The following is a 111,182-nucleotide window of genomic DNA, read 5'->3' as shown; positions in this document are numbered from 1 at the left end:
CGACGCGGCCGTTTCCGAAGAAAACGCGCTGTTCCGGCATGTCGAGATGCAGATCGCCCGCTTCGAGCGTGGCGAGCCGCTGCAATTCGTGGTCGACCGCGCCGCCGGCTATTGAGCTTTCGGAACCTTCCAGACAGCCACCCGTTTCCTTTGCGGAAATTCTTCGCAGCCGGATCGGCCGGTCAAGACAGCGGAAGGAGACGATGATGGCGCATCAGACGGAAACACGCTGGGAAAAGTCCGATGGCAAGCTTCACAAGGAAGAGCTGATCCCGCCGGTGAAGGCAAGGCAGGGACGCATGGGTTATCGCATCCTGATGGTGCTGATCGTTGCGCTGGTGCTTGCCTTCGTGGTCTGGATACCGGTCGAGATTTGGGGCAAGCGCGAGGCGAACGAGGTGGCGCCGCAGCAGCCCGGCCAGCAGCTTCAGTCGCAGCAGCCTGCTCCGGCCCCTGCGCCGGCGCTACAGAACGGTACTGCCGTTCCGACAGAAACGCCGAACACCACGCCGGCCGCTCCGAATGTGGCGCCCGCAACGCCGGCCCAATGATCATGAGCAAAACCATGTTCCCGTCCCGCCGCCACACTGCGGCGGGACGTTCATTGTTTTGTCTGGACTTTAGCCGCCGATTTTTCGATAAGAAGGCACACGAGCCGGTTTCGTGCGCCGGCTGGGAACTTGGCAGTACCCGGGAATTTGGCAGCACCTGACCGGAGTGGACAGGGCGGGAGTTTCATGGCCAGGACCGATATCGCAAGACGCGTCTACAATCACGCCTGGAAACTCGATCCGATCATCCGCAGCCTGATCGATACCGACTTCTACAAGCTTTTGATGCTGCAGATGATCTGGAAGCTCTATCCGGACGTGAACGCGTCCTTCACCCTGATTAACCGGACCAAGCGGGTGCGTCTCGCCGAAGAGCTCGATGAAGGCGAATTGCGCGAGCAGCTCGATCATGCCCGCACGCTGAGGCTGTCCAAGAAGGAGATGATCTGGCTTGCGGGTAACAGCTTCTATGGTCGCGCCCAGATCTTCGAACCGGAATTCCTCGCCTGGCTTTCCAATTTCCAGCTTCCCGAATACGAGCTGTCGAAGAAGGGCGGGCAATATGTGCTGGATTTCCACGGATCGTGGAAGGAAACCACCATGTGGGAAATCCCGGCGCTCGCCATCGTCAACGAGCTGCGGTCGCGCTCGGCGATGAAGGCGCTCGGTCCCTTCACTCTCGATGTGCTCTATGCCCGCGCCAAGGCGAAGATGTGGTCGAAGGTCGAACGGCTAAAGGAACTGCCGGGCCTGCGCATCTCCGATTTCGGCACCCGCCGCCGTCACAGTTTCCTCTGGCAGCGCTGGTGCGTCGAGGCGCTGAAGGAAGGCATCGGCCCGGCCTTTGCCGGTACCAGCAATGTATTGCTGGCGATGGATTCCGATCTCGAGGCCGTCGGCACCAATGCTCACGAGCTGCCGATGGTCGCCGCCGCCCTTGCCGAAACCGATCAGCAGTTGCGCAACGCGCCCTATAAGATCCTGCGCGACTGGAACAAGCTCTATGGCGGCAACCTTCTGATCGTACTTCCGGATGCCTTCGGCACCGCCGCCTTCCTGCGCGATGCGCCGGAATGGGTCGCCGACTGGACCGGCTTCCGCCCGGACAGTGCCCCGCCGATCGAAGGCGGCGAAAAGATTATCGACTGGTGGAAGAAGATGGGCCGCGATCCGCGCCAGAAGCTGCTGATCTTCTCCGACGGTCTCGATGTCGACGCCATCATCGATACCTATCGGCATTTCGAAGGTCGCGTGCGCATGAGCTTCGGCTGGGGCACGAACCTGACGAATGATTTTTCCGGTTGCGCGCCGATTGAGATCTCCGGCCTCAACCCGATCTCCATCGTCTGCAAGGTCAGCGACGCCAACGGCCGTCCGGCGGTGAAGCTCTCCGACAACCCGCAGAAGGCGACCGGCGAACCGGCCGAGGTCGAACGCTACCTGAAATTCTTCGGCGCCGAGGACCGGGTCGATCAGACCGTTCTGGTGTAGGTGTGGGCCAATGTGCCGCCATCCCGGGGCATATTGATGTGCCCCGCCATCGCATCCTCGATCGACCAACCGAAGCGCCAGGCGTCGAACATCGAGTACCATTCCTGGAAGTCGGTGATCGGCAATATATCCGGCTTCGACATCGGATTGTCGGCTAGGCTGCGGCCACGGGCACGGTCCCGTGCGCCACGCTCCTGCATCTCAAGCAGATTCTCGAACATCATCACCCTCCGGTCTTTATCCGATAGTTTTATGCAATCATGCTAATAAAGCATTGTCTAGTCCGGATGCGATATCTCGAGTTTTTCACAGGATTAGCTCCAATTCGCTAGTTCGGTGGGATGATGGGGACCCAAACTGGCGCGGGATCATACGATCTCAAGCAAACAAGCGGGGCATGTAGCCTTCGAAAACGACGCGCGTTTCGGCATGGCGCTCCACGAGCGTCCCGTGACGGGGAGGCTCGGCTTCCTGGCTGGGGTCCGCCGCCGAGCCTCCCGGCTTGCCGACCTTTAACCCGGCAGCGCCGACACGTTGCCGCTGTTCGGCAGGGGCGATCCAATCCAGATGATATCGAGGGCTAACAGCCGGTTAATATCCACCGGCCTCGTCCCGATTCCGCACAATCCCGCAATGCGTGCTGTCGCTATCCGCTCGGGTTTTCAGGCTGCCAGTCTGCGAAACCGGGTTCTGATCCGGTCGAGATAATAATGGCCGGGAGACGGCGCCACCGTCATCGCGTGGGCTTCCGAGGAGGGAACGCCTTCGAACAGACGTTCTTCGCCATTCTTGAAACAAATCCTCAGCAGTCCGTCGTCCTGGCTGAAATAGACGGATTTGATGATCTTCGACTTTATCGAAAGTTCTTCCACCTGTTTTACCTCTGTTTTTTAGTTTGGCAGACGGTAAACCCAAACGTGCAAAGACGCGGTGAAGCCGCATGGTAAAAAATCAGGAATCTTGCTTAGGTCGTCGGGACGTCAATCGGGTACCGTAGCCACACCTCGACACGGCCGATTGTTGGCTTCTGCAGGGTTTCGGTACGGGAACTTGCTGAAAAGAAAGATCAACGTTTGACAGCACCATGTTTTGATGACGATATCTTCTATCCAGAGGCGAGGGATGGCAGGGGTGCAATGTTAAGTGAAGCGATTTCTTTTGTAAGACGTAATCTGTCTTTTGTGTGTGTTGTTGTTGCAGCCAATTGCGCGATGGTCGCTTTTGATGATTACAGCGGTGGGAACAAAAGTAATTCAGCGCAATTTTTCGTCTCTTTGTCTTTTGGATTCTTCATTCAGAATGCAATATTAAACGGAGACGGGAAAGTTTCAAACCTGACTAGCGGAATGCGTGGGTTTGGTGGCTACATCTGGAAGAACTTGCTTATCATCCTCGTCGTCATTGGAATCGGGATTGGTGTCCCTGTCGCATTCGGCGCCGCTTCCCTATCAAGGAACACATTTCTACTCTTATGTCTTGCGGTGATCGCAATGATCCTTCCGCTGCTCCTTGCCCTTGTCGGAACCTGGCCTATTGCCGGAATTGCGGGCTCTAAAAGCGGGCTTTCAGCTGCCTTCAGCCGGGGGAAACGCGGTTTGGTTCCCACCTTTTTACGGCTGTTTGCCGGACTGTTTCTTCCCTTCATCGGTGCTTTGATACTGATGACGGCAGCAACATCGATGTCATACGCAGCCGATAGCATCTTCTCGGATGGAAAACTGAACCTCATCGCTTTGGCAATACTGGTGATTTGCCAATGGGCGTCGATATTCGGCCTGTGCTACGTTTCTATCGTCCTGGCTCGCAAACTGCTGAGTTCCGAGGCTCCGCGGTCTCCAATCGGAGGACGTCAAGGGAATGCGGCCGCAGCGACGAGCGTCTCGGAAATCTTCGAATAGGGCCTGCAGCGCCGCACGTCTTTTCAGACGCGCAAAGGACGCTGCAACGCTCTGAATCTACGCGTCGACCCGAATCGATTCCGAATTTCAGGCCGACGCGCTAGTCGTGATCATGCTGAGCCGCCGCCGGGCATTCCAATATCTGCAAGTCCGGGAATCTCGGCAGGGGCGTTGAGGCTGCTGTCACACACAATAGATCGTCACGAAGGCTGGCACGGCCTTGCGGAGGAAGGATCGGGGGTTTTAACCGAAAAATGGCGGACAGGGTGGGATTCGAACCCACGGTACGCTTTCACGTACACACGCGTTCCAGGCGTGCGCCTTAAACCACTCGGCCACCTGTCCTTTTTTGGCGTTCGCGCCCGGATAGGAGCAAATCGTCGGAACGGCGCGATATATACCGATGAATTTTTGCCGATCAACCGAAATCTAACAGTTTTTTGACTTCTTCAGATAAAACTCGCCTCGGCCCTTCCATTGTGCTTCACCTCATCGATGACTATGTAATTCTCTAAGGTGGAGAATGGCGCGGCCGGCCGGAATTGTCCGGCATATCGAGCGTCGGAGGAATTGATGCGTTTCCTGTTGCGTCTGGCGAGTCTTGTCGCGCTTGCGGCGGCCGTTATTGCCGGGACCATCGATTCGATCCAATCGGTTGCGGCGTCTTCCGTGGTGATGACGCCGATCTCCGATGCCTGGCAGGATGTGAGCCCGACAACCCTGACGTCGCTGCAATCCTCCCTTTCCTATTATATCCACCCGCGTTTCTACACCTTCATCTTCCAGTGGCTGATGCTCCAGCCGGCCTTTGCCGTTTTCCTGGTGATCGCGCTGCTTCTGTGGATGATCGGCTACAAGAAGCCGCCGGTGGCCGGTCGCTTCACCGCATAGCAAGGTGGTTCTGCCGGCACGATCCGGCGAGAAATCGGGGTGGGCATGGGCCGCTCTTCTATTCGATATTTGCCGCTCGAATTGGCTAGAAAATCCGCATTCTGATGCAAGGAATGTCCAAAAATCAGCCCCGAAGAGCTGATTTTCGGCAATCGCTGCAAATCTTTACCAGCTGAAAAATTTCTGGTGAATTTTTCCGTGAGCCATGCAAGGATGCGCGCAGCCAGGCCTCCGGGGGGAGGTCGGTGGTTCCGCAGACATGCCCGAAAAGGGCTTGCGGGAGGACCCCTAACGAATAGCAACAACAGGGCTGCACAATGAAAAAATCCCTTCTCACTCTCTTTGCCGTGGCTGCCATGTCGACGACGGCGCTTGCCGCCGATGTCAAGCCGGCGCTGGTTTACGGCACCGGCGGGAAGTTCGATAAGTCCTTCAACGAGGCGGCCTATAACGGTGCCGAGAAGTTCAAGGCCGAGACCGGCATAGCCTATCGCGACTTCGAGCCGACGGGCGATACCCAGGGCGAACAGGCCATCCGCAACTTCGCAAGCCGTGGCTTCAATCCGGTGGTTGCCGTTTCCTTCGCCTGGACTTCGGCCATCGAGAAGGTTGCAGCCGAATTCCCGGATACCAAGTTCATCATCGTTGACTCCGTCGTCGACAAGCCGAACGTCCGCTCGGTTGTCTACAAGGAAGAAGAAGGCTCCTACCTCGTCGGCGTTCTCGCCGGCATGGCGTCGAAGTCAGGCAAGGTCGGCTTCGTCGGCGGCATGGACATTCCGCTGATCCGCAAGTTCGAATGCGGCTACGAGCAGGGCGCACGCTCCGTCAAGGCCGATATCGAAGTCTTCCAGAACATGACCGGCACCACGGGTGCGGCCTGGAACGACCCGGTCCGCGGCGGCGAGCTCACCAAGAACCAGATCGACCAGGGCGCCGACGTCGTCTATGCGGCAGCCGGTGCCACCGGTCTCGGCGTTCTGCAGACGGCTGCCGACAACAAGAAGCTGTCGATCGGCGTCGACTCCAACCAGAATTATCTGCATCCGGGCTCGGTCCTGACCTCGATGGTCAAGCGGGTCGACCTCGCCGTCTACAACGCCTACAACGACACCAAGAACGACAAGTTCACCGGCGGCGTCCAGGCGCTCGGCGTCAAGGAAGAGGGTGTTGGCGCTGCGATCGATGAGCACAACAAGTCGCTGATCACGCCGGAAATGCAGGCTGCCGTCGACAAGGCCAGGGCCGATATCATCGCGGGAACCGTCAAGGTTCACGATTACACCTCGGACAACGCTTGCCCGAAGTGATCCGCGCCCGAATGTGATCGACGATTGAGATCGGGCGTATGGCGGAGGGGATTTTCGCCATACGCCCTTTTCTTATTTGGAGCCTGCAGTGACAGATAAGCCCGCTATCGAGCTTGTCGGCATCGACAAGAAATTCGGTGCCGTCCACGCCAACAAGGACATCAACCTCACCGTTGCCAGGGGGACGATCCACGGCATCATCGGCGAAAACGGCGCCGGCAAATCGACCCTGATGTCGATCATCTACGGTTTCTACCATGCCGACAGCGGCGAGATCCGCGTCAACGGCAATCCCGTCACCATCCGTGACAGCCAGGCGGCGATTGCCACCGGCATCGGCATGGTGCACCAGCATTTCATGCTGGTCGATAATTTCACGGTGCTCGAAAACATCATGCTTGGCGCCGAAGGCGGCATGCTGCTCGCGAGGGGCGTCGCCTCGGCGCGCGCCGAGCTCAAGCGGCTCGAAACGGAATATGCTCTGGAGGTCGATCCCGACGCGCTGATCGAGGAGCTTCCGGTCGGCCTGCAGCAGCGTGTCGAGATTTTGAAAGCCATGTATCGCGGTGCCGAGATCCTGATCCTCGACGAGCCCACAGGCGTTTTGACCCCGGCGGAAGCCGATCACCTTTTCCGCATCCTCAAGGTGCTGCGCGATCAGGGCAAGACGATCATCCTCATCACCCACAAGCTGCGCGAGATCATGGCGATCACCGATACCGTCTCGGTCATGCGCCGCGGCGAAATGGTCGCGACCCGCAAGACCGCGGAGACGACGGTGGAGGAACTCGCCGAACTGATGGTCGGCCGCCGCGTGCTGCTGCGCGTTCAGAAGGGCGAGGCGAACCCTGGGGCAGCCGTGCTGTCCGTCCGCAATCTCACGGTCAAGGACAATCGCGGCGTCACCATGGTCGACAACGTCTCCTTCGACGTGCGCGCCGGTGAGATCGTCGGCATCGCCGGTGTCGCCGGCAATGGCCAGTCCGAATTGCTGGAGGCGATTGCCGGCATCCGCAAGCCGACCTCCGGTGAAATCCTGCTTGACGGCCAGACGATCGACAAGGCCGATCCCGCCCGCTTGCGTGATCTCGGCCTCGCTCATATTCCAGAGGACCGCCACCATATGGGCCTGGTGCTGAAATTCGAGGAATATGAAAATTCCGTGCTCGGTTACCATCGCCGCCCAGCCTACAGCAAAGGCCCGCTGCTCGATCTCGAAGCGATCCGCAAGGATGCGATGGAGAAGATCGAGAAATACGACATCCGCCCGCCGAACCCGCGGCTGAAGACGGCGAATTTCTCCGGCGGCAACCAGCAGAAGATCGTCGTTGCCCGCGAGATCGAACGCGATCCGAAGATGCTGATCATCGGCCAGCCGACACGCGGCGTCGATATCGGCGCCATCGAATTCATCCACCGCCGGATCATCGAGATGCGCGACGCAGGCAAGGCGATCCTGCTCGTCTCCGTCGAACTCGATGAGATCCGCTCCCTTTCAGACCGTATCCTTGTCATGTTTGCCGGCCATGTCGTCGGCGAGAAGACTGCCGATGCCGGTGAACAGACCCTCGGCCTGATGATGGCCGGCATTGCCGCATGAGGCCTTTATGAGCACTGCTTCCGTTCCGCTGCCAAATTGGATCAATTACGGCCTCATCCCGATTTTGAACCTCATCGTCGCCTTCCTGATCTCCGGCTTCGTCGTCTGGCTGATCGGCGAGAGCCCGCTCGATGCGCTGTCGCTGCTGATTCAGGGCGCGCTCGGCAATGGCGAGGGCATCGGCTTCACGCTGTATTACGCCACGAGCTTCATCTTCACCGGCCTCTCCGTCGCGGTGGCGATCCATGCCGGCCTTTTCAACATCGGCTCGGAAGGCCAGGCCTATGTCGGCGGCCTCGGCTGCGCGCTGGTGGCGCTGGCGCTCGATCGCTACGTACCGTGGTATGTAACGATGCCGATCGCCGTCGTCGGCGCCGGTCTGTTCGGCGCAGCCTGGGCGTTCATCCCGGCCTTGCTGCAGGCAAAACGCGGCAGCCACATCGTCATCACGACGATCATGTTCAATTATATCGGCGCAGCGCTCATGGTGTATCTCCTGGTGCATGTGCTGATCGTGCCCGGCAAAATGGCGCCGGAAACCCGCACCTTCCTGGACGGTGGCCAATTGCCGAAGCTCGGCTGGGTCATGCAGCTGTTCGGCGCCAAGCTGGGGGCTGCCCCGTTCAACGTCTCCTTCATCATTGCGCTCGTCGTCAGCTATCTCGTCTGGTTGCTTGTCTGGCGCACCAAGCTCGGTTTCGAGATGCGCACGCTGGGCGTCAGCCCGACGGCGGCGGCCTATGCCGGCATCCCCTATGCCCGCACGGTGATCATCGCCATGCTGCTCTCCGGCGCGCTTGCCGGCATGATGGCGCTGAACCCCGTCATGGGCTCGTCGGCCCGCCTGCAGGTGGAATTCGTCGGCGGCGCCGGCTTCGTCGGCATCGCTGTCTCGCTGATGGGCCGCAACCATCCGGTCGGCATCATCGTGGCGGCGATCCTCTTCGGCATCCTCTACCAGGGCGGCGACTGGGTTTCCTTCGAAATGCCGAACATCACCCGCGAGATGATCCTCGTCATCCAGGGTCTGGTGATCCTCTTTGCCGGCGCGTTGGAATATATGTTCCGGCCGGCGATGGTGCGCCTCTACCAACAGTTCAAGCGCGGTTAAGGAGCGGGCGATGGATTATTATGACATCTTCATCAGCGTTCTGAGCTCGACCATCCGCCTGTCGATCCCGCTGATCTTCACCGCCCTTGCCGGTCTGTTTTCGGAACGCGCCGGCATCTTCGATATCGGTCTCGAGGGCAAGATGTTGGGATCGGCCTTTGCCGCCGCCTGCGTTGCCTATCTCACCGATTCGGCCTGGCTCGGCCTCGGTGCCGGCATCCTTTGCTCGGTGGCGCTGAGCCTGGTGCATGGTTTTGCCTCGATCACCAATCGCGGCAACCAGATCGTCTCCGGCGTCGCCATCAACTTCTTCATCGCCGGCATCACCATCGTGCTCGGTCAGGCCTGGTTCGGCCAGGGCGGACGCACGCCGCAGCTGTCGCCGGAGTCGCGCTTCGCGCCGATCATCCTGCCGGGCGCCGATGCCGCCCGCGACATACCGATCATCGGCCCGATCTATGCCCATGTCATATCGGGCAACAATGTCCTCACCTATCTCGCCTTTCTCGCCGTGCCGTTTTCCTGGTGGGTGCTTTACCGCACACGCTTCGGCCTGCGGCTGCGCGCCGTCGGCGAAAACCCGGGCGCGGTCGATACAGCCGGTATCTCGGTCGCCTGGCTGCGCTACCGCGCCGTCATGTGTGCCGGCATTTTCTGCGGCTTTGCCGGCACCTATCTGGCGATCGCCCAGTCTGCCGCCTTCATCAAGGACATGTCGGCCGGCAAGGGCTACATCGCGCTTGCCGCTCTCGTCTTTGCCAAGTGGAAGCCGGTACCTGTCATGTTTGCCTGCCTGCTCTTCGGCTTCCTCGATGCGCTGGCAAATTTCATGCAGGGAAAGCATGTGCCGCTGATCGGCGAAGTGCCGGTTCAGGTCTTCCAGGCGCTGCCCTATGTTCTGACCTGCGTCCTGCTTGCCGGCTTCATCGGCGTTGCGACCCCGCCGAAAGCCGGCGGCGTGCCTTATACGAAGGAGCGTTGAAATGTCTCACGACCTGTTCGAAGCCGCCCGCGGCGCCATGGCTTTTGCTCATGCGCCCTATTCGAAATTCCCCGTCGGCGCGGCGATCCGCGCCGAGGACGGTAAGGTCTATACCGGCGCCAACATCGAAAATCTCTCCTTTCCGCAAGGATGGTGTGCCGAGCCGACGGCGATCGGCGCCATGATCATGGGCGGCGCGAAGAAGATCGTCGAAATGGCCGTCATTGCCGAAAAACTGCCGCTCTGCCCGCCCTGCGGCGGCTGTCGCCAGAAGATCTCCGAATTCGCCTCCAAGGAAACGAAGATATACCTCTGCGATGAGGCGGGCGTGAAGAAGACCATGACGATGGAAGAGCTTCTTCCCTTCAGCTTCGAGACTGAACTCGGATGAAGGCGACGGTCAGCCTGCTCGCCGCACTGCTCGGGGGCATCAAGCCGCGTCACGGCATCGTGCTCGGCTCCGGTCTCGGCTCCCTCGTTGGTGAGCTCGATGACGCCGTGCGTGTTCCCTATCGTGACCTGCCGGGCTTTCCCGTCAGCGCCGTCTCCGGCCATGCGGGCGAAGTCGTCGCCGGCCGCCTCGGCGGCGTGCCCGTTATCATGCTCTCCGGCCGCGTGCATTATTACGAGAAGGGCGATGCCAACGCCATGCGCCTGCCGATCGAGGTGCTGAAGGCGCTCGGCGTCGAAGCGCTGATTCTGACCAATTCGGCCGGATCGCTGCGCGACGACCTGCCGCCCGGTTCGGTAATGCAGATCACCGATCACATCAACTATTCCGGCATGAACCCGCTGATCGGCGAGGAAAGCGATCACCGATTCGTCGGCATGACCAATGCCTATGATGCGGGGCTTGCCGCGGCGATGCAAAGGGCAGCGGCAAAGCTTGAAATCGAGCTGGCGCAGGGCGTCTATATGTGGTTCTCCGGTCCAAGCTTCGAAACGCCGGCCGAAATCCGCATGGCGCGCATCCTCGGCACCGATGCCGTCGGCATGTCGACGGTGCCCGAGGTGATCATCGCAAGAATGCTGGGCCTGAGGGTTGCAGCCGCCTCCGTTATCACCAACTATGGGGCAGGCATGACCGGCAATGAGCTCAGCCATCAAGAAACCAAGGACATGGCGCCCATCGGCGGCGCCCGTCTCGCCGCCATTTTGAAAGACATGATTGCGGCTGGAACAGGATGATTTTGGGCCGGGTCGGCCTAAAATCTGAATCCTGTTCTACATTAAATAGTTAAAGCATGATGTCGTTTGAAAACCGCCCACACTTTTCGGCATCATGTTCTAGAGGAAGCGAAGATGAATAGCCATTCCAACCGGGAGACGGCGGCTGTCGCCCTTTCCCTCCTCGATCTCACCAATTTGAAGGACGATTGCACCGAGGCGCAGATCGAGATGCTCTGCGCCCGTGCACAGACGCCCTATGGCAACAGCGCTGCGATCTGCATCTGGCCGCGGTTCGTCGCCCAGGCGCGCAACATCCTCGGCACCGGCCATGCCTTGCGTATCGCGACCGTCGTCAACTTCCCCTCGGGCGATATGGAAGTGGCCGATGTCGCCGCCGAAGCGCGGGAGGCGATTGCCGATGGCGCCGATGAGATCGATCTGGTCATCCCCTATCGCAAGCTTCTCGCCGGCAATGAGAAGGCGGTGACCGACATGGTCAAGGCCGTGCGCGCCGAATGCACCGGCCCCGTCCTGCTGAAGGTCATCATCGAGACCGGCGAGTTGAAGGATGCGGCATTGATCCGCCGTGCCTCCGAACTCGCTATCGAAGCTGGTGCTGATTTCATCAAGACCTCCACCGGCAAGGTCGCCGTCAACGCCACGCTCGAAGCTGCCGACATCATGATCCGCGCTATCCGTGAGAGCGGCCGCAAAGTCGGCTTCAAGCCGGCCGGCGGCATCGGCTCGGTGGCTGATGCCGCCCTCTATCTGAGCCTTGCCGAAACCATCATGACGCCGGACTGGGCGATGCCGTCGACGTTCCGCTTCGGCGCTTCCAGCCTGCTCGACGATATCCTGGCGGTTCTGAGCGGAACACAGTCGGCACCGGCTGCAGCATCGAGCTATTGAAATGATCCCGCAGGAGATCATCCGGCGCAAGCGCGATGGCGACGAACTCGACGCCGCCGATATCAGCTCCTTCATCGCTGCGTTGGCTGCCGGCCAATTGTCGGAAGGCCAGATCGGCGCGTTCGCCATGGCCGTCTGGTTCAAGGGCATGTCGCGCGCCGAAATCGTGGCCCTGACGCTGGCGATGGCCGATTCCGGCGACAGGCTGCAATGGGCCGATATCGACCGCCCGGTTGCCGACAAACATTCGACCGGCGGCGTCGGCGACAATGTTTCGCTGATGCTGGCCCCGATCGCTGCTGCCTGCGGCCTCGCCGTTCCGATGATCTCCGGGCGCGGCCTCGGCCACACCGGTGGCACGCTGGATAAGCTCGAATCCATTCCCGGCTATATGATCACCCCGGATGCTGACCTGTTCCACAAGGTCGTGAAGGAGGCGGGATGCGCCATCATCGGTCAGACCGGGACCTTGGCGCCCGCCGACGGCAGGCTCTATGCCGTGCGCGACGTGACCGCCACGGTCGATTCCATCCCCCTCATCACCGCCTCTATCCTCTCGAAGAAACTTGCGGCCGGGCTCGAGACGCTGGTGCTCGACGTCAAGGTCGGCAACGGCGCTTTCATGGCTGACCGCGGCCAGGCGGAGATCCTGGCGCAGTCGCTGGTCGAGGTGGCCAATGGCGCAGGCGTGAAGACCTCGGCCCTGATCACCGACATGAACCAGCCGCTCGCCGATAGTGCCGGCAACGCCGTCGAGATGCGGAACTGCCTGGATTTCCTGGCGGGCAGAAAAAAGGACACGCGGCTTGAGACCGTCGTTCTCGCTTTCGCTGCCGAAATGCTGGTGAAATCCGGCATCGCCGCTTCGTCTGATGAAGCCGAGGCGATGGCGCGTCGAGCCCTGTCATCGGGAAGGGCGGCAGAGGTCTTCGCGCGCATGGTATCGATGCTCGGCGGCCCGGCCGATCTCATCGAAAACCCCGACCGATATCTGGCCAGGGCACCTGTGGAAAAACCTGTCCCGGCCGCCCGGTCCGGCTGGCTTGCCGCCTGCGATGCGCGCGGTATCGGCGTCAGTGTCATCGATCTCGGCGGCGGAAGACGCCATCCGACGGACCGGATCGACCACCGCGTCGGCTTTTCCGAACTCCTGCCGCTCGGCACCCGCGTAAAAGCGGGCGAACCGATCGCTCTCGTTCACGCTGCTGACGAGACCGCGGCGGAGAGGGCGGCGACAGCACTTGCCACGCACTACCGCATCACCGACGACAAGCCGGAGTTGACACCGGTGATTGCGGGGCTGGTCTAAAGCGGTTTACTGCTTGAGGCTGAGCGAACCGTCGGCGACGGAATAGGAGGCGAGCTTCTGCAGGAAGCTCATGCCGACCAGCGTCGTCGTCAGCGCATCGTCCCTCAGGACGAAGGCTTCGACATCGCGCACGCGAATACCGCCGATTTCGACCCGGTCGAGTGTCACATGCGCGGCCTTCGTCTGGCCGTTCGCGGTGTTCACCCCATAGCGGAAATCGAGCTGGCTGGCCGTGAAGCCCAGTCGGCGGGCGAGGGTCTCATTGAGCGCCACATAGGTGGCGCCGGTATCGATCAGGCCCTGCACCGGCTTGCCGTTGATCTTGAAGCTGCCGATATAATGGCCCTGCGCATCGGCCTGCAGGCGGATCGCATTGCTGCCGGATACGGGCGCGGGTACTGCGGGCTCATTGCTTTCGGTCGATACGTAATTGGCGGAGAGAGCGTCAGCAGGTTGCTGGCTGGCGCTTCCGAAGAAGGAAGGCACCTGTGTGGCGAGCACCGCGGCGATGCTGGCGAATAGGACGGTGCGCACGAGCATGAAACAGAAATCCTTCCTGTATAAACCCCGCCTCATGCGGGGCCTCATGCTTCAGGTTCCTAAACCTCAAGTGCTGATAAGTTGCTAAGATAGATGACAAAAGGCCCGGAGCGAACCGCCGGGCCTTCAAGTCTTTCGATTTGGTAAAGGAAGGCTGAAATTACTTGGTGCCGTACATGCGGTCGCCGGCATCGCCGAGGCCGGGCATGATGTAGCCTTTCTCGTTGAGATGACTGTCGATCGATGCGGTGAAAACCGGAACATCGGGATGCGCGGCGCGGAAGTTGCGGATGCCTTCCGGGGCGGCAAGCAGGCAGAGGAAGCGGATATTGTGGGCGCCGCGTTCCTTGAGTTTGTCGATCGCCGCGATCGAGGAATTGCCGGTCGCAAGCATCGGGTCGACGACGATGATCAGGCGCTCGGCCACGTCCTCCGGCGCCTTGAAATAATATTCTACCGGCTGCAGCGTCTCGTGGTCGCGGTAGACGCCGATATGCGAGACGCGGGCGGAAGGCACGAGATCGAGCATGCCTTCGAGCAGCCCGTTGCCGGCACGCAGGATCGAGGCGAAGACCAGCTTCTTGCCCTCGAGGATCGGCGATTCCATCGTCTGCAGCGGCGTCTCGATCGTTTCCATCGTCAATTCGAGATCGCGGGTCACCTCGTAGCAGAGCAGGGTCGAGATTTCGCGCAGCAAGCGCCGGAAACTTCCCGTCGATGTCTCCTTGCGCCGCATGATGGTGAGCTTGTGCTGCACAAGCGGATGATCGATGACCGTGACGCCGTCCATGGGGAAGCCTTTCATTCTTTCTATCGGATGTTTCTTTCACGGAAATCGGCCTGACCGCAAGAGTGGCGGTCAATTTGCGTCGATCTTCCCCAGTCTCTCAAGTCTTTTAAAGCCGGGCGAGCAAAGTCTTTCGTGTCTCATCGTCGACGAAGGCCGCCTCTATCGCAGTGCGCGTTATGGCGTCGATCTCGGCGTCGCCGAAGCCGAAAACCCCGGCGGCAAGCTCGTATTCTCGCTTGAGCGAGGTATGGAAGAACGGCGGATCGTCTGAGCTGATCGTCACCCGCACGCCTGCTTCCTTCAGATGGCGCAGCGGATGGGAGGCGAAATCGGGAAAGACCCCCAGCGCGATATTGGAGCCCGGGCAGATCTCGAGCACGGTGCCGAGATCAGCAAGCCGCTTCACCAGATCGAGATCCTCGATGGCGCGCACCCCATGGCCGATGCGCGAGGGGCGCACCGCGTCGAGCGCGTCGGCGACGCTGAAGGCGCCGCAGACCTCGCCGGCATGGATGGTCAATCCGAGGCCGGCATCGCGGGCGATATCGAAGGCTCTGATATAATCGGCGACGCGCCCCATGCGTTCCTCACCCGCAAGGTTGAAGCCGGTAATCAAAGGATTGCCGGCCTTTGCCGCATATTCGGCAGCACCGATCACACTCTCCGGACCGAAATGCCGCTCGCCGGTGACGATCAGCCGGGCCTCGATGCCGCTCTTTTCCTTGGCCCGCCGGATGCCCTCGCAGACACCGGATATATAGGCGTCGGCGCTGAGCCCGATGCGCTCGCCGTGGTCGGGCGAAACGATGAGCTCGCTGTAGATCGTATTGATGCCTGCGAGTTCATCGAGATAGGTTTCGGTCAGAAGCGCATAGTCTTCCTCGGTCTTGTAGACCTCGGAAACCTTGTCGTAACATTCGAGGAAGCTTGCGAAATCGTGCCAGACATAGGCTCCGTCGCGAAGCTCGGCGCTGATATCGACGCCGTATTTCCGCGCCTGCGCTGCGGTCAGAGCTGGAGGGGCCGCACCCTCCAGATGGCAGTGCAGCTCGACCTTCTTCAGATGCGATGTCACAGAAAACTCCTTCCGTGCGGTCCGGCCGGGATGCCGAGATGCCGGGCGATGCTCTCACCGATATCGGCATAGCTGCGGCGCACGCCGATCGAACGCGACCGGATGCCGGGGCCATAGGCGATAACCGGCACGCGCTCGCGCGTATGATCCGTGCCGCGCCAGGTCGGATCGCAGCCATGATCGGCGGTCAGTACGACGAGATCGCCGGGCTTCAGTTTCTTGTGGACTTCGGGCAAGCGCGCATCGAAGGCTTCGAGTGCCGCGGCATAACCCGGCACATCGCGGCGATGGCCGTAGATCATGTCGAAATCGACGAAATTGGTGAAAACGAGATCGCCATCCTCAGCCTCGTCGATCGCCGAGAGCGACGCATCCATCAGCGCCGCGTTGCCGTTCGCCTTGATGACCCTGGAAATGCCCTGATGCGCGAAGATGTCGCCGATCTTTCCCACGGCATGCACATGCCGGCCATGCTCAATCAGCCGGTCGAGCAGCGTCGGCTCCGGCGGCAGCACGGAGAAGTCGCGCCGGTTTCCGGTGCGCTGGAAGGACGAGGTAGACTGGCCGATAAAGGGCCGGGCAATGACGCGGCCGATATTGTAGGGATCGAGCAGTCCCCGGGCCAAACGGCAGAAGGCGAGCAGACGCTCGAGGCCAAAATGCACCTCGTGCGCCGCGACCTGGAAGACCGAATCCGAGGAGGTGTAGCAGATCGGCTTGCCGGTGCGGATATGCTCCTCGCCGAGCCGGGCGATGATCTCCGTTCCCGAGGCATGGCAGTTGCCGAGAATGCCGGGCACATCAGCCTCCCTGCACAATGTCTCGATGAATTCTGGAGGAAAGGCGTCGCCCTCTGTCGGGAAATAACCCCAATCGAAACTGACAGGGGTTCCCGCGATCTCCCAATGACCTGATGGCGTATCCTTGCCACGGGAGATTTCGGTAGCGGCGCCGTAAATACCGTAGACCTTTTCCGGGACGGGCATGCCGGCCGGAAACCGGCCGGAAGCGGACCGGGCGATATGCATCAGCCCGAGTTCCGACATGTTGGGCAGGGAAAGCCGCCCTTCGCGCAATCCGGCGCGGTCCCCGGCTCCGGCTGCGCAGAACTCGGCGATATGGCCGAGCGTATCAGCGCCTTCGTCGCCATAGGCCGCCGCATCCGGCGCTCCGCCAATGCCGAAGGAATCCAGAACGAAAAGAAAGGCACGCGCCATTTTACACCCGAGAAAGCCGATCGCCGGCCTCTGGAATGTCGGAGGCGGCTGAGATCCAGCCATATAATGCCGCGGCCGGCTTGGCAAATTACAGCGCCGCGCGTCTTTTTCAAAGGACGCCGTAACACTTTGAATTGCTGCATAACTCCTAAATCGATCTCGATTTAGGAGTTATGCAGCAGAGAAGAATGGGGAGGACCGTCAGCAGTCGCCGCAGGGAATCGAGTCGCCTTGCCGCTGGCGGTAGAAATAACTGCGGCCGATGGTGATCGTGCGCATGCCGTCCGGCATGAAGTTCGGCGCGAACAGGAACATCGTATAGGGGATGCTGAGTTCGGTGCGGACCAGGAAGCTGTTCGCCGTCTGCATGTCCGCTGGCACGTTGCTCACTGTGGCGTTCTTGGCATAGGGCACCGTCCCGTCCTGCGCCCAGGACCAGAGCACTTTCGCATTGGCGCCGGCATCGATGGTAATGCCGGTGATCTTCAGCGTCAGCGACGTCGAATTGTAGGGCACGAAGATCGCCGTTGCGACCGACGGCATTTGCGCGAGCGCGCTCTTCGTGACGGATTGCTGCTGGGTGATGAGGTCGGCCACCGTTCCTGCGGCGCGTGTCACGCGCTTGCTGACGCTGAGGCCGATTGTGATCTCGAAAGCGCCAATATAGAGCATGATGAGCACGGGAAAGAGGATCGCGAATTCGATCGCGCCGGCGCCCTTGCGGTCGCGGGCCAGCCGCCGCGCCGTCAGGACCACACTGGTGAACGGGTTGCGCAATGCCATTATGGATACTGCTCGTTCTGGAAGGCTGCGGTCCCGACGATCAGATATTGCCGCGGCATCGAAGCGTCGGCGGGACGTATCGTGGTGATATAGGGCCGGACCAGATCCGTGATGATTTCCCAGCGGTAATAGGCGCGCAGCATGTTGATCGTGCCGGCGCCGCCCGGCGCATATTTGAAGGCCGCCGTATTGATGTCGGCATATTTGTCGGTGGAAAGCTTGGGGATCGTCGTCGGAATGGCCGAAAACGTGCTGAACGTCTGCACATCCACATAAAGCTTACTCGGCGTGGCGACTTCGCTTGCCGAGCAACGGATCAGGATCGAGATCTCGTCGCAGAAAGCCTGGCGGAATTGCGCCTGGTTCATATCGGTCGTGCGGCCGAGATTATAGGTGATCTGCCCAGTTCGCATCCGGCGGCTCATCGTGTCAACGCCGTTGGACACGAGTTCCTCGGCGGCGAAGGCGACGAAAGTTTCGAGGATTGCGAAAATCACCAGGAAATAGGGAATGGCAAGCAGGGCGAATTCGATCGCCGCAGCACCCTCGCGCGAGCGGGCGAGAGCGCGAAACCGTAAGAAACGGAATGGCGTAAAGGCGCGCCCCTTATCCGTCTTTTGATCAATTACCGTCATTGCCTGGACCTAAGCGACATTCTTCGTCCGTCACACTAGGATCCGTTCGTTGATTTTCCGTTTCAGCCTGACACGACGATTTTAACGAATGGTCGAGAAAGCTCCGAGATATGCTCAGGGTGAGGCGCTCGCGGTGGCTGCTTGCTGCGCATGCTGCTCGCAATTCGGCGTGCAGGACAGTACGGAGCGCTCGGTCTGCCGGTAGACACGCACCGTATTGCCTTCGTCGATCGACACCAGGATGCGTTCGTCGAGGATCGCATTTCCGTCGGCATCGAGAAGCACCAGATTGGTGGTGCCGAAGCTGCGGCCTGTCAGCACGATGGTCTTGGCGTCGGCAACCGTTGCATCGGCGACCTTGGCATTGCCGACGATCACCTTGCTGACGGGGCGATCGAGCTTTAGCACGCGCGCGTGATCCATATAGACGCGCAGCATGTCATCGTCTGCGGCCGCGGAAACTCCCGGAACACCGAAAGCGGCGATCATGCCGGCAAAGAAAATGGTTTTGCCGCTTGATGACATTTGGTCCTCTTTCACGATCACAGCGCACTATGCGCATAGAATGGAAAAAAATGGTGAACGAAGCCTTAAGCCCGCCGCTCTGTTCCAGGATGAAGCGTAATGCTCCGATTCGGCACGGTTTCCGGACGACGCACGCCTCGGTTGGAGGCGAAATTTGTGCTATTTCTGGATGAATGCAGCATTTATTCCCGGAATATTGTTAAATATTGAGATAAGTGCGTAAGAAAATACTGACTCTACAAAGGCCTGTAGTCTCGTTCACATGTCGTTAACTCATTTCCTTAAGCCGATGGAAACGGCCATTCGCTAGGTTGCAGTCATCCGATCAACGGCAAACAGTTGGCGGACGTGCTGAACATCAACTGGAGTTAGGAGTTACCATGACCAAGCTTTTTAGCCGTTTTCTGAAGGACGAATCCGGCGCGACCGCAATCGAATACGGCCTGATCGCCGCCCTCATTTCCGTAGCGCTCGTGACTGGCGCAACCACGCTCGGTGGCAAGCTCAACAGCACGTTCTCCGCGCTGGGCACCAAGCTGGACACAGCTGTCACCCCCCCGGCCAGCTGATATAGACCGCCGTCAAGCGGCGTCTGCATGATCCCGTCCGGATCTGCTCCGGCCGAACTATCCGAGCGGGCTCACAGGCTGAACGGCCGTGAGCCTTTTCGCATCAACTCACGATCGGGTATACGCATGATCGCAGCTGCAGTCTTCGTGATACTGCCACTCTGCCTCGCCATGGCGGCGTTCTCGGATCTGTTCACCATGACGATCCCGAACCGCATTTCCGTGATCCTGATCGCCTCTTTCCTCGTTCTCGCGCCGTTCTCCGGCTTGGGACTGGAAATGATCGGCATGCATCTTGCCGGCGCCGCCATCGTCTTCAGCGCCTGCTTTGCTCTCTTTGCATTCAATGTGATGGGCGGTGGAGATGCCAAGCTGTTGACAGCCACCGCGCTCTGGTTCGGTCTGAACCAATCCCTTGCGTTACTCATGACCGACGTTGCCATGATCGGCGGCCTCATCACCCTGTTGATCCTGCTGGTGAGAGGGCAATCGGACACCATCCTCGCCATCGGTCTGCCGGTGCCGAACTCGGTCCTGCTCGCCAAGAAGATCCCCTATGGCATCGCGATCGCGATCGGCGGTTTCATGGCCTTCCCTTCCTCGCCGCTCTTTCTCGTCGCGCTGGAAAGCCTGAAATAACGGCATTTTAAATGCCCGTTAACTTAAAATGTAAGCGTTCTATTAACTATAATTATACCAATTGCTGAGCATTCTACAGGGCGAACATATCGTGCCCTGAGGAATGATCGATGAAACCGGCCCGCCTTATAATCCTAGCTGTCGCCGTGGTGGCAGCCGGCCTCGCCGGCCTCCTGGCAATGCAAATGGCGGGCAGCGGCGGTGTCGTCACCCAGGTTCAGTCGGTTATCGAGAAGGAACCGACCGTCAACATCCTTGTCTCGAGCGCCAATCTGCCGGTCGGCGCAAGGCTGGACGACAAGTTGGTGCACTGGATGGCCTGGCCGCAGGGCGGCGTCGTCCAGGGCCTCATCACCGAAGCCGACAAGCCGGATGCGATCAAAGACCTGCAAGGCGCCGTCGTGCGTCTGCCGATCTTCGAAGGCGAACCGATCCGGTCGGAGAAGGTCGCCGATTCCAGCAGCCGCATCCTTTCCTCGCTATTGCCGGCCGGCAAGCGCGCCGTCGCGACCGAAATATCGGTGGCAACCGGTGCCGGCGGCTTCATCCTGCCGAACGACCGCGTCGATGTCATCATGGTCCGCAAGGGCACCGAGGCCGACAAGCTCATTACCGAAACCGTGCTGAGCAATGTTCGCGTTCTCGCCATCGACCAGCAGATCCAGGAAAAGGACGACGGCTCGAAATCGGTGGTCGGCACGACTGCGACGCTCGAGCTCACCCCTGATCAAACGAAGGTTCTCGCGGTCGCCCAGCAGATGGCCGACCGACTGTCGCTCGCCCTTCGCTCGGTCGCCGATGCGCAGGAGCAGGATACAAGTGCCGCCGACTATTTGCTGAGCGGCGACAACGGCAGTGCGATCATTCAGGTCATCAAGTCGGGCGCCATCGTCACGGATGCCAGCGCAGCGCCGAAGGCGGAGTAAGAGAACGTGCAAATGTGCAATTCAACGCGGCGCGCCGGACCTCTCCTGACAGGCTGCCTTTCGCTGGCAATCGGCGTCTCCGGTATAGTTCCGACCTCTTTCTCCCCGCTTCTGGGCGCAGGCGAGGCGCACGCCGATTCCGATAGCCTGGTCCGGATCTCTCAGACTGGCCCCAATGCCCATCGCCGGCTGAAGCTCGGGCTCAACAAGGCCGTCGTCGTCGATCTGCCGGACGACGCGCACGATATCCTCGTCTCCGATCCGACTATGGCCGATGCCGTGACCCGTACCTCGCGGCGCATCTACCTGTTCGGCAAGAAGGTCGGCCAGACCAACATCTTCGTCTTCGGTGCCGGTGGACAGGAGATCGTCAATCTCGACATTGAGATCGAACGCGACGTCTCCGGCCTCGAAGTCAATCTCCGCCGATTCATTCCGGACTCCAACATCAACGTCGAAATCGTCTCCGACAACATCGTGCTGACCGGCACCGTGCGCACGCCGCAGGATGCCACGCAGGCGGCCGATCTGGCGCAGGTCTTCCTGAAGGGTGGCGAGGCGACGACCAGAACCGAGACCGCATCCGGCACCGGCGGCGATAGCTCGGTGGCGCTCTTTGCCGAAAACCGTCAGGCTTCGCAGGTTGTCAATCTTTTGCAGATCGAGGGCGAGGACCAGGTCACTCTCAAGGTGACGATCGCCGAGGTCCGCCGAGAAGTGCTCAAGCAGCTTGGCTTCGACAATCTGGTTTCCAGTTCTTCCGGTATGACGGTCGCCCAGCTCGGCAGTCCGAACGCCGACAGCGCGACATCGACGATTGGCGGCGGCCTGGCGGCGCTCTTCAAGAGCTCGATCGGCAAATACGACATTTCGACCTACCTCAACGCGCTGGAGCAGGCCAAGGTCGTCAAGACGCTCGCCGAACCGACGCTGACGGCGATATCCGGCCAGGCGGCGACCTTCAATTCCGGTGGTCAACAGCTTTATTCGACGACTGACAGCAACGGCAACGTCACTGTCGTGCCGTTTAACTATGGTATCAACCTCGCCTTCAAGCCGGTCGTACTGTCATCGGGACGCATCAGCCTGGAAATCAAGACCAATGTCTCCGAACCGGTGGCAGGCAGCGGCAATGCCACCTATCAGCGCCGTTCGGCGGAAACTTCGGTAGAACTGCCCTCGGGCGGTTCGATCGCGCTCGCCGGCCTTATACGCGACAACGTTTCTCAGACGATGGGCGGCACGCCCGGCGTCTCGAAGATCCCGCTGCTCGGTACGCTCTTCCGCCAGAAGGGTTTCGAGCGCCAGGAAACCGAGCTCGTCATCATCGCAACGCCCTATCTGGTGCGTCCGGTGGCGCGCAATCAGCTCAATCGGCCGGACGACAATTTTAGCCCCGAAAACGACGGTGCGACCTTCTTCCTCAACCGTGTCAACAAGGTCTATGGCCGCCGCGAGGCGCCTGTCGCCGATGCACAGTTCCACGGCTCGATCGGGTTCATCTACAAATGAGCGGGACACGATCGGCAGCAATGGCAGAAAACAGAGATCAGGCGATGGCTCATATGAATTCGACGACACCCCGCTTCGGAATCTCGAAGGCGCTTTTTGCAACGGCGGTGATGTCAGTGGCTGTCCTATCCGGATGCGCCGGCCCGCACGACCAACTGACGACCGGCGGCATTCCGGACGATTACCGCGCCCGTCACCCGATCATCGTGACAGAGGCTGAGCAGACAGTGGATATACCCGTCGCCTCGACCGATCGCCGCCTGACCATCGCCCAGCGCGATCTTATCCGCGGTTTTGCCACAAACTACATCTCGCGCGCCTCCGGACCGGTTTACGTGCTGTCGCCGCAAGGCTCGCCCAATTCGGCGGCAGCCTATCAGCTGCGCAATCAGGTCCGTGCCGAGCTGGCGTCGCGGGGGATCGCAAGCTCGAAAATCGTCAATACCTCCTATGCCGCGGCCGGCCCCGGCGACGCGGCGCCGATCCGGCTGAGCTTTACCGGCACGACCGCCATCACCACGCAATGCGGTCAGTGGCCGAAGGACATCTCGAACGATTTGACCAACCAGAATTACTATAATTTCGGCTGCGCCTCGCAGAACAACCTTGCCGCCCAGATCGCCAATCCGGAGGATCTGGTGGCGCCCCGCGGCATGACCCCGATCGACGCGCAGCGGCGCAACAATGCCATCCAGGAATACCGGACGACGACATCGACGATCGAAGATGTCGCCGGCAGCGACAGTAGCTTCTAAGGCGGAACGGCACGATGAGCGCGATCGAATACGAAATCAGGAATCCCAGCGAGCTTCGCAACGCCGACGAGGCGGTGCGCATGGCGGATCTGGAAAACATGCGGCCGCTGCCGCGCATCTCCGTCCACGCCTTCTGCGAGAGCGAGGCCCTGCAGCATGTCATGGAACGCTGCGCCAATGATCGGCGTGTGGCGAAGGTCAGCATGCGCATCACCAGCGGCGGCACCGCCGCCGCCGCCAACATGTTTTCCGGCGCCCCGACACCGAACCTCATCATCCTCGAGACCAAGGCGAACGCCGCAAACCTGCTTGCCGAACTCGCGCCGCTCGCCGCGGTCTGCGATCCCACGACCAAAGTCGTCATCATCGGTTATTACAACGATATCGGGCTTTATCGCGAGCTCATCCGCAACGGCATTTCCGAATATATGGTCCAGCCCGTCGCCATGCCCGATATCCTTGCGGCGATGGCCTCGATCTTCGTCGATCCGGACGCCGAGCCGCTCGGTCGCAGTATTGCCTTCATCGGCTCGAAGGGCGGCACCGGCGCTTCGACCATTGCGCATAATTGCGCTTTTGGCATTTCCAATCTCTTCTCCACCGAGACAATCCTCGCCGATCTCGACCTGCCCTATGGTACGGCGAACATCGATTTCGACCAGGATCCGGCCCAGGGCATCGCCGAAGCGGTGTTCGCGCCCGATCGTCTCGACGAGGTCTTCCTCGACCGCCTGCTGACGAAATGTTCCGAGCATCTGTCGCTGCTCGCGGCACCCTCGCTGCTCGACCGAGCTTATGACTTCGATGGACAGGCCTTCCAGCCGGTGCTCGATGTCCTGCAGCGCAGCGCGCCCGTCACCGTGCTCGATGTTCCGCATGTATGGTCGGAATGGACGCGCTCGGTGCTGTCGAGCGTCGACGAGGTGGTCATTGCAGCAGTTCCCGATCTCGCCAATCTGCGCAACGCCAAGAACATGCTAGACGCGCTGCGCAAGATGCGGCCGAACGATCGGCCGCCGCATCTCATCCTTAATCAGGTCGGCATGCCGAAACGTCCGGAGATTTCGCCGTCGGATTTCTGCGAACCGCTGGAGATCGATCCGATCGCGATCATTCCCTTCGATATCAATCTTTTCGGCAACGCTGCCAATAGCGGCCGGATGATCTCGGAAGTCGACCCGAAGTCGCCGACGGCGGAAACCTTTTCGCAGATATCGCACATCGTCACCGGCCGTGTCGCGATCAAGAAGGCGAAGAAGGGCGGCCTAATGGGCCTCCTGAAGCGCAAATAGACAAGTTAGAACGAGTAGATTGGATCGAGCGGCATGTTTGGAAAACGCGGAAACGAAGGTTCCGGAAAGGTCGGAGGAGCGATTGCTCCCCCACCGCCGGCTCCGGCCGCCGGCCCTGCGGCCTCTTCCCCCTCCATTCTGGTCGAACCCTCGCGCGAGTCCGCACGCCAGCAGGTGACGCCGCCGCCGATGCAGACGCCGCAGCGCAAGCGCCCGGCCCGCACCGATGAATATTACGACACCAAGGCGCAGGTCTTTTCCGCGCTGATCGATACGATCGATCTCTCTCAGCTGTCCAAGCTCGACGGCGAAAGCGCGCGCGAGGAAATCCGCGACATCGTCAACGACATCATCACCATCAAGAACTTTGCGATGTCGATCTCCGAGCAGGAGGAACTGCTCGAGGATATCTGCAACGACGTCCTTGGTTACGGTCCGCTGGAGCCGTTGCTGGCGCGCGACGATATTGCCGACATCATGGTCAACGGCGCTGGACAGACGTTCATCGAAGTCGGCGGCAAGACGATCGAATCGGAGATCCGCTTCCGCGACAATTCGCAGCTTCTCTCCATCTGCCAGCGCATCGTCAGCCAGGTCGGCCGCCGTGTCGACGAATCGAGCCCGATCTGCGACGCCCGCCTGCCGGATGGTTCGCGCGTCAACGTTATCGCGCCGCCGCTGTCGATCGATGGGCCGGCGCTCACCATCCGCAAGTTCAAGAAGGACAAGCTGACGCTCGATCAGCTTGTCCGTTTCGGTGCGATCACGCCGGAAGGCGCAACTGTGCTGCAGATCATCGGACGTGTGCGCTGCAATGTCATCATCTCCGGCGGCACCGGCTCGGGCAAGACGACGCTGCTGAACTGCCTCACCAACTATATCGACCGGGATGAGCGCGTTATCACCTGCGAGGATACGGCCGAACTGCAGCTGCAGCAGCCACATGTCGTGCGTCTCGAAACACGCCCGCCGAATATCGAAGGCGAGGGCGAAATCACCATGCGCGATCTCGTCAAGAACTGCCTGCGTATGCGTCCCGAGCGCATCATCGTCGGCGAAGTGCGCGGACCGGAGGTTTTCGACCTGCTGCAGGCGATGAACACCGGTCACGACGGTTCGATGGGCACCATCCACGCCAATACGCCGCGCGAATGCCTGAGCCGTATCGAATCGATGATCGCCATGGGTGGTTTCACACTGCCGGCAAAGACGGTGCGCGAGATCATCTCCAGCTCGGTCGATGTCGTCATCCAGGCAGCGCGCCTGCGCGACGGTTCGCGCCGCATCACCCAGATCACCGAGGTGGTCGGCATGGAAGGTGACGTCATCATCACCCAGGATCTGATGCGCTACGAAATCGAAGGCGAGGACGCGAACGGCCGGCTGATCGGCCGGCACATGTCGACCGGTGTCGGCAAGCCGCATTTCTGGGATCGCGCCCGCTACTTCAACGAGGAAAAGCGCCTTGCTGCCGCCCTCGACGCGATGGAAGCGAAAACGAAGGAATAGGCGTGATGTTCGGGTTCGATCCGATAGTCCTGGCAATCGTCGTCCTCGCCGCCGTCTCCGCGGGCGCGGTCGCCTATGCCTTGTTGTTTTCACGGATCGAGACTGACAAGAAATCGGCAAGCCGCATCAACCGCGTCAAGTCGGCCGAAAGTGACCGTGTCAAGGTCAAGGCTGCCCGCGACCGGGTGCAGGAGCTGTCGAAGCGCCGCAAATCGGTGCAGGACAACCTGAAGGACCTGGAAAAGCGCCAGCACGAAAAGACCAAGAAAACGCTGTCGATGAAATCCCGGCTGGTGCAGGCCGGCGTGACGATCACACCGGCGAAATTCTATCTCATCAGCGTCATCTTCGCCTCCGTGTTGCTGCTCGTCGCCTTCGTCGTTGGTGTATCGTGGATGGTCATGGTCGGTGTCGCCGTCGTCGCCGGTCTCGGCCTGCCGCGCTGGGTTCTCGGCTTCCTGATCAAGCGCCGCCAGAACAAGTTTCTCAACGAGCTCCCCAATGCACTCGACGTCATCATCCGCTCGATCAAATCGGGTCTGCCACTCAACGATGCCATCCGCCTTATCGCAACCGAGGGCACGGAGCCGGTCAAGAGCGAGTTCCGGCGCGTCATTGAAGCGCAGCAGGTGGGTCTCAGCATTCCCGATGCTTGCGCCCGCATGACGATCCACATGCCGCTCCAGGAAGTCAATTTCTTCGCCATCGTCATCGCCATCCAGTCGCAGGCGGGCGGCAATCTCTCGGAAGCGATCGGCAACCTCTCCAAGGTCCTGCGTGATCGCAGGAAGATGAAGGCCAAGGTTACGGCGCTCTCGATGGAAGCCAAGGCGTCGGCCTACATCATCGGCGCTCTGCCCTTCATCGTCGCGACCCTCGTCTATCTCACCTCGCCGAGCTACATGATGATCCTTTTCACCGATCCGCGTGGCCATTTCATCATGGGTTTCTCGGCGATCTGGATGTCGATCGGCATCTTCGTCATGCGCAAAATGATCAGTTTTGATATCTAGCCGGAAGGAAGCACCATGTCGCAGGACCTTGCCGCAACGCTCACCAATCCGAGCATGCTGATCGCACTTTTCGTGGCGATTGCCGTCTTCGCTACTTTTTATACGATCGCTGTTCCCTTCTTTGAGCGCGGCGATCTCACCAAACGCATGAAAGCCGTTTCGACCGAGCGCGAGCAGATCCGCGCCCGCGAGAGAGCGCGCATGAACGCGGAAACCGGCGCCGGCAAGGCTTCGCTCAGGAGCCAGAACAACCGCTCGGTCCGCCAGATCGTCGAGCGTTTTAACCTGCGTAAGGCGCTCGTCGACGACAATACGGTCAACAAACTGCGCGCTGCCGGTTTCCGCTCGGAGAATGCGCTGAATAGCTTCCTCGTGGCGCGTTTCCTGCTGCCTTTCCTTTTCCTGGCGCTTGCTGCCTTTTGGGTCTTCGGCCTCGGCAATCTCGCCGAAAGGGGCATGGCCATCCGCCTCTTCGCGGTCATCGGCATCGGCTATCTCGGCTTCTACGCGCCGAACATCTATATCTCGAACCGCATGGGCAAGCGCCAGCACTCGATCAAGCGCGCCTGGCCGGATGCGTTGGACCTGATGCTGATTTGCGTCGAATCCGGTATCTCAATCGAGGCCGCGATGCGTCGTGTGTCCGAAGAACTCGGCGAGCAGTCGCCGGCGCTCGCCGAGGAGATGGTGCTGACCACAGCCGAGCTCTCCTTCCTGCCGGATCGCCGCGTGGCGCTCGAAAATCTTGCCATACGTACCCAGATCGAGTTGGTACGCTCGGTGACGCAGGCGCTGGTCCAGGCCGACCGCTATGGCACGCCGATTGCGCAGGCGCTGCGCGTTCTCGCCCAGGAAGGGCGCGACGAGCGCATGAACGAGGCGGAAAAGAAGGCGTCCGCCCTGCCGCCGAAACTGACGGTGCCGATGATCCTATTCTTTCTGCCGGTGCTGATCGCCGTCATTCTCGGTCCGGCTGGCATCCAGGTGGCAGACAAGTTCTGACGTTTGCGCCGGCGCCGGAAAGCGGCGACCGCTTTCGGCGGAAGACGATCTGCATCAAGGACCATCGGTCCGATCAGCCACCAGAAAACGCGGATGACCGCCGCCGGCTGAGCTGGTAAATGGGATGGATGACCATCGATAAGCGCAAGCGCCCCCGCGGCGCCCCTGATGTTCGTTCAATCTAAAAGAGAGGCTTCCGATGTCTTCTGCGGGCATTTTCATCAGCATCATGGCAGCCTTGGTCGTCGGCGCGATGAGTCCCGGCCCGAGTTTCGTCGTCGTCTCCAGGATCGCCATCTCGCGCTCGAGGCTGGATGGCCTTGCGGCCGCACTCGGCATGGGCGCCGGCGGTGTCGTTTTTGCCGTGCTGGCGCTTGCCGGGTTGACGGCGCTGCTGTCTCAGTTCGAATGGCTCTATGTCCTGCTGAAGGTCGCAGGCGGCGCCTATCTCGTCTATATCGCCGTCAATATCTGGAGGAGCGCCGGTCAGCCGCTCGAGGTCTCCGACACCGTCAACGGCAATCGTGCGCCGAGGCTGAGCTTCGTGACCGCGCTGCTGACCCAACTCAGCAACCCGAAGACCATCATCGTCTATGCCAGCATCTTTGCCGCACTTCTGCCGCGGACGGTGCCGCTCGATCTCATCGTCGCGCTGCCGCTCGGCGTCTTTGCCGTGGAGGCCGGGTGGTATTCGATCGTGGCCTTCGCCTTTTCGGCCCGCCATCCGCGGCGTCTCTATCTTGCCGCCAAGGGCTGGATCGATCGGGCCGCCGGTGCCGTCATGGGCGGCCTGGGTTTGCGTCTCATTCTTTCAGGCCTGAGCGCCCGATAAGATCAGGATCTGTCTAAAGGCGTAAGCCTTTCCGACGACATGTTTCGGTCAGTTGGTGCTGCTGTCGCCTGCTGCTTGCGGCGTCTTGTCCTTGGCGGCGAGTTTCTGCCAGGAATTCTGCTGCGAGAGCATGCCTCTGAGATAGGCGACATTGGCATCGGCCTGCTGCGGCGCAAGTTCGCGCCGGGCGATCTGCTCGGCTTCCGGGAAACGCCCCTGCAGACCGACGACCAGGGCAAGGTTCTGCCTGACGCGGCTGTCGGCGGTCGGCTGGCTGGCGGCGGAGCGCAGGTAGGTTTCGGCCGTGCGCAGATCGCCGGTCAGCACGTAGGACATGCCGAGGTTGGAAAGGATGGAGGGCTCGTTCGGCTGGATGTCGAGCGCGTCGCGGTAGCGCTGCCGGGCATCGCTTGCCCGGCCCATCTGGTCGAGGATCGCGCCTTGGGCGGAGATCAGCTTCCAGTCAGGACGGTCGGGTGTTTGGGCGCGGCCGATCGTGTCGAGCGCTTGTTGGAACTGGCCGGCCGCCGCCTGCGCCTTGCCGTAGGCGGCCAGTACGTTGCGGTCGGCAGGATTGGCGATCGCCACCTGCTGCATGACGGCGAGCGCCTGCGTGTCGCGACCGTTCATGCGCAGCAGATTGGCGTAGTTGACGCCGGTGACGGGATCGCGCGGGTTCTTCTCATAGGCCTGGCCGAGCCGGTCCGTCGCCGAGCGCAGCTCGGTCGCGTCCATCTCTTCGACCGGCTTGGTGAGTTTCGGGACCGAGCCCGTTGTCATCCGGTCCTTGGTCGTCGAGCAACCGGCAAGTGCCAGGACGAGCAGCGTTGCCGCAGCGCCCTGCAGGATACGATTCGTGAATGTGGTGGTGAGCGAGGCAGGCATGGCGCGTTCCTGGATTCCGAAATCGGCGCCTGACCTCGAAGCGGAACAGGGAAAGGTTTGACGCGTAATCTTCGCTCCAGCAATAGTCTGTTAACCCTAACAGACCGTTAAGGAACGATTCCTTGCGACCGCCGAAGGACAATCATGGCCCCCTATCAGTTTATCGAGAGACCGACTCCTTTCAACACGAAGGGCGGTTCGACGCTGCCGATCTTTGCCGTTACGCCTGCCCATATCGAGACCGGCACCATCGATCCGATCGCGCTCAATTGGGCGCGCAGGGCAGGCTACAAGGCCGAAAGCGGGTCGCTGCTGCTGATCCCGACGGCCGAGGGCCATCTCGGCGGCGCGCTTTACGGCCTCGGCACCAATCCATCCGAGCAGCCTTACATCACCGGCAGGCTCGCCCGTGCGCTGCCGGCCGGCGACTGGCACATCGAGACCGCGCCGCTGACGGCAAATCGCCTGGCCCTCGGCTTTGGCCTCGGCAGCTACCGTTTCGACCGTTACAAATCCGAAAAATCGCCGGCGGCGACGCTGATGATCCCCCGCGATGCCGACGCAGCCGACATCAAGCGCCAGCTTGCCGGCGTCTTTCTCGCCCGCGATCTGATCAATACACCGACGAACGACATGGGGCCGAACCAGCTCGAGGCCGTTTTCCGTGGCCTGGCCGAACATTATAAGGCGGAGATATCGGTTATATCGGGCGACGACCTGCTCAAGCAGAACTTTCCGCTGGTCCATACCGTCGGCCGCGCCAGCGCCGATGCGCCGCGCCTTCTCGAGCTGCGCTGGGGCAAGAAGGGTCATCGCAAGGTGACGCTCGTCGGCAAGGGTGTCTGCTTCGATACCGGCGGTCTCGACATCAAGCCTGCCGCCTCGATGCTGCTGATGAAGAAAGACATGGGTGGGGCGGCAAATGTCATGGGGCTTGCCCTGATGATCATGGACGCCAAGCTGAAGGTCGACCTGCGCGTTATCGTTCCGGTCGTCGAAAATGCGATCTCGTCCAATGCCTTCCGCCCCGGCGACATCTACCGGAGCCGCAAGGGCCTGACCGTCCAGATCGACAATACCGACGCTGAAGGCCGGCTGATCCTTGCCGATGCGCTTGCCTATGCCGACGAGGAAGAGCCCGAGCTCTTGATCGACATGGCGACGCTGACCGGCGCTGCCCGCGTTGCGCTTGGCCCGGATCTCCCGCCCTTCTTTACCGACGACGCCAATCTGGCGCATGATCTGACCGAAGCGAGCCTGGAAACGGACGACCCGCTCTGGCGCCTGCCGCTCTATTCCGGCTACGAAAAGGATATCCGCACCAAATTCGCCGATCTCACCAATGCGCCGGCCGGTGGCATGGCGGGGGCGATCACCGCGGCCCTCTTCCTCAAGCGTTTCGTCAGCAAGGCGAAGAGCTGGGTGCATTTCGATATTTTCGGCTGGGCTCCGTCCGAACGGCCGCATTCGCCGGGCGGCGGCGAGGCACAGGCGATCCGCGCGCTCTTTCACCATATCCGCGAGAGCCTGCGCTGACGCCATCCGCAAAAAAGCGTTGAGGCGCGCCGCGTGTTCACGCGTTGCGCCCCGTTGCCGATCGTTAAAATTTTATTCACCTTGCCGGACAGCAATTTCCAGCGCCTCTTGCATGTCCACAGCAACTGCCGGAAAATGGAACGTTAGCGTAACGATCTTCCGGAGGGGCCGTGCCGATCGAACTGACCGCCTCGCAGGCGCTGGGGCTCTGGCATGGCGCGGCGCTCGATCAGGTCCGCCACGATGACCGCGATTTGACGTTGCGTCAGATGGCGATCCTGCTGCATATTTATCTGGTGCCGCCGCCGCACACGGTGCGCGGGCTTGCCGCCACGCTTGATGTCACCAAGCCGGTCATTACCCGCGCCTTGGATACGATGGGCGAGATGGGCCTGGTCGATCGTGTGCGTGACGATGCCGACCGGCGCAACGTGATCATCAAGCGCACCGTCGGCGGCGCGCTCTACCTGGAAAAGCTCGGCGATCTCATCCGAGATCAGGCCCGCCGACTGCCGATCTGAAAGGAATGCGAATGACGATGCTCGACCGCCGCCTGCATGCCTACCGGCCTGATCTCGCGGAAGCGCGGCTTGAAGGCAAGGTCGAGGCGTCCCGTTTTGTGGAAGGCACGCCGGCCCGCGTCGCCGTTCCCGTCGTGGGTTTGCGCCCTGAACCGGACCTTGCGCGTGGCATCGATACCGAGTTGCTTCTCGGCGAGGACGTGACGGTTTTCGATCGCGCCGATGGTTGGTGCTGGGTGAAAGCCGTCTCTGACGGCTATGTCGGTTATGTCGCGGCAGACGCGCTCTTGGAAGGCCGGCCGGCGCCGACCCATATCGTCACCGTCCAACGCAGCTTCGTCTATCCGGAACCGGAACTGCGCAAGCCCCACCAGGCCATCCTGTCGATGGGAAGCCGCGTCCACGTCGCCGGCGAGGCGGAGGCGCGCGGCAATCGCTATGTCGTGCTCGAGGACGGAACCGCGATCTTTGCCAAGCACGTCCAGCCGATCGGCGCGCTCGATGGCGCCGATTATGTGGAGATCGTCGCCCGTTTCCTGGAAACGCCCTATCTCTGGGGCGGACGTTCCGGCCTCGGCATCGATTGCTCCGGCCTCGTCCAGTTGGCGATGCTGATGACGGGCAGAGCTGCGCCGCGCGATACCGACCTGCAGGCGGCAGGCCTCGGCCAGCCGATCGATCGCTCAGAAATCCGCCGTGGCGACCTAGTCTTCTGGAAGGGCCATGTCGCCGTCTTCGAAGATCCGGAAACCATCCTCCACGCTAACGGTCATAGCATGACGGTGGCGCGCGAGAATTTCGCGGCCGCGGTCGAGCGCATCGGCTGGCTCTACGAGCAACCGACCGGCTATCGCCGCCCGATCAGCTGATCAGCCGATCGGAGGCCGCGGCCAGGATCTTACCCCGCCGGTCCAGTCCTCGAAGGCTTTCGACAGTCTCAGCACCCGCATGTCGTCGAAGCGCGGCCCGACGATCTGCAACCCGATCGGCATGCCCGATCGGGAGAAGCCGCAATTGATCGATGCGGCCGGCTGCTCCGACATGTTCCAAGGCACCGTGAAACCGATATGCTCGAACGGCAGGGCCGGATCGTTGGTCGGAGATGCCCATTCGGCCGGATAGGAGATGATCGGATTGGTCGGCGAAAGCAGGGCGTCGACCTCGGTAAACAGCCGTCCGCAGCTCTTGCGCATCTCGATCGTCTGATTGAAGCCCTTGACCGCATCGACGCCGCTGATGTCGGCGCCGCCCATCGCCCAATCCCTGATATAGGGCAGGATGCTGTCGCGCCTGTTGTCGTCGAGATCGGCGATATCGCCCCAGAACCGGGACCGCCAGAAATTGTCGAGGCCATCCAGCATCGCGCGCGTCAGCACCGGTTGGACTGATAGAATGGTCGCGCCGGCCGCCTCGAACTGTTTCGCCGCCGTTTCGACCGCGGCCCTGATCTCGTCCTCCACCGCAAGGCCGCAGCCGGCATCGAGCATCAACCCGATTTTCATGCCCGACAGGTCGATGTCGAGATGCATCCAGTTGAAATCGTTCGGCGGCAGGCTGGTGCCGTCGCGCCAGTCCGGGCGTGACAGCGTCGCCATCGAAAAGGCCGCATCTTCGACGGTGCGCGCCATCGGCCCGACGCAGCGCCCGACATAGTAGGGATCGGCCGGAATGCGCCCATGGCTCGGCTTGTAGCCAAAGATGCCGGTCCAGCCGGCGGGAAGGCGCACCGAACCGCCGATGTCGGTACCGATATGCAGCGGTCCGTAACCGGCCGCCGCCGCTGCGGAAGCCCCGGCACTCGATCCGCCGGGATTCTGCGTGGTGTTCCAGGGATTGCGGCTGAGAGGATGAAAGCTCGAAAGCCCGGAGGAAAGCATGCCGTAATCGGGGCAAGTGGTCTTGGCGAAGATCACCGCGCCATCTTCCCGCAGCCGGGCGGCGGCCGGCGCATCGGCGTCCGCGGGTTTGAGTTCCACTGCCCTCGTGCCTAATGGCACCGGCAGGCCCTTCGTGGCGATCAGTTCCTTCAGCGTCACCGGGATGCCGTCGAGGGAGCCAAGCGTTTCTCCCTTCGCCCAGCGCTCCGTCGACGCTTTCGCCTGCGCGCGCGCCGATTCCGGATCGTAGAGGTAGAGTGCCGAAATCGAAGGCTCCCAGGCCGCTATATGGTCTTCGAGGGCGAGCCAGTATTCGAGGGGGGAGAGGCTCTTATCGGCGAAGCGCTGCCTGAGTTCGCGGATGGTAAGGTCGGTTTCGGTCATGGCATGGTCTTTCGGGCTTTTCGTCTTGGGAGGACATCAGCGGCTCGCCTCGCGCGGGTCGAGCAGATCGCGCAGACCGTCGCCGAGCATGTTGAAGCCGAAGACGGTGAGCGCGATGGCAAGGCCGGGCAGGATCGCCAACCAGGGGGCAAGCGCCAGATAGGTTTGCGCATCGGCAAGCATCCGACCCCAGGTCGGCGCCGGCGGCGCCATGCCGAGCCCGAGGAAGCTCAGACCCGCTTCAGTGAGGATCGCCAGCCCCAGCTGGATCGCGCCATGCACGATGATCTGGCTCATAATGTTCGGCAGCACATGGCGCAGCGAAATGGTCAGGCGGGTATTGCCGATGGCGCGCGCCGCCGTGACGTAGTCGCGGCTCCAGGCCTGCAGCGAGGTCGCGAGTGTGACGCGGGCAAAGACCGGGATCATGAAGACGGCAATCGCAGTGATCGCGGTGAACCGCCCGGGTCCGAGAAAGGCGCCGAGCACCATAGCGGACAGGATCGGCGGCAAGGCGAAGATGACATCGCAGATGCGCATCAGCAGGGCTTCGAAAGGACCGCGGATCGCCGCCGCCGAAATGCCTGATATCGAGCCAAGCGTCCCGCCGATTGTTACCGCGGTGATGGCGATCGACAGCGAATTCCAGCAGCCCGCCATCAGCATCGAAAGCACATCGCGGCCGAACTGATCCGTGCCGAGCAGGCCGAAGGCAAGCGGCGGCTGCAATTTGTGGATGATCTGCATTTTCGCCGGTGGTAGCGGCGTCCAAACGAGCGACAGCAGCGCGACGGCGACCAGCAGCCCGATGATCACAGTCCCTGCAATCAGGTTCATTCGTCGGCTAAGTCTAAAGACCCGGCGGCGGCTGATAATGGCGGTGGATGCGATCGGTGCCATGGGTCAAGCCGCCTTTCTCATCCTGGGATCGATCGCCAGATAGGAGAGATCGACGACGAAATTCATCACGATGACCAGGCCTGCGAAGAACAGCACGACATCTTGCATGACGATGACATCGCGCTGGGAGAGCGCCTGCATCGCGAGCCGTCCGAGGCCGGGCAGGTTGAAGACGTTTTCAACCAGCACCGCGCCGGCGACGAGAAAAGTGAATTGCAGCCCGATCATCGTCAGGATGGGGATCAGCGCATTCGGCACGATATGCCGCCACAGCACCGCACTGCGGGAAAGCCCCTTTGCGACGGCAGTGCGGGCAAAATCCTCGTGCATCGTGTCGAGCACCGCTGAGCGCGCCACCCGCGTCAACACACCCGCCTGCGGCATCGCCAGCGCGACGGCGGGCATAACCAGCGCCTGCAATGCCGGCAGCAGGCCGGCGCCCCAGCCCGGGAAGCCACCGGCCGGCATCAGCCCGAGCATCGTCGAAAACAGGATGATCAAAAGCAGCGCCACCCAGAAGGCGGGCACGGCGATGCTGATCTGCGAAAACAGCGTTGCGATGATGTCGAAGACACCGCTGCGGCGCGAGGCGGCCAGCACGCCGAGCGGCAGGGCAATCGCCACCGAAAGCACGATCGCCATCAGCGCCAGTGGCAGCGTTACCGCCACCCGCTCGACGATCAACCCCGCGACCGGTACGCCATAGGTCAGGGAATTGCCGAGATCGCCTGATAGCACGCCGATCAACCATTGCCCGTAACGCAGCAGCAGCGGCTGGTCGAGGCCGAGACTGTGACGCAGCGCCGCAAGCGTCTCCGGCGTTGCCGAGGTGCCGAGCATGATCGAGGCGGGATCGCCTGGCAGAAGGTCCATGACGGCGAAGATCAGCAGCGAGACGACGACGAGCGTGACGATGAGACCGGCGAAGCGGCGGGCGAGGAGTGGGATCATGCGTGCCACGCTTTCGATGTGGCCTGGCGGCTCCCCTGCCCGCCCTCATTCCTGTGCTCGTCACAGGAATCCAGCCACGGGGCGTCTGCGCCGTGAATAACTCTCATGCGATGAGTAGCTGGTTCTCCCGCGCCCAAGGACTTGGGCGCACTGGATTCCTTTGACAAGCACAGGAATGAGGGAGCGAGAGGTTCGCGTGAGTCGACCATATCCGACTGTTCTGCTTCCGGCGCCAAGGCCATCACCTCATCACATCGCGCCTGACCTACCTCCCTCATTCGTCCCAGGACACGCCAGACAGCACATTGGAAGGGATCGGCTCGTTCTCCCACAGGCCCTTTAGCTTCTTGTCCCAGACGCCGAGTTTCGGCATGACGAAGAGGTAGAGCGCCGGCACGTCCTCGGCGAGGATCTTCTGCGCTTCGCCATAGATCGCATTCTGCGCGGCGGGATCGGTCGTCTCCTGAACCTTCTTCATCAGCGCGTTGAAAGCGGGGTTCTTATAATTGAAATAATAGGGATCGCGCGCATAGATGTCGATGTCGAGCGGTTCGGCATGGGCCACGATCGTCATGTCGAAGTTGCGGTCCTTCATGATGTCCTGGACCCATTTCGCCGGAAATTCCGTCGGCTCGATATTCATCGTCACGCCGATCTCGGCAAACATCGCCTGCATCACCTGGGCGCTGCGCGGCGCATAAGCCATCTGCGGCGATTTGATCGTGAAGGTGAAACCGTTGGGGTAGCCGGCTTCTGATAGCAGCGCCTTCGCCTTCTCGACGTCGTAAGGCAGCACGCCTGTCATGTCCTGATAGCCCGGATCGTTCGGCGTATAGTGGCTGCCGATCGGTGTGCCGAGGCCGGACCATGCGCCGTCGATTACCGTCTTGCGGTCGATCGCCATCATCAGCGCCTGGCGGACGCGTTTGTCGTCGAAAGGCTTCTTGGCAGTGTTCATGCCGGCAACGACCTTGAGCTCGGTATTGCCGATCTTGGTGACGAGCCTCGCATCGCCGTCGAAAGAACTCATCAGCTCAGGCGCGGCAAATTCCGGAAAGGCATCGAGATCGCCGGACTTCAGCGCAGCCGCCTGCGCCTGCGGATCGGCGATAAACCGGAAGCTCACCTTGTCGAGCTTGGCGGCCGCATCCTTGTTCCAATAATCGGCATTCCTGGCGAGTTCGACCTTGTCGCCCTTCGCCCAGTTGGCGAATCTGAAGGGGCCGGTCCCCACTGGCGTCGTCTTGTCGTCGGCAGCCGTCTTCGGTGCGACCATCACAGAGGCTGGCCAGCCGAGCCAGTAGAGCAGGCTGCCGGTCGGCGCCGAGAGATGCAGCACCAGCGTTTCGGCATCCGGCGTATCGATCGAGGCGATCGAAGCGAAGAAGCGCTTCTGCGGATTGACCGAATCGGCGCCACGGGCACGGTCGAGCGAAAACTTGGCGCTCGTGGCATCGAAGGCCTCGCCGTCATGGAATTTGACGCCGGTCTGCAGCTTGAACGTATAGGTCAGGCCATCGGGAGAGATCTCCCAGTTTTTTGCCAGCTGCGGCTGGATCTTGCCGGACTGGTCGATCGTCACCAGCCCTTCGAACACGTTCTGCCAGGTCACCTGGCCGATTGCGACGGGTGCCGCGATCGTCGGGTCGAGACCGGTCGGCTCGACGCTCATGCCGAGATTGAGCGTGGTCTTCGCCGCCTCGGCCGGCGTCATCGTCGTCATCACCAGGCCGGCCGAAAGTGCGGCACCGAGCGAAAACCGACGGGCCAAACGCGCGGAAGGCGCAAACGAAAACTTGATCATCATGTTCCCTTGTCTGGCCGCGCGTCGATGACGAAGGCCTTTTGCGAATAGAGTGGCACTATGCTAGTGCACACACAATGACGATTTTGTGTGCTCAGTGTAGCCGAAAAAGCTACACCGTAAATCCGCGGGCAATGCAAGCTCGAAGCGTCAGTCTTTCGTCTCGGTCCGGCGGTTCGTGCGCTCGCGCATGAACCTCTCGATGAAGTCGAGCAGTTTCGTCGCGGCGAAGGACAGCTGCCGGTCCGGCGCGACGCAGAGATCGACATGGGTGCGGATGCCGGTCTTGCCGGCCAGCGGAATGGCAAGGAGCTGACCCGCCTCGATCTCGCGGCGGACGGTCAGTGCCGGCAGCAGGGTGACCGCAGCGCCGCTGAGCACGAGTTCTTTCAGCATTTCGAGCGAGCTGGTGACGAAGACGGGATCGAGGCTCAGCCCTTCCTTCTCGAACAGCGCGTCGAAGGCCTGGCGGAAGCCGAAGGATTGATCCGGCAGTGCCAAGGCGTACTCGGCAAGCGTCCTTAGCGGGATCTCGGCATGCGCGGCGGCCGGATGCTGCGGCGTGGCGATGAGATCATAGGCGATCTCGGAGCGTAGCCGCACCTTGGCGCCGGACATCGGTGGCGCAAACAGCGTCACCGCAATATCCGCCTCGGCGCTGTTGACGGCATCGACCGCCTGCCGCGCGCTGGTGATCGTCACGGTAAAACGCAGCTTCGGATATTTCAGGCTGAATTCGGCAAGCGCCGGCGCCAGCAAATTGGCGACGGTGGCGCCATTGGCATAGATGCTGACACGGCCGCGCTGCAGGCCCTTCAGGTCTTCGATCAGCTGCTGCACATGATCGAGCTCGCGCAACGTCCGGCCGGCGCGGGCGGCAAGCAGTTCGCCGGCGGCCGTCAGCTTGACGCCGCGGGCGCTGCGTTCGACGAGCGGCGCGCCGAAATGATATTCGAGGTTTTCGATCTGCCGGCTGATCGCCGTCGGCGCGACATTGAGGTTCTCGGCCGCCTGGCGCATCGAATTGGTCCTGACCAGCTCGTCGAAATACATCAGCGCCCGGATCTGCATTCACGTCTCTCCGCCATTCGGCACGTTGTGGGTTCCGGTTCCGACCCTAAAGCATGTCGCCCAAATGTGCGCAGCGGTTTTGGGACAACGACATGGATAAAAACAAAGATCTCAATCAACGACCATTCGGATAGCGGTCGCGCCATGCCTTTTGCGCGCCCTCGACCGGAAGGGCGGTCGCCGCGTAGACGCCACGGGCGATCGCCCGCGCCATGACGATGGTCGCAAGGTGGCAAAGCTCCATCAGGCTTGCCATATCGTCTCTTCGATGCTTGGCCGTCGAAGCGGCAAAGACGGTATCGCCGTCGAGTGGCAGGTGCGCTGGCAGCAGTGCCCTGGCAAGGCCGTCATGGCCGGCGAGCGAAAGCCTGTGCGCCTCGGCCTTCGTCAGCTGCGCGTCGGTCACCACTGCGCCGATCGTCGTTGCCGGCGTGTTCATGCCCTTGAGCCGCATCCGGTGGTCGGCCACATCAGGCATACCGAGCCCGCCGAATTCCGCGTCTTTTTCGAAAGGTGCTGCCCAGAAATGCGGCCCGTCGCCGATCGTTGCGGAGCCGAGCGCATTGACGGCGACGATCGCCGCGACGCGATGCCCGGCACTGCTGACGGCGCTGGCCGAGCCGAGCCCGCCCTTGACGGTGGCCGTCGTCGCCCCTGTGCCTGCACCTGTCGTGCCGAGCGCGAATGTGCCCTTGGCCGCAGCCTGCAGTGCCGTATAGCCCATGTCGCGGTAGGGGGAGTGAAGGCCCCAATCCTTGTCGCCGCCGTTCAGCAGGTCCATCAGGATCGCCTGCGGCACGATCGGGATGCGCACCGGCCCGACGGCAAAGCCGCGGCCGCGCTCGCGCAGGCCCGCCTGCACGCCGCCGGCGGCATCCAGCCCGAAAGCCGAGCCGCCGGAGAGCACAAAGGCATCCACGGCATTGACGGTCATCGACGGATCGAGCAGGCCCGTGTCGCGCCCGCTCGGCGCACCGCCGAGCACCGTGCCGGATGCGACGGCCGGTTCGTCGAAGACGATGACCGTGACGCCGGAACCGAGCGCAAGGTCGGTCGCATGGCCGATGGAAAGACCTTCGATATCGGTGATGAGGTTGAGAAGATCGGGCAAGGGCGGATCCTTATGCGGAAAGGCGGCCGGTAGGACTGTACTGCATAATCCCTTAAATCGGAATCGATTTAAGGATAAAATTATGCAGCAATTCAAAGTGTTACAGCCTTTGCGCGTTGATAAAGACGCGCGGCGCTGCAATGCCCTCAAAAAACAAGACCGGCCCCATGTGGCGGGACCGGTCGGACATCGGGAAAAGCCGCGAATGCTAATCGCGGCCTCATGCCCTCAGGCATGAAGCGGCTTCGGATGACGGCGGGTCATCAGGTCATGGATGGCCAGCCGCACCTCATCGGGCGAGCCGAAACGCTGCTCGTCGAGGTCGTGGACATGAAATTTCACAGCGATGAACTTCAGCCGGTCTTCATCGGGAATGACGATCCCGACGGGAACGCCTGCATATTCGATAACTTGCTTCTTCATAGATAGAACTCCTGCCGCGCGACATGCGCAGCTATGGCGAATTGACTTGTCTGGTACCGTTGAAAGGAGGACGAACGTCACATTCGACAGTTCGGGCGGGAGAGGGCGCCCGGACGGTCATTGCCAAGCACAGATCGCCCAAGGAGATCGGCGAGAATATCGATGTCTATCATGCTCGTTCCTTGTGTTGGCGTTGCACTTGAGTGGTCCCGGTAGAGCCCGGGGCCGGTGAAGGCTGTCTTCTATAATCCACTAACTTGGTAGAGATTACCTGATAGCCTGTCAGAAACATATTCCGAAACGTGTCAAAATATCGACGATCCGAAAAAATTCATTCCGTCACAGCCCGAACTTACAGAAAGAAACATATCAGCTCTTCGTTAAATTCGCATGACAGAATCGAATTTCGATCGATCACAGCGGCACACATAAGAAGCCTTGCTGTATCAGGCAATGGCCCGTTTCATTAAAAATCGAAATGCCTCGAAATGACCGATTTGGTTAATGCCCGAACCCCCTGGGTCACCAGCCTTCTTCGAGCACCTTCTCCAGCATGTCCGCGAAAAAATCGGCGCTGTCGATGCTGAGGCAGAGCGGCGGTTTGATCTTCAGCACATTTTGGTGATCGCCGGTCGGCTGCATGATGACGCCGAGGTCGAGAAGCCGGTCGCAGATTGCAGCCGTCTCTTCCGTCGCCGGCTCCAGCGTCGTTCTGTCGCGGACGAATTCGAGGCCGAGATAGAGGCCCATGCCGTGCACGGCGCCCGCAATCGGATGGCGGTCGATCAGCGCGGCGAGCCGCGCCTTCAGATGATCGCCGACCGTCCGGGCATTTTCCTGCAGCTTTTCCTCGGCCATGATGTCGAGCACCGTCATGCCGGCGATACAACTGACGGGGCTGCCGCCGGTGGAGGAAAAGAAAGTGCCCTCCTTCTCCAGCGATTGCGCAATCTCCCGCGTGGTGATGACGGCGCCGAGAGGATGGCCGTTGCCCATGCCCTTGGCGACGGTGATGATATCAGGCACGACGCCCTGCTGCTCGAAGCCCCAGAAATAGTGCCCGAGCCTGGCATAGCCGACCTGCACTTCGTCGGCGATGCAGAGGCCGCCGCGAGCGCGCACCTGCGTATAGAGTTCCTTGAGATAGCCTTCCGGCAATGGAATGCCGCCGGCATTGCCGTAGACCGATTCGGCGATGAAGCCCGCAAGGCCTTCGCCCGCAGCATCTATTGCCTCCAGCACCGGCGTCGCCATGCCGAGATAATCCGCTGCCGTATCGGGACCACGGAAGTCGCCGCGATAGGTGTTCGGCGAAACGATGGTATGCACCCAGTCCGGCCGGGTGGTCGGTGCCTGCGGATTGTCGGCGATCGAGGTAGAGACGGCGTCGCTCGCCGCTGACCAGCCATGATAGGCTTCGAGCAGGCAGAGCATGTTGCGCGCGCCGCTATGGGCTTGCGCCAGCCGAAGCGCCAGATCGTTCGCCTCCGAGCCGCTGTTGACCAGGAAAACTGCGTCGAGCCCGTCCGGCGAAAGGGCGGCGAGGCGTTCGGAAAATTCGGTGATCGCGGCATAGTGGAAGCGCGAATTCGTGTTGAGCCGCAGCCATTGGGCGTGGATTGCTGCCGCGAACCTGGGATGGCCATGGCCGAGGATGGTGACGTTGTTGACCATGTCGAGATAGGCGCGGCTTTCGACATCGAACAAATGCTCCTTCCAGCCGCGTTCGATCTGCGGCGCCGCCGCATAATAATTCTTCTGCGGCCTTGCAAGATGCGCCTTCCGCCTGGCGAAGAGCGCGGTGGTTTCAGGTCGCGGCGCATCCGCTTGCGGGCTGAGAAGTAGCGAGGGCGAAGGGCAGAGTACCGACCAGGCCGCCGCCGCGCGCGGTGTGGCAAAGAGCGGCGGTTCAAGACCCGCGACGCTGCAAAGCTGGACGCGCAGCCCGCCGAGCGACGAAGCCTCTCCGATAACCGTGCCGAGCGGATCGCCGGCGGCAATCGCGGCTCCATCTTCGACCGAGAGGTCGAGCCCATCGAGATGCAGGGTCATGCTGCCGCTGCCGAGCGTCAGATGCTGGTCCTTCCAGCCGATACGGCCGGCAAAGGGCGCGGCAATCGCGCTGCCTGCGGCAAGGCATATGTCGACATGCAGGGCGTAGGTCGCCTGTCTCTTCGCGGTTCCCGCACGGGAAAGCCGATATTCGCCGTAGCGCGTCGCTGCCGTGCCGTTTTCGGTTGCCACGCGGGCAAGCAGCCGCCAGTCCATGTCGGCATTCAGCCAGTTGCCGGCGGAAAAATGCGGGCTCCGCACCCCAAGATCGACATAGGCGATCCTGGCGGGATCGATGTCCGGCAGCAACGGCAGCCATCCCGATGCTTCCGGGCCGGCGACATTTGCGCCGACCGCCCTGAGGATCGCGGCTTCCATGAGTTCGAAGGGAACGGACATTGCCGTATCGAAGATCGCCCGCTCGTGCTCGAGATTGCCGCGGACATAGTCATTGTCGGGATCGACCGAAATCTGCTGCTCGCTGCTGGCGACGAGAATGACCGCGCGTGCGACGGTCAACGGCCAGAGCGCCTTCAGCTCCTCGCCGGTCAGCGGATAGATCGCCTGATAGGCGGTGACGGCTGGAAGGATATGAAAAGGGTCGCCATCCGCCTGATGCAGCAGCGAAGCGCATGTGACGGCGAGGTCGCCGACGAGCCAGCCGCGGATGATATCGCCGAAATCGATCACCCCGTCGGGAATGGTATGGCCACGGGCGTCGCGGTGGCCGACGACATTGTCGCCGGTGACGTCATGATGCACGGCCTGCAGCCGAAGCGATGGCGCCAACGGCTGGATGCGGCGAATGGCCATCACCATGGTCTTGGCGATCCGGTCGCGCGCCGCACTATCGGTGATCGCGGACAGCAGCTGCACCGCGACCGGCCCGGCGCGCCTGAGATCCCATTGCAGGCTGCGGTCGAGACCGGGATGGTCGAAATCGGCAAGCGCCTGCGCCAGCCTGGCGCAGAGCGCGCCGAGGGCTGCAACGGAAGCCGGCGCCAGATAGGTCAGCTCCGTCAGCCCCTGGCCTTCCAGATATTCCAGCAGCCGGATCTGATAGCCCTGCCCACGCACGGTAAGGACGACGATCTCCCGCCCTTCATTGGTGCGGATCACCTGCGGAACGCGCGGCGCATTTTGCCGGCTTTTGAGGTGATGGATCGCCGCATTCTGCGCTTCGAGCTCACGGATCTCGAAGGCTGCATGGCAGATCTTCAGGACATAGCGGCCACGATCGCTATCGACGCGATAGTTTCGATCCTGCTGGCTGCCGAGTTCGGTAAGCGTGCCGGAGAGGCTGTAGTGAGCAAGGAGGATCTCTTCGGCGTCGCTGGCGGTGACGTCGGGACGCGGCAGCGCCATGCGATCAACAAGCGCCTCGTCGGTCATGACACCCCTCCGCTGCATGATTCGATTACCTATTGAAGGAGATAATCGAGTACTTGCCGCTGGCAGGCAACGGGAGATTGTCATTCGCCAGCAAAAGAGATGCAGGGTCTAGGCGACACTCAACCCATGCGTTCGGAGGCGTAGCCGCCGGGGCTTGCCGGGAAGACCACGGTGCGGTTGCCGTTCAGGAAGGTGCGGTGGTGGATATGGGCATGGATGGCGCGCGCCAGCACCTGGCTTTCGACGTCGCGGCCGATCGAGACATAATCGTCGGGCGACTGCGCATGGGTGATGCGGGCCGTGTCCTGCTCGATGATCGGGCCTTCGTCGAGATCGGCGGTGACGTAATGCGCCGTCGCCCCGATCAGCTTCACGCCGCGTTGATAGGCCTGCTTGTAAGGATTGGCGCCCTTGAAGCTCGGCAGGAAGGAATGGTGGATGTTGATGATCTTCCCCGACATTTTCTGGCACATCGCATCCGAAAGCACCTGCATGTAACGCGCCAGCACGATCAGCTCCGTGCCGGTCTGTTCGACGATATCCATGATCTGGCCTTCGGCCTGCAGTTTGTTCTCTTTCGTCACCTTGATGTGGTGGAAGGGAATGTCGTGGTTGACGACGACCTTCTGGTAATCGAAGTGGTTGGAGACGACGCCGACGATATCGATCGGCAGCGCGCCGATTTTCCAGCGATAGAGCAGGTCGTTGAGGCAATGGCCGAAGCGCGACACCATCAAGAGCACCTTCATGCGGGCGTTGCCATCATGGATCTCGGCATCCATGGCAAACCGCTTGGAGATCGGCTCGAAGCCTTCCTTGAGTTCGGCAAGCGGCACGCCTTCCTCGGAGATGAAGCTCACCCGCGTGAAGAACTTGCCGGTATCGAGATCGTCGAACTGGGAACTGTCGACGATGTTGCAGCCCTTGTCGGCCAGATAGCTCGAAATCGCCGCCACGATGCCGCGCGTCGACTTGCAGGATACCGTCAATACGTAACTTGTCATGTCTTTCCCTCTTCCCTCTCCAAGGCCGCCGCTGTGCTTAGATCAAAGCCCGGGCCGCGAACAGGCCGGCGCACTTTCATTCATGCGACAAAATGCAAGAGAAACCATCACCTTTGCGCAAGTTCTCTCATTGCTCAGGCTGAAGCTTAGGAGAAGTTGCGCAAAAAACTGTACCGTCAGCGCCGCTTGGATGCGTAATCTCGCCTTCGAGCGTTTTAGGCCGGCGGCCGGCTCGCCACCGCAACCTTCCGGCGCGGCGTGGTGACCTCATGGATGATCGCGCCGCCGATCGACGAGAGCGCCAGCGAGAGGATCACGAAGAGTACCGGCTGCTGCAGGATGCCGATTGGCAGGCGATCGGCGGCGACCCTCAGAAAAGCCAGCGTGAAGGCGTGGGTGATATAGATGCTGTAGGAGCAGTCGCCGAGATAGTTCAGCCATCCCACAACCGGCAGCCTGGAAAAATCGATGGAGATAGCGCCGTAGACGATGAAGATCGCCGGGATTCCCCAGGCATAGAACCGGCTTTCCGGCGGCATCAGCGCCTCGTTGATGAAGAGAAAGGCGAAGCCCACGGCAAGGGCCGCCCAAGCCCAGTGGCTCGGCAGCAGGATCTTCTGCCCGTAGAGCCAGCCGAGCACGGCACCGGCCAGGAATTCCAGCATGATCGGTTCGCCGTAGAACCGGGTCACCGTCGTTTCCGGCAGCAGCCGGCAGGCAATCAGGATGACGGCAAAGACGGCAAACATCGCCGGGATGCGCCGAACTTCCTGTAGCGGCAATAGTAGCGCAAACACGAAGTAGAAGAACATTTCATAATTCAGCGTCCAGCCCGGAACGACCACCGGCGTGATCGTGCTGGGATCGGCGGGATTGCTCCATGGCAGGAAGAACAGCGAGGCTGCGAGATGCGGCAGGTCGAACACCGTCGATTTCAGCAATGACGGGGCCACCACCGCCACCGTCGCCGAAAACAGCGTCGCCAGCCAGTAGAGTGGCACGATCCTCCTGATGCGTCGGCGGGCGAAATCGACCGGGCTCATGGCGCGTCCGCTCGTTGTCAGCCACATCACGAAGCCGCTCAATACGAAGAAGATGTCGACGCCGGTTTCGCCATAGGCGAAGGCGGTGGCGTCGAGCGCGGGATTGACCTTGGCAAGCTGCAATATCGCGTGGAAATAGACGACCATCAGCGCCGCGATGGCGCGCAGATATTGAAGCTGGACAAGCATCTTGCTCCCTCGGGCTCGCGCCGGCGTCGGTCTCAGCTGCGCCGCTGCGGTCAACTCAATACATCTGCCGGACGACCCTGCCGGATGCGCGGGCTGTCGTGGAAGCGCATATATCCAACGACGAACCACAGGAGACCGGCGATCTTCATCGAGAAGACCGCAGTTCCCCCGATCATCATATTCAGAAAAATGAAAAGAGAAAGTGAATGGGCGCATCGCCGCTGCGCCGCCGTGCGCCCGGCGGGAAAGAGGCAGACGAACAGCCATAAGGCAATGACGCCGAAGATCGTCGCCGCGTAGATCAGGTAGACATAGCCGCTGTCGGCGAATTCGGCCACCCGGTCGACCGAAAGTCCAAGGATGGCGAGCGGATCGAGCTCCATGATCTTCTTCATCGTCAGGTTGATGCGGCCGGTGAAATTGTCGCCGGTCGCATTGGGTTTCAACACGTAGACGAGGAAGCCGGCGGCGACGATCAGCGGCATCAGCGCCAGATTGAAATTCTTCGGGATCTTCGGGAAGACGAAATAGCCGACGATGCAGGCAAAGCAGAAGATCAGCATCGTGCGCGTGTCGTTCGTCACCAGGATCAGCACGGCCGTGCCGATCATCAGCAACCGGTCCCAGCGGCCAAGCCTCTCCCACATCGAAATCAGGTAGACCGCGATCACGCCGCAGAAATTGGCGAGCGACACCTGCTCGAGGAAGATCGAGGAGGAACGATGGTCGATGATGCCGAAGGAGAAGCGCTCGGGAAAGCCGAGCGCGTTCTGAAAGAGGCCTGTCGTGTTGTAGCTCAGCGGCAGCAGCCCGCGCGTATTGGCGAAATAATCGGACGGGTGGACGATGCTGACGTAGAACGGCACGCTGACGATCTCGAAGATCAGGAAGATCATGACGGCAAGGCTCGCCCAGCGAAAGGCGAGCTTCATCGTTTTCTCGTTGCTCCAGCCGCCGAGCCCGGTAAAGCAGAAGATGATCAGCACGTTGCGGAAGTGATCGATGAACAGCATGCGGTTGAGCACGCTGACATAGATGGTCACGATAAGCGTGAACAGCAGGAACAGGAAGGCCGGCAGGTCGGTCTCGTAGATCCCCTTGTGCAGGATATAGATGATGGCGCTCGCCATGATCAGGCCTTCGCTGGCGGCGACCTGTGTCATCGACAGCGGCACGATGTTGTGGTTGATGAAGGCCAGAATGCCGTTGTAGAGCACGGAGAGCAGGCCGAGCCAGAGCACTGTATGATCGGTGCGCGATGCCTCGCGGGCAGCATCGAGCCGGTTGCCGGCTACGGTGCTGGCTACAGTGAATGCTGCTGTCCTGTGATCGACGACTGCCATGTTCATTTCCCCGCCGGCTTGACGGCCGAGCAAGTGCCGGTGTCGGCTTTTGCCGCCTCGGCAAGAAGCCGCATCTGCGGCCGCTCGGGGCCTTTGCGCGGCTGGACGTTGAACGGCTCGTCCGCCGGCCACCATTCGCCCGCCGCCCAATAGGACCAGCCGAGCCAGACGTCGCTATTTCCGGACATGGTGGCGTAGATTTCGGTCAATCCGCTGATGCAGTCCTTGTCGGCGGAGGCGCCGAATTCGCCGAGAAAGCCGCGCTTGTGGTTCCGCTTCAGCCAGGCGGTAACGCCGTTGATCGCCGCGACCGCGGCGCCTGCACCTTCGCAGGTCGGGTGGGTTCCGGAGGAATCGGCGTCGAGATACTGGTGGACCTCATAGGCGTAGAAGTCGAGCGGATCGCGCACGCCGAGCATCACCGTGCCGTTGGCGCCGCCGATCACATCCTTTTCCCAGCTGCCCGCGCCACTCCATGCCGTGCCCGGCACCAGGATGAGGTTGCGCGCGCCGACGGCGCGGATGCTGCGGATCGCCGCATTGGCGGCATCCAGCCAGTCGGTCGCCTTGATGTCGTGCGGTTCGTTCATCAGGCCGAAGAGAACGCCGTCCTGATTGGCAAATTCGACGGCAAGCCTTGCCCAGAAATCACCGAAGGCGGCATCCGTCGCCGGCGCCGTGCCGACCTGGGTCTTGTCGTAATAGCCGAAATTATGCGGGTCGAGCAGAACGGCCATGCCGTGCTTGCGGATCAGGCCGATCGTATCCTTGAGCCGCTTCAGCTCATCCTCGTCGAGCCGCCCGCCGAGGGCGGGCTGCAGCCGCTCCCAGCGGAAGGGCAGCCGGATGATTGTCATGCCCTTCTTGGCGAAATAGTCGATCGTGTCTTCGCCGGGATAGGTGTAGTTGGTGCCGTAGATGCCGCCGCGCTCGCCATATTCGCCGCCGGACAGATTGACGCCGCGATAGCAAGGTGCATCAGCCGCAAGGGCCGGCGACGGGGTGAGAGCGGCCGCAAGCAGCAGCGCTGTCAGATGTCGTGTCGTCCTCATGGCATCCTCGTTATCACGGCAAATCGCAACATCGGCGTCGCTGACGTTATTTTAACGGTCCGTTAGCTAAGAATTTCTAAAGTATCAGCACCTCGGCTTCAGTCTTTCACGCTGGGCGGGACACGAGTGCGCGTATGAACCAGTATGACAGGAACAGGGTAAGCCGGCTCCCTGGCTGGCGCAGTTATGAGCCGTCTCAGACTGCGCCGGAAGGCGTGCGCATGCGCAGTCCTGTCGTCCATCCGGATGATTTCGTCCGGCCATTGCCCGAACCGGCGCCGCCACCCGTCGTGCCGCCGGCAAGCATTGCCGAAACCCGCCAGTATGAGCGTCTGGCGCCTCCTCCTCCAAAACAGCCTGTCGTCGACGCGCCCTCGAATGCCGCGTCGGCACCTGCCGCCCCGCTTCTCGACCTCCGCTCCAGTATCGCCGCGATCTGGAGCCGGCGGTTGGTTGTGCTGGGCCTGGCCCTTCTCGGAGCTGTGGCCGGCGGGGCGGTGGCGCCGCGCATCGCCCAGAAATTCACCGCCGTCAGCAGCCTCTATTTCGACCCACGCCAGATCGGCCTTGCCGATGCCAGCGCGCAATCTTCGGGTCCCTCGCCGGAAATGATCTCGGCGCTGATCGACAGCCAGGTGCAGATCCTGACTTCGGGCAATGTGCTGCGCCGCGTCGCCGAAGCCATGAAGCTTGACCAGGATCCCGAATTCACCGGCGGCCGAACGGATGGCGCCGCCGTGATCGGCACTCTGCAGAAGGCGCTTGTTATCACCCGCGAGGCCAGCACCTATGTCGTCTCGCTTGCTGCCACGACCAACGATCCCGAAAAATCCGCAAGGCTTGCCAACCAGGTCGTCACCTCCTTCACCGAGGAGGAGAACAGCGCTTCGAACGGCATCTACGAAAACACCTCATCGACACTTGATGGACGGCTCAACGACCTGCGCCAGAAGGTGCTGGAAGCCGAGCAGGCTGTCGAAACCTTCCGCGCCGACAACGACATGGCCGCGACCGAGGGCAACCTGATCTCCGATCAGCGGCTCGTCTCGCTGAACACGATGCTGGTGACGGCACAGGAAAAGACCATCCAGGCAAAGGCGCGCGCCGATGCCGTCGCTAATCTCCGCGTCGAGGACATTGTCGCCGGCAACCAGGCGGAAGGCGGCGTCACCTCGCCGCTCGTCAGCCTGCGTCAGCAATATGCCACCCAGGCCGCCGCCGTCGGCAGCCTCGAAAGCCAGATGGGCACGCGCCATCCGCGCCTGCAGGCGGCCCGCTCGTCGCTGCAAAGCATATCAGGCGAAATCAGGGGCGAATTGCAGCGTCTCGCCACCTCGGCAAGGGGCGAATACGAGCAGGCAAAGGCGGCCGAGGACAGCATCGCCAAGGAGCTTGCCGTGCAGAAGGCGCTACAGGCGAGTTCGTCGGACAAGCAGGTGGAACTGAACGAATTGCAGCGCAAGGCGACGGCGGCGCGCGATATTTACGAGACGGTGCTGAAACGCTCCAGCCAGACGAGCGAGGAGCAGAACTTCAATCAGAGTAACATTCGCGTCATTTCGCCGGCCGAGCCGCCGGTCAAGGGAGACGGTCCCGGAAAGACGATTCTATTAGTTGCCGGCGTCATCGGCGGTTTTCTCGCCGGTTTCGTCGTCGGCGCCGGTTTTGCGATCCTCGCCGGCCTCTTCGGCCATCCCGTCATCAGAAGTTATTTCAGGAAGTCGCCCGCTGCGGCCGCTTGATGACGGTCGTCGGTTTTCCTACATCGGGGAAGCGGCCTATAGAGCAATTCCAGGAAAAGTGCGCAGCGGTTTTCCGTCCGGAATTGTTTAAAACAAAAAGTTAGAGCGGTTCTGCATTTCCGTGAAAAGCTGAACCGCTCTGGCCGGCAGGAGAGTTCCCATGCGGCTGTTGATGATGCTTCTGATATTGCTCGTTGCCGTATCGAGCCTCGCCCCGGCGTCCGCCTTTGCCGTCGACTGGACGAAATCCGTCGATTCGGGCGTTCAGCCCCTCTATCCCTACAAGGGTCTTCCCGGCGTCAAGGCGCAGCCGGATAAGAAAGAGGAGGAATCCTACAATTGCCGCACCGAAACCGTGCAGATCCGCCGTCGTTATGACGAAATCTTTCGCTCCGGCGGCATGCCGACGCTGATCTATGTCTGCGAACGCGACGGCTTCGTCACGACGGGTGGCAAAGTTCCGCTCCGCGGCCACTATCAGCCGGTGCGCTGAGGGGCTTCAGGCAGACGGCGTCAGATGACGCTCGCTCAGGCCGGCTGCTGCAACGCCGTGCTGTTGTGGTAGGCTCCAGCGGCTGACGGCACAGACAACGGACAAAGGCGGGTGTGTCGGCCCGAAGAAAAAATCCCACTTCGGAATCCCGAAATTCCCCCGCTTCGGGATTCCGAAATTCGACGCCTTTCGCGGGCTGTTGTCATGGAGAAACATCCAATGATTTCAATCCCGCAACCAATTTCGGGATTCCGACGTGCTATATAGATTATGGTGGGAGCCCCTGCGCGCCGCCATAACTTGGCCGGATGGTTGCGGCTAAGCCTCCAGACTGAGCTGGAGCGGAGTATCGTCTGCCTCGGCGACCTTAGGCTTACGTTTTGTTGCCGCCCGGCGTGGTGGTTTGGTGGTCTTCTGCAGAGGGTTAGAGCCGAGCTCGTCTGACTCGCCGCTGGGCAGCAGCGGGTAAGCAGCAAGCACCGCACTGGCAGAAGCTACCTCACTGACGGGCTTGGAGGCAGGCATTTCAACGGCCGGTTCGGCAGCTGACACCTCGCGTGCCTTTGGTGGCTGGGGGTTGCCGGCTGCGGACGTGGCGTATCGGATCATCGCAAGACTCCATTATGTTCGCTATATGTTCACATTTTGGAGTGAGAGAGTCAATGCAGGCCGGCTATCAAGAGCGGTGGGAATAAGCGTCCAGAAATCAGGATTTCGGAGAGTTCTTGGGAGCTATCGAGTGAACAAGCCTCAAGCGCATCGCGGCTGGCCTTTGCTACAAGGCACCAATGCACAGCTTGGTTGAAAAGGCTTAACTCCTTGATCTTGGTATCGGTCAAGAATGGAATGGTGCCCAGAAGAGGACTCGAACCTCCACACCCTTTCGGGTACCAGCACCTGAAGCTGGCGCGTCTACCAATTCCGCCATCTGGGCGACGGAGAGCGATGTAAGGGGGTGGCCCCTGACTGTCAACTGGGTTTTTGAAGTTTTTCTGACAGTTGGCGAAAAAGCAGCCGATCACATGCGGGGGAGCGCCGGAGGGTGGGCATAGCGCTTCGGTTGGTACGCCCTATATAGAGGAAATACCGAAAGGAATGCATCATGCTTGCTCCCCGAACGCTTCTGCTCGCCGGTCTCTTGGCCGTTTTGTCACCCGCCATCGCCGGGGCCGATTCGCTGAAGCTGGGCAAGCCGGGGGTTGGACCGCTCCACACAGGCTCGACGCTTTGCGATTTTCGCGGCTGCTTCGGGTTCGGGCCGCAGCAATGGCATCGTCCCGCCTATGTCCAGCCGAATTACCGCCCGCGCGGCGCAGGGCCGACCTATTACCGGCCGGGCGCTGCCGGGCCGCCGCAGCTGACCTATGATCCGCCGCCGGTGCAAAGGGTGCAGCCGAAGGCGCGCGACATGAATAGCCATGCCGCTTGGTGCAGCAACGAGTACCGCTCCTACAATCCGCGGACGGATCGTTTCCTCACCTATGAGGGCATCTACAAGACTTGCCGCTCGCCCTATCGCTAATCGTCGTGATCAGCTTTCGAGCGAGGCGCGGTCGACATGGCCGAGATCGCGGCCGGGCTCGACGATGTCGCGGACCCGCTGTTTCAGCTCCCTCGGCCCGGGGAAGCCGCCGTCGCGCTTGCGCTCCCAGATCAGATCGCCATTGACGCGGATCTCGAAATTGCCGCCGGTGGCGGGGATCAGCGCCACTTCGCCAAGACTGTCGGAAAAAGTATGCAGCAGCTCCTGCGCCATCCAGCTGGCGCGCAGCAGCCAGTTGCACTGGGTGCAGTAGAGGATCGCGACGCGGGCTTTTTCGGTCATGGCGATGTCCTTTCGTTTTCTGAGATTTAAGCCCTGTGGCGCACCGGCGCAATTGCCTCGCCAGAGCATGATGCCGAAAAGTGTGAGCGGTTTTCGGGCGACATCATGCTCTACCTAATTAGGAACAGGATTCAGATTTTGGGCCGACCGGCCTAAAGCCTGAATCCTGTTCTGGCGTCTTGCGCGCCGCTCTTCCGCATGGTCTCTTCCTGTGGTCGGTCATACCAGGAAGAGCCTATGCGCGTCGCAGTCATCGAAAATATGCGGAATACCGGCCTCGGCGCGCTTGCCGCTGCCCTCGACGAGGCGGGAGTGGAGATCGAGTGGTTCCGGGTCTGGCAGGACGGCATCCTGCCGAAAGATATATCCGGCCATGACTCGCTGGTCGTTCTCGGCGGCGAGCAGAGCGCGCTGGATGACGAAACCCACCCCTATCTGCCGGAACTCGTCCGACTCACGCGCCGCTTCGGCGATGCCGGCAAGGCGGTGCTCGGCATCTGCCTCGGCAGCCAGATCCTCGCCCGCACCTATGGCGCCTGCGAATTCGGCTGGCACAAGATCGGCGTCACCGCCGAGGGCCGCGCCGATCCGCTGCTGTTGGCGCTTGGCGGCGAGTTCACCATCTTCGAATGGCATGCCGATACGTTTTCGTTGCCCGAAGGCGCGGTTCATCTCGCCTCGAGCCCTGTCGCCGAAAACCAGGCCTTCCGAATCGGCCGCGCCGTCTATGGCACCCAGTTCCATTTCGAGGCCAATGCAGCGGTCGTCGCGCAATGGAAGGCCGAATTTCCCGATACGATTGCGCGCATCGCGCCGGGCTGGCTGGAGAACCATGCCGAACTGGCGGCAAGACATGCCGGAGCCGCCGATGCTGCAGGACTTGCCATTGCGCGTGCCTGGGTCGGCCGGATCGAGCAGCAAGAGGTCGAAATGCTGTCACAGGCCTCGGCGTGAGAGGCAATGCGATGCCGGCCAGCGAACGCGAAAAGATGGCGGCAGGCGAATGGTATTGCTGCCTCGATGACGAACTCGATCTCTTGCGCCAACAGGCGCGCATAGCCGTCCATGCGCACAATACGCTGCCGCCGGATGAGCGCGGCGCGATGGCGCCAGCCCTGAAGGCACTCTTTGCGCAGGCTGCACTCAACGTCTTCATCGAGGCCCCGTTTCACTGCTCCTACGGCATCAATATCGTTCTCGGCGAACGCGTCTATTTCAATGCCGGCTGCACCATCCTCGATTCCGGCCGGGTGACCATCGGCGACCGCAGCATGCTCGGCCCCGGCGTGCAGATCTATTGCGCCGAGCATCACAAGGACCCGGCATTGCGCAGCACGGGCATCGAGATCGCCCGGCCTGTCACCATCGGCAGCGATGTCTGGATCGGCGGCAGCGCCATCATCCTCGGCGGCGTCACCATCGGCGACGGTGCGATCATCGGGGCCGGCGCGGTGGTGACGAGGGATGTGCCGGCCGGCGCAACCGTGGTCGGCAATCCAGCCCGCATCCGCTAGAGCAATTCCAGCAAAAGTGCGTAGCGGATTTGCGTCCGGAATTGCGTGAAAACAAAGACATAGAACATTTCCGGGATTCGGAGAAAAACGGAAATGCTCTAACGCCGGCAAGGCCGTCATTCCGCGATGATCTTGCCATCTCGACAGCGGCGATCATTCCGCTAGATGAGAGGGCAAAACGGGAGGGAATCATGAGCGAACTGAATTTACCGATGGACGGCGGCTGCCGTTGCGGCCGGGTGCGATTGAAGATCAGCGCCCCGCCGCTGCTCACCATGGCCTGCCATTGCACGGGGTGCCAGAAGATGTCATCGAGCGCCTATTCGCTGAGTGCGGCCATCCCCAGCGAAGGCTTCGAGGTGACGCAAGGCGAGCCGGTGATCGGCGGCCTGCATGGCGCCACGAAGCATTATTTCTGCCCGCATTGCATGAGCTGGATGTTCACCCGGCCGGAAGGCATGGACTGGTTCGTCAATCTGCGTGCGACCATGCTCGACGATCCGAGCTGGTTCACGCCCTTCATCGAGACATGGACAAGCGAGAAGCTGTCATTTGCCGAGACCGGCGCGGTATACAGCTACACGGCGCTGCCGGAGATGGACGCCTATGAGGGGCTGGTGAAGGAATATATGGGCAGGGGATGAGGCTCAGAAACCCTGGAAGAGAAAATCGACGGCGGCGATAATGCGATCGCTGTCGGCGGTAAGATCCGCCACCACTTTTCCAATTTCCGCGGTCGGGACCGATGCCATGCGCTGGGTAGCCATGACATAGGTTTCACTCTCAATGGGAAAGCGTGGGTTCAGTCGCGAGATCGACCAGCTCAGTTCCTGTACTGGATGCAACGGAACCATGACGCGCGAAGGCAGATCGTCAAGCAGATTGGCCTGAAGATCGATGGCCAGGAGATTTCCGCTTTTAAGGTGATAGACGTGAAAGCGTGCCACTAGAGCATTCCAGGAAAAGTGGAAGCGGTTTTCCGTCAGGAATTGCGTAAAAGCAAAACTTAGAGCAGTTCTACGCTCCCGTGAAAGTTGAACCGCTCTAAAACTGACGGTATTTGGCGAAGGGCAAGCCGTGCTTTTCAACATATTCGTTTTCCAGACGGATAGCCTCGGCGTTCTCGATACGCCAAAGCCGCTCGCGCTCCGCCTTTATGGCCTTTGCGATACCATCTTCCGCCGCCCGGGAAATGTTGATCTGGAGCTCGCGCGCCTGGGAGACGAGTCCTTCGTCAAGAGACAGGTTCGCTGCTTTTCTTGGCTGCTGTGCCATAACGATCTCCTCAGTCTTATGCGCACATTGTATGCGCATAAGATGACGTTGAGAAGCGTTATTCGTCGCCCATCTTCAGCGCGGCGATGAAGGCTTCCTGGGGAATCTCCACCTTGCCGAACTGGCGCATCCGCTTCTTGCCGGCCTTCTGCTTGTCGAGCAGCTTGCGCTTGCGGGTGGCGTCGCCGCCGTAGCATTTCGCGGTCACGTCCTTGCGCAGCGCCGAGATCGTCTCGCGGGCAATGACGTTGCCGCCGATCGCCGCCTGGATCGGGATCTTGAACATGTGCTTCGGGATCAGCTCCTTGAGCTTCTCGCACATATCGCGGCCACGTTTTTCGGCCGCCGTCCGGTGCACCATCATCGATAGCGCGTCGACCGGCTCGCCGTTGACGAGGATCGACATCTTCACGAGGTTGCCCTCGCGATGGTCGGTCAGCGTATAGTCGAAGGAGGCATAGCCCTTCGAGATCGACTTCAGCCGGTCGTAGAAATCGAAGACGACTTCGTTGAGCGGCAGGTCATAGGTCAGCATCGCGCGTGTGCCGACATAGGTGAGCTCGATCTGGATGCCGCGCCGGTCCTGGCAGAGCTTCAGGATGCCGCCGAGATAATCATCGGGCGTCAGGATCGTCGCGCGGATCCACGGCTCGTGGATTTCCGAGATCTTGACGACATCGGGCATGTCGGCCGGATTGTGCAGCTCGCGCTCCGTGCCGTCGGTCATGTACATCTTGTAGACAACCGAGGGCGCGGTAGCGATGAGGTCGAGGTCGAACTCACGTTCCAGCCGTTCCTGGATGATTTCGAGATGCAGCAGGCCGAGGAAGCCGCAGCGGAAGCCGAAGCCGAGAGCGGCGGACGATTCCATTTCGAACGAGAAGGAGGCGTCGTTGAGGCGAAGCTTGCCCATGGCGGCGCGCAGATCCTCGAAATCGGCGGCATCGACCGGGAAGAGGCCGCAGAACACCACCGGCTGCGCCGGCTTGAAGCCCGGCAGCGCTTGGGCCGTCGGCCGCTTGTCCTCGGTGATCGTATCGCCGACGCGGGTATCGGCCACTTCCTTGATCGAGGCGGTGATGAAGCCGATCTCGCCGGGGCCGAGGCTGTCGATATTGACCATCTTCGGCGTCAGCACGCCGACGCGCTCCACCTGGTATTTCGCATCCGTGCCCATCATCCGTACCGTCTGGCCCTTGGTCAGCACGCCGTCGATGACGCGGACCAGAACCATGACGCCGAGATAGGCGTCGTACCAGCTGTCGACGAGCAGCGCCTTCAGCGGCGCCTTTTCGCCGCCGGGGCTCTTCGGCGCCGGCAGCTTGTGGACGATCGCCTCCAGCACGTCGGGAATGCCGAGGCCGGTCTTTGCCGAAATCAGCACGGCCTCCGAAGCGTCGATGCCGATCACCTCCTCGATCTGCTCCTTGATGCGGTCGGGTTCGGCCGCCGGCAGGTCGATCTTGTTGAGGACGGTGACGATCTCGTGGTTGTTGTCGATGGCCTGGTAGACGTTGGCGAGCGTCTGCGCTTCGACGCCCTGGCTGGCATCGACGACAAGCAGCGAGCCCTCGCAGGCCGACAGCGACCGTGAGACTTCATAGGCGAAGTCGACGTGGCCGGGCGTGTCGATCAGGTTGAGAATGTATTTCTCGCCGTTATTAGCCTGGTAGTGCAGGCGCACGGTTTGCGCCTTGATGGTGATGCCGCGCTCGCGCTCGATATCCATATTGTCGAGCACCTGCTCGGACATTTCGCGCTCGGCAAGGCCGCCCGTCGTCTGGATCAGGCGGTCGGCCAGCGTCGATTTGCCGTGGTCGATATGGGCCACGATCGAAAAGTTGCGGATATGGGACAGCGGAGTGGTGGAATTGGTGCTCATGCGCGCCATATAGCAGCGCCGCCCCCTGCCGCAAAGCGGTAATTATCCTGCTGTTTACGCTATTTCGTCCTGTGTCGGGCGCCTATCAGACCGGCCACGTCTCCAGCCGCCAGGCCGAATCCCAGAACATCCATTCATATTGCGAGGCGCGCACGAAGACATCGGTCATCTGAGCCCGCTCCACCGGCGATGCGGCGCGGGCGGCGATGTCGGTCAGCGCGATCACTTCGCGGGCTCCCGCGGCAAATTGCGGATCGCCATAGGTGTTGATCCAGGCCTGGAAGGCATTGCCCTCGATAACAGGCCGGTTCTTGATCGCTTCGCCGACATGCCAGTAGATCCAGAAGCAGGGAAGGATCGAGGACAGCGCCACCGCGTAGGAGCTGTGATAGGCGGTGGCAAGCAGGAAGTTCGTATAGGCAAAGCCGGCAGGCGAGGGTTCGGCTGATGTGACGTCGGCGGACGTGATGCCGAATTGGGTGAGGAAGCCGGCATGCAGGCCCTGTTCGACGGTGATTGCCTTCTGCGCCGAACCGAGGAAGCGCAGGACCTGCGCATTGTCGGGCGCCTTGGCCGCGACGATCGCAAGGCATCGCGCATAATGCTTCAGGTAGAGCGCATCCTGCAGGATGTAGTGCCGGAAAACCTCCGGCGGCAATGTGCCGTCCGAAAGGCGCTGCAGCAGCGGCAAGGCCTCGATCTCGGCCATGATCGGCGCGATCCTGTCCCAGGCGCCAGCCGTGAAGCTTCCCGTCAGTTCCGTGCTCTGCGTGCTGCCGTCCATTACTCTCTCCTCGGATTACGCCGCCATATATGGTCGGCGCAGCGGCGAAAGCAAGGCGCGTTTGGCCGCTTTACATAGGCACTTGATTCCATCATCGGATAATGTATTTCTCGTATAGTGGAATCATGGGACTTGAAAATGGAACCGGATCTCGAACAGGCGATCGGCATCCGCATTCGCACGCTGCGGCAGGAAAAGGCTCTGACGCTCGATGATCTGGCTGCGGCTTCCGGCGTCAGCCGGGCGATGATCTCGCGCATCGAGCGGGCGGAGGCGAGCCCGACCGCCTCGTTGCTGGCAAGGATCTGCGCTGCGCTCGGCCTGTCGCTGTCGGCCTTCTTTGCGGAAGAGGGGCAGGCCTCGCCGCTCGCCCGGAGGCGGGAGCAGCAGGTCTGGCGCGATCCGGAGACCGGTTATATCAGACGCTCTGTTTCACCCCCGGGCACGGCTTCCGATGTCGATATCGTCGAGGTCGAATTCCCCGCCGGCGCCCGCGTCAGCTTCCCCCCGCATGCGAGCGCCCATGGCATGACGCAGCATATCTGGCTGTTCGACGGCGAGCTGGAGATGACGGCGGGTGAGACCGTCTACCGGCTGCGCCCGGGCGATTGCCTCTTCATGCCGGTCGGCGAGGGCCACGTCTTCCACAATCCCGGCAACGCACCGGCACGCTATTGCGTCGTCCTCGATCGCGGCGGCCGATAGAAGCATTTCATTTCAGGAGAACAGCATGCCTGCTATTCGTACCCTTTCCGCCGAGGAGGCCCGCGCGGCCATTCCGGCTCTTTCGGAAATACTTGTCAATTGCGTCGCTGGCGGCGCCTCCGTCGGTTTCATGCAGCCCTATGGGCTTGAGGATGCCGAGTCCTATTGGAGCGATGTCGCCGATGCCGTTGCCACGGGCGGAAATCTGCTGCTGGTCGCCGAACTCGGCGGCAGGATCGTCGGCACGGTGCAGGTGGGCGCCGCGCAAATGCCGAATCAGCCGCATCGCGGCGACCTGAAGAAGCTGCTGGTGCATCGCTCGGCCCGCGGCAAGGGGCTCGCCCGGCTGCTGATGGATGCCGCCGAGCGCGAGGCGGCGAGCCGCGGCAAGACCCTGCTCGTGCTCGATACGGCAACCGGCAGCGATGCCGAGGCGATCTATCCGCGGCTGGGCTGGCAGCGCGTCGGCGTCATTCCCGATTATGCGCTGTGGCCGGAAGGCGGCTTTTGCGCCACCACCCTGTTCTACAAGCGGCTCGCCTGATTGCGCCGGCCCCGCTCACGCCGGCCTGGCGAAGACAGGAAGCGTGCCACCGAGTGTCGCGCCCGCCGTCCATTGCGCGGCATTCCAGCCGAATTGTCGCGCCGCTTCGATATTTTCGGCCATATCGTCGATGAAGGCGATCTCGCCGGGCAGCACGCCGGCCCGCTCGGTCGCCAGCCGGAAGAAATCGGGCGAAGGCTTGCTGTGTCCGAGCGCTGCGGAATAGATGATGTCGTCGAAATGTGCTTTAAGGCCGATCTGCTCCATCAGGTAGCGTGCCCGCCTATGTTCCTGGTTGGTCGCCAGCAAGAGGGTGATGCCGCTTTGCCTGAGAGCGGCGAGCTCTTCCAGCAGATTGAGATCGATGCGGGAATCATTTTCGAACCAGTACTCGATCAGTGTTTCGGCGCTGAGATGGGGTGCGATCTTTGCGAGCACGCCGGCGAGCCGCGGCTCCAGCGCCTCGCGGCCGATGATGATATCGCGCCAGTGGGTCTGGAAGAATTCCTGCTGCAGCAGGTCGATAGGCAGGCCGAGATCGCGCTCCAGATAGGTGAAGAGAGGCAGGCCGTCGGTCGGACGACCATGAACGAGCACGCCGTCGACATCGACCATCAGCACTTTCATGCGGAAAACTTCCTCGTTCTCAAAACACTGGCGAGGGTGGCGGCAATATTCCAGACGATCAAGAGCCTGCGCCGCTTTTTTGTCAGGGCCAAGCCGTGTAAATCTCCATTGTCAATCAAGGGCAGGATCTGAAATGCGCGTCATCTATTCCGAGGATCACAAGCTGCGCGATGCCAGGACCGAGCTGCACGCCGGCCAGCTGGTGACGCCCTTCGAGGCGCCGTTTCGCGCCGAATGGATCCTCGCGGCGGTCAAGCAGGCGGGCTTTACCGATGTCGTGGCGCCCAATGCGCACGGGCTGGAAACGGCTCGAAAAGTGCATGATCCCGCCTATCTGGATTTTCTCGCCACCGTCTGGGACCGCTGGGTAGCGGCCGGTTTCACCGGTGAGGCGATCGCCAATTCCTTTGCCGTTCGCCGCACCAGCCAGCGCGTGCCGAATAATATCGTCGGCGCGATCGGCCACTACGCCAATGCCGCCGATACCTCGATCACCAAGGGTTCCTATGAGGCGGCGATCGCTTCCATGCGCTGTGCCGTCACCGGCGTCGACTGGCTGAATGCCGGCAATCGCTTCGCCTTCGCGCTCTGCCGCCCGCCCGGCCACCATGCAGGCATCGATCTCTTCGGCGGATATTGTTTCATCAACAATTCGGGCGTCGCGGCGCAGTGGCTGCTCGATCACGGTGCGAGGAAAGTCGCGGTGCTGGATGTCGACTTCCACCATGGCAACGGCACCCAGGATCTCTTCTATCACAGAGGCGACGTCTTCACCGCCTCGCTGCATGGCGATCCCATGCACGCCTTTCCCTATTTCCTCGGCCATGCCGATGAGGAAGGCGAGGGGGAGGGTACCGGCGCCAACCGCAACTATCCGATGCCGCCGGGTACGCCTTGGGATGTCTGGTCTTCGGCCCTTTCCGATGCGCTCACCCGCATCAAGACTTTCGGCGCCGAGGCGATCGTCTTGGCGCTCGGCGTCGACACCTTCGAGCGCGACCCGATCTCTTTCTTCAGCCTCACCTCCGACGATTTCGCCCGCATGGGCGCGATGATCGCTTCCGCCGGCCTGCCGGTGCTCGCCTGCATGGAGGGCGGTTACGGCGTGCCGGAGATCGGCCTTAACGTCGCCAATGTTCTCAAGGGTCTGGAAGCCTGAACCCAGCCGATGACCGACGAGACTGTTCCATCCCTCCCGACAGCCCGCATGCTGAGCTGGGCGCGCAATTCCGCTATCTATCGCCTGGAGCGGCGGATGATGACGGAAAAGCAGCTCTTTGACGCCATCACCCGTAAGGCGAAGGAGAAATTCGAAGATATCAGCGCGGCGCAACTTAAGGCCGTTGCCGATTTCGCCGTCAAATTTGCCTATGACAACAAGGTGCTCGACGATCACGCCTATGCGGAGGTCAGCACGCGCGCTGCCGTGCGCGGCGGTAAATCGAAGCGCGCGATCGCCCAGAAGCTTGCTGCCAAGGGCGTCTCCAGCGACAAGGTCGAAGTGGCACTTGAGGAGGCTGACGATCTCTATGCCGCCGCGATTTTTGCCCGCAAGCGCGCCTTCGGCCCCTTCCGACGGGTCGCGCTCGACGAAAAGCGAAAGGCGAAAGAGCTTTCGGCTTTCGCCCGCAACGGTTTCAGCTTCGACATCGGCAGGAGGGTCTTCGAGATGAGCGTCGAAGATGCCGAAGAGGTCATCCTTGCGGGCCGTCGCTGATATTAGACAAGAGCTTTTGCTTGGCTGGTTGCGCCGATAGCTGCCCCTCACCCTAACCCTCTCCCCGTAAAAAACGGGGAGAGGGGACATGCCCTGCCAGAGGTGAGCGGGGAACGGAGAGGTCGCAACATGGTCCCTTCGCCCCGCCTGCGGGGAGAAGGTGCCGGCAGGCGGATGAGGGGCTGCCATCGGCGATATCTCGCACCGCCGGCCGTTCCGTGGCGCATCAGCATCAGCGCTCTTGATCCCGGCATGAAAAGTTTGAATTTGGTTCTCCCCCGTCTTCGGCTTAGAACCGCGCCAGGATCGGGGGCCACATGGACATCAAAAATATCGAGACCGGGACGGATGGCGCAGCTTTGATGGCGCAGCCGGGTGTATCGACGGCTTCCGGCGGCTTGGCGGCCGGGGTCGCGATGTGCCTGATGTCGATGTCGTCGATCCAGTTCGGTGCGGCACTGTCGTCGTCAGCCATTGCGACCTATGGCGTTGCGGGCGCCACCTGGCTGCGGCTTGCTTTCGCGGCGATCATCCTTGCCGCCGTCGTCAGGCCTTCGGTGCTGCTTTATACCAGCGCCCAATGGCGGGCGACGTTGCTGCTCGGCACGACGACGGCTGCCATGACGCTCTGCTTCTTCGCGGCGATCCAGCGGCTGCCGCTCGGTCTGGCGATCGCCATCGATTTCCTCGGGCCGCTCTCGGTCGCCGTCTTCGGTTATGGCCTCACCTGGCGGCTCACCTGGCCGTTGATTGCTGCGGCCGGCATTCTCTTCCTCGCCCATGACGGCGAAGGCTGGGTCGGCAATCTCCCGGGCGTCCTCTTTGCCCTCGGCTCGGCTGTGGGGTGGGCGGTCTATATCCTGCTGACGAAGAAGGTCGGCGCTGCCTTCAAGGGACTGGAAGGCCTCTCCATGTCGCTGCTCGTCGCCGGCCTCGTCGCGACACCCTTCGGTCTGGCGGAGACGGCGGGCGCCTTCACGCAGAAGGGATTGGTCGAGGTCCTTGGCCTTGCCATCCTCGTGCCGCTCCTGCCCTATGCGCTGGAGATGGTGGCGCTGCGGCGCATGCCGGCGGCTTCCTTCGGTATCCTGATGAGCCTCGAACCGGCGATCGGCGCACTTGCCGGTTTTCTGATCCTCGCCCAGCCGATGACCGTGCTGCAAATGCTGGGAACGGCGCTCGTCGTGGCGGCCAGCGCCGGCGCCACCGCCTCGGCGGCGAAGACCTAGAGCATGATGCCGAAAAGTGTGAGCGGTTTTCGGACGACATCATGCTCTAATGTAGAACAGCATTCAGATTTGAGGCCGACCCGGCCTAAAATCATCCTGTTCTAGAAAAGTATCAGCGTTTTTCCGCGGACATGGTCTCTATAAGATAGATCAGGCGAGTTTGCGCGTGGGATCGTCGAGTGCCGGATTGTAGAACAGCGAAAGCGTCAGGCTTTTGGCGATCCGCTCGGCCGTCGCCATGAACCAGGCCTTGGCCTCCGGCGATGGGGCGATATCGTCGAGCGTTGCGGCAAACAGCGACAGCCACTTCGGAAAGAGATCGGGTGTGAGGTTCGCAACGCCGGTATGCGCTTGCACCGGCTTGCCGCCATAGGCGCCGCTGCGGAAGGCGACGGCCGACCAGAAGCTCTTCATCTTCGCCATATGCTGTGGCCAGCGGCCGGATAGCCTGGCGTCGAACACGGGGCCGAGATCGGGATGCGTTAACACGCGCCCGTAAAAGGTCTCGACCAGCCTGTCGATGAAAGCCTCGTCGACGCCCATGTCCCGCATTTCGGCCTCCGCCCTTTCGCGGATCGCCGCGACATGAGCAGGGCGGCCCTGAATGTCATTGTCCATTTCAAAACCCCGGCGCCGCGTGATGCGGCGCCCTCTCATATAGGTGTTTATGCCAGCGCGCCAAAGTCGTCCGTGCCACTTGCGGCAATCTGTCAGCTGGCCTGCTCCATACCCTTGACCGTCACCACCTCGTTCTTTAGGTTTAGAATTATTCTAAAAAATTGGAGAGAGTCATGCTGGCGCGGTTTTTCAGATCCCCGAAACGATCTTTCGACTCGCTGTCCGAGCAGGAGATCCTTGCCCTTGGGATCGCCTCCGAGGAAGACGATTCCCGCATTTATCTTGCCTATGCCGACAGGCTCCGCCGCGAATTTCCGGCCTCGGCCAAGATCTTCGAGGACATGGCCGAGGTCGAGGATACGCATCGCAAGTCGTTGATCGAGATCCATCGCCAGCGTTTCGGTGAGCGCATTCCGTTGATCCGGCGCGAGCATGTGGAGGGCTTCTACGAGCGCAAGCCGGACTGGCTCAGGGCAAACCTTTCGCTGGATGCGATGCGCAGGGAAACCGAGGCGATGGAGGAGCAGGCCTATCGTTTCTATGTCGAGGCGGCAAAGCGGACCTCGGACGCCTCGACTCGCCAGCTTCTCGGTGATCTCGCGCTTGCTGAACAAGGGCATGAAGATATCGCCCGCATGCTCGGAGACAAACATACGCCCGAAGACGTCAAGCATGACGAGGACGAGACGGTGCGCCGACAATTCGTGCTGACCTATGTGCAGCCCGGTCTTGCCGGGCTGATGGACGGCTCGGTCTCGACGCTGGCACCGATCTTCGCCGCCGCCTTCGCGACGCAGGATACCTGGCAGACCTTCCTCGTCGGCCTTTCGGCCTCCGTCGGTGCCGGCATTTCGATGGGCTTCACCGAAGCCGCCCATGACGATGGCAAGATCTCCGGCAGAGGCTCGCCGGTCAAACGCGGCCTTGCCTGCGGCATCATGACGGCGCTCGGCGGTCTCGGGCACGCGCTGCCCTATCTGATCCCGCATTTCTGGACGGCAACGATCACCGCCGCCATCGTCGTCTTCTTCGAGCTCTGGGCGATCGCCTTCATCCAGAACCGTTACATGGAAACCCCCTTCCTGCGCGCCGCCTTCCAGGTGGTGCTCGGCGGCGGTCTGGTACTCGGCGCCGGTATCCTGATCGGGAATGGGTGAGTTGCGGTCGGGCATAGCCCGAGCAATCGATCCAGTGAATCGATTGCAGCGACGAACGCCCTGAGCCGAAAGCGAAGGGCCGGGAGACGGTGCGTCATACTCGGCATCAAGCCGGTCGGGCACAGCCCGAGCAATCGATCCCGTGAATCGATTGCAGCAACAAACGCCCTGAGCCGAAAGCGAAGGACCGGGAGAGGCTGACTATTTGGTCCCGGTCGCGTTTGCGAAGGCTCAAGAGGCGGCACGACTGCATTCTTGCCCTTCGCTTGCGCTCAGAGCATTCGCGGCTTCGCCGCTCACCCCCTCATCTGCCTGCCGGCATCTTCTCCCCGCTGGGGAGAAGGGGACTCGTGGCGGCGCCTCGCTCTCCTTGCGACATTGGTTTGGGAATGACACCCGTGCGAATTGCTCCCGCTTCTCCCCAGCGGGGAGAAGATGCCCGTCAGGGCAGATGAGGGGGGTGAGGAGCGGAAGCGACGAACGCCTTGAGCGTAAGCGAAAGGCAGCCCTCCCTGTATAAAGAACCACCGACAAAACAAAAAGGCCGGCAAATCGCCGGCCTTTTCCACATTCTCTATTCCAACCCTTACCGCAGCGCGCCGACCAGAACGTCGCGGTCGTTCTCGATGGTGACCCAGCGGCCGGCATTGTAGCTCGACTGGCGCTTGACGAAGGAATAGGGCGTCCCAAACCACGGCTTGACGTCGGAGGCGAGGTTGTCGAGCACAAAATCGCCCTCGGCGGTGCGCAGCGTCAGCACGGCATGGCCTTCGCCATCCGGCTTGCGCACGACCGTCATCAGCAGATCGGCAGCCGAAAAGCCGCGCTGGATCAGCATGCGGCGCTTCAACAGCGCAAAATCCTCGCAGTCGCCGGCAGTGGTCGGATAGGCCCAGACCTCATCCTTGCCGTAGATTTCCTTGTCGGTCATCGGCGTGATCGTGCGGTTGACCGTGGCGTTGACCGAACGCACCAGCGACCACTTCCCCGGGGTCATGGCAACCGGGCCGGCGTTTCGGTTTGCGCCGCATTCAACGCGGTGAATCTGACAGAAATCATAGTGCCCGATCGGCTGTGAGGTGGCATTGCCTGTCACCATGGAAGCATTTCTGCTGGGGGCTGGTATGGCGGCCGTCGCCATCGCAAACATGGCCATCATGGCCACAAAGATACCCTTGATCCGCACGCCCGCTCTTTCCTTGCATCGCCCTTATTTATTAACAAAGTGTTAATAGAGAGGGCCGGAAAGAGTCAATCGTTACTTCTTGGGAGGACCTTACGACCCGCCGATATGGTTAAAATGCAACGGGTTGGGGAACCTGCATCAGGCGAATTTATCCGCTTCTGCCGTTCAAGTGGGCATCTGCCTATTTGTTGACGAACGGATGATGCCTTTGACGGCACTCAACAGAAGCGCGATATCGCCGGGGCGGGAAAGGCGATGGTCGCCGTCGCGGATGAACGTCAGCACCACGTCGTCGGCGGGAAGATGTTCGACCAGCTTCATCGCATGCGCATGCGGCACGTCGGCGTCTTTCATGCCTTGGAGGATGTGCACCGGGCAGCCGGTTTCAATGATGCCGTCGAGCACCCGGTTCCTTCGGCCGTCCTCGATCAGCGCCCGCGTATAGATGATGGGTTCCGGGCTATATTGCGAGCGCTCTTCGAAATAGCCGCGCTCGGCAAGCGACTTGCGCTCCTTGGCCTTGAGGTTCGGCTCGATCAGCTCCGAGGTGAAATCGGGGGCGGGTGCGATCAGCACCATCCCTCCGAGCCTTGGGCCTTCGAGCCTCACGCCGCCCTGCCGCGCAAGCTCCTGCGCCAGCCGGAGCGCGATCCAGCCGCCCATCGACGAGCCGACGAGGATCACGCGATCGGGCGCGACATGGCGGATGACCGCAAGCGCCTCCTCCAGCCAGCGCGAGATCGTGCCGTCGCCGAAGCTGCCGCCGGAAAGCCCGTGGCCGGAATAGTCGAGACGGATGCAGGCGAGCCCAAGCTCCGCCGCCAGCCCGTCGAGCTCCACCGCCTTGGTGCCGCTCATGTCGGAGCGGTAGCCGGACAGCCAGACGAGTGCCGGTGCGCCGTTGCCCGCCTGCGCCGGGCGGACGAGCATGGCGATCTCACGCGCCGCCTCACCCTCGCCGACCGTCAGGAACTGCGGCTGAGCATTGGACATCTGATCGGACATCGGCGAAACTCCTGTTGTTTTGGCCTATAAAACAGATTCTTGGCAGGCTGACAGCGGGTGATTTTTCCGCTAAAGGATGATATTGACTCCGTTGCAGCGATGACGCGACACGTTTGTGCACCCCTGATTGGGAGCGCGATGCTGCAACGTTCCGAAACAACGCGAGGAGAATACGACCATTCGCAGACCTTTTAAAACCGACGCGCCCGTGAAGGACGGACCGCGCTCGAACCGTGAAATCCGCATTCCCAAAGTTCAGCTGATCGGGGCTGACGGAGAGAATATGGGCGTCGTGCCTACCGACCAGGCCTTGAGAATGGCGGAAGAAGCCGGCCTCGATCTCGTCGAAATTTCCCCCAATGTCGAACCGCCTGTGTGCAAGATCCTCGATCTGGGCAAGCTGAAATATGCCAACCAGAAGAAGGCTGCCGAGGCGCGCAAGAAGCAGAAGATCGTCGAAGTCAAAGAAATCAAGATGCGCCCGAACATCGACACTCATGATTATGAAGTGAAGATGAAGGCGATGGGTCGCTTCTTCGACGAAGGCGACAAGGTCAAGGTGACGCTGAAGTTTCGCGGCCGTGAAATGGCCCACCAGGAACTCGGCATGAAGCTTCTGCAGCAGGTCAAGGCCGATACGATCGAGTTCGCCAAGGTCGAAGCCGAACCCAAGCTCGAAGGCCGCCAGATGATGATGGTGCTGGCGCCGAAGTAAGCGCCAGGCAGTTTTTCGCCCAAGGCCGTCCGCAAGGGCGGCTTTTGTGCTTTCTGCCATTCTGCTTTGGGCGGGTGTATTATTGGACGCGCGAAGATTCCTCCGCGGCCCCGTTGCACTTTCATGACGCTGCGGTTATAAGCGCGCGTCCGAACTGACCGGCAGGGCATGCCGTGGCAGTTTCGAATGCTTGCGGAACGGTTCGTCGCCGATGCCGCAGATCAACAACAAACGCTCCCGCACCTTGTTGCGACGGCCGGAGAACCGGACTTCGCGAGAAGGGCTTTTTTGATAAAGCGCGCAGGGAGGACAGAAGGAGTAGCAAAATGCCCAAGATGAAGACGAAGTCCTCTGCCAAGAAGCGGTTCAAGATCACCGCGACCGGCAAGGTCAAGGCTGCCGCTGCCGGCAAGCGCCATGGCATGATCAAGCGTACCAACAAGTTCATTCGCGATGCACGTGGCACCATGGTTCTCGCAGAACCGGATGGCCGCAAGGTTATCAAGAATTACCTGCCGAACGGTCTCTGAGACTCGTCCGCGAACGCTAGATTTAAGGAGATCATGACATGGCACGTGTAAAAAGAGGCGTCACCTCTCACGCCAAGCACAAGAAGGTTCTGAAGGCAGCAAAGGGCTTTTACGGCCGCCGCAAGAACACCATCCGCACCGCCAAGGCTGCTGTCGATCGTTCGAAGCAGTACGCCTACCGCGACCGCAAGGTCAACAAACGCAACTTCCGTGCGCTTTGGATCCAGCGCATCAACGCCGCTGTGCGTGAATCCGGCCTGACCTACGGCCGCTTCATCGACGGCCTGAACAAGGCTGGCATCGAAGTCGACCGCAAGGTTCTCTCCGACATGGCGATCCACGAGCCGGAAGCATTCGGCGCGCTGGTCAGCGCTGCCAAGAAGGCTCTTGAATACCTCAAGGAAGCCGGCACGGCGAACGAGTTTGAAGGCGCGATCCGTTGAGCCGCGCGCGTTCGTAAGAACGCGCAAAGCTGGCTCAACTGCTTTAAGTGGCGCATGTACCTTTCGAGCGGGCGCGCCCGCACGGGACATGCGCTACCAGCGCTTCCCAAGCTTTTGAATTTATGATTTTGGGAAACCCGCGCTGGTTTGGGCTAGCGCGGGTTTTTCTTTCTTTATATTCCTGGCGCCGGCCGGCGCCGCCTGCCTCCCGATCGCCCGCCTGATACTGGACGGAAAGAAGTGACAATGTCAGATATCGACCAGCTCAACACATCGCTGCTCGCAGAAATCGCCGCCGCCGATGACGAAACGGCGCTGGAAGCCGTGCGTGTTTCCGCCCTCGGCAAGAAGGGCTCCGTCTCCGAACTGTTGAAGACGCTCGGCGCCATGACGCCGGAGGAGCGCCAGAGCAAGGGCGCGGCGATCAACGTTCTGAAGAACGCGGTGACCGAGGCGCTCACCGCCCGCAAGACGACGCTGCGGCAAGCGGCGATCGATGCTCGGCTGAAGGCCGAGACGGTCGATGTCAGCCTGCCGGTGCGCTCTTCGCCGGCCGAGCGCGGCCGTATTCATCCGATCAGCCAGATCGTCGATGAGATCACCGCGATCTTCGCCGACATGGGCTTCTCGATCGCCGAAGGTCCCGACATCGAGACCGATTATTACAATTTCACCGCGCTGAATTTCCCCGAGGGCCATCCGGCCCGCGAGATGCACGACACTTTCTTCTTCAACCGGGATGAGAATGGCGAGCGCAAGGTGCTGCGCACCCATACCTCGCCGGTGCAGGTGCGCACCATGGAGGCGCAGACGCCGCCGATCCGCATCATCATTCCCGGCAAGACCTACCGCCAGGACTCGGACGCCACGCATTCGCCGATGTTCCATCAGGTCGAAGGCCTGGTGGTCGATAAGAAGGCCAATGTCGCCAACCTCCGCTGGGTGCTGGAAGAATTCTGCAAGACCTTCTTCGAGGTCGACAGCGTGACGATGCGTTTTCGCCCGTCCTTCTTCCCCTTCACCGAGCCCTCCTTCGAGGTCGATATCCAGTGCGACCGCTCCGGCCCGATCGTCAAGTTCGGCGAGGGCACCGACTGGATGGAAATCCTCGGCTGCGGCATGGTCCACCCGAACGTGCTGCGCTACGGCGGGCTCGATCCTGACGAATATCAGGGCTTTGCCTGGGGCATGGGCCTCGACCGCATCGCCATGCTGAAATACGGCATGCCCGACCTGCGCGACTTCTTCAACGCCGACGTCCGCTGGATGACGCATTACGGCTTCCGCCCGCTCGACATGCCGACGCTGTTCGGCGGCCTCAGCGCTTGAACGGAGAATTGGGACGATGAAATTCACGCTCTCCTGGCTGAAAGAGCATCTGGAAACGGATGCCGGCCTCGATGAAATTTGCACGCGCCTCACCGAGATTGGGCTGGAGGTCGAGGATGTCGACGACAAGGCGGCCTTCAAGCCCTTTGTTATCGCCAGGGTCGTCTCGGCCGAAAAACATCCGCAGGCCGATCGCCTGAAGGTGCTGATGGTCGATACCGGTTCCGGCGCGCCGGCCCAGGTCGTCTGCGGCGCCCCGAATGCGCGCGCCGGTCTTGTTGGCGCCTTCGCAGCGCCCGGAACCTATGTTCCCGGTATCGATGTGACGCTTGCCGTCGGCAATATCCGCGGCGTCGAAAGCCATGGCATGATGTGCTCCGAAAAGGAGCTGCAGATCTCCGACAGTCACGACGGCATTATCGACCTGCCGGACGACGCGCCGGTCGGCCAGAGTTATGCCGCCTATGCGCATCTCGATGATCCGGTCATCGAGATCAACCTGACACCCAACCGGCCGGACTGCACCTCGATCCACGGCATCGCCCGAGATCTCGCAGCCTCCGGCCTCGGCACGCTGAAGACGCGGCCCGCGCCGTCCTTCGCCGTCGAAGGCGAGACGCCGGTGAAGCTGACGCTCGATCTCGACGATCCGAAGCTCTGCCCGGGCTTTGCGCTGCGCCTCGTGCGCGGTGTCAGGAACGGCCCGAGCCCGCGCTGGATGCAGCAGCGGCTGATCGCCATCGGCCTGCGCCCCATCAATGCGCTTGTTGATGTCACCAATTACATGACCTTCGATCAGGGGCGGCCGATCCACGTCTTCGATGCCGCCAAGATCAACGGCAACCTGACAGTCCGCCGCGCCGTCGAGGGCGAGACGGTACTGGCGCTCGACCAGCGCGAATACAAGCTCTCGCCGAACAACGTCGTCATTGCCGATGAAAACGGCATCGAATCGATCGGCGGCATCATGGGCGGCGAACATTCCGGCTGCGACGAGAACACCGTCGACGTGCTAATCGAATCTGCCCTCTGGGACCCGATGAACATCGCCAAGTCAGGCCGCAGCCTGGGCATTATCACCGACGCCCGCTACCGCTTCGAACGCGGCGTCGATCCGGACTATATGGTCCCCGGTCTCGAACGCACGACGGAACTGGTGCTGGAACTTTGCGGCGGCAAGGCCGCCAAGCCCGAGGTCGTCGGCCACAAAGGTTACGAACCGAAGATCGTCGATTTCCCCTATTCGGAGGTCAAGCGCCTGACGGGCCTCGACGTCTCGAATGAGGAAAGCTGCACGATTCTAACGCGTCTTGGCTTCAAGGTCTCCGGTTCCGGCGAGCGCGTCTCCGTCGCCGTTCCCTCCTGGCGCCCCGATGTCGATGGCAAGGCCGATCTCGTCGAAGAGGTCATGCGCATTCACGGCGTCGACAATATCAAGCCGGCGCCGCTCGAAAGCCATGCGGCCGTCAACGCCAAGATCCTGACGACGCTGCAGATCCGCAGCCGCCTCGCTAAGCGGGCGCTCGCCGCGCGCGGCATGCTCGAAGCCGTCACCTGGTCCTTCATTCCGGAAGACCAGGCAATGCTCTTCGGCGGCGGTTCGCCCGCCCTCAAGCTTGCCAACCCGATCGCCGCCGAAATGTCGGATATGCGCCCGTCGCTTCTGCCGGGCCTGCTGACCGCAGCCCAGCGCAATGCCGACAAGGGTTATGGCGACGTCGCCCTCTTCGAGGTGTCCGGCACTTATGAGAACGATCGGCCGGACGGTCAGCGCCGCGTGGCCGGCGGCATTCGCCGCGGCACGGCCTCGCTTGCCGGCGCCGGTCGCGCCTGGTCGAATCCCGCCAAGGGCGGCGGCAAGCCGGTCGACGTCTTCGACGCCAAGGCCGATGCGCTCGCCGTCATCGAAGCCTGCGGCCTGCCGATGGGCAATATCCAGATCGAGCAGGGTGGACCGGAATGGTATCATCCCGGCCGCTCCGGCACGATCAAGATGGGGCCGAAAGTCGTGCTCGGCTATTTCGGCGAATTCCATCCGCTGACGCTGGAAGCGCTCGATGTCTCCGGCGCGCTCTCCGGCTTCGAGGTCTATGTCGATGCCATGCCGGAGGCCAAGCGCAAGGCGACGCGGACCAAGCCGGCGCTCGAGCTGTCGCCCTTCCAGGTGGTGCGGCGCGACTTCGCCTTCGTCGTCGACAAGGCAGTGGAAGCTGGCGCCATCGTCAAGGCTGCCACTGGCGCCGACCGCAAGCTGGTGACCGGCGTCAACGTCTTCGACATCTTCGAGGGCGCGTCGGTTGGCGACGGCAAGAAATCGGTGGCGATCGAGGTTCAGATCCAGCCGGTCGAGCGCACGCTGACGGATGAGGATTTCGAAGCGCTGACGCAGAAGATCGTCGCCAGCGTTGCGAAATTCACCGGCGGTGTCCTCAGAAGCTGAGCTTCACCCAACGTAGCCAGATAATGGACCGGTCGCGAATAGCGGCCGGTCTTTTCACAGATGCAGATGGTAGAGCTTACTGACGATCGTCCAGCGGCCGTCGATCTTCAGCAGCGAGAGATAATCAGTAAAGCGCATGCCGGCGAAATCGTCGGTGACCTTGACGCTCGCCGCATCGCCTTCGACATCGACGCTCTGGATGTCCATGTAGGGCTGCGTGCCGGGCGGCGCCGGCTCCTCCTGCAGGATCGCGGCGATGAATTCGTCCCGCGTCAGCCATTCGACCGCATTTTCGTAATGGCCGATGATCGAGCTTTTCGGATGAAAGGCCTTTTTCAAGGCTGCCTCATTGGCGAAGGCCATGCCTTCGACATAGAGATGAACCGTCTGTTCGACTGCCTGCCTGTCCGACATATTTTCATCCCGTTCTTCGAGATGGCGTTAAATAGTTTCGCCAGCCCCGAAGGCAAGCCCGGCCGGTTGCGCCGACCGGGCTTTTTCAGGTTCAGATGTTCGTCATCGCAAGCGAGGCATCCGAGTAACGTTTTCCAGCCACCTGCCCGGCCGGGATGACCTCTTCAAGCCTCGCGAGTTCCGCCCGGCTCAGCACGATATCGGCGGCAGCGGCGTTCTGTTCGAGATGATGAAGCTTGCGGGCGCCCGGTATCGGCACGATGTCATCGCCCTGGTTCAACACCCAGGCGAGCGCCAGCTGTGCTGCCGTAACGCCCTTCTCGGCGGCCAGCCGCTCGAGCGTCGCGACGAGGGCGGCATTGGCGTCGAAATTTTCCGCCTGGAAACGTGGCACCTGCCGGCGGAAATCGTCCGCGTCGAGATCCTCCGCCTTGCGGATCGCCCCGGTCAGGAAGCCACGGCCCAGCGGGCTGTAAGGCACGAAGCCGATGCCGAGTTCGCGGCAGGTGGCAAGCACCTCCTCTTCGGGATCGCGCGTCCAGAGCGAATATTCGCTCTGCAAGGCTGCGATCGGATGGACCGCATGCGCGCGACGAATGGTGGCGCTGCCGGCTTCCGAAAGCCCGAGGGCGCGGACTTTCCCTTCCTTCACCAGTTCCGCCATGACGCCGACCGTCTCTTCGATCGGCACGTTGGGATCGACCCGGTGCTGGTAGAAGAGGTCGATGGTCTCGATGCCGAGGCGTTTCAGCGAGGCTTCGGCCACGGCGCGCACATGCTCGGGGCGGCTGTCGACGCCGGTGATGGCGGCAGTACCCGGCTTGCTGGCATCGATCTTGAAGCCGAATTTGGTGGCGATCACCACGCGGTCGCGGAACGCCTTCAGCGCTTTGCCGAGAAGAACCTCGTTGGTAAAGGGACCGTAGACTTCGGCGGTGTCGAAGAAGGTTACGCCGAGATTGATGGCGCGATGCAGCGTCCTGATTGATTCCGCATCGTCGCTGGCGCCATAGGCAAAGCTCATGCCCATGCAGCCAAGGCCGACGGCAGAGACGGTCAATTCGTTTCCGAGTTTCCTGGTTTTCATCACGTGCTCCTTTGAGCTGATTTTGAACCGCTCGATCGGTTGCGGTACGGGCAAATCATATTGCCGCTACATCAATCAGAAAATACATGCAGTTTCTAACAGGTTGTTCTATTATTTCGATCAATGAACAGAACACAGCTTTCGCAACTCGCCGTTCTCGCCGCCGTCTCGGAGCATCGCAGCTTCCGGGCGGCGGCGAAGGAACTCCTCGTCGCGCCCTCGGCCATCAGCCATGCGATATCGAGCCTCGAGGAAAGTCTGGGGGTGCGGCTTCTGGCGCGCACCACCCGCAGCGTCGCGCCGACGGAAGAGGGCCGCCTGCTGCTTGAAAGACTTCGTCCCGCACTCGAGGAGATCGATATTGCCTTGGAGGCCGTCCGCGATACGCGCGCCAAGCCGGCCGGAAACCTGCGCATCACCGCGCCGCGCTTCGCCTCCGATCTGCTGCTTGCTCCGCGGCTCGGCGACTTTCTCAACCTCTATCCCGATATCACGCTGGAAATCGCCAATGAGGATGGCTTCACCGATATCGTCAAGGAGGGTTTCGATGCCGGTATCCGGCTGGAGGAGAGCCTGGAGGCCGATATGATCGCGGTCAGAGTCTCGCCCGATCTGACGACGGTGATCGCCGCTTCGCCCGAATATTTCGAGCACCATCCGAAGCCGGAGCATCCGGGCGATCTCGTCCATCATCGCTGCATCAAGCGGCGCTTCACCAACGGCTCGATCTATCGCTGGGAATTCGAAAAGGACGGGCAGGAACTTGTCGTTTCGGTCGACGGGCCGCTTGTTGTCAGCGAGGATCGGCTGGCCCTGCTCGCAGCACTGAACGGTGCCGGCCTTGCCTATCTCTTCGACATGCGGGTCGATGCCGAACTGGCGAGCGGCAAGCTTGTGCGGGTGCTGGAGGATTGGTGCGCGCCCTATGCCGGGCCGTTTCTCTATTATCCCACCCGGCGACAGATGCGGCCGGCGCTACGCGCCTTCATCGACTTCTTCAGATACAGCGGGCAGGATAAGGGCGGCCGGTAAGGAATGGAAACCGGGCCGCCCGTACTTACTAGGGCGCCTTATGCATCAGGCAGCCTTTGCCTTCTGGTTTGCCGCCGTGGTGGCGAGCTGGGAGAGGATCTTGTCGGTCGCCGTTTCCTCCTGCAGCGTCTGGTCGAGCAGGCTGACGGCATCCTTGAGGCCGAGGGTCGCGGCCCAGGTCTTCAGCGTGCCGTAACGGGCGATTTCATAATGCTCGACGGATTGGGCGGCAGAAATCAGGCCGGCATCGAGAGCCGCCGTGCCCTTGAATTCCTCCATGATTTCCTCGCCCTCGGCGATGATGCCCTGGATCGCCTCGCAGGTCTTGCCCTGCGCGCGTTTGCCCATCAGTTCGAATACCTGCTGCAGGCGTTCGACATGTCCTTCGGTCTGCTCACGGTGTTTTTCGAAGCCCTTCTTCAGTTCTGAGGATTGGGCGGCCCGCGCCATCTTCGGCAGGGCGCGCAATATCTGCCGTTCGGCGAAGTAGATGTCCTTCAGCGTGTCATAGAAGAGATCTTCCAACGTCTTTTCCTTGGCCATTTTCTCGATCCTTGTTCTGGGGAAAACCGCGAATGCGGCGACACATTAAGAAGCGAAGATCGCGCTAATTGTTCCCGATCGATTTCGGGTGGACTGGAAATCGGTGCCGGGCGATGATTCCTGCCGTCGATGTGAGGGGGTAAAGTCATGCGAAAGCCCGGTTCGATGAAAGGTCTGGAGGATCTTGGCCGTGTGCGGCTGTCGCCAAACTTCTTCCTCCGCGATTTCCTGCATTCCGAAATCGCCGATTTCTACCGCATTCCCAATATCCCCGAAGATCCCGATCTGGCGATCGAGGCGGGCAAGAGGCTCTGCGAGGAATTGTTGGAGCCGCTGGAGGCAACGTTCGGTCGCCTGCATATCCGATCCGGCTATCGTTCGCCCGCGGTCAACAGGTTCGGCAACGAGAACAATCTGAACTGTTCGACCAATGCGTCCACATCAGCGCATCACATCTGGGATATGAGGGACTTTGACGGCTGCATGGGTGCTGCCGTCTGCATTGCCGTGCCGTGGATGGTCGACCATTACCACGATGAAAGCGACTGGCAGCGGCTCGCCTGGTGGATTCACGACCACCTGCCTTATGCCTCGCTCTGCTTCTTTCCCAAGCTCTGGGCCTTCAATATCCAGTGGCACGAACGGCCGAAGCGGGTGATCCAGAGTTATGTCAGCCCGCGCGGCATCCTCACCAAACCCGGCATGGCCAATTGGGCAGGCGATCACACTGCCTTTTACGAGGGATTTCCTACGCTCAGAAGGTGATGCGATAGCGGATATGGCCGTCGCTCTCGACATAGCTGTCATAGAGCGCCCGCGCGGTTCTGTTCTGCTCGCTCGTATGCCAATAGAGCCGCGACCAGCCCCTGGCTTTGCAGGTCGAAACGAGATCGTCCATCAGTGCCCGCCCGACGCCCTTGCCGCGCGCATCGGCATCGACGAACAGGTCTTCGAGATAGCAGTCCCTGCCGCGGATCCACGTGCCCTCATGCGTGAGATAGAGCGCAAAGCCCATGATCCGGCCGTCGACCTCGGCGACGCGCATCGAAATCGCCGAATCCGGATCGAAGACCCGGCGCCATGTGGAATCGGTGATATCGGCATCGACCGTGACGTCGTAAAAGGCGAGATAGGCCGCCCAAAGTTCGCGCCACCGGGCTTCGTCCTCGGGGCGGGCATCACGTATCGTCACGGTCATGGCATCTCTTTCTTTCAGGCGCCGGCTTGGTCGAGCAGCGCCATCGCGTCATCGGAAAGCGCAAGTGTCGCCGATTTCGCCAGGCTTTCAAGCTGCGAAAGGCTGGTTGCACTGGCGATCGGCGCCGTCACACCCTTCTTGCGCAGCAGCCAGGCGAGCGAAATTTCCGCAGGCTTGGCACCGGTCTCGGCCGAAACCTTGTCGAGTGCGGCCAGGATGCGCAGGCCTTTGTCGTCGAGATATTTCGAAACCCGGCCCTCGCGTGCGCGGCCTTCCGTATCGGCCTTGTTGCGGTATTTGCCGGTGAGGAAGCCGGCGGCAAGGCTGAAATAGGTGATGACGCCGATGTCTTCTTCGACGCAGAGATCGGCAAGCGGCCCCTCGAAGCTCGAACGTTCATAGAGATTATATTCCGGCTGCAACACATCGTACCGCGGCAAGCCGGCCTTTTCGGCAGCGTCGAAGGAAGCCTGAAGCAGTGTCGCATCATAGTTCGAGCAGCCGATCGCGCGGATCTTGCCCTGCTGCTTCAGCTTGGCAAAGGCGCCGAGCGTTTCCTCATGCGGCGTATCTTCATCCGGCCAGTGCGAGAGATAGAGGTCGATATAATCGGTCTGCAGCCGGCGCAGCGAATCCTCGACCGCCTTCAGGACATAGGTTTGCTTCAGCGTCTTTCCCTGTCCCATGTCGGAGCCGACTTTGGTGAAAATGACGGCCTTGTCGCGGGAGATCTTTGCCTGGCTTAGCCAGCGCCCGATGATCTCTTCGGAATCGCCGACCTTGTTGCCCGGAACCCAGGCGGAATAGACATCAGCCGTATCGATCGTGTTCAGGCCCGCGTCGAAGAAGGCATCGAGAATGGCGAAGGATGTTTTTTCGTCGGCCGTCCAGCCGAAGACATTGCCGCCGATGACGATCGGCGCGACCGATAGACCTGTTTTTCCAAGCCGGCGCATTTCCATGACGCTCTCCAGAAGTGTGAAGCAATTGAAATCGCGGATACGGCAGAGCGCCGCCCCGACCAACTTAGTGCGATCCGCGCATCCGGGAAGGCAAACTTCCGTGATTTCAGGCCGCGCCATTGCGCCGCAGCTAAGGCCTGAATATGGTTCGCGGAAATCAGTTTCGGGAGACTTGGATCATGCTGCGTTTCGGTATCATTTCAACGGCGAAGATCGGCCGCGACAATGTCGTTCCGGCGATCCAGGATGCGGAGAATTGCGTCGTCACGGCGATTGCCAGTCGTGATCTCACGCGTGCAAGGGAGATGGCCGACCGTTTCTCGGTGCCGCATGCCTTCGGCTCCTACGAGGAGATGCTGGCTTCCGACCTCATCGACGCCGTCTACATCCCGCTGCCGACCTCGCAGCATATCGAATGGTCGATCAAGGCGGCAGATGCCGGCAAGCACGTGCTCTGCGAAAAGCCGTTGGCGCTCAAGGCCAGTGATATCGACGATCTGATCGCCGCCCGCGACCGCAACCGTGTGGTGGTCACCGAAGCCTATATGATCACCTATTCTCCGGTCTGGCAGAAGGTGCGCTCGTTGATCGACGAGGGCGCCATCGGTTCGCTCCGGCATGTGCAGGGCGCCTTCACCTATTTCAACCGCGACCCCGCCAACATGCGCAACGTCCCCGAGCTCGGCGGCGGCGGCCTTCCCGATATCGGCGTCTATCCCGTCATGGGCACGCGTTTTTCCACCGGCAAGGAGCCGCTCTGGATCCAGGCGATCACCGAGCGCGATGCGGATTTCGGCACGGATATCTATTCGAGCGTCAAGGCCGACTTCGGCGATTTCGAGCTGAGTTTCTATATCTCGACGCAGATGGCCAACCGTCAGGTCATGGTTTTTCACGGCACCGAAGGTTACATCGAGCTCAAGTCGCCGTTCAACGCCAATCGCTGGGGACCTGAGGAGATCGAGCTTGCCAACCGCAGCCACGCTGAATCGCGCATCTTCCGCTTCCAGGACAGCCGCCAGTACAAGCGGCAGGTCGAGGCCTTCGCCCGGGCGGTGAAGAACGGCAAGGAAGAGATCGTCACCCTCGAAAATTCGAAGCTGAACCAGAAGGTGATCGATGCGATCTACCGGGCCAGCGAGAAGGACGGCTGGAAAGCAGTTTAGCGCATAACCCCTAAATCGGAATCGATTTTCGGAAAGGATTATGCGCCACTTCAGAGGATTAGAGCGTCCTTAGCGCGTCCTATTGGACGCGCGGCGCTCTAATCACTCGGCGCGGAAGACAAAGCGCGAATAGCCGAAGAAGCTGAAGATCATCGAGGCGACGCTGGCGATCACCATGGCCGCCAGCGGCTGAAGCGCCGGCAGCGACAGCAGCAGCGCGGAATAGAGCCCGTAATTGACCAGCGCTGCCGTCACCCCGACCGAACCGTAGCGGAAACCTTCGGCGGCAAGCGAACGGCCGGAGCGATCGAAGGTGAAGCTCCGATTGAAAGCCCAGGTCGCCGCCATGGCGAAGGCGATCGCGATGAGCCGCGCCAGAAACGGCCCGAGCGGCGTCAGATGGAGCAGCGCCGACAGGATGCCGGCATCGACGAGGAAGCCGATGCCGCCGGCAATGGCGAAGCGGATGAGCTTTCTCATGCCGCATCCGCCTTGCCGGGACGCGCGCGCGATACCGGCCCTGCGTTGTTGAGCGGCGCCTTCAACGCGCTCGGCCTCTCCAGGCCCATATAGTGGATACGGAGCTGTTCGGCGCGGGCGCGCGCAACGGAATCCAGGATGACGCCGGCGGTGAACAGCATGAAGGAGATCATCATCAGCGCCGTCGACAGCACCCAGGTCGGCATGCGGCTGACGAGACCCGTCTCGAAATATTCCGCCAGCACTGGCGCCATGAAGCCGAGGCTCGCCAGCATGAAGGTGGCGCTGATCGCGCTGAAAAAGGCGAAGGGCCGGGTTTCCTTCATCAGCATCGCGAACATCCAGAGGATCTTGGCGCCGTCACGGAACGTCGAAAGCTTGGAGTGCGAGCCTTCCGGCCGGCGGCCGTAGTCGAGCTCCAGCTCGCTGACCGGCAGCTTCAGCCGCGAGGCATGCACCGACATTTCGGTTTCGATCTCGAAGCCGCCCGATACCGCCGGGAAGCTCTTGACGAAGCGGCGCGAAAACGCGCGGTAACCGGAAAAGATATCGGTGAAATCGGGGCCGAAGATCATCCGGTAAAGCAGGTTGAAAAGCCGGTTGCCGAGCGCATGGCCCTGACGGCCGGCATCGGCGTGCACGCCGCGCCTCGTGCCGACGACCATGTCGGCGCGCTCGGTCAGCAGCGTGCGCACCAGTTCCTCGGCATCCTCGGGCGCATAGGTGCCGTCGCCGTCGGCGATGATGTAGATGTCGGCGTCGATATCGGCAAACATGCGGCGCACGACATGGCCCTTGCCCTGGCGCCGCTCGCGCATGACATGCGCGCCGGCAAGCATTGCCTGCAGCGCGGTGCCGTCGGTGGAATTATTGTCGTAGACATGGATCGCAGCATCGGGCAGCGTCGCCCGGAAACCCTGCACGACAGGGCCGATCGTCGCCGCTTCATTATAGCAGGGAAGCAGGACGGCAATATTCAGATTGTCGGTACGCGATCGGGCCATGACTCTACTCGTTACACTGAAAGCCGCGCTCAGCCTAAATCACGCGCCGTTAATAAGACCCTATGACGCAGGCAAAATCAGCGCTGCCACAAACGGCTTTACACTTTCTTGATCGGCGCCGGTTAAACTTCGCTACCTGGAAACGAACCGCTAACCACAATGAACGCTGTGCAGCCGATCACCCATGCATCCTCCGCGATCGACGCTCCCAGAAGCGGGCTGCGCGACCTGCTGGCGCGTCTCTGGCCTGTTGTCATCGCCTATAGCGTCATCCTTGCCGCCGCCATCCTCATCACCAAGCTTTCCGGTGCCACCGATTACGTCGGCCCCGACAATGACGACGGAATGCGTCTCGTCGAGGTTCGCGATTTTCTGGCCGGGCAGGGCTGGTTCGATCTGATGCAATACCGTCTCGGCCTCGACGGCGGCACGCTGATGCACTGGTCGCGGCTGATCGATCTGCCGATCGCCTCGCTGATCTGGTTCTTCGGCCTGTTTGTACCCCATGAGACGGCCGAGGCGCTGGCGCTCGGCGTCTGGCCGGTATCGCTCATCCTGCCTGCCATGCTCGCCATGGCGGTTGCCGGTCGGCGCATTGGCGGCGTTGCCGCCATGCATATCAGTCTCGGCTTGACCGGTCTTGCGATCTACACCGGAAACCGTTTCGCGCCGGGCGCCATCGATCATCACAATGCACAGCTGGCGTTGGTCGCGACGATGATCGCGATGCTGCTGGATCCCGAGCGTCGCGCTTGGAGCTATGCGGTTGCCGGCATCGCGGCAGCCATCGCCATCGCCATCGGCGCCGAGACGACACCTTTCGTCGCCGCCGTCTGCCTGACCATTGCCCTGCTCTGGGCATGGGAGGGCGAAGATTTCGCTGCCGCCGCGAAGGCCTTCGGGCTGGCGCTGGCGATTGCGATCAGCATCCTCTTCTTCGCAACAGTGCCGCCCCGGCTTTATTCGATGGTCACCTGCGACAATCTCTCGCTCGGCTATTACAGCCTGGCGGCGATCGGCGGCGGGCTGCTGTTGTTTTCGGCGGTTTTCGCGAGCCGCCAGCGCCGGCCCTTGCGCTTTGCCGCGCTCGCTGTCGTCGGCGCCGGCGTTCTCGGTTCGGCGGTGGTGATCGCACCGCAATGCCTGAGCGATCCGCTGGCCGGTCTCGATCCGATGCTGGTCGAACTCTGGCTGAGGAATGTTTCGGAAGCGCAGTCGGTTTTCGTTCTCGGGCGCACCGATCCCTTCTCGATCGGTGGCTTCTATGCGGCCGGCCTGTTCGGTATCGCCGTCTGCATCTTCCGCGTCATCAAGCGTGACCGCGTGCAGATCCACCTGATCCTGCTCTTCCTGCTGATGACGAGCTGGGCAATCGCACTGGTCCAGGTGCGCGGTTCCACCTTCTCGAACCTGATCTCGATCCTGCCGCTTGCCCTGCTGATCATCGATATCAAGCGCATCTCCAACCGCGACAACGAGAATGTCGCCGCCGCCTTCGTTTATATCGTGACCGTGCTCGCCAGTGCTCCGGCCGCCTGGGCCGTCGGTGGCGGGTTTATCTCGCTGCAGATGGAGAATACTGCCCAGAAGACGTCGCCGAAGCCGGCAAAGGAAATTTCCTGCACATCGCAAGCGGCGCTGGCGCCGCTCGCCGGGCTTTCGGCCGGACTGGTCTCGGCGCCGTCGGAAATGGGCGTGCCGATCCTCCGCTTCACCAAGAACCGGGTTCTCTCCGCGCCCTATCATCGCAATCAAGGCGGTATGCTGACGGAACTGCATATCGGCATGGCCAAGCCGCAGGAGGCGGAAGCCTTCCTGAAGGGGACTGGCGTGATGGTGCTTGCCTTCTGCCCCGGCGACCTGCAGACGCGTGAAATCGCCAAGCTGAAGCCGGACGGGCTCTATGCTGAGCTCGGCAAAGGCAATATCCCGCCCTATTTGGAACCGCTTCCGAAGGCGGCGGATGTGGGCGTGCAGTTCTTTCGCTATCGGCCGGCGACGAATTGACGCCGGCAATCTTCAGATGGGATAAAGCATGTCGCGACAACGACATGCGTAAAAACAAAGCAATCGCGGGAAGCAAATCTGAAAGATCGCGACGCGCTTGTCAGTGCGAAACGCGCGTGGCGCGACGAAGGCGCTGATTGGCATAGAGCCCGATCACGAAAAGCATAAGGCCGCCATTATAGCCGAGCACGGCATAGACGAATGCCAGAATGGACACCGGGCCGGGCGAGGTTATCGCCGCCAGCGCGAATGTCATTCCGATCAGCGCCGCCACCAGCGCGATCACGCCTGCTGAACGCATCTGCCCGGCGCTGACGCCCAATGCTGCTGCTGTGAGAAAAATCATTTCAGCACCTTCCCAGAGATAACGAGGGGAAGCATAAGAAGCGCCAACTAACAAAGATTTACCGGCGGTCCTCGCCGAAAAGCCTTTATATTGCGGTGGTTAGCAATCCCTTTCGGGTAAAACGCATATTCTAACTATCGGTTCCGCAACCAAACATATTTACTCGATTTTGTTGTTTATTCGCGTAGCTGCAACGAGTGCATGTGCAGGATGCCAGGAGGGAGCGCGCTCAACGCAAGGCTACAAACCCCTCGATCGACCTATCTCAATGACCGGGAAAACCGATCCCAATGCCAGTGCCGATCTTTCCGTTTGCCGCGGTTGGACATAGAAAGAGGGGATGAGCAACGTCTTCGACGGCGATTCGCCGACCAACCTCGCCGAATATTCTGTTTCGGAACTTTCCGGCTCGATCAAGCGCACCGTCGAAACCGCTTTCGACCAGGTTCGCGTGCGCGGCGAAATATCAGGCTATCGCGGGCCGCACTCCTCGGGCCACGCATATTTCGCGCTGAAGGACGATCGCGCCCGCATCGACGCCGTCATCTGGAAGGGCACCTTCTCGCGGCTGAAGTTCCGTCCGGAAGAGGGCATGGAAGTCATCGCCACCGGCAAGGTCACCACCTTTCCGGGCTCTTCGAAATATCAGATCGTCATCGAGACGCTGGAGCCGGCCGGCGCCGGCGCGCTGATGGCGCTGATCGAGGAGCGCAAACGCAAGCTCGGCGCCGAGGGCTTGTTCGATCCCGCCCGCAAGAAGCGGCTGCCCTTCATGCCCAGCGTGATCGGCGTCGTCACCTCGCCGACCGGCGCCGTGATCCGCGATATTCTTCACCGCATCTCTGATCGTTTTCCGGTGCATGTCCTCGTCTGGCCGGTGAAGGTGCAGGGCGAGGGGTCCGGCGAGGAGGTGGCAAACGCCATCCGCGGCTTCAACGCGCTGGAACCTTCAGGCGCCATCCCGCGCCCGGATGTGCTGATCGTCGCGCGCGGCGGCGGCAGCCTTGAAGATCTCTGGAGCTTCAACGACGAAATCGTCGTGCGTGCCGCCGCCGAAAGCGAAATACCGCTGATCTCGGCCGTCGGGCACGAAACCGACTGGACGCTGATCGACTATGCCGCCGATGTCCGTGCGCCAACGCCGACCGGGGCCGCGGAAATGGCGGTCCCCGTCAAGGCGGAACTCGAGGCGCAGGCCGCCATTGTTGCCGCGCGCCTGCAGGGCTGCATGAACCGGCAGATGGATCAGCGCCGCCAGTCGGTGCGTGCTCTGATGCGGGCATTACCGTCGCTCGATCAGCTTCTCGCCTTGCCGCGCCGCCGTTTCGACGAGGCGGCAGCCGGCCTCGGCCGCGGGCTTGAGCTCAACACCATCAACAAGCGCCGCGGCTTCGAGCGCGCCGCTGCGCATCTGCGCCCCGATCTCCTCGCCGGCCGCATCGCCGAGCGCCGCCAGACGCTGAATGAGCGTATGGTCCGGGCCGAGCGCATGGTCGAGCGGCTGATCGACCGCTCGAAATCGCGCGTCGACCGCGCCGAAACCATCCTCGCCTCACTGCCGGCCAGGCTGAAGATCCAGACCGACCGCGGTCGCGAACGCCTTGGCAATCTTTCTCGCCATGCCGATACGGCGGTCCGCCACCAGCTGACCCGCGCGCGTGCCGAGCTTTCCGCGCAGGACCGCGTGTTGCAGTCGCTCTCCTATAAGAATGTGCTGAAGCGCGGTTACGCCGTCATTCGCGATGAGGATAACAGGCCGGTCTCACAGGCTGCTCAACTCTCCGCCGGCATGGGCATCGCCATCGAATTCGCCGACGGCCGTGTCGGCGCCATGACCACGGAAGGCGGCACACCGCCGGCCGGTGTCAGGAAGCGCAACCCGAAACCCGCCGAACCACCGAAGCAGGGAAGCCTGTTCTGACGATGCGAATCCTGCTGGTGCTTGCCCATCCGTTGGAGGACAGTTTCGCCGCTGCCGTGGCGCACACGGCCCGCGAAGCGCTGGAGGCCTCCGGCCATGTTGTCGATCTGCTCGATCTCTATGCCGAGAATTTCGATCCACGCCTTTCGAAGGCTGAGCGCGGCGGCTATTTCGACCAGCCCTATGACACCTCGGCCGTAGCCGATATCGTTGCCCGCCTGAATGCTGCCGATGGCCTCATTCTCGTCTTTCCGCAATGGTGGTTCAATTTCCCCGCCATTCTCAAGGGCTTTTTTGACCGCATCTTCGCCCCCGGGGTCGCCTTCAGCCATGATGCCGCCGGCGGCCGTATCGTGCCGCAGCTGACCCATATCAGGCTGCTCTATGCGCTGACGACGACAGGCTCGCCCTGGTGGCTGGTGCGTCTCTACATGGGCGATCCAGTGCGCCGGCTCTTGAAGCGCGGCATCGCTGCCTTCTGCTCGAAGCGGCTGAATTTCAAAATGCTTAGCCTGCACGACATGGACCGGGCCACCGATGCAAAGCGCAGGGCGCATCTCGATCGCGTGCGCAAGCTGCTATCGGCAATTCGATAGGCGCTATTCGAAGTCAGCTAGAAACTTGCGCAGCAGCCTGTCGAGTTCCGCCTTGTCGGCGGCGCTCAGATTTTGCGACAGCCGGTGTTGATTGGCGACATGCGCATCGACGGCGGTCTCCACCGTCGCAAGCCCTTTTTCCGTCAGCGCGATGAGCACGCTCCTGCGATCCTCCGGATTGAGGATACGTTCTACGTAGCCCGCCTTCTCCAGTTGGTCGATGCGGTTCGTCATCGTGCCGGAGCTGACCATGGTCATCTCCAGAAGCTCCCCCGGCGACAGCCGGTGGGGGGAGCCTGCGCGGCGCAGCGTCGCCAGCACGTCGAATGCGGAGGACGAAAGCCCCTGCTGCATGAGCACGGCCTCCACCTCGCGGCCAAGATGGGTGCTCAGGCGTTTTAGCCGTCCGAGGATGCCCATCGGTTCGACGTCGAGGTCCGGCCGTTCGCGCCGCCATTGCGCCAGGATCTTGTCGACATGGTCCAACTTGCGATCTTCGCTCATGCTCCATCGATATCATTCATTATCTTGACGTCAAGATAATAAGGTGTAGGATGAATTTATCTTGAAATAGAGATTCTTGATATGAAGACAAATTCACGCTATGTCGCCGATCTTATGGCAACCGCGCTCGCACCCGCCATCTGGGGGAGCACCTATATCGTCACCACCGCTTTCCTGCCGGCCGGATATCCGCTGACGGTTGCGATGCTGCGCGCCCTGCCGGCTGGCCTGCTGCTTCTCTTCCTGGTCAGAAAGCTGCCTTTCGGCATCTGGTGGGGAAGGGCTTTCGTTCTCGGCGCGCTGAACTTCTCGTTCTTCTGGGCGATGCTCTTCGTCTCGGCCTACAGGCTGCCGGGCGGCGTTGCCGCAACGGTGGGCGCCGTGCAGCCGCTGATCGTCATCGCTTTGTCGCGGCTTTTTCTCGGCAACCCGATCCGGCCGCTTGCCGTGCTCGCCGGTCTCGTCGGCATGGCCGGCGTCGGACTGCTGGTGCTGACGCCGAAGGCGGGGCTCGATCCGATAGGTGTCGCTGCCGGTTTCGCCGGCGCAGTCTCGATGGCCTTCGGCACGGTGCTGACGCGTCGCTGGGCGCCGCCGGTTTCAAACCTCACCTTCACCGCCTGGCAACTGACGGCGGGCGGCATGCTGCTGGTGCCCTTTGCCTTTTTCCTGGAACCGGCGCTGCCGATGCCGACTGCCGCAAACATTGCCGGCATTGCCTATCTCGGGCTGATCGGCGCAGCCTTTACCTATCTGCTCTGGTTCCGCGGCCTGTCGCGCATCGAGCCCTCGGCGGTTGCCTCGCTCGGCTTTTTGAGCCCGCTGGTTGCGACCCTGCTCGGCTTGCTGGCGCTCGGCCAGAGCCTGACGCCGGTGCAGATCGGCGGTTTCGCTATGGTGCTTGCCAGCGTCTGGCTCTGTCAGCGCACGACGCCGCCGCTCAGGCCCATTCGCCCTGCCGCATCACCGGAACCCGTGAACCATCCGGCTTGATGCCGTCGATATCGACCTTATCGGAGCCGATCATCCAGTCGATATGGATCAGGCTGGAATTTCCGCCCTGTGCCTTGATCTGCTCCTGGCTCAGTGTCGCACCATCGAGGAAACATTTGGAATAGCACTGACCGAGCGCGATGTGGCACGAGGCGTTTTCGTCGAACAGCGTGTTGTAGAACAGGATGCCGCTGGCCGAGATCGGCGAGGAATGCGGCACGAGCGCCACTTCGCCGAGCCGGCGGGCGCCCTCGTCGGTATCGAGCACCTTGTTCAAGACCTCTTCGCCGCGCGAGGCCTTAGCCTCGACAATACGCCCGCCCTCGAAGTGCACCTGGATATTGTCGATCAGCGTGCCCTGGTGGGAAAGCGGCTTGGTGCTCGAAACATGGCCCTCGACGCGTAGCGCATGCGGCGTGGTGAACACTTCCTCGGTCGGGATATTCGGATTGCAGGTAATGCCGTTCTTGGCAGTGGAAGCGCCGCCATGCCATTCATGCCCGTCGGCAAGGCCGATAGTCAGGTCGGTGCCCGGTCCCTGGAAATGCAGCGAGGCGAAACGCTCGCCGTTCAGCCAGGCGCTGCGCTTGGCAAGATTAGCATTGTGCTCGGCCCAGGCGGCGACCGGATCGTGCAAATCCACGCGCGAGGCGGCAAAGATCGCTTTGGCGAGCTTGGCGATCGCAATCGGTTCCGGATCGTCGGGGAAGACCACCTTGGCCCAGGAGGGGTTCGGGTAGGAGACGATGTTCCAGTTGATGTCGAAATTCGAGATCTTCTCCAGCGCCGGCTTGTAGGCGGTCGAGTTGGCGCGATTGGCGCGGCCGACCTTGCCGGCATCCTGCTCGGAGAGCAGCATTGGGTTGTCGCCGGCGACCGCGAGACGGGCAGCCCCATTGGCATAGGCCTTGGCCATGCCCTCGTAGAGCCAGCTGGAGGCGCGGTCGAAACCCTCGTCGCTGCCATATTGATAGCGCGCCAGCGTCGTTTCCTCGTCGGAATAGAAGGCGGAGACCAGCCCGGCGCCGGCCAGATAGGCATGTTTGGTGATCAGGCGGACGAGCGGCAGCGCCACGACAGGCGCGGTAATCACCAGGTCCTGACCCTTTTGCAGCTGCAGCCCGACTTTGACGGCGACTTCCGCAAGCTTTTCCAGCTTGACGGGATCAACGGTGTTCTGGCTCTGGGGCATGAAAGTCATCGTTCAACCTGCCTTCTGTCATCGACGGTGGGAGGCTGGAAGACTTAGACCCGTTTGCGGCGAAAATGAAGCGCGCCGCTGCCGAATTGCAAGCGGCCGGATTATATGTCCGGCCGCTGGCGGGGCTTTAAGCTGCGGCAGGCAGCCTGAGCAGGACCGAGTTATGTTTTTCGAGGAATTCCATCAGCCGCTGCGGGTAGTCTTCGCCAACGGCGGCCTTGACGCTTGCCCGCTCGGAGAGCGCCTTGCGCCAACGCTTTACACGCTCAAGCCCTTCGAAGATGTCGCTGTCGCCGAGCGTGTCGAAGAGATCGAAATACCGAAAGACCGGTGCAAAGACAGCGTCGACGAGGCTGAAGTCGTTGCCGGCGAAATACGGCCCATCCGTCAGCACGGTCTCGAGCGTCGCGAATTTGGAGATGAGCGCCGTGCGCTTGGCGTCCAGCTGGTCCGCAACCTGCGCCGTCTCATAGCCCCAGAGATCGGAAAGCACGGACGAACCGAATTCCATCCAGCCGCGATGGCGGGCACGCGCCAGCGCATCTTTCGGATGCAGCGCCACACCTGGCTGCGTTTCCTCCAGATATTCGCAGATGACGCTGCTTTCGAACAGCACCGCCTCGCTGCCATCCTCCTCCTCGATCCGCAGCAGCGGCACCTTGCCGAGCGGCGAGATCTTCAGGAACCAGTCGGGCTTGTTGGCAAGATCAATATTGATGCGCTCGAAGGGCACGCCCTTTTCGAGCAGTGCGATCGCGGCGCGCTGCACATAGGGGCAGAGATGATGGCTGACGAGGGTAAGCTTGCTCATGGCGCTCTCCTTGGCAATGAGGATAGATGTAAATGCATCTAATATCGCTTGCAGCGAAATTCAAGATAGATGTACTTGCATTTATGTCTGAAAAATCGTCGAAGCCGAGCGAAGCGGTCACCACTGCCTGGACGAGCATCATGCGCGCCCGCGAGCGGCTGCTCGCTGCCATCGAAGCCGACCTGAAGGCGGCCGGCATGCCGCCGCTCGCCTGGTACGACGTGCTGTGGGAATTGGCGCGCTCGCAAGACGGCAAGCTACGCCCCTACGAGATCGAAGCGCGGACATTGCTGGCCCAGTATAATCTTTCCCGGCTGATCGATCGGTTGGAAAAAGAGGGCTTGGTCCGGCGCGAGGCCTTCACTGAAGACGGGCGCGGCCGCTGGGTGGTGATCACAGATGCCGGCCGAAAGCTTCGTGAGCGCATATGGACCGTCTATGCCAGATCGATCGAGACCCATATCGGCTGCAAGCTTGCCGAAAACGAGGCCAAGGCGATCGCCGGCCTGCTCGACCGCTTCCTCTAGATTCAACAGCATGATGTCGTCCGAAAACCGCTCACGCTTTTCGGTATCATGCTCCGATCAGGCAATCAGCGGCACGGCGACAGCCTTCAGCGCCTTCAACGCATCCTTTGGATCGAGCCGCACCTGCAGCCCGCGCTGGCCGCCATTGATATAGACGAGCGGTTCGCCGAGCGCGGCTTCCTCGATCGCCGTCGGCACGGTCTTCTTCTGGCCGAAAGGGCTGATGCCGCCGACATGATAGCCCGTCAGCCGTTCGGCATCGGCAGGCTTCATCATGCTGGCCGATTTGCCGTGAAAGGCGCTCGCCAGCTTCTTCATGCTGACCTCGCGATCCGACGGCACGACGACGCAGACTGGTTTGCCGTCCACCTCCGCCATCAGCGTCTTCAGCACTCGATGCGGCGGCTCGCCGAGCGCTTCGGCCGCCTGCAGTCCGACGCGCTCGGCATTGGGGTCGTAGTCATAGGTATGGACCGTGAAGGCGATGCCTGCCTGTGAAAGAACCTGTGTCGCGCGCGTGGTCTTGGACATCTCTTTCCCTCGTGAGTTCACTCGGCCGCCTGTCAGTTTCCGAATGCACCGGCGTAAGTCTCCGGCTTGAAGCCGACCAGCAGCTTGCCCTTCGCCTCCAGCACCGGCCGCTTGATCATCGACGGTTGGTCGAGCATCAGGGCGATCGCTTTCTCCCGGGTCAGGTTCTCTCGCTCCGCATCGGGCAATTTGCGGAAGGTGGTGCCGGCGCGATTGAGCACGGTGTCGAGGCCGGCCTGGTCGATCCAGGCTTCGAGATGGGCGCGGTCGACCCCCATTTCCTTGTAGTCGTGAAACTCATAGGCGACGCGGTGTTCTTCCAGCCAGCTGCGCGCCTTCTTCATCGTGTCACAATTCTTGATGCCATAGATGGTGACGGCCATGCCCGATCGATCTCCCCGTGATGACAGCGAGATAACATGCACGAGGGCCGGCGCAAACGCCGTGCGACGTTTTATCCCCCGAGCGCGTCGACGATCAAGGCAGACAAAGCCGGCCTGCGGCTCAATTCTCCAGCGCGCCTGCCTTGCGCGAAGCCTTGCTGGGTTCGTCGCAGGCGATCTTCATCAGGTCGCCGCGCCGTCTCACCAGCCGGTCGGATGTTCGTGTCAGGATCAGCCCATCCTGCGGCGCGGTGAGCTCGATGCTGCCGCCCGGCTGCCCTGGCCGGGTAACGATCGTCACTAGGCGGTCGCCTTCCGCAATCCTCTCGCCGATATTGCGATGAAAGAGCACGGCACCGCCTTCCGGAGCGCGGATGATCTCGACATTGTCGAGCGGCACGGCCGGACCGGAAAATGCCGTTGCCGCCGGTTTTTCGTCACTGACGATCCCCCGTGCCGCAAGGAAGCGCCAGAGCCCGTCAGCATCCTTTTTCGCCAATACCGGATCGACGTCGCGCTTGCCGCGCAGCTCGACGGTGACGGAAAGTCTGCCGGGCAGCTCGAATAGGCGTTCGCCGGGACCTTCATATTTCCATGCAAAGCCGACGGCCTCCTCGAAGGCCGAGCTTTCGCCATCCGAAAGCAGCACGGCCTCCATGTCGAGTGCAGCGGCAAGATCGGCCGCCTCCGGCCAGAAGGCCTCGTCGATATAGGCATATTGCAGCGATTCATCGTCGCAATGCAGGTCGAGCACGAGATCGGCGCCGAGCGCCAAATGCAGCAGCTGTCGCTTCAATCTGTCGGTAGCCGGATAATCATCGAGGTCTTCGATCAGCGTCTGGCGATCGGCAAGGGAGATCCGCGGAAAGTCCCGGTTGAAATTGGTGCGTGAGCCCAAGTCGAAACGGCCCTGCAATTCGCCGAAATGCGATTGCGCCGCACCAATCGGATTGGCCTGCGGCACGATGGTGATGTCGCCGGCGATCCCGCCTTGGCTTTCCGCCTGCCGCAGCCTCTCACAGAGGAAATGCAGCAGCACCGTTCCCGGAAGCTCGCCGGCATGCAATGCCGCCTGGATATAGATCTTCGGTGCCTTCGGATCGCCGCCCGTAAAGCGCAGCACCGGCAGCCGCCACTCCGTTCCCGGCGTATCGCCAGGAATGATGATTTCCGAAACGTCCATGCTGTCCTCGTTTCCCGTTCGCAACCACGCCCGATAAGCGCTGCGAGCTATATGAGTGAAAAGCAGGCAAGCGCAAGCGCCGTCGCGGACATCGTTGCCTCAGCTGAGTAGCATCGAGCATTCGATGATCTGCGCTCGATTTTCCGAGAATACTGTGGAAGGCCGGCGCGCAAGAAACGGGTTGAAACAGCGCCCGTCTCATACGATTTTGAGGGCAATCGAAAACGCGGAGGCTGTGTCATGACTGAGACAACGCACCACTATCTCATCTTCGAAACCGCGGGTGGTTTCTGCGGCATCGCCTGGAGCGACGCCGGCATCACCCGCTTTCAACTGCCGACCAAATCAGCGGAAGCGACCGAACGGCTGCTGCTGCGCCGCCTGTTGGATGCCGAACCCGGCGCGCCGACGCCGGCTGTGCTGGAGACGGTCGCTGCGGTGAAGCGCTACTTCCAGGGCGAGGAAACGGACTTTTCCGGCGTCGAACTCGATCTTGCCGGCCAGGATGCCTTCTTCCGCGATATTTATGCGGCGGCAAGGCGTGTCGGCTGGGGCCACACGACGACTTATGGCGCGCTGGCGAAGGAACTCGGCGGCGGGCCGGAAGCCGCCCGCGACGTTGGTCAGGCGATGGCGAAGAACCCGGTCGCTCTGATCATCCCCTGCCATCGGGTGCTCGCGGCCGGCGGCAAGATCGGCGGCTTTTCCGCGCCCGGCGGCTCGTCATCGAAGGCCCGGATGCTGGAGCTCGAAGGCGTCAACCTCGCCCCACCGCCGCCTGCCCAGCAGTCGTTGGGGTTTTAGGCGGCGGCGGCTTTTTCGTTTTCCGCAATTCCCGGCAAAATCGCTTCGCGCTTTGCCTGGCAAAACCGCTCTACACTTTTGCTGGAATTGCTTTTGGCGGGGTCTCAGCCGATCAATGCGGGCTGGCTGTCGGCCGGATGATGATCTCGCTGACATCGACATCATCAGGCTGGCTGACGGCGTAGAGGATCGAATTGGCGATGACCTCGGGGCTGATGGTGATCGCCCTGAAAGCCTTCATGGCGTCGCGCGCCGTCGGATCGGTGATCGTGTCGGCCAATTCCGATGTCGTGGTGCCGGGAGAGATGACGGTCACGCGGATACGATCGGTCTCCTGCCGCAATCCGTCCGAGATTGCCCGCACCGCGAATTTCGTCGCGCAATAGACGGCGGCCGTCGGCGACACGCTGTGGCCGCCGATCGAAGACAGGTTGATGATCTGCCCGGATCCCTGCGCCTTCATGATCGGAAGCGCCGCCGCGATGCCATAGAGAACGCCCTTGATGTTGACGTCGACCATCCGGTCCCATTCGTCGACCTTGAGAGCCTCGAGCGGCGAGAGCGGCATGACGCCGGCATTGTTGACGATCACGTCGAGCCGCCCGAATTCGGACCTGGCAAAGCCTGCGAATGCCTCCACCTGGAAACGATCGGTGACGTCAAGCTTTTGCAGGCGCACCGACCCGCCCTTTGCCGCGATGTCGCCGGCGAGTTCCGCCAGGCGCTCGGTGCGGCGGGCGCCGATCACGATATGGGCGCCTGCGGCAGCCAGCACCTTTGCCGCTGCCTCTCCGATGCCGCTGCTGGCTCCGGTAATGGCAATGACTTTTCCTTTGATATCAGACATTTCAAGCTCCGTTGTACGCCGCCCGCCTGGCGATGCGGCGGGGGGTTTTTGCTGGTCAGGTGGGAAAATCGGCGCTGAGCGACGTCTCCGCCCAGGCGTCGAAGTTTGCGCGCAGCGCGTCCAGCCGTTCGCGAGCGATCTTCAGGGCAGGTGCGCCGAGCAGCAGGCGCAGCGGCGGTTCGTCCGCTTCGAACGCCGATATGATCGCGGTTGCTGCGCGCGCGGGATCGCCCGGCTGGTTGCCGGAGATCGAGCGGGTGGCCCGGCGCCGCTTGCCGGATGTTTCCGCATAGTCTTCGATGATCGTGCTGGATTCGACCATCGACCGACCGGCCCAATCCGTGCGGAAGGCGCCGGGTTCGAGGATCGTCACATCGATGCCAAGCGGTTTGACCTCATGGAAAAGCGATTCCGACAAGCCTTCGACCGCGAACTTGGTGGCGTGGTAGTAGCCGGTTGCAGCAAAGGCGACGAGCCCGCCAAGCGAGGAGACGTTGAAGATATGCCCTTGCCGGCGTCGGCGCATGCCCGGCAGAACCTGCTTGGTGACGGCGATCAAACCGAACACATTGGTTTCGAACTGGGCGCGTATCTCGGCATCATCGCCCTCTTCGATCGCCGAGAGGTAGCCGTAGCCGGCATTGTTGACGAGGACGTCGATCGCACCGAAACGCGTTTCGGCGCCATGAACAGCATCGGCGATGGAGCGGCTGTCCGTTACATCGAGTGCAAGGGCAAGCGCGCGGTCCCCGTGCTCTGCCGTGAGATCTGCCAGTGTCTCGGGTCTGCGCGCCGTCATGGCGGTGCGCCAGCCACGGGCCAGAACGGCTTCGGCGAGCGCCCGGCCGAGGCCGGACGATGCGCCGGTGATGAACCAGATGGGTGTTGGGGAAGACATGATCGTCATCCTTTCCGGCCGGCAAACGCGGCCTTCTCCTGTGTGGTGTTGCCTGTCGGGCGGCACGTCATCTGCGCCGAAGCACCATGCCGCCGTGATGGAGGGTATTGCCGTCGACGAAATCGCCATCGGCTGTGAAGCCCGTGTCGTCCCAATATTCGATGTGGTTTCCGGTAACGTCGTAGCGTCCCCGGTAGGCGCTTTCCCGGTTGCCGCGGGCTTCGTCGTAACGGCCATTCGGCAGAAGTTCGTGGCGGACGCGGCCATCATCCGTAACCCACATGCCGACATAGGGATGTTGCTGCATCGTGTTCTCGCCTGTTTGTTGCTGCCGAAGATCCCGGTCGTTCACAGTATCGGCGGCGGACGAACCGGTCGCCGCGCCAGCCAGGGTGACCGTCGTGAAAAACTGCAGAACCGGGCTTTTGAAAATCCTTCGCATTGCCTTGCCTTTCGAAGCCTTCGTTGACCTCGACTGAAAGATAGTACAGAGAACCCGAGTGATTAAGTTGCCAATCCAAGATGCCTTGGTTAAGAATGCTAACCAATGGTCGACGATCTCGAAGGCATTTCAGTCTTTCTTGCGGTGGCGGAGGCGCGGAACTTCCGGCTCGCCGGCGAGCGGCTTGGCGTCACTCGCTCCGCCGTCAGCCAGGCCCTGCAGCGCCTCGAGGATCGGGTCGGCGTCGCCCTGGTCCAGCGGACGACGCGCAGCGTCAGCCTGACCGAAGCCGGCGAAGTGTTCTTCGACGCGGTTCGTCCATCGCTCCGCCAGGTCAAGGATGCGATGCAGACGGTAAGGGAAATGCAGGCGCGCCCGAGCGGCCTGTTGCGGATCACCGTCTCCTCGATCGCCGAGAACTTCCTCTCCGGCACCTTGCTGGCCGGCTTCATGGAAGCCTGTCCTGATATCAAACTCGATATCACCATCACCGATGACGAATTCGATATCGTCGGGGCCGGGTTCGACGCCGGCGTCCGGCTCGGCGAGGTGATCGAGAAGGACATGATTGCGATCTCAGTCTCCGAAGAGCAGCGACAATGCGCGGCCGCATCCCGCAGCTATCTCGAGCGCCGCGGCCATCCCCACCATCCCAGCGAGCTGCAGAACCATGCCTGCATCGGATGGCGGCCACGCCCGGATACGGCGCCCTATCGCTGGGAATTCACCGAGAATGATCGCGACTTCGACGTCTCCGTCGATCCCACGGTTACGACCAACGACATGGGAATGATGATCCGCATGGCCTGCGCCGGGGCCGGGATCACCTTCGGCATGGTGGAGACCTTCCAGGCCTACATCGAACGGGGCGAACTCGTGCCGCTGCTGGAGGATTTCTGTCCACCCTTTCCGGGCTTCTATCTCTACTACCCCAGGCGCCAGAGGCAGCCGCTGAAGCTGCGCGCATTGGTCGATTATGTCCGCAGATTTGACGGGCGCTAGAGTTGCGACCTTCGATCGCAAGGTGCGACGCCCGAGATGGCGGAGTTTAAGATACTGATACCTCGCCAGCGAAGGCCTGGATTGCCTTAGGTTGAGGACGCAGCAGCAAATAGAATGCGAAGACGTGGCTGATCATCAGCAGGGGCACGTAGATGATCGGGATCGCGTATGCGGCGCCCAGTTCCCCCGCCTGCGCGGGAAGGCCAGCCTGGATCGCGTGATAGTAGTCGAGGATGAGATCGCCCATTCCCACCAGATTGAAGGCGACGACGAACAGCCAGAAGACCAGGCGTATCCTGACCGTGATGAGCGCCAGCAGGGCAAGCAGCCCGGCCGCGAGGTCGCCATAGGCAGCGAAGGTGGCGAAGCTGGCGGGCAGGTTGGGGCCGACGACGCCTGGGAGAAGGAAGACGAGCCCGAAGAAGCGGAAGCTGTGCAGAGTGGCGATGGCGCGGTGCGCCCTGACCCTGTCCATCGACGTGAGCCAGGGCAGAATATAGGCGCCGAAGCAAAGCAGCCACGCGACATAGCCTAGGACGAGATGAGTTTGGAAGATGGATTCCGTCGACATCGGGGCACTCCTGATTTGTGAGATCCAGATCTACGCCCGCTTCCCGCGATCGACTATTCGCGATAATATCGATGCGGTATGAAGCAGAACTTCACAGTCAGGCAAGGCGCGCTCGACGGAGTCGAGGCATTTCTGAGCGTTGCCCAGCACCGCAGTTTTCGCAGAGCAGCTGGGGAACTCGGGGTGACCCCATCGGCAATCAGCCAGGCCGTCCGCGCTCTTGAGGAGCGTGTCGGCGCGGTGCTCTTCATCCGCACGACGCGCAGTGTCGGCCTGACGGAGGCCGGTGAGCGGTTCCTGACGCGCGCAAAGCCCGCTTTCGCGGAACTGGTCGCCGCAAGCGAGGTTGCGCGTGAGCTCGGGCAGCGGCCGGCTGGACTATTGCGTCTCACTGTGCCGCCGGCAGTGATGCCGATCCTGCTGGAGCCACTGATTGCATCCTTCTGCCAGGCCTTTCCCGAGATTGAGGTGGAGGTCGCCGCGAATGAGGAATTGGTCGATATCGCCGCCCAGGGATTTGACGCCGGTATCCGGCTCGGCCAGTTCATCGCAGCCGACATGGTCGCGGTCCGGCTGACGCCGCCGTTCCCGCTGGTGGTCGTCGGCAGCCCCGAATATCTGCGCCGGAGAGGGCGGCCCGAGCGTATCGACGATCTGCGTCAACATGCCTGCATCCGCATGCGCCGCTCGAACGGCTCAATCGCGCCGTGGTCGTTTGTCAGCGGCAAAAAGCCGATCGAAGCTGTTGTCTCCGGGCCGCTGATCGCCCACGACTTTCCCACCATGCTGGGAGCCGCCGTCGAAGGCATGGGACTTGCGCAAGTGCCGGAGCCAATCGCCGCCGGACCCGCGAAAGCGGGAAAACTCGTCCGCGTCCTGGAGGCGTTTACACCGATGGCGCCGGGCGTGTTTCTCTACTATCCGAGCCGTCATCAAGTGATGCCAAAGCTGCGGTCCTTCATCGATCACGTGAAAAGCCGAGCGGACGCCGCCGACAAAACCCGAATTCACATCGATGACAAATAAACACCAGGCGCGAAAACGCGCTGAAGTGGGTCGCCTGCTCGATCGAACGACCTTCGGTGACGGGTTCACGCCGGCCGATAGATCTGCGCCACCGCGCCCCCCGGAAAGGCCTTCGAGCTCGTCAGCTTGAGACGCATTGGCTCGGTCAATTCGGAGAACAGTGACAGGCCTTTGCCCAGCGCCACGGGAGCCACGATCAGGGCGAACTGATCGACCAGTCCCAGGGTAACGAGACTGCGGGCGAAGCTCACTCCGCCGTGGGCGATGATCGGTTTGCCCTCCTGGGCTTTCAACTTGGCGATTTCCTCCGCCAGGTCACCGCTTGCCACATACGCCTCTGCCCAACTTTCACCGCCGGGCTGCAGCTCGGCGGACTGTGTGGTCCCCGCATGGGCGCGGGCTTCATCGAGCCCCGGCACCGTGTCCGCTTTCATCAGGTCCGTCAGCCCCTGTCGTGAGAAGACGGCCTTGGGGATCTGGTTCATCGGCGGCGCGAACTGGTCGGTGGAGGTCGGCCACCAGGCGGCCATGCCATGGAAGCTGCGGCTGCCCATGATGTGCAGGCTGGCGTTCCATATATATTCTACGCCCCATGCTTTCGCCTCTTGATCGGCGCCGAACATCCATCTGTTTGTGCCATTCAGGTCACTCACGAAGCCGTCGACCGATGTGGACATCTTCAAGATCAGCTCTCTCACGGTTTCCTCCTCGTGATGGTCCTGGCCCAAGGACGGATCAGGTCGACAAATCCCGACAACTCTCGATCTTTTTAGCCGCGTACCCTTCGCAAGTCCGACAGGCATTAGACGTAGTCTGTGGCCTCTGGCTCAAGGTTGCCGCTGGCACGCGGTTTTGGTATTCCCGATCCGCAGGGATAAGCGGATGACAAGGCGGGCATCTGCATGTCGGTTCTGCCGGTCAGGACTTCAGTCCCACGGCTTGGCAGCCGGAGCCATGATCATCCATCCATTTGCCGGAGAACATATGCTCGACGAGGTCTTTCCCATTCCGGCCAGAGCCTTGATCCGCCAGGGCGGGCGGGCCTGTTTTTATCGTCTCGTCAATACGAGCCCCTTGTTGATACAGGTGCAATCGGGAACGAAGATTGTCATGGCAGATGACAGGGCTTTGCGCCTTGAGGCCGGCGCCTATGGCTTGCTGCCCGACTACAGACCGTTGACGATGGAGAACATTCCCAAGGCGCCGCAGAAGTATCAGACCCTGGCGCTTCCTGTTCCGCGACCGCTGTTCGAGGAGGCGTATAGCAGGATGGGATCGATCGCTGTTCCATCGAGGCCTGTGCCGGCAGGCACCTCCAGCCTGCCGGAGGAAGCCGCGGCATTGTTTGACTATTGCTGTCAGCCCGGCAATCTGACGAGGCTTCCCGGCGCGATTGCCAAAGCTCGCTTGATGGAACTGATCACCTGGTTTGCGCTCTGTGGAGCGGTGTTGGGCCAATGCCAAAGCCCTCGGCTCGAGGACCGGCTGCGGCAGATGATCGAAAGCGATACGGCCTTTGGTTGGACGCTGGGCCACGCGGCGCGCTCGTTCAACATGAGCGAAGCGACGCTCAGGCGTAAGCTGGCTGCGGAGAATACCGGCTTCAGTGAGATCTTGAGCGATACAAGGATGAATCGCGCCTTGGGCCTCATCCAGACCACAACCCTGCCGGTGGCGCAGGTTGCGCTTGAGGTCGGCTACGATTCACCGTCGCAATTTGCGGCGCGGTTCAAGGAGCGGTTCGGCGTCAATCCACGCCATGTGCGGGGCGGCTCCGAGCGTTTTGAGCGGATCGGGGCAGAAGTTGAGCGTAGCGGGGCAGATGCACATGCGCGGTGACGATAGTTTTCCTGCATTAACAACCGCAGGAAAACAGAATGCGTTTTATCACAGCAGTACTTCTCGCCACATCCGTCTTTGGTGCGACGGCCGCACAGGCAGAAATGAAGCTCACCTCGAAGGATTTGGCCGCCGGCAAGTCCATGTCCGATGCGCAGGTCTTCAACAGCTTCGGCTGCGCCGGCAAGAACATCTCGCCGGAACTGACCTGGGCGGGCGCTCCTGAGGCGACCAAGAGCTTCGCCATCATGGCTTACGATCCGGATGCTCCCACAGGCTCGGGCTGGTGGCATTGGTCGGTGTTCAACATTCCCGCAGATGCCTCGGAGATCGCCACCGGTGCCAGCGGCGACAAAAAGCTTCCCGCAGGCACTGTCGAAGGTCGCACCGATTTTGGCATGTCCGGCTATGGCGGCGCATGCCCGCCGGCCGGCGATCAGCCGCACCACTACCAGTTCACCGTCTACGCGCTCTCGGTCGACAAGCTTCCGCTTCCAGAGACCGCGCCGGCTGCCATGGTTGGCTTCTATGTCAGGGCCAATACGCTCGCCAAGGCCTCCGTCGAGGTCACCTACGGCCGCTGAAGCCGGCTTCGGATCGCAGTCGTCATTTCCTTCATGACAACGGCCGGCCGAGGTGACTGAACCTCGGCCGGCCGTTCCTGTGCGGCTTATCCGACCCGGTAAACCTAAACGGCCATTGCTTCCCAGCAGATCAACGGACCGTCTTCGGCATCGATACGCTCGCCGATACGGATAAAGCCATTACGCTCAAGAACGCGCTGGGACGCGATGTTCTCAACCCCGGTCTCTGCAGAGACCAGAGATACGCGAGGATCGTTGCGCGCCCACACCAGCAACTGCCCTATGGCCCGCGTGGTGCATCCACGGCCTTGGCGCGAAGGCGCAACCCCATAGCCGATATGGATCTTTCCATCCTGGGGAACCTTGATGACAGAGCAAAGGCCGACGATCTCGTCATCCTCCACGATCATCCAGGCCGACGGCGAGAAATTGGCGCCGACGTCAGTGGCGAGGCGGTTCAACATCGCCAGTACTTCAGGAGGCGCAATGGCGCTGTCTTGGACAAGGTGCACATGACGTGGCGCGATGCCCTTCAGCAGCGCGTCAAAATCACTAGAGATGAGTTCGATGATCATAGTCTTCTCGACATTGGGCTTGCGCCAGTATTGGATGCGCTAAGGCCGAGCGATAGAGTGAGGATCAGCTCTCAGTGGCGATGCCGAGCGCCTTACCCCTACCGCCGCAGCCGGTGAGTTCTGGATCGTTGCGACGGCAAACAAAGGCATTCTCCTCTAAGACGGAAATGCGAATAACAGTGCCGGGCGAGGATCGCAAGATATTCGGATCGGTCGGCACACCATGATACCGCTGGCAGTGCCATCGTGGCATTGAACAGCGTCCGTGCACTACGACCCACGGTTGGAAGTTTCCGGCATGATCCATGCCAAACCGCAAGATCGGTCGAGCGCTACGTTCCCGAAGGAATCTAGTTTGAGCTGCCACGGAGACCAAGACGAATGACCGCAGCGCTTCGGAACTATCATGAGCGGATGCAGCGAGTGCTGGATTATGTCGCCCAGCACCTCGATGACGATCTCGATCTTGACGTTTTGAGCGGTGTCGCGGCCTTCTCGAAGTTTCATTTCCACCGGCAGTTCACGGCGACCTTCGGGCTATCCGTTCATCGCTATATCCAGCTTGGCCGCATGAAGCGCGCTTCATACCGGCTGGCCTACAGGGACGAAGAACGCGTCACTGACATAGCGATGGATGCCGGTTACCACGCACCGGATGCCTTCGCCCGCGCCTTTCGGCAACGGTTCGGACAATCGCCTTCGTCGTTTCGGAAGTCTCCCGACTGGGAGCCGTGGCTTGCCGCCTTCGGGCCCCTCGACAATGCAAGGAGCAAGCTCATGCAGAAGACTTTTACCACTGAAGACGTGATAATTCGCAATGTGCCCACCACGCCGGTGGCGATCATGGAGCACCGGGGCGACCCGGCGACGCTCGGCGCCACTATCCAGCGGTTCATAGCGTGGCGCAAGGCCGCTGGCCTACACCCCAGGACAAGTTCGACCTTCAACGTCTGGCGTTCCGAGCGGCGTCCTCAGTCGCCTGCCGATTATAGCGTCGACCTTTGTGTCGGGACCGACCAACCGATCGAGGCGAACGGCGGAGAGCTCAAAGCCGGCGAGATCCCTGGCGGACGCTGCGCGGTGCTGCGCGTCGTCGGCAATACCGACAATCTGGAGCCCGCCGCGCTCTACCTTTATCGCGACTGGCTTCCGGCCAGCGGCGAGGAAGCACGCGATTTCCCGATCTATTGCCAGCGGCTGAGCTTCTTCCCGGAGGTGTCGGAGCATGAGGCGGTGGCGGAGTTGTTTCTGCCGCTGAAATAGCGCCCTCGGACGGCGGCTTGTCCATTTGGATCGCTGAAAGCGGACAGGCCGTGGTCCACCCCAGGCCGCCCGGTTGGCCAGAATGTTCGAGGCGCTCCTCTGACCGGGCCAGCAACTCGCACAGCGGCTGGCGACCATCAGATCGCGGATTTATGCGCACAAAAACCAATTGCGATATTAAACCAGTTGAGTTAACTTACAACCGATTGCATTATGCAATCAGATATGCGCGGATATGCCGTTTAAGGAAAGGAAGTGAGTATGGCTAAGCTTGTGTTCGGAATGAACCAGTCCCTGGACGGCTACGTCGATCATATGGGGTTTGCACCAAGCCCGACGCTCTTCCGCCACTTCATCGAAGAGGCTCAGCGGCAGGCGGGCAGTGTGTACGGTCGCCAGATGTATGAGGTCATGCGTTACTGGGACGACGAACATCCTGAATGGGATGCAGAGCAACAGGCCTTCGCGGCGGCGTGGCGGAACCAGCCGAAATGGGTCGTCTCGCGCACGTTGAAGTCAGTCGGTCCCAACGCCAGACTCGTTGGGGAAGATCTTGAGGCCGCGATCCGCAAGCTGAAGGCGGAACGCGACGGGGAGATCGAAGTTGCTGGGCCCAATTTGGCGCAAAGCCTTACCGAACTTGGCCTGATCGATGAGTATCGAATCTACCTGCACCCCGTGGTGCTCGGTCATGGCAAGCCATATTTCGCCGGACCCCGGCCGCCGCTCCGCCTGATGGCTCACGACCGGATTGGCGAGGATGTGATCAGGTTGACCTACGTTCCGGCTTGATCTCGCCACTCGCCAGATGAAAATCGCAGCTCGGCTTGCGACCGGATGACGGCAAGCGTCGCCGGCGACCTGCCGGGCGTCAGTCGCGCGATATGGGCAGCCCCGCGAGACGCGGGGCGTAAGCGGCGAGTCTGCGGGATACGAACTCGGTAAAGAGCCGCACGCGCTTCGTCTTGCGTGCCTCCCCCTGAGTGAGAAGCCAGACTGGTCCATACAAGTGTAGGTCGGTATCCGGCACTCTCTCTAACAGGGGATCGGCATCGCCGACGAAGCAAGGCAGCGTCGAGATGCCGATGCCTTGCCGCACCGCCGCGATCTGCGCGTCGAAATCCATGGTCCTGAACGGAGATCCAGCTGTGCGAGCCTCTCCCTCGCGGGTCCAGTCCGGTACTCCATGACCACTTACGGCGATCCATCTGGGATCTGGCGGGCCCGCGCGCCACTCAGCGAGGCGGTCGCCGGACACGTAGAAGCCGCCGAACAGCTCCGGCCCCTTCAGGCCGTGAAGATTGAGCGGCAGGGCTTCGCGGTCGTAGACGACGCGGATCGCCACGTCGGCCTCTCGATTGGTCAGATTTGCCAACTCGCCGGACGACAGGATTTCCATCTCGATGCCGGGATGCAGACGCACGAAATCGGCGAAGTCCGGCATGAGCAGGTGTGCTGCGAGGGGCGGCGGCAGCGTCACCCGCAGAAGTCCGCGCACGCTCTGGTCGCGCCCGAAGACGCGCGTTTCCAACTGGTGCGACGACGCTTGCATCTGGTCCGCGAACTCGAGGACCTCCTCGCCCGCAGCCGTCAGGCGGTAGCCCGAAGGCAGCTTTTCGAACATCTGCGCCCCGAGGCGGTCCTCGAGCTGAGCAATGCGTCGCAACACGGTCGCGTGGTTCACTCCCAGGCGCTTGGCGGCAGCCCGCACCGAGCCTCCGCGCGCCACGGCAAGAAAGTAGCGAATGTCATCCCAGTCGATCATGGTGCAATCCGGCACCGCGCGGTGCGCCTTCCAAAGCCCGTATGTAACGCATTCGTACAGCAGAACGGGCTGTCATCATAGCCTATGTCGACGAGCGCGGCCCAACTCCGAACGGCGAACACCGATCGTCGCGGCTGGCGTCAATCGTCCAGCCGGATCGATTTTGCACCACCGATGTGCGCCCTTCCGCACTCAACGCCTGACGCCGGCGGACCTATTTTGAGGCTCTCGGGGGCGTCCCGAACGATCAAAGGATGCATGACATGAACAGACTGAATGGAAAGACCGCCGTGATCACCGGTGGCGCTACCGGCATCGGCCGCGCCGCAGCCAAGCGCTTCATCGAGGAGGGCGCTTTCGTCTTCATCTTCGGCCGCCGGCAGGAAGCGCTCGACGCCGCAGTGGCCGACCTAGGGCCCAATGCCCGCGCGGTGAAGGGCTCGGTCTCCGATCTGGGCGACCTCGACCGGCTTTACGCGGCGGTGAAGGCCGAGCGCGGAACCCTCGACATCGTCTTCGCCAATGCCGGGGCGGGAAGTCAGCTTGCGCTCGGCAAGATCACCACCCAGCACATTGACGGAACCTTCGACACCAATGTGAAGGGTACGATCTTCACGGTCCAGAAGGCGCTGCCGCTGATGGGCCAGGGCGGATCGATCATCCTGACCGGATCGAGTGCCGGCACCACGGGCGCCCCGGGATTTACGGCCTACAGCGCAAGCAAGGCGCCGTGCGCAACCTCGCGCGGACCTGGGCGGAGGATCTGAAGGGCACCGGCATCCGCGTAAACGTGTTGTCACCAGGGGCGACGGCGACCGAACTCGCGAAGGAAGCGCTGGGCGAGGAGGGCCAGAAGGCCTACGGCGCGATGACCCCGCTCCAACGCATGGCCGATCCGGCGGAGATCGGGGCCGTGGCCGCCTTTCTCGCGTCGTCCGACAGCAGCTTCATGACCGCCAGCGAAGTCGCGTTGACGGCGGCCTTGCGCAACTCTGACGCGCTGCACCCTGCCAGGCGCTCCATTCGATTATTCGGAGCGTCGTAGGGCTCGTCAGATAGACCAGCGCCGTTCAGGGCCGGGAAATCAATATCATCGCAATATCGGAGAAGCATTATGAGCTATGCAATTGTAGGATTCGGCAAGATCGGCCAGGCCCTCGCACAAGCCTTCGCCCGCAAAAACATCGAGGTGGCCGTCGCGAGCCGCCGTCCGCCCGAGGCGTTGGCGCCGCAGGCTCACGCGATTGGACCCACCGTCGTCGCCAGGTCGCTGCGAGATGCACTCGAGGCCGACACGATCATCCTGGCAGTCCCGTTCGGCGAGCATCGCGAGGTTGCGAAGTCCCTGCCGAGCTGGGAAGGCAAGACAGTCATCGACGCGACGAACACGTTTGGAGTTCCCCCTGAAGAGCTGGACGGCCTCCCGTCCTCCGCCTTCGTCGCGAAAGCGTTTACCGGCGCCAAGCTCGTGAAAGGCTTCAATCACCTGATTGCGGCCACCCTGGCTGCCGATCCGATCGTCGAGGGCGGGCACCGGGTCGTCTTTCTGTCGAGCGACGACGAGGACGCCATCGCTCCCGTGGCGGCTTTGGCCAAACAACTCGGCTTCGCACCCGTCAAGCTGGGAAAGCTCAACGAGGGTGGCGCGCTGGTACACACACGCGGCCGCACTTGGGGCCAGCTCATCTTCCAGGATTTGTTCAAGAAGGAGCAGTAATCGATCTATGATCGTGTGATCGGCGCCGAGAACTGGTCGCGCGCGCTAACGTCTTCGGGCAGCGCGCGAATATTTGAAGGTCACAAAGTCGCGAAGGTTGGGGTGGGCCTGACGGCGTATGGGCGGGAAGACGCCCGACAGAGCCGCAGACCTGTGGGTCGCCTGGAATCTATCGACTGCTATCGATGGCCTAGGATTCGCTCGAGTGTCCTCTGCTATCCGATACTACTGCACGGTACTCCTCTTCACTCCCAGTTGATTGTTCAATTACCATGCAACCATTTGAAATCGCAATACAATTTCTTCTGGGCTTTAAAAACTCTGACGCGTAGGCCGCCGACGCGCGCCACGCCTACAAGCGTGCCATTGGGGGTCGGGGGCCTACCGGCGGTCCCGCGACCTGAATGAGCGCGGCGGCGCCGAATGAGCATGTCAATGCCGACAGTCTTAGACCGACTGGATCAGCCGCGTCAGAAACGCCGCAAAGACACGCACGCGTGGGCTCTCTGAACTCGCGGGAGGTCGTATGAGCCAAATGTCGCCCCGACTGACCGCAAAATCGGCGAGCACGGTATGAAGACGTCCATCCGCGACGGCACGCGCCGCCAGATAGTGAGGCAATTGGGCAAGGCCGAGGCCGGCGATAGCAGCCAGAGCCACGGCCTCTATATCGTTGAACACTGGCCCATTCGGCGGGCGTCCAGGAGCCTTCCATCCTTTGAAGGCCCAATATTCCAGCCGGCCCGTCGTCGGAAACCGGAGACGCAGACAAGTGTGGGTGGGTACATCATCGGGCGTTTGTGGTGCTCCCCGCCGTTCGAGATAGGCGGGAGACCCGCAGGTGACGAACCGATGTGGCACGAGCTTTCGCGCAATCAACCGAGAGTCTTCAAGGTCACCTGTGCGCAGGACAAGGTCAAAACCCCCTTCCACGATATCCACCATCCGATCGTCCAGACTGACGTCGAGTTCGACCATGGGATAGTCCGCGATGAACTGATCGAGCGCGGGGACGATGATACGGCGTCCCATGGCCGCAGGTATGCACACCTTCAACCGTCCGCGCGGGAAAGTGCGTGTCTCAGCGATCGCATTCTCGGCTTCCTTAACATCTTCAATGATGCGCGCTGCGCGTTCAAAAAGGAGGTTGCCTTCGCCCGTCAAGGCGATGGAGCGCGTCGTACGCTGGAGAAGCCTGACGCCAAGCCGCCCCTCCAAGCGAGCAACGGCCCTGCCGACCGCCGAGGCGGACACACCCAGACGCCGGCCAGCCGCAGCGAACCCGCCGGTCTCTACCGAGGCTACGAACGCCAACAGGCCACTCATTGATTCGAGATTATTGATTGCGGACATTTCGTCCGGGATATTCGGCCAAGCCCACCCATTCCGTCAATACGCGACTTGCCCAATATGGCGCCTAGAAGGTCTAACCCTCCGGTCGATCTTGTGAAGATCGGCAGGACAAACGCCGCCCAATTGTTCAATATTTGCTGATCTTACACCCACTCGTTTTTCTAGGAGAATAGAAATGCAAGATAGCAAGCACCTGATGGAGCAGTTCGTTGAGTTCATCAACACGGCGAGCGAAAAGCTCGCGGACGAACTTGTCTCTCCGAAAGCAGTATTCCACGTTCCCGGTCGTCCCGAGCCGGTGGTCGGGCCGGCCGGATATCTCGAGATCATCGAAATGATGCGCGCCGGCTTTCCTGACATCCAGTGGACTCTAGAGGAAACGATCGCCGAAGGGGACAATGTTGCGGCACGCTTCACCATGAGAGGCACCCATCAGGGGAACTTCTTCGGCGTTCCGCCTACGGGAAAGAAAATCGCGGTGCAGGCGATGAACTTCTATCGCTGGTCTAACGGACAGATCATCGGCGAACGTGGGCAGCCGGACTTGTTGGGGCTGCTACAACAAATCGGTGCCGCGCCGATGTGATGAGTGGGTGCATTGGGCCTGCCGAGACCGAGCCATTTGCGCCTGAAAGAGCGCTGCGAAAACTGTCTACGTCTATTGCTGGGACAACATCGCTGTTAACACGCTGCTCTATCCCGCTCTACTCTTCAGTACTCCCCGTCACTCCCACTCGATCGTACCAGGCGGCTTCGACGTAACATCGTAGACCACGCGGTTGATGCCGCGCACCTCGTTGATGATGCGGGTCGCGGCGCGGCCGAGGAATTCCATGTCGTAGTGGTAGAAATCGGCCGTCATGCCGTCGACCGAGGTGACGGCGCGCAGCGCGCAGACGAATTCATAGGTGCGGCCATCACCCATGACGCCGACGGTCTGGACGGGCAGCAGCACGGCGAAGGCCTGCCAGATGGCGTCGTAGAGGCCTGCCTTGCGGATTTCGTCGAGATAGATCGCATCGGCCTCGCGCAGGATCTCCAGCTTTTCGCGGGTGATGCCGCCGGGGCAGCGGATCGCAAGGCCGGGGCCTGGGAAGGGGTGACGGCCGATGAAGCTGTCAGGCAGGCCGAGTTCGCGGCCGAGTGCGCGCACCTCGTCCTTGAAGAGCTCGCGCAGCGGTTCGACGAGCTGCATCTTCATGCGCTCCGGCAGACCGCCGACATTGTGGTGCGACTTGATCGTCACCGACGGGCCGCCGGTAAAGGAAACGCTCTCGATGACGTCGGGATAGAGCGTGCCCTGGCCGAGGAAATCGGCGCCGCCGAGCTTCTTGGCCTCTTCCTCGAAGGTCTCGATGAACAGCCGGCCGATGATCTTGCGCTTGGTTTCCGGGTCGCTGACGCCTTCGAGTTCGCCGATGAAGCGATCGGCGGCATCGACGTGCAACAGATGCAGATTGTAGTGCTCGCGGAACATGGCGACGACGCCGGCCGCCTCGTCCTTGCGCATCAACCCGTGGTCGACGAGGATGCAGGTCAGCTGGTCGCCGACGGCCTGGTGGATCAAGAGGGCTGCGACGGAACTGTCGACGCCGCCCGAAAGCGCGCAGATGACGCGCTTGTCGCCCACCTGCGCGCGGATCTGCTCGACGGCCTTCTGGCGATAGGCCGACATCGACCAGTCGCCCTTGATGCCGGCGATGTTGTGAATGAAATTGCCGATCAGCTTGGCGCCGTCAGGCGTATGCACGACTTCCGGGTGGAACTGCACGCCGTAATATTTGCGCTTCTCGTCGGCGATGAAGGCATAGGGCGCGTTGGAGGAGGTGGCGACCACCTCGAAACCATCCGGCAGCGCGGTGACGCGGTCGCCATGGCTCATCCAGACCTGGTGGCGCGAGCCGGAGGACCACAGGCCCTCGAACAACTGGCAGTCCCTGTCGACGTCGAGGAAGGCGCGGCCGAATTCGCGGTGATGGCCGCTCTCGACCTTGCCGCCGAGCTGCATGCACATCGTCTGCTGGCCATAGCAGATGCCGAACACCGGCAGGCCGCTGTCGAAGATGATCTGAGGCGCTCGCGGCGATCCCTCGTCCACCGTGGAAGCCGGGCTGCCGGACAGGATCACGGCCTTCGGCTGCAGGCGGTGGAAGCCTTCTTCGGCCGATTGGAAGGGGACGATCTCGCAATAGACGCCGGCCTCGCGCACGCGTCGTGCGATGAGCTGGGTCACCTGGCTGCCGAAATCGACGATGAGAACGGAGTCGGGATGTGCTGTCTGGGTCATGGCGAGGCTTTAATGAAAAGCGTCTCGCCTGGCAATCCGGGAAATCGGCGGCATCGGGTTTTTATTGTTCCAATTGTCCCGACCCCACCAACCTGTCACCTGCCATTCAAAAACGGTTATCGGACGCTTCCAAAAGCGAAAAGTTCACAAGTACGATGGGTTTGCGGTTTACTTGAACCAGAATTGCGCGGAATATTAGAGAATGGGAGGATAAGCCTTCGGCCCCACTCTCGATAGATTGCGCTCGAACGGCTTTCCTCCCTTGGTTTCAAGGGAGGACCAATCATGAGGCGGGTATTGTTCTACGCGGCATCGGCCGCGATACTGTCGCTCGGTGTCTCGCATGCATTTGCGCAGTCGGGCGGCGTCGAGAAAGCGGTTGGCGGCTATAACTTCGAGGAAGCGGCAAAAGAGGCCCCCGGCACCAAGGATTTCCATTCGGCTGACGGTCATCTGACCTTCGCGATCGTGACGCACACGGCAGGCAATGGCTTCTTTGACCCTGTCTATGTCGGCGCGACCGTCGCCGGCAATATGATCGGTGCCAAGATATTGCTGCTCGGTTCGGAATCGCCGGTGGACGACCCCGCCCGCGAGATCGAGATCCTGAACCAGATCGTTCAGGACCCGACGATCGACGGCATCATCATGACGACGCCGCAGGTCGGCGCCTATAACGACATCGTCAAGGCTGCCGAGGCGGCCGGCATCCCGATCGCGACGACCAACTCGTTCGACGCCACCATCCTGCACCGCAGCGCGATCAGCCACACCGGCCAGGATGCGTCGGCGGCGGCAATCGGCGGCGAGGCGCTCGCAAATTGCGTGATTGCCAGTGGTGCTGCCAGCGGCTCGATCGTGCTGCCGTCCTCCACCGCGATGGGCAATATCGAGGTGAACAACCGTGTCACCGCCGCCTTCAATGCCATCGTCAAGACGTTGAAGAATGCCGGCAAGCTCGATGCCTTCAAGGTTGACGCCGGCCCGGAGAATGTCGGCATCGACACGAACCCGAACGACCCTGTCAACGCACTCGTTTCGCTCTTCGAGTCCCGTGGCGACGTGGTCGGCGCCTTCACGGCCAACAACGTCTTTACGCCGCCGCTGGTCAAGGCGGTTGCCCAGATGGGGAAGACCGGCAAGTTCTGCGCCTTTGGTTTCGATCTCGGCCCGGCACAGCAGGAAGGCATCGCGGCGGGAAATCTGACCGGCTCGCTCGGCCAGCAGCCCTTCCTGCAAGGCTTCTGGCCCGTCATGCAGCTTTATCTGCAGATCGATCGCGGTATCGCGGCTGCCAATCTCGACACGCGTGCCCAGCTTGTGACGAAGGATAACGTCGCTAAAGTCGGCAAGCGCTTCGAGAACTGATTTCGTCTGAACGCCTGAAATTGTGGCGGGAGGGCACGAGCCGCCCCGCCAATCGACAGCAAGGATCGGTTGGCAGAAACGCATCTGGTCGGTAGAAACTCATTTGGTCGGTACAAACTCATGGAGCCCGCCACGACGACATCGCTCGGCCGTGCGCCGCCCCAGCTCGTCGGCGGCTGGGAGGCGGGGCTCCTCATGTTCCTTGCGCTGCTCTATTTCTGCGGGGCAATCGTCAATCCGGCCTTCTTCGGATCGACGGAGGCCCTTCACGCGCTGCTGCGCGATACGTCCCGCGTGGGCATCATCACGGTCGGGATGACTTTCGTCATCGCCAACAAGGATCTCGATCTTTCGGTCGGCTCGACCTACGGCCTGGTCGCCGTCGCCTTCGCCAGGCTTTTTGCCCCGAGCTTTCTCGATTTCGGCGTGATCCAGTCGGTGCTTCTCTGCGTGCTGCTGGGCACGGCGATCGGCCTGATCAACGGCGTGCTCGTCACCGTCCTGAAAGTGCCGGCCTTCATCGCGACGCTGACGATCCTCTTCATCGGCCGCGGCTTCGTGCTGGCGCTGACGCATGGCCAGGCAATCTATTACTCCGACAAGGCGAAAGACCATCCGCTGTTCTTTCACCTGGGCGAGACGAATCTCCTCGGCTTCAACAACCAGATCGCGATCTTCTTCCTCATCGCCATCATCGGGGCCTACGTGCTTGCCAAGACCCGCTGGGGCTATGAGACTTTCGCCACCGGCGGAAACGAGCAGGCGGCGGTCTATGCCGGCATTCGCACACGCTGGGTGCGCATTCGCGCCTATCTGCTCTCCTCGCTTTGCGCGACCCTTGCAGCCCTCCTGTCGGCCGCGCAGGACAAAGGCGTCACCCCTCTCTACGGGGTCAGCTGGGAACTTACGGTCATCGCATCCGTCGTCATCGGCGGAGCATCGATCCTTGGCGGGCGCGGCCGCGTCATCGGGTCTTGCATGGGTGCCGCAGTCGTCGTCTTGATCGACAAGGTGCTGCGCGAGGGATGGCCGATCACGCGCATCGTCGTGATCGACGGTCAAAGCATCGCAGTCGGCGCCAAGTTCACCCTGCCGGCAGGCGCCGTGCTGGTTTTCCTGGGTCTGCTTCTCGTCATCGCCGTGCTGATCGAGCCCGTCCTCATCCGGCGCCAGGTTGCGGCCCGGCTATGGGCCTGGCTCAGCGGCCGGCCGCCGCCGCCGGCCTACGAGACGGGCGGCGTGGCGATCGAAGGTGTCCAGACCAAGGGGGCGATGGCGACCGACACGGCGCTGTCTGCCACCGGGCTCGGCAAGTTTCTCGCCCGCCGCGACGCACTGGCCATCATCCTGACCGCCGTGTTGTGGCTGACGGGCCTCGTGCTCAGGCCGGACTACTGGTGGAACCTGCCCAACACCTTTGCCATCCTGCTCAATTACACCGAATTGGCCCTCATCACCGTCGGGCTCACCTATGTCATCGCAGCCGGCGATATCGATCTCTCCGTCGGCGCGGTGCTTGCCCTTGCCGGCAGCACCGCGGCCTATTTCCTGAAGGTGCTCGGCGCCGATCCGCTCACCGCCGTGACGATGGGCCTGCTTGCGGGGACGGCGGCCGGAGCCGTCAACGCCATGGTCGTCGTCGGCTTCAAACTGCCTGCCTTCATCGCCACGCTCGGCATGTTCTACATTGCCCGGGGGCTCGCCGCCTGGTTCGTCGCGGGACAGCAGCTGACGGGCTGGCCAGAGGGCTATAACCTGCTCGGGCGCAAGGTGAATGACGTTCTCCTGCATTTCGGCCTTGCATTGCCGCCGGGGATC

115 protein-coding genes, 2 tRNA genes and 4 pseudogenes (2 of these 121 only partly in view) are annotated in these 111,182 nt (G+C 61.6%); 64 read left to right on the top strand and 57 right to left on the bottom strand.

The annotated features are described in order from the left end of the window. From HFO99_RS09465 to pncB, 3 genes are all read left to right on the top strand, one after another. Window positions 1–115: the final stretch of a 2-hydroxyacid dehydrogenase gene (locus tag HFO99_RS09465; protein WP_222360805.1), read on the top strand. 845 nt of this gene lie to the left of the window's left edge; the window shows 115 of its 960 coding nt (coding positions 846–960); its start codon lies off the left edge, out of view; the stop codon is at window positions 113–115. 88 nt (window positions 116–203) lie between these two features. Next, window positions 204–551, top strand: a complete 348-nt coding sequence (locus HFO99_RS09460) for a hypothetical protein (protein ID WP_222332591.1) — start codon at window positions 204–206, stop codon at window positions 549–551. A gap of 186 nt (window positions 552–737) precedes the next feature. Next, window positions 738–2,042: a nicotinate phosphoribosyltransferase gene (pncB, locus tag HFO99_RS09455; protein ID WP_222360804.1), complete on the top strand. Its 1,305-nt coding sequence runs from the start codon at window positions 738–740 to the stop codon at window positions 2,040–2,042. Here the strand turns inward: pncB and HFO99_RS09450 are convergent. Further along, entirely contained in the window at window positions 2,024–2,263 is a 240-nt protein-coding gene (locus HFO99_RS09450) for a CrpP-related protein (RefSeq protein ID WP_064247503.1), read from the bottom strand. The genes pncB and HFO99_RS09450 overlap by 19 nt on opposite strands. A gap of 441 nt (window positions 2,264–2,704) precedes the next feature. After that, on the bottom strand, window positions 2,705–2,914 hold the full coding sequence (locus HFO99_RS09445) for a KTSC domain-containing protein (protein ID WP_222360803.1): 210 nt from the start codon (window positions 2,912–2,914) through the stop codon (window positions 2,705–2,707). A 264-nt stretch (window positions 2,915–3,178) separates the two neighbouring features. Here HFO99_RS09445 and HFO99_RS09440 point away from each other — a divergent pair, with 264 nt between their 5' ends. Next, window positions 3,179–3,940 carry a hypothetical protein gene (locus tag HFO99_RS09440; RefSeq protein ID WP_222360801.1) on the top strand — a complete coding sequence of 254 codons (762 nt, stop codon included), beginning with the start codon at window positions 3,179–3,181 and terminating at the stop codon, window positions 3,938–3,940. Between the two features lie 255 nt (window positions 3,941–4,195). Here the strand turns inward: HFO99_RS09440 and HFO99_RS09435 are convergent. Next, window positions 4,196–4,285 (bottom strand) — tRNA-Ser (locus tag HFO99_RS09435). 228 nt (window positions 4,286–4,513) lie between these two features. On the opposite strand from HFO99_RS09435, the gene HFO99_RS09430 reads away from it, so the two are divergent. The 9 genes from HFO99_RS09430 to deoA all read left to right on the top strand — a co-directional run bounded on the left by HFO99_RS09430 (window position 4,514) and on the right by deoA (window position 13,222). After that, complete coding sequence (locus tag HFO99_RS09430) at window positions 4,514–4,831, top strand: hypothetical protein (protein ID WP_018070333.1); 318 nt, start codon at window positions 4,514–4,516, stop codon at window positions 4,829–4,831. A gap of 317 nt (window positions 4,832–5,148) precedes the next feature. Then, window positions 5,149–6,141: a BMP family protein gene (locus tag HFO99_RS09425; RefSeq protein WP_064247499.1), complete on the top strand. Its 993-nt coding sequence runs from the start codon at window positions 5,149–5,151 to the stop codon at window positions 6,139–6,141. Between the two features lie 88 nt (window positions 6,142–6,229). Continuing rightward, window positions 6,230–7,741: an ABC transporter ATP-binding protein gene (locus tag HFO99_RS09420; RefSeq protein WP_222360799.1), complete on the top strand. Its 1,512-nt coding sequence runs from the start codon at window positions 6,230–6,232 to the stop codon at window positions 7,739–7,741. Window positions 7,742–7,748: 7 nt separating this feature from the next. Beyond that, a complete protein-coding gene (locus tag HFO99_RS09415) occupies window positions 7,749–8,852 on the top strand; it encodes an ABC transporter permease (RefSeq protein WP_222360797.1) in 1,104 nt (367 codons plus the stop codon). A gap of 10 nt (window positions 8,853–8,862) precedes the next feature. After that, complete coding sequence (locus HFO99_RS09410) at window positions 8,863–9,834, top strand: ABC transporter permease (protein WP_222360795.1); 972 nt, start codon at window positions 8,863–8,865, stop codon at window positions 9,832–9,834. 1 nt (window position 9,835) lies between these two features. Beyond that, on the top strand, window positions 9,836–10,225 hold the full coding sequence (locus tag HFO99_RS09405) for a cytidine deaminase (RefSeq protein WP_003544464.1): 390 nt from the start codon (window positions 9,836–9,838) through the stop codon (window positions 10,223–10,225). After that, window positions 10,222–11,022 (top strand): purine-nucleoside phosphorylase, encoded by an 801-nt coding sequence (locus HFO99_RS09400; RefSeq protein ID WP_222360793.1) that lies wholly within the window; start codon window positions 10,222–10,224, stop codon window positions 11,020–11,022. Before HFO99_RS09405 ends, HFO99_RS09400 begins: the two co-directional genes overlap by 4 nt. A 114-nt stretch (window positions 11,023–11,136) precedes the next feature. After that, complete coding sequence (gene deoC, locus HFO99_RS09395) at window positions 11,137–11,913, top strand: deoxyribose-phosphate aldolase (RefSeq protein ID WP_222360792.1); 777 nt, start codon at window positions 11,137–11,139, stop codon at window positions 11,911–11,913. Window position 11,914: 1 nt separating this feature from the next. Continuing rightward, entirely contained in the window at window positions 11,915–13,222 is a 1,308-nt protein-coding gene (gene deoA, locus HFO99_RS09390; protein WP_222360790.1) for a thymidine phosphorylase, read from the top strand. A gap of 6 nt (window positions 13,223–13,228) precedes the next feature. Here deoA and HFO99_RS09385 read toward each other — a convergent pair whose 3' ends face one another. The 7 genes from HFO99_RS09385 to HFO99_RS09355 all read right to left on the bottom strand — a co-directional run bounded on the left by HFO99_RS09385 (window position 13,229) and on the right by HFO99_RS09355 (window position 18,787). Further along, window positions 13,229–13,798, bottom strand: coding sequence for a TIGR02281 family clan AA aspartic protease (locus tag HFO99_RS09385; RefSeq protein ID WP_222360788.1), 570 nt, complete (start codon window positions 13,796–13,798; stop codon window positions 13,229–13,231). A gap of 124 nt (window positions 13,799–13,922) precedes the next feature. Beyond that, entirely contained in the window at window positions 13,923–14,552 is a 630-nt protein-coding gene (gene upp, locus HFO99_RS09380) for a uracil phosphoribosyltransferase (protein WP_003544477.1), read from the bottom strand. A gap of 106 nt (window positions 14,553–14,658) precedes the next feature. Next, complete coding sequence (locus tag HFO99_RS09375; RefSeq protein ID WP_222360786.1) at window positions 14,659–15,627, bottom strand: adenosine deaminase; 969 nt, start codon at window positions 15,625–15,627, stop codon at window positions 14,659–14,661. Then, window positions 15,624–16,844 carry a phosphopentomutase gene (locus HFO99_RS09370; RefSeq protein ID WP_222360784.1) on the bottom strand — a complete coding sequence of 407 codons (1,221 nt, stop codon included), beginning with the start codon at window positions 16,842–16,844 and terminating at the stop codon, window positions 15,624–15,626. The genes HFO99_RS09375 and HFO99_RS09370 overlap by 4 nt, the downstream gene beginning before the upstream one ends. 201 nt (window positions 16,845–17,045) lie before the next feature. Next, window positions 17,046–17,627, bottom strand: coding sequence for a TadE/TadG family type IV pilus assembly protein (locus HFO99_RS09365; protein ID WP_222360782.1), 582 nt, complete (start codon window positions 17,625–17,627; stop codon window positions 17,046–17,048). After that, on the bottom strand, window positions 17,627–18,262 hold the full coding sequence (locus HFO99_RS09360) for a TadE/TadG family type IV pilus assembly protein (protein ID WP_222360780.1): 636 nt from the start codon (window positions 18,260–18,262) through the stop codon (window positions 17,627–17,629). Before HFO99_RS09360 ends, HFO99_RS09365 begins: the two co-directional genes overlap by 1 nt. A gap of 114 nt (window positions 18,263–18,376) precedes the next feature. Further along, entirely contained in the window at window positions 18,377–18,787 is a 411-nt protein-coding gene (locus HFO99_RS09355) for a pilus assembly protein N-terminal domain-containing protein (protein WP_222248567.1), read from the bottom strand. Window positions 18,788–19,167: 380 nt separating this feature from the next. On the opposite strand from HFO99_RS09355, the gene HFO99_RS09350 reads away from it, so the two are divergent. From HFO99_RS09350 to HFO99_RS09305, 10 genes are all read left to right on the top strand, one after another. After that, window positions 19,168–19,356, top strand: a complete 189-nt coding sequence (locus tag HFO99_RS09350; protein ID WP_222360778.1) for a Flp family type IVb pilin — start codon at window positions 19,168–19,170, stop codon at window positions 19,354–19,356. 126 nt (window positions 19,357–19,482) lie between these two features. Further along, window positions 19,483–19,995 carry a prepilin peptidase gene (locus HFO99_RS09345; protein WP_222360777.1) on the top strand — a complete coding sequence of 171 codons (513 nt, stop codon included), beginning with the start codon at window positions 19,483–19,485 and terminating at the stop codon, window positions 19,993–19,995. Window positions 19,996–20,105: 110 nt separating this feature from the next. Then, entirely contained in the window at window positions 20,106–20,921 is an 816-nt protein-coding gene (gene cpaB, locus HFO99_RS09340; protein ID WP_222360775.1) for a Flp pilus assembly protein CpaB, read from the top strand. Window positions 20,922–20,933: 12 nt separating this feature from the next. Continuing rightward, the gene (locus HFO99_RS09335; RefSeq protein WP_222305582.1) at window positions 20,934–22,433 is read left to right on the top strand and encodes a type II and III secretion system protein family protein; all 1,500 of its coding nucleotides are present in this window, start codon (window positions 20,934–20,936) and stop codon (window positions 22,431–22,433) included. Further along, a complete protein-coding gene (locus HFO99_RS09330; protein WP_222305587.1) occupies window positions 22,430–23,188 on the top strand; it encodes a CpaD family pilus assembly protein in 759 nt (252 codons plus the stop codon). The genes HFO99_RS09335 and HFO99_RS09330 overlap by 4 nt, the downstream gene beginning before the upstream one ends. Window positions 23,189–23,202: 14 nt before the next feature. Further along, on the top strand, window positions 23,203–24,480 hold the full coding sequence (locus tag HFO99_RS09325) for a CpaE family protein (protein WP_222360773.1): 1,278 nt from the start codon (window positions 23,203–23,205) through the stop codon (window positions 24,478–24,480). 33 nt (window positions 24,481–24,513) lie between these two features. Further along, a complete protein-coding gene (locus tag HFO99_RS09320; protein WP_222360771.1) occupies window positions 24,514–25,989 on the top strand; it encodes a CpaF family protein in 1,476 nt (491 codons plus the stop codon). A gap of 5 nt (window positions 25,990–25,994) precedes the next feature. Further along, complete coding sequence (locus HFO99_RS09315) at window positions 25,995–27,002, top strand: type II secretion system F family protein (protein WP_222360769.1); 1,008 nt, start codon at window positions 25,995–25,997, stop codon at window positions 27,000–27,002. 15 nt (window positions 27,003–27,017) lie between these two features. Beyond that, on the top strand, window positions 27,018–28,004 hold the full coding sequence (locus HFO99_RS09310; RefSeq protein ID WP_027682159.1) for a type II secretion system F family protein: 987 nt from the start codon (window positions 27,018–27,020) through the stop codon (window positions 28,002–28,004). 199 nt (window positions 28,005–28,203) lie between these two features. Then, window positions 28,204–28,836 carry a LysE family translocator gene (locus tag HFO99_RS09305; protein WP_222360766.1) on the top strand — a complete coding sequence of 211 codons (633 nt, stop codon included), beginning with the start codon at window positions 28,204–28,206 and terminating at the stop codon, window positions 28,834–28,836. Between the two features lie 48 nt (window positions 28,837–28,884). Here the strand turns inward: HFO99_RS09305 and HFO99_RS09300 are convergent, their stop codons facing one another. Continuing rightward, the gene (locus tag HFO99_RS09300) at window positions 28,885–29,721 is read right to left on the bottom strand and encodes a tetratricopeptide repeat protein (protein ID WP_222360765.1); all 837 of its coding nucleotides are present in this window, start codon (window positions 29,719–29,721) and stop codon (window positions 28,885–28,887) included. Window positions 29,722–29,865: 144 nt separating this feature from the next. Between HFO99_RS09300 and HFO99_RS09295 the strand changes: the two genes are divergently transcribed. From HFO99_RS09295 to HFO99_RS09285, 3 genes are all read left to right on the top strand, one after another. Then, window positions 29,866–31,257, top strand: coding sequence for a leucyl aminopeptidase (locus HFO99_RS09295; protein ID WP_012759737.1), 1,392 nt, complete (start codon window positions 29,866–29,868; stop codon window positions 31,255–31,257). A 170-nt stretch (window positions 31,258–31,427) separates the two neighbouring features. Beyond that, window positions 31,428–31,778: a MarR family transcriptional regulator gene (locus HFO99_RS09290; RefSeq protein ID WP_003544522.1), complete on the top strand. Its 351-nt coding sequence runs from the start codon at window positions 31,428–31,430 to the stop codon at window positions 31,776–31,778. An 11-nt stretch (window positions 31,779–31,789) separates the two neighbouring features. Then, window positions 31,790–32,647, top strand: a complete 858-nt coding sequence (locus tag HFO99_RS09285) for an NlpC/P60 family protein (RefSeq protein ID WP_222360763.1) — start codon at window positions 31,790–31,792, stop codon at window positions 32,645–32,647. Here the strand turns inward: HFO99_RS09285 and HFO99_RS09280 are convergent, their stop codons facing one another. From HFO99_RS09280 to HFO99_RS09225, 12 genes are all read right to left on the bottom strand, one after another. Further along, window positions 32,648–34,039, bottom strand: a complete 1,392-nt coding sequence (locus HFO99_RS09280; protein ID WP_222360760.1) for an amidase — start codon at window positions 34,037–34,039, stop codon at window positions 32,648–32,650. It abuts the gene before it with no gap. 36 nt (window positions 34,040–34,075) lie between these two features. Then, window positions 34,076–34,939, bottom strand: a complete 864-nt coding sequence (locus HFO99_RS09275; protein WP_222360758.1) for an ABC transporter permease — start codon at window positions 34,937–34,939, stop codon at window positions 34,076–34,078. 3 nt (window positions 34,940–34,942) lie between these two features. Next, window positions 34,943–35,890, bottom strand: a complete 948-nt coding sequence (locus HFO99_RS09270; protein WP_222360756.1) for an ABC transporter permease — start codon at window positions 35,888–35,890, stop codon at window positions 34,943–34,945. A gap of 274 nt (window positions 35,891–36,164) precedes the next feature. Beyond that, the gene (locus HFO99_RS09265) at window positions 36,165–37,694 is read right to left on the bottom strand and encodes an ABC transporter substrate-binding protein (RefSeq protein ID WP_222360754.1); all 1,530 of its coding nucleotides are present in this window, start codon (window positions 37,692–37,694) and stop codon (window positions 36,165–36,167) included. A 150-nt stretch (window positions 37,695–37,844) separates the two neighbouring features. Then, window positions 37,845–38,765, bottom strand: coding sequence for a LysR substrate-binding domain-containing protein (locus HFO99_RS09260; protein ID WP_222360752.1), 921 nt, complete (start codon window positions 38,763–38,765; stop codon window positions 37,845–37,847). Window positions 38,766–38,880: 115 nt separating this feature from the next. Continuing rightward, window positions 38,881–39,876: a P1 family peptidase gene (locus HFO99_RS09255; protein WP_222360750.1), complete on the bottom strand. Its 996-nt coding sequence runs from the start codon at window positions 39,874–39,876 to the stop codon at window positions 38,881–38,883. 228 nt (window positions 39,877–40,104) lie between these two features. Beyond that, window positions 40,105–40,299, bottom strand: coding sequence for a hypothetical protein (locus HFO99_RS09250; RefSeq protein WP_003544544.1), 195 nt, complete (start codon window positions 40,297–40,299; stop codon window positions 40,105–40,107). 522 nt (window positions 40,300–40,821) lie between these two features. Beyond that, complete coding sequence (locus tag HFO99_RS09245; protein ID WP_222360748.1) at window positions 40,822–43,743, bottom strand: aminotransferase; 2,922 nt, start codon at window positions 43,741–43,743, stop codon at window positions 40,822–40,824. Between the two features lie 119 nt (window positions 43,744–43,862). Continuing rightward, entirely contained in the window at window positions 43,863–44,747 is an 885-nt protein-coding gene (gene purU, locus HFO99_RS09240) for a formyltetrahydrofolate deformylase (protein ID WP_003555898.1), read from the bottom strand. Window positions 44,748–44,962: 215 nt separating this feature from the next. Then, on the bottom strand, window positions 44,963–45,979 hold the full coding sequence (locus HFO99_RS09235) for an acyltransferase family protein (RefSeq protein ID WP_222360746.1): 1,017 nt from the start codon (window positions 45,977–45,979) through the stop codon (window positions 44,963–44,965). A gap of 50 nt (window positions 45,980–46,029) precedes the next feature. After that, the gene (locus HFO99_RS09230) at window positions 46,030–47,322 is read right to left on the bottom strand and encodes a hypothetical protein (protein WP_222360744.1); all 1,293 of its coding nucleotides are present in this window, start codon (window positions 47,320–47,322) and stop codon (window positions 46,030–46,032) included. Between the two features lie 2 nt (window positions 47,323–47,324). Beyond that, window positions 47,325–48,374 carry a glycoside hydrolase family 5 protein gene (locus HFO99_RS09225; protein ID WP_222360742.1) on the bottom strand — a complete coding sequence of 350 codons (1,050 nt, stop codon included), beginning with the start codon at window positions 48,372–48,374 and terminating at the stop codon, window positions 47,325–47,327. A gap of 134 nt (window positions 48,375–48,508) precedes the next feature. Between HFO99_RS09225 and HFO99_RS09220 the strand changes: the two genes are divergently transcribed. Next, complete coding sequence (locus HFO99_RS09220; protein ID WP_222360740.1) at window positions 48,509–50,116, top strand: GumC family protein; 1,608 nt, start codon at window positions 48,509–48,511, stop codon at window positions 50,114–50,116. A gap of 160 nt (window positions 50,117–50,276) precedes the next feature. Further along, entirely contained in the window at window positions 50,277–50,609 is a 333-nt protein-coding gene (locus tag HFO99_RS09215) for a hypothetical protein (protein ID WP_222360738.1), read from the top strand. A gap of 318 nt (window positions 50,610–50,927) precedes the next feature. On the opposite strand, the gene HFO99_RS33790 is transcribed toward HFO99_RS09215, so the two are convergent. Together HFO99_RS33790 and HFO99_RS09210 are read right to left on the bottom strand one after the other, a co-directional pair. Next, entirely contained in the window at window positions 50,928–51,218 is a 291-nt protein-coding gene (locus HFO99_RS33790; RefSeq protein WP_315860475.1) for a poly(hydroxyalkanoate) granule-associated protein, read from the bottom strand. Window positions 51,219–51,456: 238 nt separating this feature from the next. Then, window positions 51,457–51,543, bottom strand: a tRNA-Leu gene (locus HFO99_RS09210). A gap of 168 nt (window positions 51,544–51,711) precedes the next feature. Here HFO99_RS09210 and HFO99_RS09205 point away from each other — a divergent pair. Then, complete coding sequence (locus tag HFO99_RS09205) at window positions 51,712–52,131, top strand: BA14K family protein (protein ID WP_222360736.1); 420 nt, start codon at window positions 51,712–51,714, stop codon at window positions 52,129–52,131. A gap of 9 nt (window positions 52,132–52,140) precedes the next feature. On the opposite strand, the gene HFO99_RS09200 is transcribed toward HFO99_RS09205, so the two are convergent. Beyond that, a complete protein-coding gene (locus tag HFO99_RS09200) occupies window positions 52,141–52,434 on the bottom strand; it encodes a SelT/SelW/SelH family protein (RefSeq protein WP_222360734.1) in 294 nt (97 codons plus the stop codon). 198 nt (window positions 52,435–52,632) lie between these two features. Between HFO99_RS09200 and HFO99_RS09195 the strand changes: the two genes are divergently transcribed. From HFO99_RS09195 to HFO99_RS09185, 4 genes and pseudogenes are all read left to right on the top strand, one after another. Beyond that, window positions 52,633–53,388 carry a type 1 glutamine amidotransferase gene (locus HFO99_RS09195; protein ID WP_222360732.1) on the top strand — a complete coding sequence of 252 codons (756 nt, stop codon included), beginning with the start codon at window positions 52,633–52,635 and terminating at the stop codon, window positions 53,386–53,388. Window positions 53,389–53,399: 11 nt separating this feature from the next. After that, window positions 53,400–53,555 (top strand): annotated as a pseudogene (locus tag HFO99_RS33890) (maltose acetyltransferase domain-containing protein); the annotation flags it as partial. A gap of 243 nt (window positions 53,556–53,798) precedes the next feature. Continuing rightward, a pseudogene (locus HFO99_RS33885) lies at window positions 53,799–53,942 on the top strand (DapH/DapD/GlmU-related protein); the annotation flags it as partial. 197 nt (window positions 53,943–54,139) lie between these two features. Then, window positions 54,140–54,592, top strand: a complete 453-nt coding sequence (locus tag HFO99_RS09185; RefSeq protein ID WP_222360728.1) for a GFA family protein — start codon at window positions 54,140–54,142, stop codon at window positions 54,590–54,592. A gap of 3 nt (window positions 54,593–54,595) precedes the next feature. Here the strand turns inward: HFO99_RS09185 and HFO99_RS09180 are convergent, their stop codons facing one another. The 4 genes from HFO99_RS09180 to tenA form a co-directional block, all read right to left on the bottom strand. After that, on the bottom strand, window positions 54,596–54,895 hold the full coding sequence (locus tag HFO99_RS09180) for a CcdB family protein (protein WP_018070280.1): 300 nt from the start codon (window positions 54,893–54,895) through the stop codon (window positions 54,596–54,598). A 97-nt stretch (window positions 54,896–54,992) separates the two neighbouring features. Next, window positions 54,993–55,223 (bottom strand): type II toxin-antitoxin system CcdA family antitoxin, encoded by a 231-nt coding sequence (locus tag HFO99_RS09175; RefSeq protein WP_003544591.1) that lies wholly within the window; start codon window positions 55,221–55,223, stop codon window positions 54,993–54,995. Window positions 55,224–55,281: 58 nt separating this feature from the next. After that, entirely contained in the window at window positions 55,282–57,114 is a 1,833-nt protein-coding gene (lepA, locus tag HFO99_RS09170) for a translation elongation factor 4 (RefSeq protein WP_017966575.1), read from the bottom strand. 76 nt (window positions 57,115–57,190) lie between these two features. Further along, complete coding sequence (gene tenA, locus HFO99_RS09165; RefSeq protein ID WP_222360726.1) at window positions 57,191–57,889, bottom strand: thiaminase II; 699 nt, start codon at window positions 57,887–57,889, stop codon at window positions 57,191–57,193. Between the two features lie 138 nt (window positions 57,890–58,027). On the opposite strand from tenA, the gene HFO99_RS09160 reads away from it, so the two are divergent. Next, the gene (locus HFO99_RS09160) at window positions 58,028–58,594 is read left to right on the top strand and encodes a helix-turn-helix domain-containing protein (protein ID WP_222360724.1); all 567 of its coding nucleotides are present in this window, start codon (window positions 58,028–58,030) and stop codon (window positions 58,592–58,594) included. Window positions 58,595–58,619: 25 nt separating this feature from the next. After that, window positions 58,620–59,138 carry a GNAT family N-acetyltransferase gene (locus HFO99_RS09155; RefSeq protein ID WP_222360721.1) on the top strand — a complete coding sequence of 173 codons (519 nt, stop codon included), beginning with the start codon at window positions 58,620–58,622 and terminating at the stop codon, window positions 59,136–59,138. A gap of 15 nt (window positions 59,139–59,153) precedes the next feature. Here the strand turns inward: HFO99_RS09155 and HFO99_RS09150 are convergent, their stop codons facing one another. Further along, complete coding sequence (locus tag HFO99_RS09150; RefSeq protein ID WP_222360719.1) at window positions 59,154–59,765, bottom strand: HAD-IA family hydrolase; 612 nt, start codon at window positions 59,763–59,765, stop codon at window positions 59,154–59,156. Window positions 59,766–59,898: 133 nt separating this feature from the next. Here HFO99_RS09150 and HFO99_RS09145 point away from each other — a divergent pair, with 133 nt between their 5' ends. The 3 genes from HFO99_RS09145 to HFO99_RS09135 all read left to right on the top strand — a co-directional run bounded on the left by HFO99_RS09145 (window position 59,899) and on the right by HFO99_RS09135 (window position 62,711). After that, entirely contained in the window at window positions 59,899–60,924 is a 1,026-nt protein-coding gene (locus HFO99_RS09145) for a histone deacetylase family protein (protein ID WP_222360717.1), read from the top strand. Window positions 60,925–60,933: 9 nt separating this feature from the next. Further along, window positions 60,934–61,482 carry a recombination regulator RecX gene (gene recX, locus HFO99_RS09140; protein ID WP_222360715.1) on the top strand — a complete coding sequence of 183 codons (549 nt, stop codon included), beginning with the start codon at window positions 60,934–60,936 and terminating at the stop codon, window positions 61,480–61,482. A 317-nt stretch (window positions 61,483–61,799) separates the two neighbouring features. Next, on the top strand, window positions 61,800–62,711 hold the full coding sequence (locus HFO99_RS09135; RefSeq protein ID WP_222360713.1) for an EamA family transporter: 912 nt from the start codon (window positions 61,800–61,802) through the stop codon (window positions 62,709–62,711). 150 nt (window positions 62,712–62,861) lie between these two features. Here HFO99_RS09135 and HFO99_RS09130 read toward each other — a convergent pair whose 3' ends face one another. Further along, window positions 62,862–63,329, bottom strand: a complete 468-nt coding sequence (locus HFO99_RS09130; protein ID WP_222248498.1) for a group III truncated hemoglobin — start codon at window positions 63,327–63,329, stop codon at window positions 62,862–62,864. Between the two features lie 173 nt (window positions 63,330–63,502). Between HFO99_RS09130 and mbfA the strand changes: the two genes are divergently transcribed. Continuing rightward, window positions 63,503–64,486 carry an iron exporter MbfA gene (gene mbfA / locus HFO99_RS09125; RefSeq protein ID WP_222360711.1) on the top strand — a complete coding sequence of 328 codons (984 nt, stop codon included), beginning with the start codon at window positions 63,503–63,505 and terminating at the stop codon, window positions 64,484–64,486. A gap of 586 nt (window positions 64,487–65,072) precedes the next feature. On the opposite strand, the gene HFO99_RS09120 is transcribed toward mbfA, so the two are convergent. Beyond that, window positions 65,073–65,672: a transglutaminase-like cysteine peptidase gene (locus tag HFO99_RS09120; RefSeq protein ID WP_222360709.1), complete on the bottom strand. Its 600-nt coding sequence runs from the start codon at window positions 65,670–65,672 to the stop codon at window positions 65,073–65,075. Window positions 65,673–65,837: 165 nt separating this feature from the next. Beyond that, the gene (locus HFO99_RS09115) at window positions 65,838–66,677 is read right to left on the bottom strand and encodes an alpha/beta hydrolase (protein ID WP_222360707.1); all 840 of its coding nucleotides are present in this window, start codon (window positions 66,675–66,677) and stop codon (window positions 65,838–65,840) included. Between the two features lie 178 nt (window positions 66,678–66,855). On the opposite strand from HFO99_RS09115, the gene infC reads away from it, so the two are divergent. From infC to pheT, 5 genes are all read left to right on the top strand, one after another. Continuing rightward, window positions 66,856–67,392 carry a translation initiation factor IF-3 gene (gene infC, locus HFO99_RS09110; protein WP_075225634.1) on the top strand — a complete coding sequence of 179 codons (537 nt, stop codon included), beginning with the start codon at window positions 66,856–66,858 and terminating at the stop codon, window positions 67,390–67,392. A gap of 326 nt (window positions 67,393–67,718) precedes the next feature. Next, entirely contained in the window at window positions 67,719–67,922 is a 204-nt protein-coding gene (gene rpmI / locus HFO99_RS09105) for a 50S ribosomal protein L35 (protein ID WP_003570998.1), read from the top strand. Between the two features lie 38 nt (window positions 67,923–67,960). Then, complete coding sequence (rplT, locus tag HFO99_RS09100; RefSeq protein WP_222360704.1) at window positions 67,961–68,365, top strand: 50S ribosomal protein L20; 405 nt, start codon at window positions 67,961–67,963, stop codon at window positions 68,363–68,365. A gap of 246 nt (window positions 68,366–68,611) precedes the next feature. Then, complete coding sequence (pheS, locus tag HFO99_RS09095) at window positions 68,612–69,694, top strand: phenylalanine--tRNA ligase subunit alpha (protein WP_222360702.1); 1,083 nt, start codon at window positions 68,612–68,614, stop codon at window positions 69,692–69,694. A 16-nt stretch (window positions 69,695–69,710) separates the two neighbouring features. Then, window positions 69,711–72,134, top strand: coding sequence for a phenylalanine--tRNA ligase subunit beta (gene pheT, locus HFO99_RS09090; RefSeq protein ID WP_222360700.1), 2,424 nt, complete (start codon window positions 69,711–69,713; stop codon window positions 72,132–72,134). Window positions 72,135–72,188: 54 nt separating this feature from the next. Here the strand turns inward: pheT and HFO99_RS09085 are convergent, their stop codons facing one another. Both HFO99_RS09085 and HFO99_RS09080 read right to left on the bottom strand, forming a co-directional pair. After that, on the bottom strand, window positions 72,189–72,548 hold the full coding sequence (locus HFO99_RS09085) for a nuclear transport factor 2 family protein (RefSeq protein ID WP_017966590.1): 360 nt from the start codon (window positions 72,546–72,548) through the stop codon (window positions 72,189–72,191). 91 nt (window positions 72,549–72,639) lie between these two features. After that, a complete protein-coding gene (locus HFO99_RS09080) occupies window positions 72,640–73,635 on the bottom strand; it encodes an aldo/keto reductase (protein ID WP_222360698.1) in 996 nt (331 codons plus the stop codon). Between the two features lie 123 nt (window positions 73,636–73,758). Between HFO99_RS09080 and HFO99_RS09075 the strand changes: the two genes are divergently transcribed. Continuing rightward, window positions 73,759–74,667, top strand: coding sequence for a LysR family transcriptional regulator (locus HFO99_RS09075; protein ID WP_222360696.1), 909 nt, complete (start codon window positions 73,759–73,761; stop codon window positions 74,665–74,667). Window positions 74,668–74,712: 45 nt separating this feature from the next. Here HFO99_RS09075 and HFO99_RS09070 read toward each other — a convergent pair whose 3' ends face one another. Then, complete coding sequence (locus tag HFO99_RS09070) at window positions 74,713–75,210, bottom strand: ferritin-like domain-containing protein (protein ID WP_222332531.1); 498 nt, start codon at window positions 75,208–75,210, stop codon at window positions 74,713–74,715. Window positions 75,211–75,323: 113 nt separating this feature from the next. Here HFO99_RS09070 and HFO99_RS09065 point away from each other — a divergent pair. Then, window positions 75,324–75,975, top strand: a pseudogene (locus HFO99_RS09065) (hypothetical protein). On the opposite strand, the gene HFO99_RS09060 reads toward HFO99_RS09065, so the two are convergent. Together HFO99_RS09060 and HFO99_RS09055 are read right to left on the bottom strand one after the other, a co-directional pair. Beyond that, entirely contained in the window at window positions 75,965–76,408 is a 444-nt protein-coding gene (locus tag HFO99_RS09060; protein WP_222332529.1) for a GNAT family N-acetyltransferase, read from the bottom strand. The pseudogene HFO99_RS09065 and the gene HFO99_RS09060 sit on opposite strands and share 11 nt — an antisense overlap. 14 nt (window positions 76,409–76,422) lie before the next feature. Then, window positions 76,423–77,370, bottom strand: coding sequence for an aldo/keto reductase (locus HFO99_RS09055; protein WP_222360693.1), 948 nt, complete (start codon window positions 77,368–77,370; stop codon window positions 76,423–76,425). Between the two features lie 179 nt (window positions 77,371–77,549). On the opposite strand from HFO99_RS09055, the gene HFO99_RS09050 reads away from it, so the two are divergent. Further along, window positions 77,550–78,536 carry a Gfo/Idh/MocA family protein gene (locus HFO99_RS09050; RefSeq protein ID WP_222360691.1) on the top strand — a complete coding sequence of 329 codons (987 nt, stop codon included), beginning with the start codon at window positions 77,550–77,552 and terminating at the stop codon, window positions 78,534–78,536. A gap of 102 nt (window positions 78,537–78,638) precedes the next feature. Here the strand turns inward: HFO99_RS09050 and HFO99_RS09045 are convergent, their stop codons facing one another. Both HFO99_RS09045 and HFO99_RS09040 read right to left on the bottom strand, forming a co-directional pair. After that, the gene (locus HFO99_RS09045) at window positions 78,639–79,016 is read right to left on the bottom strand and encodes a GtrA family protein (RefSeq protein ID WP_222360689.1); all 378 of its coding nucleotides are present in this window, start codon (window positions 79,014–79,016) and stop codon (window positions 78,639–78,641) included. Then, window positions 79,013–80,020, bottom strand: coding sequence for a glycosyltransferase (locus tag HFO99_RS09040; RefSeq protein WP_222360687.1), 1,008 nt, complete (start codon window positions 80,018–80,020; stop codon window positions 79,013–79,015). The genes HFO99_RS09045 and HFO99_RS09040 overlap by 4 nt, the downstream gene beginning before the upstream one ends. Before the next feature lie 159 nt (window positions 80,021–80,179). Between HFO99_RS09040 and HFO99_RS09035 the strand changes: the two genes are divergently transcribed. Next, window positions 80,180–82,027 carry a hypothetical protein gene (locus HFO99_RS09035; RefSeq protein WP_222360685.1) on the top strand — a complete coding sequence of 616 codons (1,848 nt, stop codon included), beginning with the start codon at window positions 80,180–80,182 and terminating at the stop codon, window positions 82,025–82,027. Window positions 82,028–82,127: 100 nt separating this feature from the next. On the opposite strand, the gene HFO99_RS09030 is transcribed toward HFO99_RS09035, so the two are convergent. Then, on the bottom strand, window positions 82,128–82,373 hold the full coding sequence (locus tag HFO99_RS09030; RefSeq protein WP_222248472.1) for a hypothetical protein: 246 nt from the start codon (window positions 82,371–82,373) through the stop codon (window positions 82,128–82,130). 340 nt (window positions 82,374–82,713) lie between these two features. Between HFO99_RS09030 and xseA the strand changes: the two genes are divergently transcribed. After that, window positions 82,714–84,294, top strand: a complete 1,581-nt coding sequence (xseA, locus tag HFO99_RS09025) for an exodeoxyribonuclease VII large subunit (RefSeq protein WP_222360682.1) — start codon at window positions 82,714–82,716, stop codon at window positions 84,292–84,294. Window positions 84,295–84,296: 2 nt separating this feature from the next. After that, a complete protein-coding gene (locus HFO99_RS09020; protein ID WP_222360680.1) occupies window positions 84,297–84,890 on the top strand; it encodes an NAD(P)H-dependent oxidoreductase in 594 nt (197 codons plus the stop codon). 3 nt (window positions 84,891–84,893) lie between these two features. Here HFO99_RS09020 and HFO99_RS09015 read toward each other — a convergent pair whose 3' ends face one another. Beyond that, on the bottom strand, window positions 84,894–85,394 hold the full coding sequence (locus HFO99_RS09015; protein WP_222360678.1) for a MarR family winged helix-turn-helix transcriptional regulator: 501 nt from the start codon (window positions 85,392–85,394) through the stop codon (window positions 84,894–84,896). A gap of 81 nt (window positions 85,395–85,475) precedes the next feature. Between HFO99_RS09015 and HFO99_RS09010 the strand changes: the two genes are divergently transcribed. Next, on the top strand, window positions 85,476–86,387 hold the full coding sequence (locus HFO99_RS09010) for an EamA family transporter (RefSeq protein WP_222360676.1): 912 nt from the start codon (window positions 85,476–85,478) through the stop codon (window positions 86,385–86,387). On the opposite strand, the gene HFO99_RS09005 is transcribed toward HFO99_RS09010, so the two are convergent. Both HFO99_RS09005 and HFO99_RS09000 read right to left on the bottom strand, forming a co-directional pair. After that, window positions 86,335–87,588: an aminopeptidase gene (locus tag HFO99_RS09005; RefSeq protein WP_222360674.1), complete on the bottom strand. Its 1,254-nt coding sequence runs from the start codon at window positions 87,586–87,588 to the stop codon at window positions 86,335–86,337. The genes HFO99_RS09010 and HFO99_RS09005 overlap by 53 nt on opposite strands. 127 nt (window positions 87,589–87,715) lie before the next feature. Continuing rightward, a complete protein-coding gene (locus HFO99_RS09000) occupies window positions 87,716–88,399 on the bottom strand; it encodes a glutathione S-transferase family protein (protein ID WP_222360672.1) in 684 nt (227 codons plus the stop codon). Window positions 88,400–88,482: 83 nt separating this feature from the next. Between HFO99_RS09000 and HFO99_RS08995 the strand changes: the two genes are divergently transcribed. Next, window positions 88,483–88,926, top strand: a complete 444-nt coding sequence (locus tag HFO99_RS08995; protein ID WP_222360670.1) for a MarR family winged helix-turn-helix transcriptional regulator — start codon at window positions 88,483–88,485, stop codon at window positions 88,924–88,926. A gap of 57 nt (window positions 88,927–88,983) precedes the next feature. Here the strand turns inward: HFO99_RS08995 and ybaK are convergent, their stop codons facing one another. The 3 genes from ybaK to HFO99_RS08980 form a co-directional block, all read right to left on the bottom strand. Then, a complete protein-coding gene (ybaK, locus tag HFO99_RS08990) occupies window positions 88,984–89,457 on the bottom strand; it encodes a Cys-tRNA(Pro) deacylase (protein ID WP_222248463.1) in 474 nt (157 codons plus the stop codon). Between the two features lie 32 nt (window positions 89,458–89,489). Continuing rightward, on the bottom strand, window positions 89,490–89,840 hold the full coding sequence (locus tag HFO99_RS08985; RefSeq protein WP_222360668.1) for an ArsC family reductase: 351 nt from the start codon (window positions 89,838–89,840) through the stop codon (window positions 89,490–89,492). 121 nt (window positions 89,841–89,961) lie between these two features. Beyond that, window positions 89,962–91,023, bottom strand: coding sequence for a succinylglutamate desuccinylase/aspartoacylase family protein (locus tag HFO99_RS08980; RefSeq protein WP_222360666.1), 1,062 nt, complete (start codon window positions 91,021–91,023; stop codon window positions 89,962–89,964). Between the two features lie 240 nt (window positions 91,024–91,263). On the opposite strand from HFO99_RS08980, the gene HFO99_RS08975 reads away from it, so the two are divergent. Next, window positions 91,264–91,827 carry a methylated-DNA--[protein]-cysteine S-methyltransferase gene (locus HFO99_RS08975; RefSeq protein ID WP_222248460.1) on the top strand — a complete coding sequence of 188 codons (564 nt, stop codon included), beginning with the start codon at window positions 91,264–91,266 and terminating at the stop codon, window positions 91,825–91,827. Window positions 91,828–91,939: 112 nt separating this feature from the next. Here the strand turns inward: HFO99_RS08975 and HFO99_RS08970 are convergent, their stop codons facing one another. The 3 genes from HFO99_RS08970 to HFO99_RS08960 are packed head-to-tail and all read right to left on the bottom strand — an operon-like array spanning window position 91,940 to window position 94,014. Beyond that, window positions 91,940–92,674: an SDR family oxidoreductase gene (locus HFO99_RS08970; protein WP_222332512.1), complete on the bottom strand. Its 735-nt coding sequence runs from the start codon at window positions 92,672–92,674 to the stop codon at window positions 91,940–91,942. A gap of 55 nt (window positions 92,675–92,729) precedes the next feature. Then, window positions 92,730–93,581, bottom strand: coding sequence for an oxidoreductase (locus tag HFO99_RS08965; protein WP_222248457.1), 852 nt, complete (start codon window positions 93,579–93,581; stop codon window positions 92,730–92,732). Window positions 93,582–93,639: 58 nt separating this feature from the next. Beyond that, a complete protein-coding gene (locus HFO99_RS08960) occupies window positions 93,640–94,014 on the bottom strand; it encodes an Atu4866 domain-containing protein (RefSeq protein WP_222332692.1) in 375 nt (124 codons plus the stop codon). Window positions 94,015–94,119: 105 nt separating this feature from the next. Between HFO99_RS08960 and HFO99_RS08955 the strand changes: the two genes are divergently transcribed. Continuing rightward, on the top strand, window positions 94,120–95,016 hold the full coding sequence (locus HFO99_RS08955) for a LysR family transcriptional regulator (protein ID WP_222310728.1): 897 nt from the start codon (window positions 94,120–94,122) through the stop codon (window positions 95,014–95,016). Window positions 95,017–95,062: 46 nt separating this feature from the next. On the opposite strand, the gene HFO99_RS08950 is transcribed toward HFO99_RS08955, so the two are convergent. Continuing rightward, on the bottom strand, window positions 95,063–95,587 hold the full coding sequence (locus HFO99_RS08950) for a hypothetical protein (protein ID WP_222310729.1): 525 nt from the start codon (window positions 95,585–95,587) through the stop codon (window positions 95,063–95,065). Window positions 95,588–95,665: 78 nt separating this feature from the next. On the opposite strand from HFO99_RS08950, the gene HFO99_RS08945 reads away from it, so the two are divergent. Then, window positions 95,666–96,613: a LysR family transcriptional regulator gene (locus tag HFO99_RS08945; RefSeq protein ID WP_222360664.1), complete on the top strand. Its 948-nt coding sequence runs from the start codon at window positions 95,666–95,668 to the stop codon at window positions 96,611–96,613. A 65-nt stretch (window positions 96,614–96,678) separates the two neighbouring features. Here HFO99_RS08945 and HFO99_RS08940 read toward each other — a convergent pair whose 3' ends face one another. Next, complete coding sequence (locus HFO99_RS08940) at window positions 96,679–97,311, bottom strand: dihydrofolate reductase family protein (RefSeq protein WP_222332508.1); 633 nt, start codon at window positions 97,309–97,311, stop codon at window positions 96,679–96,681. A gap of 286 nt (window positions 97,312–97,597) precedes the next feature. Between HFO99_RS08940 and HFO99_RS08935 the strand changes: the two genes are divergently transcribed. Further along, on the top strand, window positions 97,598–98,452 hold the full coding sequence (locus tag HFO99_RS08935; protein WP_222360662.1) for a helix-turn-helix domain-containing protein: 855 nt from the start codon (window positions 97,598–97,600) through the stop codon (window positions 98,450–98,452). A gap of 38 nt (window positions 98,453–98,490) precedes the next feature. Further along, a complete protein-coding gene (locus HFO99_RS08930) occupies window positions 98,491–99,036 on the top strand; it encodes a YbhB/YbcL family Raf kinase inhibitor-like protein (RefSeq protein WP_222332507.1) in 546 nt (181 codons plus the stop codon). A gap of 104 nt (window positions 99,037–99,140) precedes the next feature. Here HFO99_RS08930 and HFO99_RS08925 read toward each other — a convergent pair whose 3' ends face one another. After that, the gene (locus HFO99_RS08925) at window positions 99,141–99,611 is read right to left on the bottom strand and encodes a GNAT family N-acetyltransferase (protein ID WP_222360661.1); all 471 of its coding nucleotides are present in this window, start codon (window positions 99,609–99,611) and stop codon (window positions 99,141–99,143) included. A gap of 381 nt (window positions 99,612–99,992) precedes the next feature. On the opposite strand from HFO99_RS08925, the gene HFO99_RS08920 reads away from it, so the two are divergent. Both HFO99_RS08920 and HFO99_RS08915 read left to right on the top strand, forming a co-directional pair. After that, window positions 99,993–100,874 carry a GyrI-like domain-containing protein gene (locus tag HFO99_RS08920; RefSeq protein ID WP_222248441.1) on the top strand — a complete coding sequence of 294 codons (882 nt, stop codon included), beginning with the start codon at window positions 99,993–99,995 and terminating at the stop codon, window positions 100,872–100,874. Between the two features lie 261 nt (window positions 100,875–101,135). Then, window positions 101,136–101,666, top strand: coding sequence for a dihydrofolate reductase family protein (locus HFO99_RS08915; protein WP_222332505.1), 531 nt, complete (start codon window positions 101,136–101,138; stop codon window positions 101,664–101,666). A gap of 79 nt (window positions 101,667–101,745) precedes the next feature. Here HFO99_RS08915 and HFO99_RS08910 read toward each other — a convergent pair whose 3' ends face one another. Beyond that, window positions 101,746–102,639 carry a LysR family transcriptional regulator gene (locus HFO99_RS08910; protein ID WP_222360659.1) on the bottom strand — a complete coding sequence of 298 codons (894 nt, stop codon included), beginning with the start codon at window positions 102,637–102,639 and terminating at the stop codon, window positions 101,746–101,748. 263 nt (window positions 102,640–102,902) lie between these two features. On the opposite strand from HFO99_RS08910, the pseudogene HFO99_RS08905 reads away from it, so the two are divergent. Both HFO99_RS08905 and HFO99_RS08900 read left to right on the top strand, forming a co-directional pair. Further along, window positions 102,903–103,635: pseudogene (locus HFO99_RS08905) on the top strand (SDR family NAD(P)-dependent oxidoreductase). A gap of 118 nt (window positions 103,636–103,753) precedes the next feature. Beyond that, on the top strand, window positions 103,754–104,356 hold the full coding sequence (locus HFO99_RS08900; protein WP_222360657.1) for an NADPH-dependent F420 reductase: 603 nt from the start codon (window positions 103,754–103,756) through the stop codon (window positions 104,354–104,356). Window positions 104,357–104,803: 447 nt separating this feature from the next. Here the strand turns inward: HFO99_RS08900 and HFO99_RS08895 are convergent, their stop codons facing one another. Continuing rightward, complete coding sequence (locus HFO99_RS08895; RefSeq protein ID WP_222360654.1) at window positions 104,804–105,709, bottom strand: LysR family transcriptional regulator; 906 nt, start codon at window positions 105,707–105,709, stop codon at window positions 104,804–104,806. Between the two features lie 175 nt (window positions 105,710–105,884). Here HFO99_RS08895 and HFO99_RS08890 point away from each other — a divergent pair, with 175 nt between their 5' ends. Continuing rightward, window positions 105,885–106,295 carry an ester cyclase gene (locus HFO99_RS08890; RefSeq protein ID WP_261317027.1) on the top strand — a complete coding sequence of 137 codons (411 nt, stop codon included), beginning with the start codon at window positions 105,885–105,887 and terminating at the stop codon, window positions 106,293–106,295. 138 nt (window positions 106,296–106,433) lie between these two features. Here HFO99_RS08890 and guaA read toward each other — a convergent pair whose 3' ends face one another. Continuing rightward, entirely contained in the window at window positions 106,434–107,996 is a 1,563-nt protein-coding gene (gene guaA, locus HFO99_RS08885; protein ID WP_222360651.1) for a glutamine-hydrolyzing GMP synthase, read from the bottom strand. 285 nt (window positions 107,997–108,281) lie between these two features. On the opposite strand from guaA, the gene HFO99_RS08880 reads away from it, so the two are divergent. Together HFO99_RS08880 and HFO99_RS08875 are read left to right on the top strand one after the other, a co-directional pair. Then, window positions 108,282–109,364 carry a substrate-binding domain-containing protein gene (locus HFO99_RS08880; protein ID WP_222360648.1) on the top strand — a complete coding sequence of 361 codons (1,083 nt, stop codon included), beginning with the start codon at window positions 108,282–108,284 and terminating at the stop codon, window positions 109,362–109,364. Between the two features lie 120 nt (window positions 109,365–109,484). Beyond that, window positions 109,485–111,182, top strand: the 5' portion of a protein-coding gene (locus HFO99_RS08875; protein ID WP_222360645.1) for an ABC transporter permease. The gene runs 558 nt beyond the window's last position; 1,698 of the gene's 2,256 nt are visible here — the first part of the coding sequence; it begins with the start codon at window positions 109,485–109,487; the stop codon falls past the right edge of the window.

Source organism: Rhizobium leguminosarum, from assembly GCF_019798305.1.
Classification (GTDB): domain Bacteria; phylum Pseudomonadota; class Alphaproteobacteria; order Rhizobiales; family Rhizobiaceae; genus Rhizobium; species Rhizobium leguminosarum_U.
Note: the sequence above shows the minus strand (reverse complement) of the source record. Positions and strands in the feature narration are given on the sequence as shown.

Coding starts and splice junctions, on each gene's coding strand:
- HFO99_RS09460 (WP_222332591.1), top strand. CDS start 204: ATGATGGCGCATCAGACGGAAACACGCTGGGAAAAGTCCGATGGCAAG.
- pncB (WP_222360804.1), top strand. CDS start 738: ATGGCCAGGACCGATATCGCAAGACGCGTCTACAATCACGCCTGGAAA.
- HFO99_RS09450 (WP_064247503.1), bottom strand. CDS start 2,263: ATGTTCGAGAATCTGCTTGAGATGCAGGAGCGTGGCGCACGGGACCGT.
- HFO99_RS09440 (WP_222360801.1), top strand. CDS start 3,179: ATGTTAAGTGAAGCGATTTCTTTTGTAAGACGTAATCTGTCTTTTGTG.
- HFO99_RS09430 (WP_018070333.1), top strand. CDS start 4,514: ATGCGTTTCCTGTTGCGTCTGGCGAGTCTTGTCGCGCTTGCGGCGGCC.
- HFO99_RS09425 (WP_064247499.1), top strand. CDS start 5,149: ATGAAAAAATCCCTTCTCACTCTCTTTGCCGTGGCTGCCATGTCGACG.
- HFO99_RS09415 (WP_222360797.1), top strand. CDS start 7,749: ATGAGCACTGCTTCCGTTCCGCTGCCAAATTGGATCAATTACGGCCTC.
- HFO99_RS09410 (WP_222360795.1), top strand. CDS start 8,863: ATGGATTATTATGACATCTTCATCAGCGTTCTGAGCTCGACCATCCGC.
- HFO99_RS09405 (WP_003544464.1), top strand. CDS start 9,836: ATGTCTCACGACCTGTTCGAAGCCGCCCGCGGCGCCATGGCTTTTGCT.
- HFO99_RS09400 (WP_222360793.1), top strand. CDS start 10,222: ATGAAGGCGACGGTCAGCCTGCTCGCCGCACTGCTCGGGGGCATCAAG.
- deoC (WP_222360792.1), top strand. CDS start 11,137: ATGAATAGCCATTCCAACCGGGAGACGGCGGCTGTCGCCCTTTCCCTC.
- deoA (WP_222360790.1), top strand. CDS start 11,915: ATGATCCCGCAGGAGATCATCCGGCGCAAGCGCGATGGCGACGAACTC.
- HFO99_RS09385 (WP_222360788.1), bottom strand. CDS start 13,798: ATGAGGCGGGGTTTATACAGGAAGGATTTCTGTTTCATGCTCGTGCGC.
- upp (WP_003544477.1), bottom strand. CDS start 14,552: ATGGACGGCGTCACGGTCATCGATCATCCGCTTGTGCAGCACAAGCTC.
- HFO99_RS09370 (WP_222360784.1), bottom strand. CDS start 16,844: ATGGCGCGTGCCTTTCTTTTCGTTCTGGATTCCTTCGGCATTGGCGGA.
- HFO99_RS09365 (WP_222360782.1), bottom strand. CDS start 17,627: ATGGCATTGCGCAACCCGTTCACCAGTGTGGTCCTGACGGCGCGGCGG.
- HFO99_RS09360 (WP_222360780.1), bottom strand. CDS start 18,262: ATGACGGTAATTGATCAAAAGACGGATAAGGGGCGCGCCTTTACGCCA.
- HFO99_RS09355 (WP_222248567.1), bottom strand. CDS start 18,787: ATGTCATCAAGCGGCAAAACCATTTTCTTTGCCGGCATGATCGCCGCT.
- HFO99_RS09350 (WP_222360778.1), top strand. CDS start 19,168: ATGACCAAGCTTTTTAGCCGTTTTCTGAAGGACGAATCCGGCGCGACC.
- HFO99_RS09345 (WP_222360777.1), top strand. CDS start 19,483: ATGATCGCAGCTGCAGTCTTCGTGATACTGCCACTCTGCCTCGCCATG.
- cpaB (WP_222360775.1), top strand. CDS start 20,106: ATGAAACCGGCCCGCCTTATAATCCTAGCTGTCGCCGTGGTGGCAGCC.
- HFO99_RS09335 (WP_222305582.1), top strand. CDS start 20,934: ATGTGCAATTCAACGCGGCGCGCCGGACCTCTCCTGACAGGCTGCCTT.
- HFO99_RS09330 (WP_222305587.1), top strand. CDS start 22,430: ATGAGCGGGACACGATCGGCAGCAATGGCAGAAAACAGAGATCAGGCG.
- HFO99_RS09325 (WP_222360773.1), top strand. CDS start 23,203: ATGAGCGCGATCGAATACGAAATCAGGAATCCCAGCGAGCTTCGCAAC.
- HFO99_RS09320 (WP_222360771.1), top strand. CDS start 24,514: ATGTTTGGAAAACGCGGAAACGAAGGTTCCGGAAAGGTCGGAGGAGCG.
- HFO99_RS09315 (WP_222360769.1), top strand. CDS start 25,995: ATGTTCGGGTTCGATCCGATAGTCCTGGCAATCGTCGTCCTCGCCGCC.
- HFO99_RS09310 (WP_027682159.1), top strand. CDS start 27,018: ATGTCGCAGGACCTTGCCGCAACGCTCACCAATCCGAGCATGCTGATC.
- HFO99_RS09305 (WP_222360766.1), top strand. CDS start 28,204: ATGTCTTCTGCGGGCATTTTCATCAGCATCATGGCAGCCTTGGTCGTC.
- HFO99_RS09300 (WP_222360765.1), bottom strand. CDS start 29,721: ATGCCTGCCTCGCTCACCACCACATTCACGAATCGTATCCTGCAGGGC.
- HFO99_RS09295 (WP_012759737.1), top strand. CDS start 29,866: ATGGCCCCCTATCAGTTTATCGAGAGACCGACTCCTTTCAACACGAAG.
- HFO99_RS09285 (WP_222360763.1), top strand. CDS start 31,790: ATGACGATGCTCGACCGCCGCCTGCATGCCTACCGGCCTGATCTCGCG.
- HFO99_RS09280 (WP_222360760.1), bottom strand. CDS start 34,039: ATGACCGAAACCGACCTTACCATCCGCGAACTCAGGCAGCGCTTCGCC.
- HFO99_RS09275 (WP_222360758.1), bottom strand. CDS start 34,939: ATGGCACCGATCGCATCCACCGCCATTATCAGCCGCCGCCGGGTCTTT.
- HFO99_RS09270 (WP_222360756.1), bottom strand. CDS start 35,890: ATGATCCCACTCCTCGCCCGCCGCTTCGCCGGTCTCATCGTCACGCTC.
- HFO99_RS09265 (WP_222360754.1), bottom strand. CDS start 37,694: ATGATCAAGTTTTCGTTTGCGCCTTCCGCGCGTTTGGCCCGTCGGTTT.
- HFO99_RS09260 (WP_222360752.1), bottom strand. CDS start 38,765: ATGCAGATCCGGGCGCTGATGTATTTCGACGAGCTGGTCAGGACCAAT.
- HFO99_RS09250 (WP_003544544.1), bottom strand. CDS start 40,299: ATGAAGAAGCAAGTTATCGAATATGCAGGCGTTCCCGTCGGGATCGTC.
- HFO99_RS09245 (WP_222360748.1), bottom strand. CDS start 43,743: ATGACCGACGAGGCGCTTGTTGATCGCATGGCGCTGCCGCGTCCCGAC.
- purU (WP_003555898.1), bottom strand. CDS start 44,747: ATGACAAGTTACGTATTGACGGTATCCTGCAAGTCGACGCGCGGCATC.
- HFO99_RS09235 (WP_222360746.1), bottom strand. CDS start 45,979: ATGCTTGTCCAGCTTCAATATCTGCGCGCCATCGCGGCGCTGATGGTC.
- HFO99_RS09230 (WP_222360744.1), bottom strand. CDS start 47,322: ATGGCAGTCGTCGATCACAGGACAGCAGCATTCACTGTAGCCAGCACC.
- HFO99_RS09225 (WP_222360742.1), bottom strand. CDS start 48,374: ATGAGGACGACACGACATCTGACAGCGCTGCTGCTTGCGGCCGCTCTC.
- HFO99_RS09220 (WP_222360740.1), top strand. CDS start 48,509: ATGAACCAGTATGACAGGAACAGGGTAAGCCGGCTCCCTGGCTGGCGC.
- HFO99_RS09215 (WP_222360738.1), top strand. CDS start 50,277: ATGCGGCTGTTGATGATGCTTCTGATATTGCTCGTTGCCGTATCGAGC.
- HFO99_RS33790 (WP_315860475.1), bottom strand. CDS start 51,218: ATGATCCGATACGCCACGTCCGCAGCCGGCAACCCCCAGCCACCAAAG.
- HFO99_RS09205 (WP_222360736.1), top strand. CDS start 51,712: ATGCTTGCTCCCCGAACGCTTCTGCTCGCCGGTCTCTTGGCCGTTTTG.
- HFO99_RS09200 (WP_222360734.1), bottom strand. CDS start 52,434: ATGACCGAAAAAGCCCGCGTCGCGATCCTCTACTGCACCCAGTGCAAC.
- HFO99_RS09195 (WP_222360732.1), top strand. CDS start 52,633: ATGGTCTCTTCCTGTGGTCGGTCATACCAGGAAGAGCCTATGCGCGTC.
- HFO99_RS09185 (WP_222360728.1), top strand. CDS start 54,140: ATGAGCGAACTGAATTTACCGATGGACGGCGGCTGCCGTTGCGGCCGG.
- HFO99_RS09175 (WP_003544591.1), bottom strand. CDS start 55,223: ATGGCACAGCAGCCAAGAAAAGCAGCGAACCTGTCTCTTGACGAAGGA.
- lepA (WP_017966575.1), bottom strand. CDS start 57,114: ATGGCGCGCATGAGCACCAATTCCACCACTCCGCTGTCCCATATCCGC.
- tenA (WP_222360726.1), bottom strand. CDS start 57,889: ATGGACGGCAGCACGCAGAGCACGGAACTGACGGGAAGCTTCACGGCT.
- HFO99_RS09160 (WP_222360724.1), top strand. CDS start 58,028: ATGGAACCGGATCTCGAACAGGCGATCGGCATCCGCATTCGCACGCTG.
- HFO99_RS09155 (WP_222360721.1), top strand. CDS start 58,620: ATGCCTGCTATTCGTACCCTTTCCGCCGAGGAGGCCCGCGCGGCCATT.
- HFO99_RS09150 (WP_222360719.1), bottom strand. CDS start 59,765: ATGAAAGTGCTGATGGTCGATGTCGACGGCGTGCTCGTTCATGGTCGT.
- HFO99_RS09145 (WP_222360717.1), top strand. CDS start 59,899: ATGCGCGTCATCTATTCCGAGGATCACAAGCTGCGCGATGCCAGGACC.
- recX (WP_222360715.1), top strand. CDS start 60,934: ATGACCGACGAGACTGTTCCATCCCTCCCGACAGCCCGCATGCTGAGC.
- HFO99_RS09135 (WP_222360713.1), top strand. CDS start 61,800: ATGGACATCAAAAATATCGAGACCGGGACGGATGGCGCAGCTTTGATG.
- HFO99_RS09130 (WP_222248498.1), bottom strand. CDS start 63,329: ATGGACAATGACATTCAGGGCCGCCCTGCTCATGTCGCGGCGATCCGC.
- mbfA (WP_222360711.1), top strand. CDS start 63,503: ATGCTGGCGCGGTTTTTCAGATCCCCGAAACGATCTTTCGACTCGCTG.
- HFO99_RS09115 (WP_222360707.1), bottom strand. CDS start 66,677: ATGTCCGATCAGATGTCCAATGCTCAGCCGCAGTTCCTGACGGTCGGC.
- rpmI (WP_003570998.1), top strand. CDS start 67,719: ATGCCCAAGATGAAGACGAAGTCCTCTGCCAAGAAGCGGTTCAAGATC.
- rplT (WP_222360704.1), top strand. CDS start 67,961: ATGGCACGTGTAAAAAGAGGCGTCACCTCTCACGCCAAGCACAAGAAG.
- pheS (WP_222360702.1), top strand. CDS start 68,612: ATGTCAGATATCGACCAGCTCAACACATCGCTGCTCGCAGAAATCGCC.
- pheT (WP_222360700.1), top strand. CDS start 69,711: ATGAAATTCACGCTCTCCTGGCTGAAAGAGCATCTGGAAACGGATGCC.
- HFO99_RS09085 (WP_017966590.1), bottom strand. CDS start 72,548: ATGTCGGACAGGCAGGCAGTCGAACAGACGGTTCATCTCTATGTCGAA.
- HFO99_RS09080 (WP_222360698.1), bottom strand. CDS start 73,635: ATGAAAACCAGGAAACTCGGAAACGAATTGACCGTCTCTGCCGTCGGC.
- HFO99_RS09075 (WP_222360696.1), top strand. CDS start 73,759: ATGAACAGAACACAGCTTTCGCAACTCGCCGTTCTCGCCGCCGTCTCG.
- HFO99_RS09070 (WP_222332531.1), bottom strand. CDS start 75,210: ATGGCCAAGGAAAAGACGTTGGAAGATCTCTTCTATGACACGCTGAAG.
- HFO99_RS09060 (WP_222332529.1), bottom strand. CDS start 76,408: ATGACCGTGACGATACGTGATGCCCGCCCCGAGGACGAAGCCCGGTGG.
- HFO99_RS09055 (WP_222360693.1), bottom strand. CDS start 77,370: ATGGAAATGCGCCGGCTTGGAAAAACAGGTCTATCGGTCGCGCCGATC.
- HFO99_RS09050 (WP_222360691.1), top strand. CDS start 77,550: ATGCTGCGTTTCGGTATCATTTCAACGGCGAAGATCGGCCGCGACAAT.
- HFO99_RS09045 (WP_222360689.1), bottom strand. CDS start 79,016: ATGAGAAAGCTCATCCGCTTCGCCATTGCCGGCGGCATCGGCTTCCTC.
- HFO99_RS09040 (WP_222360687.1), bottom strand. CDS start 80,020: ATGGCCCGATCGCGTACCGACAATCTGAATATTGCCGTCCTGCTTCCC.
- HFO99_RS09035 (WP_222360685.1), top strand. CDS start 80,180: ATGAACGCTGTGCAGCCGATCACCCATGCATCCTCCGCGATCGACGCT.
- HFO99_RS09030 (WP_222248472.1), bottom strand. CDS start 82,373: ATGATTTTTCTCACAGCAGCAGCATTGGGCGTCAGCGCCGGGCAGATG.
- xseA (WP_222360682.1), top strand. CDS start 82,714: ATGAGCAACGTCTTCGACGGCGATTCGCCGACCAACCTCGCCGAATAT.
- HFO99_RS09020 (WP_222360680.1), top strand. CDS start 84,297: ATGCGAATCCTGCTGGTGCTTGCCCATCCGTTGGAGGACAGTTTCGCC.
- HFO99_RS09015 (WP_222360678.1), bottom strand. CDS start 85,394: ATGAGCGAAGATCGCAAGTTGGACCATGTCGACAAGATCCTGGCGCAA.
- HFO99_RS09010 (WP_222360676.1), top strand. CDS start 85,476: ATGAAGACAAATTCACGCTATGTCGCCGATCTTATGGCAACCGCGCTC.
- HFO99_RS09005 (WP_222360674.1), bottom strand. CDS start 87,588: ATGACTTTCATGCCCCAGAGCCAGAACACCGTTGATCCCGTCAAGCTG.
- HFO99_RS09000 (WP_222360672.1), bottom strand. CDS start 88,399: ATGAGCAAGCTTACCCTCGTCAGCCATCATCTCTGCCCCTATGTGCAG.
- HFO99_RS08995 (WP_222360670.1), top strand. CDS start 88,483: ATGTCTGAAAAATCGTCGAAGCCGAGCGAAGCGGTCACCACTGCCTGG.
- ybaK (WP_222248463.1), bottom strand. CDS start 89,457: ATGTCCAAGACCACGCGCGCGACACAGGTTCTTTCACAGGCAGGCATC.
- HFO99_RS08985 (WP_222360668.1), bottom strand. CDS start 89,840: ATGGCCGTCACCATCTATGGCATCAAGAATTGTGACACGATGAAGAAG.
- HFO99_RS08980 (WP_222360666.1), bottom strand. CDS start 91,023: ATGGACGTTTCGGAAATCATCATTCCTGGCGATACGCCGGGAACGGAG.
- HFO99_RS08975 (WP_222248460.1), top strand. CDS start 91,264: ATGACTGAGACAACGCACCACTATCTCATCTTCGAAACCGCGGGTGGT.
- HFO99_RS08970 (WP_222332512.1), bottom strand. CDS start 92,674: ATGTCTGATATCAAAGGAAAAGTCATTGCCATTACCGGAGCCAGCAGC.
- HFO99_RS08965 (WP_222248457.1), bottom strand. CDS start 93,581: ATGACGATCATGTCTTCCCCAACACCCATCTGGTTCATCACCGGCGCA.
- HFO99_RS08960 (WP_222332692.1), bottom strand. CDS start 94,014: ATGCGAAGGATTTTCAAAAGCCCGGTTCTGCAGTTTTTCACGACGGTC.
- HFO99_RS08955 (WP_222310728.1), top strand. CDS start 94,120: ATGGTCGACGATCTCGAAGGCATTTCAGTCTTTCTTGCGGTGGCGGAG.
- HFO99_RS08950 (WP_222310729.1), bottom strand. CDS start 95,587: ATGTCGACGGAATCCATCTTCCAAACTCATCTCGTCCTAGGCTATGTC.
- HFO99_RS08945 (WP_222360664.1), top strand. CDS start 95,666: ATGAAGCAGAACTTCACAGTCAGGCAAGGCGCGCTCGACGGAGTCGAG.
- HFO99_RS08935 (WP_222360662.1), top strand. CDS start 97,598: ATGCTCGACGAGGTCTTTCCCATTCCGGCCAGAGCCTTGATCCGCCAG.
- HFO99_RS08930 (WP_222332507.1), top strand. CDS start 98,491: ATGCGTTTTATCACAGCAGTACTTCTCGCCACATCCGTCTTTGGTGCG.
- HFO99_RS08925 (WP_222360661.1), bottom strand. CDS start 99,611: ATGATCATCGAACTCATCTCTAGTGATTTTGACGCGCTGCTGAAGGGC.
- HFO99_RS08920 (WP_222248441.1), top strand. CDS start 99,993: ATGACCGCAGCGCTTCGGAACTATCATGAGCGGATGCAGCGAGTGCTG.
- HFO99_RS08915 (WP_222332505.1), top strand. CDS start 101,136: ATGGCTAAGCTTGTGTTCGGAATGAACCAGTCCCTGGACGGCTACGTC.
- HFO99_RS08910 (WP_222360659.1), bottom strand. CDS start 102,639: ATGATCGACTGGGATGACATTCGCTACTTTCTTGCCGTGGCGCGCGGA.
- HFO99_RS08900 (WP_222360657.1), top strand. CDS start 103,754: ATGAGCTATGCAATTGTAGGATTCGGCAAGATCGGCCAGGCCCTCGCA.
- HFO99_RS08895 (WP_222360654.1), bottom strand. CDS start 105,709: ATGTCCGCAATCAATAATCTCGAATCAATGAGTGGCCTGTTGGCGTTC.
- HFO99_RS08890 (WP_261317027.1), top strand. CDS start 105,885: ATGCAAGATAGCAAGCACCTGATGGAGCAGTTCGTTGAGTTCATCAAC.
- guaA (WP_222360651.1), bottom strand. CDS start 107,996: ATGACCCAGACAGCACATCCCGACTCCGTTCTCATCGTCGATTTCGGC.
- HFO99_RS08880 (WP_222360648.1), top strand. CDS start 108,282: ATGAGGCGGGTATTGTTCTACGCGGCATCGGCCGCGATACTGTCGCTC.